This is a genomic window from Bradyrhizobium sp. CCGUVB23, assembly GCF_024199885.1.
In the GTDB taxonomy this organism is placed as follows: domain Bacteria; phylum Pseudomonadota; class Alphaproteobacteria; order Rhizobiales; family Xanthobacteraceae; genus Bradyrhizobium.
The window spans coordinates 5247031-5362373 of record NZ_JANADQ010000001.1; the positions used below are offsets into that span (position 1 = coordinate 5247031).

Below are 115343 nucleotides of genomic sequence, written 5' to 3' on the forward strand. Positions count from 1 at the left end.
TCTCATCGATCAGGCATAGCTGACTACTACTCGGACAAGGCCGCGGATGGCAAAAGTGCGTTTGATCTGTTCCTCGAGGACCCGATGCGGCATTGGACCGTCGATGAAACGATTGCGCGGGCCCGGAGCCTGAAGGCGCAATTTCCGCCGGGAACGGCCACAGCCTATTCGGACACAAACTTTCAGTTGCTCGGCAAGATCATTGAAAGCGTGACCGGCCACCCCCTTCACATCGTCTACGACAATCTGCTTTTTCGCCCCCTAGGGTTCGAGCAAACATGGTTGGTTGGCTATCGGCCGGAGAGATTGGGCTCGGGCAGTTCTCCCGCCGACGTCTACTTTGGCGACCGGAATATCACGCTTGTGCGTTCGAATGGTTCTTATTGGGCCGATGGGGCATCGTCTCAACGGTAGGCGAGATGATTGTATTTCTTAGGGCCCTCAAGGAGGGGAGGCTTGTCAGAGCGGAGACGTTGCTACGGATGCGTGAGTGGCACCGCTGGCAATTTCCGATGCAGTATGGATATGGAACAATGCATTTTTCGCTGCCGTCTCCGCTTGCCGGACTAACCGGTCTGCCGGCGACGTGGGAGCATTCGGGTACATCCGGTTCGTTTCTCTACTATGTGCCGGAAAGGGACTTGTACATCGCGGAGGGTGGAATTGTGTCGACGTTGCTTTAACGAAGCGGGTCGGTCATCCCTCGTTGAGCGCTCTCCGCAGCTTCCTGATGATGACGCCACGTGCCCGATCGTCCGCCGCCGCCTCGATTTGGTCATTGATATCGAGAAGCAGTTTGGACATATCGTTGTGCCAGTCGAGGTTGACGACTGCATCGGGAGTGAGCCTGCGGCGGCGAGCGACGTCGATCGGTGTCGGTGCGGCAGTCGATAATTCGTAGACGTCGTCGAGCATCGGCGTGAAAATGCGGGCCGTTGGAACGGTTCGTTCGGCCACCCGGTTCAGAAGGCCTCCGAGCGCGTGCTCTTCCCCGTGCATGATGAACAGGCCACGATGAATGGGGCGGCGCGCGGCTATCCAGCGCGCAAGTTCGGGGCCGTCGGCGTGCCCTGAGTATTCGTCGATGTATCGAATTCTCGCCGCAACCTTGATTTCCTCGCCCTGGATTCTCACCGCCTTCGCGCCATCGCGCAGGAAGCGGCCCAGAGTGCCTTGGGCTTGGAATCCCGTGAGCAGGACCGTGCCCTCCCTGCGCCATAACCATCGCTTCAGATGATGGCGGATGCGACCGGCGTCGCACATTCCGCTTGCGGCAATGACGATATGAAAGCCGGAGAGCCTGGCGATAGATTTGCTCTCGTCAACGGTTTCCGTGAAGTGCAACTGACTGGATGTCAGAAGCCGATCTAGATCGACCGCCGGATCGAGGCTGGCCGCGTTTTTCCGGAAGACCTCCGTCGCACGGATTGCCAAAGGCGAATCGAGGAAGATCGGTGCGATCGGAATCTCGCCGCGGGCCATCAAGTCGGCCAGGTCGACGATCAACTCCTGGGTCCGTTCAACCGCGAAGGCAGGAATCAGCAGCGCGCCGCGTCCGCTGGCGGCATCGCGCACCTCCTCGGCGAGATGCAAGCGACGCAGTTCGGGCGTTGTGGACGGGCGGTCGCTATCGCCGTAGGTTGACTCGCAAAACACGTAATCGAGGCTGGTTGGGCCCTCCGGATCCGGCTCCAGAAGTTTGGCATCTGGGCCGATGTCACCCGACATCAAGATACGCAACGGTCCTTCGTTTCTACCTTGCTCGGCGAATTCCAGCTCGATCGAAGCCGAACCGAGCAGATGGCCGGCATTCCAATAGCGGGCGCGGACGCCCGGTATCACCGTGTACCACGCCTGGTATTCGACCGGCCGAAAGGCATCAAGCGTCGCATTCGCATCGGCTTGCGTGTAGATGGGCGCGACGGCGGCCCGTCCCCGGGCGGCGTTTCGGCGATTCAGGGCGGCAACCTCCGTTTCCTGGATGTTGCCGGCGTCAGGAAGCATGTAGGAGCAGAGCTCGATGGTGCCGCGCGTCGCCAGGATCGAGCCTGAAAAGCCCTCACGCTTGAGCTTCGGCAGGAGCCCGCTGTGGTCGATGTGGGCGTGTGTCAGCAACACAGCGTCGACGTCCGCCGGGCGGAACGGGAACGCACCATAGTTCAGCGCTTTCAACGTTTTCGGCCCCTGGAACAGCCCGCAATCGACCAGGAATCGTCCCTTGGGCGCATCAAAGAGATAGCAGGAGCCGGTAACGGTGCGGGCGGCGCCGCAAAACTGGATGGTGACGCTCATGGAGTGGTCCCACTTACCGGCATGCCAGCGACCTCCCGCCGCAGTGCGCGAACGAGAAGATCGTCGAGGTTGATGGCGTTGGTTGGATGCGGCACGCTGTTGGTGGAGCGGACGGAACGGATGCCGGCGCGACCGAACGCGGTCATAAGCGCTCGCGGGAATAGCGCGTGGACGATGATGGCCTCGATAGAAGAGGCTCCTGATGCGACAATCGCTTCCGCACAGGCGACGAGGGTCCCGCCGGACGACACGATGTCGTCGATCAAGAGCACCGGTCGGCCGACGAAAAGCGTCGTGTTCGGGAACGCAATCTGGACCGATTGATCACTCCGACGCACTTTTTGCGCCACGCTGTACGCAAGTCCGAGACGGCCTGCAATGTCAGCCACCCAAGATCGGGACTCTTCATCGGGACCGACCACGACTGTCGTAGGTGAGACCGTCTCGGCACGAAGCAGAGCCTCGATCGCAGGCCCGGCCGACAGATTGTCCGCTTCAATTCCAGGGAAGACGCCGGTGAGGCTGGGCATGCGATGGAGATGTGCATCAAACGTGATAACGCGATCGAAGGTGTTCGCCAGAAGAGCGCCGATTGCGCGCTGACTAATTGCTTCTCCCGGATGGAACGCAGCGTCCTGGCGCATGTAGCCGAGATAAGGCGACACGAGCACCAGCCGCCTGACTCCGTTACGCCGCAAGGCCTCTGCAGCGAACAGTAGCGCAATCAGCTTTTCATTAGGTTGATTGAGCGAGCAACAAACTATGGCGGTCGCCGCCGCCGGACCGACGGTTGCCCGCAGCTCCCCATCGGGAAACCGATGTAAGTTGATCGCATATCCCGGGATACCGAGAGTCTCAGCAAGCCGAGGCCCGAAATAGCTGGAAGTGGGCAGCCATTGTACTGCAGTCGGGATCATGGTGTCGCCCCGGCCTGCGGTTCGATCCGGTAAGCAGAATCCAGCTTGGCCATGTCGACAGCGAGGTCAACGCCCGAGGGCTCGAATGCATGAATGCGATAGAGCGGTTCTCCCTGCTCAACGCGATTGCCAATCTTCTTGAATAATTTGATGCCTGCGCCCTTGTCGAGCGGGGCGCCTGCGGTGCGCGCCAGCCGGTTCAGGCGCAAGCAATCGATCGCTGAGACGACACCATCGCTCGCGGCGTGAATGTCGACGGTAAGGCTTCCGAGCTCACTCGTCGAAGGTGCTGGGCCCTGAGCCTCGATGATCTTCATCATCTGTCGAAGCGCCGCCCCGCTCTCCAGGAGTTCGCTGGCACGTGCGTAACCTGCCCCGCCGCGCAGGTCGGGGTCTTGATCCAGGAGGTGGGCAGCAAGACGTAAGGACTTCTCGCGAAGGTCACGTGGTGCCTCGGGCTCGTTAGCTAGGACCGCCATCACGTCCTGCGCCTCAAGAGCCGGGCCGATTCCGTTGCCGATAGGCTGCCGCCCATCGGTCGTCACGACCTCGACTTCGATGCCAAAACGATCGCCGACGAACTGAAACAGCTTGCGAAGGCGCATTGCTTCCGACACCGTCGTAAGCTTGGCGTTTGGACCCACTGGAAGGTCGATGAGAAGATGCGTCGAGCCTGCAGCCAGCTTTTTCGACATGATGGACGCGACCATCTGCTCGTGCGTATCCAGCGCCAGCGGTCGCTCAACGCTGATCAGGATGTCGTCTGCCGGCGACAGATTGACGTGTCCGCCCCATGCGAGGCAGCCATTGCATGAGGCGACGACTTCCTTCAGCGCTTCAACGTTGAGGTCGACTCGGGCCAGGACCTCCATGGTGTCGGCCGTTCCCGCGGGCGACGTGATCGCGCGCGACGACGTCTTCGGGATTGTCAGTCCGTGCGCGGCCACAATCGGAACTACGATCATCGACGTACGATTGCCGGGAATGCCGCCGATGCAGTGCTTGTCGACGACAGTCTTAGCATTCCACCTGAGCTGCGTCCCGGCTTTCGCCATGGCGTCTGTCAGCGCGACCAGCTCTCCGGATGTCATAAAGTTGGCGGAGCTGACGAGGAACGCAGCGATTTCCATGTCCGAATAGCGATAATGCACGAGATCATCGACGATTGTGCCGATCTCGGGAGCCTCAAGCGTCTTGCCCTGAATCTTGGCGCGAACCGAGTCCAAACTGGGTGGGGAGGGGGCAGGGGTCACCGCAATATAGCTGCCCGCGGGCTGCCCGAAGCGCCGAAACGCGGGTTCAGCCATGCCAAGCTCGTCGGGCCCGACCAGGCTATCGTCATCGGTGAGAAGTACTGTCGCCAGTTGCGTCTTCGAGCCGCTGCGCAGTTCGACCCTGGAAAAACCCCGAAACAGGTCCGGTCGTAGCGCCGTTGACCGCCGGGAGATCACAACGATGTTCTCGCGGCCAGTGTCGAGATTGACACGGCGGGATTTGAGCTGCGCGCGGCCGGGTGAGATGTCACTCATCAACAGTGAGGTCTTTGTTGCAGATGCAACAGGATACCGACGCGACCGAGCGGCATGTTGACCCAGATCATTGCTGCTCTTGGCTGACCGGATCAGTGAACCAGCCACGATCGCAAATCAAGCTACTTCAGCCTTATCGAGCGAGGTGCGAAGGTGGCTCGAGCCGAAATGCGAAGTGTTACGCATCGATCTTGCGTAGCCGATCGCGGTTACGCAGTTCGATCTGACGCGCACCGGAAAACCCGAGAACGCCTTGCGCATGGAGCTGAGAGAGCGCGCGCGAGACCGTTTCGAGAGTGAGTCCGAGATAGTCGCCGATGTCGCGCCGGCACATCGGCAGCGCCATCATGCCGGTGACGGAGAGACGCCGGTCCATATCGAGAAGGAAATTCGCAATCCGTTCCAGCGCGTTCTTGCGTCCGAGGAGGAGCATGTGATTTTCCGCCCGCTTCAACTCGCCGGCGGTCATGATCCAAAGCTTGCGGGCAACGCTGACGTCGGCCGCTGCTGCCCTTTCAAGAGAGGTGCGCCTGATAAGGCGCACCGTCGTATCCACGATAGCCTCAGTAGCGAGCCGGTGAACCGAGCCGGCTTCCAGCCCGAAGACATCGCCGGGTAGGTGGAATGCACCAATCTGACGACGTCCATCCGCCAAAAGCTTGTAGCTGCGGACCGCACCGGATGTGACCTGGTAAACGTATTCAGCCGGCTCTTTCTCGCCGAAGATCTCCTCGTCCTTCTTGTAAGCGAACTCGCTGGCGACTAAGCCGACATGGCCGGTAATGCCGGCGAATTGGTCGGAGACGTGGTTAGGGGTAGGTGCAATTTTGTTAGCACCAATGGGCGTGGTGGTGGGGGCGCTTGTGAGCATCGGCCATCTCCCTCGTGATGGACAGACCGTACGTGACTGCAGTTAGGAATGATATTTCGCAGGAATCCCTAAGGAGAACTACTTATCTTCCCGGAGTTCTGGGAGCGATGCGGTGTAGTTGCTTGAGCTCAGCCCCTCATCCAGAGGGACAAGCGTTCGGGATCGGACGATCGGAAATCCGCGTTGACGACTTTCGTGGGGCGCTCCGGAAGCCAAGCCTGTCTTGGGTAGTTCCCACCGCCCTCTAACCAGGCGCAAATCGCCTAGGAATGTCGAAACGCGGACTTGCAAGATCAGGCCTGTCCTGGCGTTGATCTCGATCAAGACGTCGGTTGACGCCGCAATTACCTCTTGAACCTTTCGGAGCGGAAGATATGCGCGCGCACCAGATCATGTCCCGACGGGTGATGACGATACGGCCTAACGCCTTGATTGCCGACGCTATCAAGGTGATGCTTGCTCATCACATCAGTGGCCTTCCGGTCGTGGACTCGAATGGGAAGCTCGTCGGCATTCTGTGCGAGGGCGATTTTCTCAGGCGGACCGAGCTCGGAACGGAACATGCGCACAATCGACTACTCACAATGCTACTTGGGGCCGACCGGCTCGCAGGCGAATTCGTCAAGGAGCACGGGCGCAAGGTCGAGCAGGTGATGACGCGTCAGCCAGCGACTACCAGCGAGGAGGCGCCTTTAAAGGAAATCGCCGACCTGATGGAGCGCCGGCACGTGAATCATGTTCCGGTGATGCGCGGCGATCGGATCGTCGGCATCATCACCCGGTCCGACTTCCTGTCAGCAGTCGCCGGTCCGCTGACCAGCGCTTCCGGTTATACGGAGGACGACAATCAGATCCGCCGGTCCGTTCTCGCGGCGCTGGCCAGGGTACCGTGGCAGCCAATTGGTTTAAACGTCAGCGTCAAGGATGGCGCGGTCACACTGCGTGGAGTCACCAAGAATGGAAACGCCCATCAGGCCGTAATCGTGGCTTGCGAGAACGTTCCAGGCGTTCGAGCAGTGGACGACCGCCTTTGTCTTCAGTCCGCCCATCCCGATTCGGAGGACGACTATGGCGGAGGCGATTTCGTGTCTCTTCAGATCGAGCCGTCAACACTGGATGACGAGCCGCTGTAATGGCATCGTCGCGGCGCTCCGGCTGACGGTGCCGCCTGCCTCCTCAATCCTCCGGTGGTGATTGAACGGCGAACTCACGGCTCGGCGTTTGACGCCTTTCGGAGCGGACCGGACGCTTGGCGAACCTCTCGAACGATGAGAAATAGAGCGCGATTTCGAGCGCGCCGTACAGCGCGAGTATCATCAGCGCCTTGATTGCTTCGCTAGTCATCTCGTGATCCTCCAACAGCCGATTTAAATCGGATGCCCTTCGCGTTGCGCGACCTCGGTAAGGACGTGGCTTGGGCGAGGCTCGTAGACAGTCTGAGCGGACGCTCTCACATCCATTGCCGGATGGTTCAGGCGGGCGGTCAGTGTGGTTGCCACGATGGCGATGCTGGCGAGAAGCACAGCTAGGACCACCTTCAGGTGCGTTGCCTTATCAGCTGTGTAAATCGAGTGATTCATTGCAGGCCCCTTCGTCGAGCCAAATGCGTGCTGGCGAAACCTTTTTAGAGTATCGGCGCGGCAGACGAAATTTGGGAGCTTCACCTAAGGAGGTATGCGTAGGCCGGGAAAAGAGATGGCGGCTCGCGGGATACTCGCCTGGCGAGTCACGATCGCCTGACGGTGTTCTATGTCACGCAGTATGTTTCGCCGATGTCTGAGATGGATGGGCGTCTCGGTGTGGAGTCTGACGCTGGTCCCCGGGTCGTACGGAGCCTGTTGGGGCGAGAATCTCTATACAGAGCAAGCAGAGACCCACTCGACGAAAAGGAATGGAGTTCCCTTCAGCGGCCGTCCCGGAACTCAGTACAAGCGGCTCTTCTTGCCTCGATCTGCGGGACGTTCAGCCTGCGGCCTTCATGTCTTCGGGTGACTCCACATAGAACCCCGAGTAGGTATCAACGAAGCAGAGATGGTCGTGAACTTCCTTGACGCCATTGGTGTTCTCGGCGGCGATGATTGTCGCCCGCCGCGCCTCATCGGTCGTGATGAGGCCATGCAGATGGACGGCGCCCCTGCGGACATTCACCTCAAAGCCGATCGGACGCCAGTCGGTGGCATTGACCGCACGCGTGATGCGCTCTCGAATGTGCTCGTCATCGGCAGTTGGATCGGGAATTTCATGCGCAAGGCTCGCCATGGCTTGCAGTAGATTCGTCCTCGTGACGATTCCGACCGGCGCCTTGCCACGCATCACGGGAACGCGTTTGATGTCGTGCTTTTCCATCAGGTCAACCAGATCGGACAGTGAAGTCTCTTCCTGCACGGAGACCACCCGCTGCGTCATGACATCTTCGACCTTGCGGCCGCGCTCGTGAACGAATTCGGCTGCCGCGTGTCCCGGCCCCATGAAGAACTTCAACCAAGCGGCGTGCTTGCGACCGGTGCCGATCTCGCTGCGCCGGAGGAAGTCGCTTTCCGAGACGACGCCAACGAGATTGCCGGCATCATCGATGACAGGCAGGCCGCTGATGTGCATCCGAAGCATGATCTTGGCCGCTTCTTCGATCGTGGTGTGCGGCGTCACGGCAACAACGTCTTTAGTCATGACATGATGTGCACGCATGATGTGCCCTCAATAGTCGATAACGCTTTGACTTGCATGGATGAGGCGAGGCTGCGGCTGTGGCAGCCTCGCTTCGGTGAGGCCGTCAGGCCGCCTTCACGTTAATCGTCTTGGCCGGCTTCTGCGCCTCTTCGGTCTTAGGAAGCGTGACCTTGAGTACGCCGTTCTTGAAGGTCGCCTCGATCTTGTCGGCGTTTACACCGTCCGGCAGGGTGAAATACCGTTCGAAGGTGCCATAGCGGCGCTCGGAGACGTAGTAGTCCTTCTTTTTTTCCTCGGTCTCTTCCCGCTTCTCGCCCTTGATGGTGAGAGCGCCGTTTGCGACCGTAATGTTGATGTTCTTTTCGTCGAGGCCGGGCAGCTCAGCCGTGATCTCGTACGCCTTGTCGCTTTCGGCGACATCGACAGCTGGCGCAGAGATCGACTTGGAAAAGTCGCGTTCGAGCCGCGCCAGCGATCGGAGCGGCCGATTCCAGAAGCCGCTGCCGAAATCGTCGAATATCTGGTCGATTTCGTTTCTCAGTGCCTGAAACGGCCGCCATGTCTCGCTGCCGACTGCGGGCGCGCTGGACGGTTTCATGACAGGTAATTTTGTCTCGGTTGCCATGATGATTTCTCCTTCGAGGTTTGACCATCCCGGTCGCCATGAAGAATAATCACGGCCATCGGGCGAAGGTTGATTTTGCTCAAATTCGCGAGCAGAGCAGCAAAGGTGTTTGGAGCTCAGTCGCGTTTAGATTCACTGGAAAAAGGCGGTGAGTGAGGCCTCGTTCAGCGCGGCGCGAGCTCGGCGATCAGCGCCCATCCGACGGAGCAAAATGCGGCAGCGAGACGGACATTTCTCGATCGACAGTCGAGATCATATGCGTCGGTTATGCATCCGGTCCCTCGGAACCCATTGGTCGCCAAGTTTCACGTAGGAGTGCTTCACGGCGGCCCAGGCCGTTCGGTGTGCGATCTCTTCCTGCCGGAGGTCCCCGACATGCGAGGCAAAGGATTGGTTGAACGCTTCCCGATAGATGTCCAGGCCATGAGGCGGTAAGTGGTGTCGTACTCCGGCGGGAAGATCTTCGTTTGAACGATAAGGCATCGTCACATCCTGTGACAAATCGTCCCGCCATCGCTCGGTAACTGGCCGACGCTGGAGTTTGCGGCAGGGACGTGCCGCAGCTACATCGCCATGTCGGGCTCGGGCAACCGCTCGCGCTTCGGCTCCGAAATTTCCGTCATCGTCGCCTCGGTCAGAAGAAGCACGCTTGCGACGGAAACCGCGTTTTCAAGCGCGGTCCGTACGACCTTCACCGGGTCGACGATACCGGCCTCGACGAGGTCGACATAGACCTTCCGGGCGGCATCGAAGCCGAAGTTGCCCTCGCTGGCGAGCATCCGTGCAACCACGACGCCGCCGTCAGTCGCGGAATTTTCGGCGATCTGGCGCGCGGGGGCTTCGAGTGCGCGCCGCAGGATCTGTAAGCCGGTTCGTTCGTCGCCCTCGCACGCGGCCTCCTCCTTGGCTACAGCCGCGACTGTACGAAGCAGTGCAAGGCCACCGCCCGGAACGATGCCTTCCGCGACCGCGGCTTTTGTCGAACTGATGGCGTCATCCAGCGCTTCCTTCTTCGCTTTCATCTCGGCTTCGGTCGGTGCTCCCACGCGGATCACGGCGACGCCGCCCGACAACTTGGCGAGGCGCTCCTCGAGCTTCTCGCGATCATAGTCGCTAGTGGTCTTTTCGATTTCGACGCGAATTTGAGCCAGCCGTGCGTCGATCCGGGCACGATCGCCACGACTGCCGATCAGCGTGGTATTCTCCTTATCGGCGACCACGCGTGCGGCACGCCCGAGCTGTTGCAGTGTGGCGTTTTCCAGTTTCAGGCCGATCTCCTCCGCGATCACCTGCGCGCCGGTCAGTATGGCAATGTCCTCCAGCATGGCCTTGCGTCGATCGCCGAAGCCGGGTGCCTTGACAGCGCAAGCCTTAAGCACGCCACGAAGTTGATTGACAATGAGGGTGGCGAGGGCTTCGCCCTCGATGTCCTCGGCGATGATCAGTAGCGATCGGCCGCTTTTGGCGACCTGTTCGAGCAAGGGGACCAGATCGCGCAGAGCGCCGATCTTGTGATCGCACAGCAGAACGTGGGGATCCTCCAGTACAGCTTCCATCCGGTCCGCATCCGTGACGAAATACGGCGAGAGAAATCCACGATCGAATTTCATGCCTTCGACGACGTCCAGGAGGGTTTCGGTCGTCTTGGACTCCTCGACCGAGATGACGCCGTCGCCGCCGACTTTCTCGATCGCATCTGCCACCAGCTCACCGATTGAGACATCGTTGTGCGCGGAAATCGTGGCGACCTGTACTTTCTCGGCCCTGGTCTTCACCGGCTTCGCCATGGCGTGCAAAGCCGCGATTGCAGCCTGTGTCCCACGATCGAGCCCACGCTTGAGGTCGATCGCGCTCGCGCCGGCGACGACATTCCGAACCCCGTCCGAAAGGATGGCGTGGGCAAGGATCGTCGAAGTGCTGGTGCCGTCGCCGACGACGTCGCCGGTTTTCTCGGCGGCTTGCCGCAGCACCTGAGCACCCAGGTTCTCTTCCGCATCTTTGAGGTCGAATTCCTTGGCAATGGTGACGCCATCATTGCAGACGATGGGCGCGCCCCACGCCTTCTGGATCAGAACGGACTTTGACTTCGGCCCAAGGGTTACCCGTATGGCATCCGCGAGCAGGGATGCGCCGCGCAACACCTTTTCACGGGCCGCCGAGTGAAACAGGACTTGTTTGTGCGCCATTTGAATGCCTCAGGTTTGCTGCCGTGGCCAATGTGATCTGAGCGCCAGTGTGTATGAGTATGCTTGGCTCAACTTGATCCTGGTCAACGTGAACGCCCCTTTGCAGTCAGCCAGCGGAAAGGTTCCGAGCGGAGTATTGACGTAGCGCAATCTGCCCAAGGCATTGGTGCGGCATTCTGGCCGAGGCGTGAAATGTAAGACGCCGATCGGTTTTGCGATGTGCACGGCGCGGTCATGGTCGAACAAGCACTCCCATTCCCAAAGCAGAGAAGTTCGAGCCGGTTCTCTGCCGCGTCGGCCTGGTCGGGCTTCATTGCTCACAGATGGTTTATCCTGACGGCCATCGTGTTGGTGGGCCTTGGGGCCTGGCAGGGCGTCCGGGGGGTGCTTGGTCCTGCCGTCGTGGTCGACCAAGTCACGCGCGGCCGCCTGATCGAATCCGTGGTGGCGAGCGGGCATGTCGAGACACCGTACCGGGTCGAGATCGGCAGCCAGATCACGGGCACGGTGGAAGAAGTGCTGGTGCAGGAGGGCGAGAAGGTCATCAAGGGCCAGCCGCTGATTGCGCTGGAAGCGCGCGAACTGAAAGCGACCGTGGTGCAGGCGCGGGGTGCGGTGGCCCAGGCGGAGGCGCGGATAAGGCAGCTTGAGGAGCTGACGCTTCCGTCGGCCAAGGAAGCGCTGACACAGGCCCAAGCAACGCTTCTGAATGCCCAACAAACCTATGACCGCACGGCGCAGCTCGAGCGCAACGGCTATGCGACACGGGCCGCCTTAGATGACGCGCAGAAAACGCTTGACGTCGCCCGCGCCGTGAAGCGCGCGGCGGAGTTCCAGGTCTATACCGCCAGCCCTGGCGGCAGCGACTATGTCATGGCTCAGACACAGCTCAATCAGGCGCGGGCCAACCTGGACACGGCGGAATCCCGACTTGGTTACGCCACGATTGCCGCGCCCCGCGATGGCGTTCTCATCACCCGGAGCGTCGAGCGCGGCACCGTGGTGCAGGCGGGAAAGGCCCTGCTCGTGCTCGCGCCACTAGGCGAACTTCAATTGGTGCTTCAGATCGATGAACGAAACCTCGGCAAGCTCGCCCTGGGACAGAAGGCGGTGGCCTCCGCAGATGCCTATCCCGACCGGCATTTTGCCGCCACAGTTACCTACATCAACCCTGGCGTCGACATTTCCCGCGCGACCGTCGAGGTGAAGCTGACTGTGGTGGAACCGCCCGACTACCTGCGTCAGGACATGACGGTCTCGGTCGATATCGAGGTGGCCGCGAAGGACAACGCGGAGGTCCTTCCCGTGCGCTCGGTGCACGACATCCTCTCCGGGCAACCCTGGGTTCTGACCATCAGGGGTGGCAGGGCCGCCAAGCGCCCGGTGAAGCTGGGCCTGCGCGGCAACAGCCAGATCGAGATCGTCGAAGGGCTTGAGCCGGGCGATATCGGAATCCCGCAGAGCTCCGGTGTATTGACCGGGCAGCGCGTACGGCCCGTCCTGCCATGAACCACTGGCTCCCATTCGAGTGGATTGCAGCCGTGCGCTTCCTACGCGAGGGAAGGTTACAGACCATCTTTATCATCGGCGGGATATCGATCGGCGTTGGCGTGATTGTCTTCATGTCGGCGATGCTCGCGGGCCTGGAGGCAAATTTCATCAAGCGCGTGCTGACGTCACAGCCGCAAATCCAGCTTCTCACGCCGGATCAGGTGGCGCGTCCCCAGCGCAACGCAGTCGGCGAGATCGAGGATGCGGTGGTGCAGCGGCCGAGCCAGCGGGTGATCTCGATCGACCAATGGCCGAAAATCAGGAGCCAGATGCTTGCGATGCCCGAGGTCACTGCGGTTTCTCCCACCATCACCGGCTCGGTTCTTGCGGTCCGTGGAGACGCCAGCCGTGCGGTGACGTTGACGGGAATCGAACCGGAGACGTACTTCAGCATTGTCAGGGTGCCGGACTACATCGCCGTCGGCGAGGCGCGGCTAACCAGTGAAGACGTTATCATCGGCACCGAGCTCGCGAAGAATCTCGGCGCGACCGTCGGAGACAAGCTGAACCTGCAGGCGGCTGCTGGCGCCAATCGGGTGCTGACGATCTCCGGGCTGGTTGATTTCGGCAACAAGAGCGTCAATCAGCGTGTGACTTTCGTCGCGCTGCGGACCGGGCAGTCTCTGCTGGGTATGATCGGCGGCGTCACCACTATCGACATGGCGATCAAGGACATCTATGCGGCTGAGATCATCGCGCGGCAGATCCAGGCGGCGACAGCCGTCGAGGCCGATAGTTGGATTGCCACCAATGCGCAGTTCTTTACCGCGGTCCAGGCGCAGATCTACACGAACACCTTGATCCGAATCTTCGTCGGTTTATCTGTGGCCTTCGGTATCGCCGCGGTTCTCATCGTCTCGGTCATTCAACGCTCCAAGGAGATCGGCATCTTGCGGGCAATGGGCACGTCGCGCGGACAGATCCTGCGGGTGTTCCTGCTCCAGGGCGCGATGCTCGGCTTTATAGGCTCTCTGTTTGGCGCGGCGATGGGGGCCTTCGCGCTGGTCTATTGGCATGCAGTGGCTCGCCAGGCCGATGGCACGGAATTCTTTCCGCTGATCCTCGAGCGAAGCCTTTTCATCTACACGGCGTTACTTGCCACCGTCACGGGCTTGCTGTCCGCGATGGCGCCGGCGGTGCGGGCCGCGAAACTCGATCCGGTGGTGGCGATCCGTGGCTGACGCGATCCTGAAGCTCGAGGGCGTCTGCAAGGCCTACAATGTCGGCTTGCTCACCGAGGTCGAGGTCCTGCATGACATCGACCTCGAGCTCGATCATGGCGAGTTTCTGGCTCTGATCGGGCCATCCGGCTCCGGCAAGAGTACGCTGCTCAATATCGTCGGCCTGCTCGATCGGCCGACGTCCGGCCGGCTCCTGATCAAGGGGCGGGATACGGCGTTGCTCGGTGACGACGAACTCACGCATCTGCGAGGTCACACCATCGGCTTCGTATTTCAGTCTCATCTGCTGATTTCGGCGTTCACCGCGCGCGAGAATATCATGATGCCGATGCTGGCAGATCGTGGTTTTCCAAGTACGGAGATCGAGGCCCGGGCTGAGCATCTCTTGATCCAGGTGGGCCTCGAGAAGTTTGGAAGAAACCTTGCCAACAACATGTCGGGCGGCCAGCAGCAGCGGGTGGCGGTAGCTAGGGCACTCGCCATGAATCCGGATCTCGTGCTGGCGGACGAACCGACCGGTAACCTGGATACGAAGTCTGCCGATGCCGTCTTTGAGCTGATGCGACGGGTCAACCGGGAGAGTGGCACGAGCTTTCTGCTCGTCACCCATAACCTGGACCTTGCGCGCCGATGCGATCGCATCATTCAGGTGGTCGACGGCCGGATCGCGGACCAATGAACGCTGCAAGGCGGCGCATAAGGACCGGTCGAAAGGACCGCTTAACCGTGCCGGCGAAATGCGCTTTCTGCCCTTTCGAGCAGCTTCCGTTTCTTGGCACGATAGCGAGGTGGTCGACCATCGCCGGCGCATTTGAAACGTCTCAGGTCGCGAAGATCGCCTAACGTTGCATGCGCTTGCTTGGCGGTCTCTCGAAACTCCAAGTCCTGGAGACTCAAGCCCACCCCGAGCTTCAGGAGGGAATCAACGACGTAGCGATAGCGCTTGCACTTCAGCCTTAGGCGATGCTGCCGCGTTCGCCCCAATTGTTGGAGATGCCGACCCGTCCGCTCAATCTCGTCCCGCCATTCAAGCAGACGCGCTTCGCTAAACATGCCCACGTCGCCAGATTGAGGTCCCTCGCTGCTCACCTGAGGCTGATGGGTCTGCCGGTCGATATCGTGCATCAGCCGGTGGTAACGCGCAGAATGAAGATCGACAGCCAATTTGCGATAACTCTTGGTTCGCTCTCGTTCGATCGGTCGAAAACTTGTTCGCGCCCACCTACGATAGCGTCGCCGCCTTGCGTACTGGAGCAGGACATCCTGATCGCGGGCCTGCCCAAGACGCGAGTTCAACCACCGAGCGTAGCGTCTGGTCCGGCGCCAACCCGCTTTCGTGAGGATGGGCGAAAAGAACAGTAGGACTGCGCGGAATCGCGTAAGCTCGATACGCATCTTATGGACTGCGTCGGCGTCACCATCGGCGGCCGCGGTTCGGCAGCGCTGCATGGTATGGATGCATCCCTTTACGATGCACCGGAACGCCGTCTCGCAATCGATTCTGTCTGGTTTGGCGAGCAGGCGAGCCGTCTGGTTTAGGAGCGAAGCATTCCGTTCCATCGAACGAAATCCTGCTGAGTACTTTTCATGAGAGGTTTTGTTATTATGCTTTCGCGGTCGTCGGTGTTGACCTGAATCAAGCAGAACCCGCTGTCTCCGAATACCATTTATTTGTATGGCCATGGGAGGAGCAGGTGGAATCCGATCAAGTTTCGCGGAAGCAGACCATAGCGATGGGCATCATTTTCGCGGGCGGCATGCTCCTCGCGGTCGTTCAGTTCGTACTGTCGACGTACAATTCAATCGAAACCATTCCCTACAGCCAGTTTGAACAATTGCTCGCGCAAGACAAGATCGCCGAGGTTTCAGTCGGGCAGGATACGATAAACGGAAAATTAAGAGAGCCTCTTGCGAGTGGAAGATCCGCATTCGTTACCGCGCGTGTGGATATGGCCTTGGCTGAAAGGCTCGCAGCAAAGGGCGTGAGTGTTACTGGCGTTCCTGGGAATGGTGTACTGCAAACGCTGCTGTCCTGGGTATTTCCAGTCATCGTCTTCTTCGTGATCTGGTTCTGGATCGGTCGCAGTATGGGCGGCCGCCAGGGTTTCGGGGGGCTTATGGCGATCAGTAAGTCACGTGCAAAAGTGTATGTCGAGAAGGACACAAAGGTTACCTTTGCGGACGTTGCCGGGGTGGACGAGGCGAAGTTCGAGCTCCAGGAAGTGGTCTCGTTTCTCAAGGACCCCACGAGCTATGGCCGGCTGGGAGCGCACGTGCCAAAGGGAATTTTGCTTGTGGGACCGCCGGGGACGGGGAAGACCCTGCTCGCCCGAGCCGTCGCGGGAGAGGCCGGCGTTCCCTTCTTCTCGATCTCGGGCTCGGAATTCGTCGAGATGTTCGTTGGCGTTGGCGCAGCGCGCGTTCGGGACCTATTCGAACAGGCCCGCAAGGCGGCACCATGCATCATCTTCGTCGACGAACTCGATGCGCTGGGCCGCAGCCGCGGGCCGGGGTCGTTCGGTGGCTACGACGAAAAGGAGCAGACCCTCAACCAGCTCCTGTCGGAGCTTGATGGCTTCGACCCGAGTGCCGGCGTCATCCTGCTGGCCGCCACCAACCGCCCCGAGATCCTGGATCCCGCACTGCTGCGGGCGGGCAGGTTCGATCGACAGGTCCTTGTCGACCGACCGGATAAGGGCGGGCGCATTGCCATTCTCAAGGTGCACGTCCGCAAGATCCGTATGGGCAAGGATGTCGACCTCGACAAGGTGGCTGGATTGACGACCGGTTTCACTGGGGCTGATCTCGCAAACCTGATCAACGAAGCTGCGATCGCCGCGACCAGACGGAGCGGCGAGCAGGTCACGTTCACCGATTTTGTCACGGCGATCGAGCGGATAGTGGCCGGGATTGAGAAGAAGAGCAGGGTGCTCAGCAAGGGCGAGCGCCGGAGGGTAGCCTATCACGAAATGGGGCACGCCCTCGTCGCGGCCAGCCTGCCCGGCGTCGACCCTGTGCAGAAGGTTTCGATCATTCCGCGCGGGATCGGCGCGCTGGGGTACACCATCCAGCGCCCGACCGAGGACCGGTTCTTGCTTACAGTCGACGAACTGAAGAACCGCATCACTGTGCTGATGGGAGGACGCGCGTCGGAACGCCTTATTTTCGACGGGGCCATTTCGACCGGCGCCGCCGATGATCTTCAACGCGCGACGGAAGTTGCCATCGAGATGGTGACGAAGTACGGCATGGACGAGACAGTAGGGCAGCGCACCTACGCGCCCAAGCCGCAAACGTTTCTCGCGGCGACCCAGGATGCGGTCGCTGCCGCTGCGGAGGCGACTGGCCGCGAGATTGATCTCGCCGTACGGAACCTGATCGAGGAGGGCGACCGTCGCGCCCGGGATATCCTGCAGCATCGGCGTGACGACCTCGACGCCGGTGTTGAACTCTTGATCGCAAATGAAACAGTCACGTCCGAGCAGTTTGCGCCACTGCTGGGCACGTACACCAAGGAACGCGAGCCGGTCGCCGCGTGATCGCGGCAGGATCCTCGGCTCGCATTTATGCCCGAAAGAGTGAGCTGGTAGCCGAATTTTTCGAATTCAGCCCGCGGAACGCAGCAGCGGCTCCCGACGCGCGTTGGCAGGTGGCTCCTGCCGAACAACGACATCGTGCCAAAGCTTTGCGACGCTCGCTTGTGTTTCGGGCGCCAGGAAGCAATGACCTTCGTTATCCAAGTCGCAGAAGCGGACGCCTGGATCACCACGCAGTTCAGCAAGAGTGGCGTTGATGGCGTCAAGCCCGGTCATTACCTGCTCGATACTCTGCAGTTTGCTGTTGTGCAAAATATCCATCAGTCGGAAACTCTTGACCGGCGGATTTCCGAAAGCGATGCCGGGCTGCCTGAACTCGAATAGCGCGCTGAGGGCAACAGGCATTCCCCGCAATCGGCCAAAGATCGCCGCCATTTCGTCTTCGCTGCAGATCGCTGGATGAGCGGAGCGTGGGGGCGACGAAGCCGGAGTCTGCGGCGCCAGGCGGAGGCCGGCGATGACCTCGCGTTCAATCCACCGTCGCACCTCAATTGGCGCATTTGAAATCTGATCTGCGGTCAATGTGATTCCGATCATGGTGAACTCCCATTTTAATAAGCATAGGACGCCGTGGTGCGAACGATGTTGATATCAATCAATTGTGGAGAGGCATGACGCGACGCGAAGATTGTCGCGCAGGTCGCTGATTGATTCACGCGCTTGCGTCTCGCTGAGGCTCTATTTTCGGCAAACTCGAGTTGCTCCAGATCGTGGCGGAGCCGGTCTTCTTCGGCGATCAGCATCTTGGTGATTGTGCTTCGGCCATCAGGCGTCAGATCACCGTCGCTCAACCGCGTGATGAAATGATCAGCGTTGGCCCGAGCGATATACCGATCCATGGCGTACTCCCCATGAATGTCCAACCTCAACGAGCGATCCGAGGCGAGCACCAATCAACTCGCTGTCGTGCAGTGCTTGGCCTGTGCAAGGATTCACCTCGTCAACGTGACGACGGGCCAGCCTTCGCGCGATCCAGGCGCGAAGGAAATTAGTTCGGCTAGGTCGCACTTGATCCGGATCAAGTCCGCACCGAGCGGTGCTGTTAGTTTTCGCCTTACGTAACCCGACCCCACGGTTACGCCCCCAAGTTGCCGCCGAGATCCAATCCCCCCCTGGGCTCGGCGGCTCATTACTTCCGGGTTGATGAGCTTGACCAACCCTAGCGAGCGGGCAGCGGGAATGAGTCAATGTGCACCTATTACTTCGACATGAAGGACGGCGTGCCAGCCCGGGACAAGTCAGGCCTGGAGTTGTGAGTGATGGCGCCGCCATCGCGCATAGCAAGAGCCTCGCGGACAAAGTGCGCAGAGAGAAACCGAAAGGCCATCCGGAACTCCGGATCGTCGTCACCGATGAGAGCGGCCGGGAAGTTCATCGCGAGCAAATCTATCCGCCGGGGACCTGACCGCGTTGAGCGCGAACGTCGAGCCGGCCACTAGTTCAACCGGCCGTCTCCCTCAAGACGAAAAGCCGAGCCCGCAGCTGTCCGATGCGATGAACGATCTCGGCATCGGCTGATGTCGCATCGAGCCCAACTCACTTCTTCTGAGCTTTTCCCATTGGTGCGAATATCTGGTTGGCAGTCGGCTGCTGATCGGTCGGTACGCCTATTGCGATGAAGCTGCGCTCCAGTGAGGTATGGCAGGCATTACAGCCGTCCGTCAGCCCGCGCATGGAAGCGGCGAACTTGCGGACGTCTCTCATTTCGATCGCGTCCGCTATTGCGAGTAGCGGTTTTTCCATCGTGGTCACGTTGCTCACGGGAATGCCCGGGTAGAATACGGCAGCTTGGGCAAGACTATCCGTCAACTGACGCAATTCGTACGCAGCCAGCTCCCAGTTCTTCGACTTGCCTGCGAACCACAATTTCAGATGCTGAAGCTGCGCCGCACTCATGATTTCGGCCAAACGAGGCGCATACTGTCTGACGCTCGGGGAGGGCTGGAAGTCCGATTGGCCAGTTGCGGCTGTGCCCGCCAACGCCGAGATGGCAAAAGCCACGCAGAGTTTCCGTAGAGTCATCCAGCCATCCTCCAGAAATCGGCCCTCATTGCTCCAGCGTCCTCAGGAAGGCCATGAAATCGCCGACTTGATCGGAATCGAAACGAAACTCCGGCATTGTCGGATGCCCAGTGACGATGCCCTCGGCCAGGGCCTCTTGCAGCATCTCGATCGGATATCGTTCGTGTAGCGTCCTGAACGGGGGAGCGATCTTGAGTGGACTGGGACTGACCTTGTCGGTCGCGTGGCACTTGGCACAATACAGTAGCGCGAGCCGCCGCCCTTGCTCGATGCTCGAAGCCCTAGTTGGGCCTGCGGAGAGAAGTAAAGCCGCGCCGAGAACGGCGCCTGCTATAGCGCGCTCAGTTCGGAGAAGTGTCCTCACGTCGCGCTCCATCAGTGCGACATCAGGACAGGAACAGTCATACTGCGGAACATCTCCCGCGTAACGCCGCCGAACACCGTTTCCTGAAGCCGAGAATGCCCGTAGCCACCCATAACCAAGAGGTCGAGGCCTTCGTCCGCAGCGATCGACAGGATGCTCGACTGCAGATTGCCACGGTCGGACTGAAGCGAAATGGCTTTCGTCGGCAGGCCCTTCCGCGCGAGGTGTCTCGCGAGCCGTTCGGGCGATGCATCGGCCGGTACCTCGGAAGCGTTGAGGCTGATGGTCGTCAGGGCATCTGCTTCGGTAATGAATGGCATCGCGTCCCGCAAAGCGCGAGCGGCTAGGCGGCTGCCGTCCCAGCAGATGCCGATGCGTGACGCCTTAAACGCGCCACGGAAGGTGTAGGGGATGAATAGCACCGGCCCACCCGCCTGCAAGAGAAGCTCCTGTGGGAGCTGGTTGTCGAACGTTTCGACGTCCGAATTCCCTTGGGACACGACCGTCAAATCATGGAGGCGCGCCGCCGCACCAACCCTCGAAATGGTCTCCGCGATAGATTCGCTCAGTGCGTATTTTCCATAGGTAATCTTCGCGTTCTTCGCTTCGACCTCGAAAATGCGCAATGCGGCGTCTGCCCGTTCCAGCGCGCGTTCGTACTCGAATTGCAGAGACGATGCGATGGCTGCTCCGCCTTCCGCAACAAATGGTACGTTCGTCGAAGCATATCCGGTTGCGATTGCGTCCAGGTGTGCGCCGGCGGTCATCGCCAGGGAAACGGATGCGTCGATGGCGGGCCGGGGCGACCGCTCCGTAGGAATGTGTACCAGTAGGTCTTTGAACATGCGTGCCTCCCGCTCCGATGTCTGGGTTCAAGAGCAGCACATGTCGCCGCCGAGCATCTTGACGCACGTCAAAGCGGGAGCGAACGCGCCGGACATCGTTTCGGCAACGAGGCGGGAGCTTTTGATCGGTCATCGATCGTCAACGCTCTCAAACCGCCGAGCCGTCCACTCGCGGGCCTTACGGGTTTGAGACGGCGAGGCGCTTGGCAATCTCCGCCGAGATGAGATAAGAAGCCGCGATAGCGAGTATCGTCGCAAGCATCGCCGCAGAAGGCGCGGTGAAGCCGAATAGTCCTCCCCATGGGCCGAGGGCAAGCCCCACACCGCCGATGAGTGCGCCAAGAGATGTGGCGATGAGGATGATGTGAGGGCGATTCGCGCGCCACGGTCTCCAGCGAGACCTGATCACGAAGATCACCAGGATTTGCGTGGATATTGATTCGACGAACCATCCGGTCTGAAACAGTGCCGCATCCGCTTCAAACAGCTTGAGAAGTACGGCGAAGGTAACCACGTCAAACAGGGAGGAGACCATGCCCATGACGATCGTGAAGCGAAGGATATTTGCCATGTTCCAGGCTTCCGGGCGGGCAACGTCCTCGCGGTCGACCTCATCGAAAGGGATGCCAATTTCGGAGCAATCGTAGATCAGGTTGTTCAACAGGATCTGCAATGGCAGCAACGGCAGAAATGGAAGCACGATCGAGGCCAGGGCCATCGAAAGCATGTTGCCAAAATTCGAGCTCGTTCCCATTCGAACATACTTCAGTATGTTGGCAAAGGTTCTGCGGCCTTCGCGCACACCAGCCGCAAGGACTGAAAGGTCGGGAGCCAGCAGGATCATGTCGGCGGCCGCGCGGGCGACTTCGGTAGCGCCCGTGACGGATATGCCCACGTGAGCTGCATGGATCGCTGGGGCATCGTTGACGCCGTCTCCCATAAAGCCGACCACGTGATCGCGATGGCGGAGTGCGGCAATGATCCGTCGCTTCTGATCAGGATCAATGCGGGCAAACAGATCGATGTCATCGACCTTGGCCACGAGCGCGGCGTCGGTGAATTCGGAGATCTCGGCGCCCGTCATGATACGATCCGTCTGAAGACCTACCGATCGCGCAACGTGCGAGACAACTGCTCCGTGGTCACCCGAGAGAATCTTTATCGTCACGCCGAGCGAGGTGAGGGCGTTGATGGCCGAAGCCGCATCCTGCTTCGGTGGATCGGCGAAAACACAGAACCCAATCATGGTCAAATCCGCCTCGTCGCCGACGGCAATTGTCTGCTGCCCGGGCGAAATGGATTTCACGGCGACGGCAAGAAGCCGGAAACCGTCGCGAGCATATCGATCCTGGATCTCTCCCATTTTCTGCTGCAAGGCGTCGTCGAGCGGATGGGCCAGACCGTCGATGTCTACGGCGTCGCAGCGGACCAGGATGGATTCCGGCGCCCCTTTTGCGATCAGCATCTGCGCGCCGTTCCGCGCTACCAGAACTGAGAGGCACCTTCGCTCGAAGTCGAACGGCACTTCCGAGAGCCGAACCCAGCCATCTATGCCGTCGCTCCTCGCTGATAGTATCGCCTCGTCGAGGGGACTTCTGACGCCGGCCTGGAAGGCGCTGTTGAGATAAGCGAGGCTCAGGACGCGATCGCTGGATCGCCCCTTGGGATCGACGTGCGCCTCGAGCGTGATTTTGGCCTCCGTCAGCGTACCGGTCTTGTCGACGCAAAGCGTGTCCATCGCACCCAGATCGTGAATCGCGGACAGTCGCTTGACGATGACCTTTCTGTCGGCCATGCGCAGCGCGCCGCGGGCGAGCGTCACCGTCATAACCATGGGCAATAGCTCGGGCGTCAAGCCCACAGCGAGTGCGACCGCGAACAGGAAGGACTCCATTGCGGGTCGTTGCGCGAAGAGACGAGCCATCAGGACAAAGAGAGTGAGAAACAGCGTTAGCCGAAGGATTAGCAGTCCAAGCTTCCGCACGCCCTGTTCAAGAGCTGTTGGTGGGGCATTGGCCGCCAGTGCCGCAGCGATCGCGCCAAAGCGCGTCTGACCTCCAGTCCTCACGACCAACATCTTCCCGCTTCCGCCCACGGTGCTCGTTCCGGCAAACAGCGCATTCGTAGCTTCCGCGGGCAATGCTGCTGGGCAGGGGGCATCCGTCTTGAGGGCCGGAAACGGCTCGCCCGTCATCAGAGCCTCGTTGACCTGCAATTCCTGGGCCTCAAGGACAATGCCGTCGGCTGGTATGAGATCGCCGATACGGAGCTTTACGACGTCTCCCGGGACGAGGGCGGTCACCGGTATCGCAACGTCCTTACCATCCCGGACGGCGTCGGCCTGAATTGCGACCGAATCCCGCAACGCCTCTGCCGTCAGCTCGGCGCGATGTTCCTGAATGATGTCCAGAGTGAGGGATAGAGACAGCACGGTTGCGATGATGGCGAAACTGCCAACGTCGCCGCTTACCCCGGATACGAGTGCGGCCGCCAGTAGCATTGCAATCAACGGATTCCAAAGGCGTTGGCCGAGCTTGCGCAGGACCGAACGGCTTTGAGAGGCGTCAGCACGGTTGGCTCCGAAGATCGCCAGGCGCCGGTCCGCTTCGGCCTGCGATAGGCCGTCCGGTCCGGAGCCGAGCGCATGGTAGAGGACGTCCTTTGGCGTTTGCCAGAACTCGGCAGGAGCCAAAGCCTTGGCCGCGTTGGGCTGCTCGATCATTGACGGGCTCGCCGGTCTATTAGGTCACTTGGGCCAGGCGAAGGTAGGAGCCAGCTCGATCTTCGGGTTGATGCAGCTCAATTCGGTCTTGGACAACATGGATAGCTTGTGGGCGCCAAAGGAGTTCAGTATGTCGCCTCCAGCATCCGTCGGCCGCATTCTCACAGCTTCCAATTCTGATCAGATCCCTGTGGAGCCCCCGATCAGTGAGGGACCGGCGCCAGCCCAGCCCGGCTCTGATCCCGCGGTCGAGGCCATCGATCGAGTCTTCCACGCGGCGCTCGCGCGCATTACCGGAGGCCTCTCGCCGGCAGCCCTGGCCCTGGCTCTTGCTGACTGGCGATTGCACCTTCTGGCCTCGCCCGGAAAGCAGGCCAGTCTGGTCGGTCGGGCGATCCAGAACGCATTTGATCTTGTCGACGCCATGGTGCCGAGGCATGCAAGGTTCCAGCCTTGGTCCGTGATCAGGCCGCCGGAGAACGACCGCCGTTTCATGGGTACGGATTGGGAGCTGCCTTCCTTCAATCTTCTTGCCCAGGCCTTCCTGCTGACCGAACAATGGTGGCATTCGACAACAATCGGTATTCATGGATTGGCGCATTCGAACGCAACAATCGTGGACTTCACGCTGCGTCAATGTCTGGACACGGTGGCTCCGACGAATTTCGCCATTAGCAATCCGGAAGTTCTGCGCAAGGTCATGGAGACCGGCGGTGGCAATTTCATCTGTGGCCTGCACAACTGGAACGAGGATTGCCAGGCTCTTCTTGCCGGCGCAGCGCTCAGGAGCGATCAGAAGTTCGTTGTTGGCAAGGACGTGGCCATCACGCCCGGTAAAGTCGTCTACCACAACGAATTGATCGAGCTCATCCAATATTCTCCGACGACGCCGACCGTGCGGCCAGAACCCGTTCTGATCGTGCCGGCCTGGATCATGAAGTACTACATTCTCGACCTGTCGCCGCGCAATTCTCTCGTCCGCTTCCTGGTCGAAAGCGGCTTCACCGTCTTCATGATTTCATGGAAGAATCCGACGCCTGAGTATCGCAATTTCAGTCTCGAAGATTACCGCGAGCTCGGAGTGAATGCGGCAATCACCGCCATCAACTCGCTTCGGCCTGGACAGGCCATCCACGCCGCGGGCTATTGCCTTGGCGGCACCCTGTTGTCGATCGCGGCGGCGAGGCTGGGCCGCGAGCGCCCCGACCGTCTGCGAACTGTGACGCTGCTCGCAGCGCAAACCGATTTCACGGAAGCTGGCGAGCTTACGCTATTCATCAACGAAAGCCAGGTCGCGTTCCTGGAGGACATGATGTGGCGGCAAGGTTTGCTAGGAACGGCGCAGATGGCCGGGGCCTTTCAAATGTTGCGGACCAACGACCTGCTCTGGTCACGCGTCGTGCGAGACTATCTGGTTGGAGAGCGAGCCGCGCCAAGTGAGCTGATGTCTTGGAATGCCGACGCCACACGCATGCCCTATCAGATGCATTCCGACTATCTGCGCCGGTTGTTCCTCAACAATGATCTCGCCGAGGGCCGCTATCAGGTCGATGGCAGGCCGATCTCCCTCTCAGATCTGCACATGCCGATGTTTGTTGTCGGTACGATGCGCGACCACGTTGCGCCCTGGAAGTCGACATACAAGATCAATTTCCTCGCCAATGCAGACATCACCTACGTCCTGACGAGTGGTGGGCACAATGCCGGCATCGTTGCGGCGCCAAGTGAAGAGGGGTACTGCTATCAGGTACTCTCGAAGAAGGCGAATGATCCCAGCATTGGGCCCGACGAGTGGATCAAGCGCGCGCCGTCCCACGAAGGGTCGTGGTGGATCGAGTGGACGCAATTCCTCGCTGCGCATTCCGGCCTGCCTGTCGCAGTTCCATCGCCGAGAGACTGGGAACGAAAAAGCGCGTCATTGGGCGACGCGCCCGGCACCTACGTGCTCGAGCAGTAGAGACAATAAACCATTGAATTAGTTGTTGCTGAAGAAGTGCCGCTTCCACAGATGGGCGACGAGTACGATCGTAAGGATCCCGGCAAATTCCGCCGATAGCCATGCTGTCGCCGTTGTCAAGAAGGCGAGTTGCCTGCGCCACGATAGAGCTTCATCTTCTCCAACGGCATAGGGAAGAACCTCCGGGAAAGCCAAATGGCAGGTCACTGCCAGGATGATGGAGAGCAACGCGCTCGCAAGGATGATGAGAACTAGGGTTCTGGTCATTGCCGGCTCCTGAAGACTAGGGAAACGTGCCGCGCGGGCCTTCAAGGCGCTATTCCGGCCGTGTCGTGCCGGCTATAGGGCCAGCGTGCGGCGTTGGCGAGGAAGGCGCAACTGGCGACTTGCGCAGGCTCTTCGCGACGATTGCCACCAGCGGCGTGACAATCGGTAGCAGGCCGCTCAGGGGGTGGTGGGCCGCGCCGGTCACTTGGGCGTGGAGCGCGCGGGCCTCGAGTTGGAGGGCTTCGATCGCCGCGCCATGGATCTCATTGGCGAGTTCAATCTCGCGTCCAGACGGCGGCCGCCCAGCGGCGATGAAGAGGACCGCCGCGATTGCGAAATTGATCGCGCCGAGAACGGCTGCTGCGACGATTGCGCTCCAGATCTGGACCAGGGCGAAATAGGCCGACAATTCGAGCATCAGCAGACCGAACGTGGCGATCAGCGCGGCGAAGGCGCGAAGGCTCAGCCCGATCAGGAGATGCCGCAGCCTGATATCGGCGATGATCCTGTCGGTGCGCCAGAGCACTCGCAGGTGCGAGACGATGTTTTCCGTACTCACCTAGTATCTCCTCAGCATGTGGCCTACGACCACGCCGAGCGCAAAGGCCGAGGCGAGGGAAGCCACCGGGCGCTCGGCGACAAGTCGATGGAGCTGCTCCTGCTCCTCACTCACGGTCTCGCCCAGCTCTGCCAGGGTAGCCTTGATCTGATCGGCCAAAGCCTCGGCGTGGTCCTTCGACGTCTCGAACGCCTGCTCGCCGGCCGCGCTCAGCAGTCGCGTGACATCGACCTTCATCGTGTTCAGTTCGTCCCTCATCCTGCCGGTATCGAACATTGGCGATCTCCATTGAATACAAAAAGTCTATGCGAGACGGCCGTATAGCCGTTGATTTGCGTCAAGGGAGCCTCCGGGGGAACGCGTGTTTGAGGCAGATCTAGAAATCGATGCTGATCGACATCGATCCGATGAGGATACAAGCGCGAACTCGGAACCAACGCTGCTGGCAGCGCCATCCGGCGACGGGCTCGAATTGCGGTCGGAGGGGCCGTGGATTGCCACCAATGTGTAGAAGCTCAAAGCGCTCTCTCTATCGATCAGGGAAGGTGCCGACCGATCGAAGGCAATGACGCTCGATAAGGCTGGTGTTAGCGAGCTCGATACGCTTGGCGCCTTGCTCCTGGAGAAGCTGTCACGCAGGGCGGCGACATCGGGTCGGTCGGTCGAGGTTGTCAGGATTTCTGACAATTTCAGGGGCCTGATCGACGAGGTGCGTCAGGTCAATCGGCACAATTCGCAGCCGGCAGCTGGGCCCAATCCGGTTCTGCACAGGCTGCACGATCTGGGCAAGTCCACGGTAGGCGCGCGGAGGATATCGCAGTCTTCCTTCAGATGCTCGGCGCGCTGTTTATATTCTTGGTCGGCGCATTGCGGTGTCCGCGGTGGCTTCGGCTGACGTCGCTGGTCTATCAGCTGTATCGGATCGGCTGGCAAGCGATACCGATCGTTATGCTGATCACCTTTCTGATCGGTGCGATCTACTCAATCCTGCCGGACCCCAGACGCCCGCTCGGGGCGACAGCAGTATTGCATGCGAGAACAACGATTGCCGTCCGATCTGTGACAACAGCCGACACGACCGCGAGTTAGGCGCAGTTCAGCTTCGGGCCAAACCCGACATCTCAGAACGCCAGCCCACTGCTCGGCTACTCAGCGCTTTGAAGCTTTTCGGAGGCGACACCTCGCACAGTGAAATAGAAGGTTGTCCCCTCAAGAGCGGCTGGATCGACGGCCATTTGTCCACCGTGAGACTCAACGATTGTTCGAGAAATTGATAGACCGATCCCCGTGCCGTTCCGTTTTGAAGTGATGAATGGCTGAAACAGCTTGGGGGCCACACTTGGGTCGATCCCTGGTCCGGAGTCAGCTACCTTGATGATAACCATTCCATCTTCAGCTGCCCGGGTTGAGACCGTTAGTTCTCGACGAACGGTGTTCTCCATGGCCTCGATCGCGTTGCGCACCAAATTGACAATGACTTGTTGAATTTGAATCTTATCTACGAGCACGTAAGTCACCGACCCATCAAATTGCATAGCGACACGAACGGTATGGTCATTCGCGACCCTCAGGGCGATCGCCACGGCTTCCTCAACCATGGTTCTCGCGTTCTCAACCTTGGGCGTGATTTCGCCTTGTGTTATAAAGTCACGAAGTCGCCGGATCACTTCACCGGCCCGCAACGACTGGCTGGCGGCCTTATCCAGTGCATCTCGCGCTTTGTCGATACGTTCGTCCGAGATCCCCTCAAGCAGTCTCTTCGAACCACGAAGATAATTCATCATGGCTGCGAGGGGCTGGTTCAATTCATGAGCAATTGCGGCGGCCATTTCTCCCACCGAGGTTAGCCTGGACAGTTGGAACAACTGCGCCTGCACCTCTTGGAGCTGGCGTTCCCGTTCAATCGTTCGCTGATGTTCGAAGATGAAAATGCCGAAGGTCGCGCTGATGAGCGCAAAAACAAACAAAGCCGCTGCCGATATGGTCGCGAAGATACCGCTACGATCAGCACTTGCCTGTCGAGCTTCCAGCAGGGACAGTTCAGTCTGTCTTAGCTGGGACAGCGATTGTATGATCCGAGGTGTTAATTGGGTAGTCCTTGCCGACTTGAGGATATCGAGAACATCCGCAAGCCGCTGGGGACCGAGCTGCACGGCGCGAGCCAATTCCTCTAACCGCGCCTTAATATCCAAGCTTAAGTCGTCGACGCGTTTCTGCTGAACAGTGTTATCTGTAACTAGGCCCCTCAGCGAAGACAGCAGAGCTGGTATAGCGTCCTTCCACTCGTTGTAAGTTGACAGGTAGGTCGCGTCCGCTGTCAGAAGATAGCCACGTTCTGATGACTCTGCTTCGAGCAACGCGCGTTCAGTTGCGGAAAGTTGGCGTAAGACCTCGTTGGTGTGATTGACCCAAGCGAGGTTTTCCCGAAAGCGCAACATATTTAGAGACAGCGGAAATCCTGCCAAAATGGTCAGTGCGGCGGCGAGCGCAATCAGGGTAAGAACCCGGCTCGGTCTCGACAGATACCAGAATGGCGCATTCATTCGCCTTCCCCAGCGCGGCATGTAAAGTGCTATATTACCACTTGGAACTCTGGAGTTGGAAGAAATTGCAACTACGTCAGTGCCCAGAACCGACCGCGCTTCGACATTGCACAATGAGCTGCATGCCGAGCTGAGATTACAGCCGTGGCAGTGGCTCGCGATCATTGACTCGGATGAGCGATGCGACTATCCGCCAGACACCGGTGGGGTGGCGGCCAGTGGCAACCGCTTGGCGCTGTGGCGTGAGCTGCAAGGGCCGTGTGGCGACCTTACCAGCGTGCCCGCGAGCCTGTCTAATCGAGAACTAAGATCGAAAGATTAGCGAATGTCGGTATCGGTGGTTGCGCCTCCCCGATTTGAACCTACCATTTGAAAAGCTTCCGAGTTTACCAGCGCCATCAGACGAATGAATTCGAGCAAGACCTCGGGGTGATCCCTTACGCGCGTTTTCCCATCGGCACGACGTTTCCATGACTCCGCGGCACCAGGGGCACGACTGCCGCCCTCGCGAGGTCTTCCAAGGCGGTCGCAATGTATTTCGCGTAGTGCCGCTCGATCATCTTGACTGAGGTGTTGTGCAGCTTGGCGACCTGTTGGATGGGCAAGCCCTTTCGGAGACCGCGCACGATGCTAGAGTGCCGCAAAGCATAGGGAATCACGTCCGGCATACCAGCGCGCTCGCGAATGGCCTTCCAGGGACGTGCAAGTTCGGCTCTTTTCCAGGGACCGCGTTCAGACTTCTTCCACGCGATGCCCCCCGGCTCCTGTTCATGAATCCATCGCTCGAAGAGAGGTGCATCGCTTGGCCGCCCGGCGATTGCAGGCAATAGCACCTCAATCACATCGTCGCCCACTGGGACCGGGTCTGAGCCGCTATTGCCGCCGCGCCCCTTGTAGGAGCCCGGCACCATCAGACGCCGCGCAGAAACCTGTACGTCGCCGACGCGCATTCGCCTGACCTGGGCATACCGCGCGCCGGTCGCGGCCAGACAAACGACGATCCGAAATAGATCGCCATCAAATCCTTGCTCCTGATCGACTTCACACGCAGCTTGAAGGATGGCGCCAACCTCCTCATCCGTGAGAATCTGGTTATCCCGAGCAACCGACACATCATCTTCATCATCGATCCGCTCGGCTTTGAAGCCGGCCTTCACGATGGCGAGGAACGTCGGGTTTAATTTCTTCCGATCTGCGGAAAGCCGCGGCCACGCGCCGTTTAGTGCAGCCTTGAGGTCATTCACGAACCGCTGCTTGGTCGTGACCTTTAGGTCCTCTGGCAAACCCTCACGCCACGTTATCAAGTCATCTTCTGTCAAGGCATGCAAATACACCGATGCGAGAGGAGCAGCTTCCGCAGCTTCCTGATTGCCACGCTTTTCTTGACCAAGAACGTAGCGCTGCAGCTTGGTAGCGGCGTCGGATCGGACGTCGCGACCTGTTCGGCGTCTTTCTCGAGCGTCGCGTTCCTTGACGTAGGATTCGACGGCCGACCGCACGGTAGGAACTGGGCCCGCCGCCTGCGACGCGGCTTCTGTTCTGGCTCGAGCTACGGCCTCCCGTGCCGTTCTCACGGCCTGTTCGAAGGTCAGAATCCCATCGGTGGGCTTGTCATTGACGTCGTTGGCGACGCCGACTGGCTCCTGCTTGTAGTTGCCGCCTTCGTGGTGATTACGCCAGCGGACAAACCAAACACCGCTCTGTTTTCCTTTGCGATAGCCGAGATGCGCCTCCGCATCGAGGCGACGCCAATGCACGCCAAGCTCAAGCCTGGAGCGCGCTTTAGCTGTCGTGACCTGAGCCTCGGTGAGAACCTTCGACATTCGGTAGTGCCTTCGACATACTGTTTATCGCACACGTCGAATATCCGTCGAATATTCGACTATGTACGTCGGCGAATAATACTGGATTATGGACAATCAACCTATTGAAATTATTGGACATCGGCGGACGGTGGCGGACGGAGACGAACCCATTATTTGGCCCTCTCAAGGCTGAAACAGGGGTTCGATTCCCCTAGGGAGCGCCACCCAGTACTCATCTGCGAACGCGGAACGGCCCATTTCGGCTGGCCAAATGTGTGCACGGTGCCATGAGCCCGAGAGACCTGGTCCGTAGGTGAACGGGTCTGCGCTTTTTCCTGCCGTTTCCACTTTCACTTCCTGTCATTTCCGATTTCGCGACAATTCGTTACTCGATCTGTCCTTTCTGCTCGCCTTCCGCCAAACAGACATGAGACAGGCCGCGGTCGTGCTTGTCGGAATTGAGTGACGGATTGCAGATGATCCCGACAGGACGAGCGCGAAATCCAGCCCATTCTGTCTCCCGCATCATCCTGGGATCGCCACGTCCGCGGTCGACGACGCGCACGCATGCGCCTTCGCTGCTGCTAGCCTGATCCGACGATGCCAGTGATCGGCAACGTGGAGGCGGGGCATGGCCCGGATTTCGGTCGAGAACATCGGCAAGGCGTTCCGTCAGACGGAGTCTTGAAGGAAGTGTCGCTCGACATCGCCGACGGTGAGTGCCTGACGTTGGTCGGCTCGAATCCTGTGAGACGGACCTTAAGCGAACCACGGGTGGCTTCGGACGAAGTCCTGATCGCGCGGATTGCGCAAGGCGACCGGCGCGCCATGCAGGTGCTGTACGGACGGCACCATGTCAGGGTATTCAGTTTCGGGCTTCGGCTCGTCCACGACGAACAGGTTGCGGAAGATCTCATCAGCGAGGTCTTTCTCGACGTCTGGCGTCAGGCTGGCAAGTTTGAAGGCCGATCTGCTGTCTCAACCTGGCTGCTGGCGATTACGCGTTTCAAGGCCCTCTCGGCGCTGCGGCGCAGGAAGGACCTTACGTTGGAAGACGAGGCTGCTCACGCGATCGAGGACACGTCCGACGATCCGGAAGTGGCCGCGACGAAGAAGGATACCAGCGAAGCGTTGCGCAAGTGCCTGGGCGGGCTTTCGCCGGAGCACCGGGAGATTGTCGATCTCGTCTACTACCACGAGAAAGCCGTGAAAGAGGTGGCCGAAACCGTCGGGATTCCGGCGAACACCGTGAAAACGCGCTTGTTCTACGCGCGGAAAAAACTGGCCGAGTTGCTGAAGGCCGCCGGCGTTGAACGAGGTTGGCGATGAGGGGATTGCTTGTTTATTCTTGAATGGCGCGCCATTTTTTTAGGCCACGCGCCTTTTTCCCTTTCTTTCGATCGATTGTTCCGCCCGCAGGGGTGAGGCTGTGGCACTGGCGATCAACATCCGGGCCGATAATGGTTCAGCTGACGAGATAGAACGCCTGTGGGACCAGGTCGGCGCGTTCGAGGTCAAGCCGTCAATGCGCGCACTCGCCTACCGGCCGCATTTTACGTTCGCGATTTACGACGAGCCTGCGGTCGATGAACACATCGCATGGGGGGCGATGCTCAAGGCCGTCGCCGGTCAAGCGCCGTTGCGTATCGAGTTCAGACGGATTCGCTGGTTCGAAGGCAGTCCACTCGTGCTCTGGGCAGAGCCAACGTCGAATGACGTCCTGATGCGGTTGCACGGTTCGATCAGCGCAGTCATTGATCCCGCACACTGCCATCCTCACTACCGACCGGGCGCGTGGACACCGCACTGCACGCTCGGCATGCGCGTCGCCGACAAATGTCGCGATGACGCCATTGAGTTTGCACGATCGTTCGACAGAGCAATCGAAGTGATGTTCGATGTGGCGGACTGCGTCGCCTTTCCACCGGTGCGGATCATCTCCGAGCAGAGATTGCGATCGTGATTAGCGAGAGGTCGGAAGTGAAGCGATGCCCGTTTTGCCGTTTCTGCGCTGCGATTCAATCCTGTTCGTATTGCAGCACGCACGCGCTCGATCACAGCGCTTCGAGCGCGCTGCGGGAGGGGGCGACCGGCAGCCATTCTGGAATGCGACGCTTGGCGAGCCAATAGGGCCGCCAAAGCGACAGCCAGGTGTCGCGATCTAGCGGCACCGTACCCCATTTGCGTCGCGCCATGTCGATCTTCGACAAGTCATGCGTGTGCAGCCACTGGCGCGCGGCCCACCACAGATCGCGTGATACATCTCTGTTACCGGCACCCTTGAGCTCGACGATGTTGGGGAGCGGATCGCGATAGCGGCAGGCGACCCGCAACGTCGCGACGCGCTCGCCGTTTCGCCTCACGCTCCAGAGCCGTGAGCCATTGTGAGCGAGGTTGTAGCCGTAGGTGCGAAGGCAATTCTTCATGGCGACCGCCTCTTCGGTGATCGAGGCGGTCGAGTTCAACGGAACGAAATCGTACCCGGCCACATGACTCGCCTCGAGCCACATGTCGCTGATCGGCTGAGGACCAAGGCTCGCATGCAGCGCGATTTTCGTCCGCCATTCGTCGGCGGCCGCAAGCGCTGAACCAATGTGCATGTTCGGCGTCCACGGCCGATCGATGAGCTCGTGTCCGAAGGTTGCGGGCTGGACGGAAAACCACGACCAGAGACTGATGAGTCGCAAGCGTGCGGGCTTGATGCGCCGCGGCTCGCGGATGCATTCGCGCGCGATCCACACGGCCGCCGCCTCGTGCGCGCATTCGGCAACGTCAGTAACGGCCTGCAGCCACGTCGGCGCGAACCTCGGTGAGCGCGGGATGTGGTTCGCGATCTGCCGGCGAAACAGTTCACCGTCAGGCAGCAGCCTCACGATCGGACGCACGAACGCCTCCGGAGGCAGCTTGCGCAACCACATCGGCACGCCAGCCGCCGCGGCTACGTCCGTCAGCGCGGCGCCATCGATCACGCGCGCGAGCGCCTGCGCGGGATCTAGCCCGGCGCGCGGGACGGCCAGCGCAAACAGCAGCGCAGGAAAGCTCGCGCCGAGGTCCGCAATGCGCGGGTGGCACATGGCCAGAGCGCGCACCGCTCCCTGAAAGCGGGAATGATATCTCCGGAGTTGACGTTCGAGCATGTTCGAACGCCCGGCCCCCCGGCGTGGGACCAGGACAAGAGACGAGGTCATGGAAATGGTTTCCGCGAGCGCGGACGCAAGGCGTCCGCAGGCAGATTCGACGAGTTCAGCGTTTTGAGATCTCACCCGGGACTAAAATCCCGGAGCGCGCGCTAAATATCGCGCATCGAACCCGGGAAGCGTGCAATCGTCAGCATGGTCGCCTCCTGCAATGAAGTTGCGGTGCGTCCCTGTACCTCGTTCTGTGTCGGCATGCAACTCCAGCGCGATCAGCGGAGCGCGCCAACGAGCTACTCCTCCACCTCCAGCCCCTCCCCATGCACGTACCACTCCGCCCGTGACGCCCACTGCACATGCCGGTCCGGCGTCACACCAAGCGGCTCGTCGAATGCGCCGGCGTGGATGATCGCTTCGCGTCCGCTGCGGGTGAGGTGCGGCATGGGGCTGCCGCAGATCTTGCAGAAGGCGGTCGCAAAGCTCCGCGCCGTCGGCAGGTCGTAGCGCGCGACGGATGCTTCTCCGCGCAGCCATCGCAGTGCGGAGGCCTTTACGATCACCTCGCAGGAATGCGCTGACCCGGTTGCCTTCCGGCAGCGCGAGCAGTGGCAGTTCAGGAAGCGATCGAATGGGCTGTCGACCTCGAAGGCGACTTCACCACAGAGGCAGCTTCCCTTGAACGTGGCCATTCTCGACTCCTCATTCCCATCCTAGCCCGCTTTGGCCGCGAGGCCCTGCAGCACATAGAGCCAGCCCAGCAGCGTCACAACCGACAGCAGCGTCGTGATCGAGACCGTGGATGCGACCAGCGAATGCTCGACCTTGTAGGCGCCGGCCAGGATGTACGCCGTCTTCGCCGTCGGCACGGCGGCGCAGATGACGGCGGCGATCGTGTAGAAGGGATTGAGGCCTGAGGCCACGCACAGTCCGTACACCAGCAGCGGCATGAGCACGAGCTTGACGGCCGCGAGCACGAGCGACGCATTGAGGTTCGCGCGCACGCCTTCGATCGAGAGGCCGAGACCGATGGCGAAGAGGGCGCATGGCGTGAGCGCGGCCGCAAAAATGTTCAGATAGGCCTTGAGCGGAGCAGGAATCGGCAGGCTTGTGATCGCCCAGGCAAGACCGATCAGGGTCGAGAGCACCATCGGATTAAGCAGGATCTGCTTCACCAGCGTGGAGGGGGATGCCGCGCCCGGCGCGCCGCGGCCGCTGCTCTCCAGGAGGATGACGGTCACCGGGAACATCACCGCCGCGACGAACACGGTTGCGATGGCGGCGGGCAGCACGGCTGGCTGTCCGTAGATCGAATGCAGGACCGGCAGCGCCACGAAGCCGGTATTGGTCATCGCTGCGGTCATGCCCTGCATCGTGCTGGAGGCGAGGTCGCGGCCGAACGCCATGCGAACAACCAGAAAGACCAGCGCGAAGCACAGCATCGATCCGCCGCCGAAGGCGAACAGGAAGCGCCATTCCAGGAGATTGCTCGCCGGCTCCTGCGCGATGGTGACGACCAGCAGCGCCGGCATCGCCACGTTATAGGCGAAATGCACGAGGCCGTCGGCCAGCGACCGCGAGATGTAGCCGAGCCAACCGGCGAGCCAGCCGGTGACGATGATGGCAAAGACGGGAAGGACGAGGCCGGCGACTTGCATCCTGGTTCCCCCTCGGCTGATGCCCTGATCAGCCCCGTGATGTCACCTCGGGGCATGCGACCCGGGGTTGTCTGGGCTATACTAGATCAGATTCCGGATCAGCTTCCAGGAAACCTCATGTGGGGTCCGCTCAGCCGGCGTGATGCGCTCCTGCAAACCGTGGGGCTTGCGGCCGCGAGCATGGCCGCTGCCGTTCCCGTGCCCGGCCGGGCGGCATCGTCGTTGGCGCCGCTACGCAGCCGCGAGATCGACGGCGCATTATCAGCCACCGTCAGCGCGCAAAAGATTCCCGGCGTGGTGGCGATGGCCGCGAACGAACAGTCGGTGCTCTATGTGGGCGCCTTCGGCCTGCGCAACGGCGATGCGGCCTCGCGCATGTCGACTGATACGATCTTCCGCATCGCCTCGATGGTCAAATTGCTGACGTCGGTCGCGGCGCTGCAGCTCGTGGAGCAGGGCAGGCTGCATCTGGACGAGCCGGCCGCCAACATCGATCCGGCGCTCGCCGCGATTCAGGTGCTCGCCGGTTTCGATGCGAAGGGTGCCCCGCAGCTGCATCCTCCCGAGAGGCCGCTGACGCTGCGCCATCTGTTGTCGCACACTTCCGGCTTCAGCTATCTGCTCTGGGATCCGAAGGTCGCCCGCTATCTCAAGGTCGCGCGCGGCAAGCGAAACCTGCCGCGCATGCCGCTGATGTTCGAACCCGGTGCAAGATGGGCCTATGGCGGCAGTCTCGACCGCGTCGGCCGGATGGTGGAGATCGCGAGCGGCGAGCCGCTCGAGCGCTATTTCCGCGACCACATCACGGGTCCGCTCGGCATGAACGATACCGTCGTCGCACTCGATGACAAGCAGCGCGCGCGAGAGGCCAGCCTGTTCGTGCGGGATGCTCGGGGCAAGCTTCTGGTGCAGCCGCTGGAAAAGCCGGGTGGCAGCAAGGCGTTTCTGGGTGGAGGCGGCATCTATTCCACCGCGTCCGATTACCTGGCCTTGCTCCAGGCGCTGCTCAACGGCGGAAGCCTGCGCGGGGCGCGCATCCTACAGCCTGCGACGGTTGCGTTGATGTCCGAAAACCAGATCGGCAATCTCGAGGCCGGCATCCTGAAGACAACCAATCCCGCGCTTTCGAACGACGTCAACTTCTTCCCGGGCACCCATCTGCGATGGGGGCTCGGCAATATGATCAACCTCGATCCCGTCCCGGATGGCCGCAGCGCCGGCAGCCTGACCTGGGCCGGCCTGTTCAACACCTATTACTGGATCGACCCATCGAAGCGCCTCGCGGGCGTCATCATGATGCAGATCCTGCCCTTCGCGGACGGCGAAGCGCTGAACGCCTATCGCCAGTTCGAACATGGGGTTTACCGCGCGCTGCGACAGTCCTGATCTTTTACGGCGCAGGAGCTTGAGGCATGATCTGCAAGTGCGATCGCGCTCTGCGCTCACCTTGAGGTTAATCATGTCTCCCAGAATCCCACCTGCGCCTGCCGACGCAGCCTCACGCCGGGCCGCCAAGCCGACCGTCGTCTATCCCGCCGGCGCGATGCAGAAGCCGGACATGGCCGTGCTGGAATCTGCACGGGAGACGATGGTCAAGACACAGGAGATCGTGGTGCCGCCGCGCGATGCCCGCGCGTTTCGCGTCTCGCGCGGCCAGTTTTTCCGCATCGTCAGCATCGAGGGCCCGCAGGTCGGCGACCTCAATCTCTGGAACGCTCACGATCTCTCCGAGCGCTTCTTCAGCGGCAAGACACGTGCGCTTCACGCAACGCATGTCGGCACCGGCGACCGGCTCTGGAGCACCATGCCGCAGCTGCGGCCGATGGCGACCATCAGCCATGACACGCTCGGCTGGTACGGCTTCGACGCGGATGGCGCCGGCATCCACGACGTCATAGGCACGCGCTGCGATCCCTATACCAACCTGCTGCTGGGCGGCACGTCCTATGATTTCTGCTGCCACTCCAACCTGTCGCGTGCGCTGGCCGCCGAATTGAAGACCGACGTGCGAGCGGTCGAGCATCACGTCCACGACGTGCTCAATGTCTTCATGTGCACCGGCTTCACCGGGGATACGCACCAGTATTTCATGAAGGCCAGCCCCGTCCGTCCCGGCGACTTCATCGAGCTCTTCGCGGAGATCGATCTGCTCGGCGCCCTCTCCGCGTGCCCGGGCGGCGATTGCAGCGCGACCCATTCCAGCGACGTCGCGGCCTGCTATCCGCTCAAGATCGAGGTCTTCGAGCCGGACCGGACCAGGCTCGACAGCTGGCGCTGGCCGTTGCCGAATACCTACCATCGCGGCCACGGGAGTGATCGCTAATCGCCGGGAACCAAATCCGCTGTCTGTGCGTCATTGACGGGTTGCCGTGGCTCCTGCCGGTGGCAGGAGCCGGAGACAATCGAAAAGGGGGAGATCATGAGAGCGCTCTTCGTCACCGCTTTGCTCGTCGCGACCGTTGCCGGAATTGGTCTTGCGACCGCCGCCGTCGGATGTGGCCCCGGTTGCCACCCCACCATCTCCGGGGCCTGCGTCGTCGATGGATGGGGGACCGGCGCACGCGTCTGGAACGAGTGCCCCGCAGGGGCGCAGCCCCGGCCGCCTTGTCCATCCGGCTACACCTGGAGTCCGCGCAAACGCGCCTGCTTCGCCAGCTATTAGCATTGCGCCTCGAACGACCGTCGGGCCAGCCTTTGGCTTGGTGTGATCGCGTTTGGCTAAGCCGCTTTGCTCGAAATGAGGACCGCGACCGATCGCGGGCCGACGCTGTACGCGTTGGAGATGTATGGCTGCGCGGCGGCCTCCTCGACGATATCGTTCGGACTCTCCAGCGACGTATCCACCACACGCTTCCAGATCGACGATGTCGGGAGTTCGAAGCTCAGCGCTTCCCAATAAGCATTGAACATCGCAAAAATGTCGGCGCCGCCTGTCGATGCGCCGCTTAAGTGCAGCGCAAGCGACCGCGAGCCGCCGCCGAGATCAGGATCGCCGTCGGCGCCGTGCCAGGAGCAGTCGGCGCCCCATCCGGTGCTCCTTGCGATCACCGAATGGGCCTTGCGGAAGCCGATCATCATGCGGAAGAAGCGCAGCACGTCGGCGTTGGTTTCAGCGAGGTCCCAGTCGAGCCAGGTAATCTCGTTGTCCTGGTCGTAGACGTTTGGATTGCCGTTCTGGCTGTGCATGAACTCGTCACCCGCAACGAACATCGGCACGCCGTTCGACAGCATCAGCAGGCAGCAGAAATTCTTGACCTGCCGCTTCCTCAGCGCGGCCACATCGGGAGGCACGTTATTTGTGCCCTCGTAGCCGCAGCCCCAGCTGCGCTGGTCGTCGTTGGTGTAGCTGACGAGATCGCAGAGATTGAGCCCGTCGTGGCAATCGACGAAGTTGATGCTCTGCGTACGCCGGTCGGCGTCAGTCAGCGTGTCCGGAAACAGGTCCGTACTGCCGTAGAGGCGGGTCATGAGATCGGCGACCAGGCCGCCATCGCCCTTGACGAAGCCGCGGACGGTGCTGCGGAAATGATCGTTCCACTGGCACCAGGAGCGGCCCGGAAAGGCGCGGCCCATCTGGTAGCCGCCGCCAGCGTCCCAGGGCTCTGCGATCAGTCTGATATCGGCGAGATCATGGTCGCTGGAGATTTCCACGACGATCGGCGGATCGTCGGAATTGAGCGAGCCGTCCTCATTGCGGGCGAAGATCGAGGCAAGATCGAAGCGGAAGCCGTCGACGCCGATCGACGTCGCCCAATATCTGAGGCTGTCGACGACCATCAGCCGCGGTGCCGGATGCGCGGTGCGCAGGTCGTTGCCGCATCCGCTGAAATTGACGTAGCTGGAGAAGTCGGTCGGTGACAGCGCGTAGTAAGTCGAGTTGTCGATGCCGCGGAACGAATAGGTGGGCCCGCCATTGCCCATCTCCGCGGTGTGATTGTAGACGACGTCGAGCAGCACCTCGATGCCGGCCCGGTGCAGCTCATCGACCATCAGGCGGAATTCACCGAGCGCACTTTCAGGCCTGCCGGCCACGCTGTAGGGCGCGTGCGGCGAGAAGAAGTTGAGCGTCATGTAGCCCCAGTAATTGGTCGTCCCCGGCTCGAACTGGTGCACGGGCATCAGCTCGACAGCGGTGACGCCGAGGTTCTTCAGATACGGGATCTTTGCGACGATACCGGCAAAAGTGCCGCGCTGATCTTCGGGCACTTTCGAATTGGCCCGCCGCGTGAAGCCGCGCACATGCATTTCGTAGATGATCAGCTCGTGGTCGTGGCGTGGCGCCGGCGGCCGGCCCGGGGGCGGGGCCGTCGCGCCATCAGCGAGCAGTCCGAGCGGCGCCTTGCCCGCGTTCGATCCGGCTTCCATCGCCGCATCGCGGCTGAAGGCGGGCGGGAAGAACACGCCCTTGGCATAGGGATCGAGCAGGATCTTGTCGCGATCGAAGCGTTGCCCGCTTACGGGATCGAAGGGACCATCGACCTGATATGCGTAGTATTTGGCGTCCGCGATCATTTCGGACGGCAGGCGCATATGCCAGACGCGGCCGCTCTTGTTGACCGGAAATGTAAAAGGCAAAACGCGAAGCGGTGTCGCGAACTCGCCATCACGATAGAGCAGGAGCGTGACCGCGGTCGCGTGCTTGGAATAAAGCGCGAAGTTGCAGCTCTGGTCCGCCTCGTTACGGGAACAGCCGAGCGGCCAGGGCAAGCCCTCGCTGCCTTCCAGATCCGCCATGACGATCTCCAATGCCCGCGGACGGCGGGCTCCATGCTCACATCAAGATGGCGTCGTGCGGAAATAAGAGCCCACCGGGATGACAATGTCGAGACTGAGGGATAACAGAGTGCTGCTCGCGTGGCACGGCGAGCCGTTTCGTGTCATATTCGAAGCAAGGCAGCCGCTGCGTATCGGCAGTTGCGGCGCCAATAAGCAACAAGCGCTGGAGGAGCGTTGGGGATGTCGAAGCGGACGACGGCCGCGGTCTGGGTGCGGAGCATCGCTGAGATGCTCGCTGCAGAAGGGCTGGACGTCTCGAGCCTGTTTGCGGCCGCCGGCATCGATCCGCAGGAGCTGGAAGGAGCGAGCGCGCGGCTCTCCACCGAGAAGATCAGCCACCTCTGGGAGCTTGCGGTCGAGCGGTCGAAAAATCCGGCACTCTCGCTTGCGCAGTATCAGATGGCGCGGCCGGCGGCGTTCGACGTGGTCGGCTACACCATGATGTCATGCGCCGATCTGCGCGGCGCCTTCGAGCGGCTCAACCGTTATCTGCTCATCCTCAGCGACGCGCTGACCATGAGCATGACTGAGGACGGTGATTGCTGTCGCATCGATTTCGTGCTGTTCGGCGGCAACCGGCCGATCCCGCGTCAGCGCATCGAGTTCATCTTCGTCACCGTGATCGGCTTCTGCCGCTGGGTCGCACGCAATGACGTTAATCCGCGCTCGATCGCGCTCACCTATCCTCCGCCCGCAGATATCTCGCCCTATCACGCTGCCTTTCGCTGCCCGGTTACGTTCAACGCCGAGCGCAACAGCGTGATGTTCGCACGCAGCGACATGGACCTGGCACTGCCGACTTTCAATCCGCAACTCGGCGAGCTGCACGAGCGTTATGCCGGCGAATATCTGCGCCACTTCGATCACGCACTGACGAGTTTTCGGGTGCGCGAGGCGATCGTGCGGCGGCTTCCCGACGGTGAACCGCGGCGGGACGAAGTCGCCGTCGAGCTCTGCATGAGCGAGCGCACCCTGCAGCGACGGCTGGAAGAGGAAGCGACCTCGTTCGTGCAGCTTCTGGACGATACGCGGCGGGAACTGGCGGACCAGTATCTCGGCCGGCTGCATCTGTCGCTCGGGCAGGCGGCTTATCTGCTCGGCTTCGCCGACCAGAGCAGCTTTTTCCGGGCCTGCCGGCGCTGGTTCAAGGCCTCGCCGGGTGAGTATCGCAACCGCCTGTTGCACGGGGTGCCGGCGACCTAGTGAGGGCAGGGCGATCGAATCCGAATGCTTAAATCTTTGCTAAGCGGTTCGGGATAAATTGGCATTTCAGCATTCTGCCAATTCACGCGAGCACCAAAATGTTTTCCCGCATCAGTTTCAAGCTTGTCCTGATTGTCGCCATCGGCCTCCTCGGCATGATCGTGCTGGCGCCGATCGCGCTCTACACCATGCGTGCGCAGATGGTTGCCGACCGCCAGGCCAAGACCCAGCAGATGGTTGACGTCGGCTATGGCATTCTGACGCACTACCAGAAGCTCGAGAGCGAGGAGAAGCTGACGCGCGAGCAGGCGCAAGGCGCGGCGATGGCCGAAATCAAGAGCCTGCGTTACGACAAGGTCGAGTATTTCTGGATCAACGACATGACCCCGAAGATGGTCATGCATCCGATCAAGCCGGAGCTCGACGGCAAGGATCTCTCCGGCATGAAGGATCCCGCGGGTAACGCGCTGTTCATGGGCTTCGTCAACGTCGTGAAGGGGCAGGGCGCGGGCTTCTACAGCTATCTCTGGCCCAAACCCGGCTTCGAGCAGCCGGTGGCGAAAATCTCCTATGTGAAGGGCTTTGCGCCGTGGGGCTGGATCGTCGGCACCGGAATCTATCTCGACGACGTCGATGCCGTGTTCCGCCAGACCGCGATGACGTTCGCATGGGTATGTCTTGCCGTCTTCGCACTGGTACTCGTCGCCTCCTTCCTGATCGGCCGCAGCGTCACCAAGCCGCTTGCGGCCATCACCGCGCTCACGGAGCGGCTTGCGTCCGGCGACAGCGCGTTCGACGTGCCCTATACGAGCCGCCATGGCGAAGTCGGCGGATTGGCCAAGGCGCTCGCCGTGTTCAAGGACAATGCGGCGGGCGTGCACCAGATGCATGCCGAGCAGCAGGAGTTGAAGCAGAAGTCGGACGCCGACAAGCGCAAGGTGATGGTCGATCTTGCCGGCAAGTTCGAGGACAGCGTCCAGGCCGTGGTCCGTGACGTCTTCAATGAAGCGCAACGGATGCAGCAGGCCGCGCAAGGCATGTCGGAAACCGCCGACAAGGCGAGCGGGCGCGCGAGCATCGTCGCCGACGCCTGCCAGCAGGCTTCGAGCAACGTGCAGACGGTGGCCTCCGCCGCCGCCGAGCTATCGTCGTCAATCACCGAGATCAGCCAGCGTGTCGCGCAAGCTGCCCAAGTCGCCGACAAGGCGGCGGCCGACGGCCAGCGCACCAACGACACCGTGCAGGGGTTGGCTCAGGCGGCCCACAAGATCGGCGAGGTCATCGACCTCATCAACCAGATCGCCTCGCAGACGAACCTGCTCGCGCTCAACGCCACCATCGAGGCGGCGCGCGCCGGCGAAGCTGGCAAGGGCTTTGCCGTCGTTGCGAGCGAGGTGAAGTCGCTGGCGAGCCAGACCGCGAAGGCAACCGACGAGATCGGTGCGCAGATATCGGCGATCCAGGCCGAGACCGATCAGGTGGTCGGCAACATCCAGAGCATCCGCAGCACCATCATGGAGGTCAACGAGATCTCCTCTTCGATCGCGGCCGCCGTGGAACAGCAGGGCGCTGCGACGCAAGCCATCGCGCGCAGCGTGCAGGACGCCGCCTCCGGCACCAACCAGGTCTCGCAAAACATCTCCGGGGTCACGGAGGCAACCTCCGAGACCGGTCATGCCGCAGGTCAGGTGCTGCAATCGAGCGGCCGGCTGACGCAGAAGCTGCAGGCGCTGCAGCACGAGGTGACGACCTTCGTCGCCGGCGTAAGGGCGGCGTAATCGCCACCACTTTCGTGGCCCCGCGGTCCGTCACCCTGAGGTGGCCGTGCGTAGCACGGCCCTCGAAGGGCGACGGCCCGGCTCACGACGCAAGGAAGTCGTAGTGCCTGAGACAAATGGGCCGTTCATCCTTCGAGGCTCCCGGCGCAGCGCGGACGCGCTCGCACCTCAGGATGACGGTGTGAGATGTGTGCGCAGAGGTTAGGATAGAGCGATTTATTCCGCGTCGCGGCACCATTGCGTGCCGCAAGCCGGGCGACCCTTGACTCGGCCCTCGCTTGTCGTTGACGTCCCCCGATGCTCGCTGCAAATACAGGGAGCATGGAGGCCCGCTCAATGTCGTTCCGAAAGCTCCTGATCGCCAATCGCGGCGAGATCGCCATCCGCATCGCGCGGGCCGCTGCCGATGCCGGCATTGCGACGGTAGCTATTTTTTCCGCAGACGATGCGCTGTCACTGCATGTCCGCGGCGCCGACGAGGCGATCGAAATTCCCGGCCGCGGTGCGCGAGCCTATCTCGACATCGAAAGCGTGGTGAAGACGGCGAAGGAAGCAGGCTGCGACGCTGTGCATCCCGGCTATGGCTTCCTCAGCGAGAATGCGGACTTCGCCAAGGCCTGTGCGGCCGAAGGCATTGCCTTCGTCGGGCCGAAGGTGACCGCGCTCGAGCTGTTCGGCGACAAGGTCGCGGCGCGTCAGCTGGCCAAGCTTTGCGGCGTGCCGATCATCGCCGGCACCAGCGGTCCGTCCTCGCTTGGCGAGATCCAGGCGTTTTTCGACTCGCTCGGCAAGTCCGCCGCGATCGTGATCAAGGCGATGGCCGGTGGCGGCGGCCGCGGCATGCGCATCGTGGAGAAGGCGACCGATCTTGCGGAAGCCTATGCGCGCTGCCAGTCCGAAGCGAAGGCCGCTTTCGGCTTTGACGGCGTCTATGCCGAGCGCCTGATCCGAAAGGCGCGCCACATCGAGGTGCAGATCATCGGCGACCATCATGGCGCGATCAGCCATCTCTGGGAGCGCGAATGCACCGTCCAGCGCCGGCACCAGAAGCTGGTCGAGGTGGCGCCCAGCCCCTCGCTCAGCGACGGCTTGCGCGGCCGCATCATCGAGGCGGCGAGGCAGCTCGCCACGCACGCGGCCTACGACAATCTCGGCACCTTTGAGTTCCTGGTCGATGACGCCACTGAAGACAGCTTTGCCTTCATCGAGGCCAATCCGCGGCTTCAGGTCGAGCACACCGTGACGGAGGAGGTGCTGGGCGTCGATCTCGTCCGCGCCCAGCTCGCGGTCGCCTCCGGCGCCTCGCTCGCTTCGCTCGGTCTCGACCAGGCTTCGATTCCGGAGCCGCGCGGCTATGCCATGCAGCTCCGCGTCAACATGGAGACGTTGGACGAGACTGGCGCCACGCACCCGACCGGCGGCGTGCTCGCCGTGTTCGAGCCGCCGTCGGGGCCCGGCGTGCGCGTCGATAGCTTCGGCTATGCCGGCTACAAGACCAGCGCCGCCTTCGACTCGCTGCTTGCCAAGGTCATCGTCCATACGCCGGGCGAGGCCTGGCACGACGTGGTCGCGAAGGCCTCGCGGAGCTTGCGTGAGTTCCGGATCGACGGGGTCGCTACCAATATCCCCTTTCTCCAGGCGGTGCTCGCCCATCCCGACTTCAAGACCAATCGCATCGCGACCGACTTCATCGATCGCAACGTCGCCAAGCTCGTGGAGGCCGCCGACGGCGCAGCGCGGCCGCTGTTCTTTGCCCCGACTGACAAGTCCGGCGATCACGCGGCGCAAGCCCATGCCGCGCAGGAGGTGCCGGAGGGAACGGTGATGGTCGCGGCGCCCTTGCAGGGCACCGTGGTCACGATCCAGGTCAAAGAGGGCGAGATCGTGCGTCCCGGCCAGCAGCTCGCGGTGATCGAATCCATGAAGATGGAGCACCTGGTGATGGCCGAGCAGGGCGGCCGGGTGACAAAACTCGCGGCCGGTGACGGCGTCACGCTGCTGCATGGCGAGCCCATCCTCTATCTCGAACCGCTCGACGTCGCAGCCGACAGCGCGGCCAAGGAGGCCGAGATCGATCTCGATCACATCCGTCCCGATCTCGCCGAGATGTTTTCGCGCCAGGCCAACACACGCGACGAAAATCGCCCGGCGTCCGTCGAACGCCGCCGCAACACCAATCAGCGCACTGCGCGCGAGAACGTTGCGCAGCTCGTCGACGACGGCTCGTTCATGGAGTATGGCAGCCTCGCCATCGCCGCGCAGCGCCGCCGCCGTAAGCTCGACGACCTCATCAAGAACACCCCGGCGGACGGTCTCATCACCGGCGTCGCCACGGTGAATGCGGACAAGTTCGGATCCGAGGGCGCGCGCTGCATGGTGGTCGCCTATGACTACACCGTGCTTGCGGGCACGCAGGGCCACATGAACCACAAGAAGATCGACCGCATGCTGACGCTGGCCGAGCAATGGCGCATGCCGCTGGTGTTTTACGCCGAAGGCGGCGGCGGGCGGCCCGGCGACACCGACCGCCTCGGCATGACCGGTCTCGATGGTCCTTCCTTCCTGCAATTCGCAAAGCTCTCCGGCCTCGTGCCGGTGGTCGGCGTCGTTTCCGGCTATTGCTTTGCAGGCAACGCGGCGATGCTCGGCTGCTGCGACGTCATCATCGCAACCAGGAACGCTTCGATCGGCATGGGCGGTCCGGCCATGATCGAAGGCGGCGGTCTTGGCGTCTATCATCCCGCCGAGGTCGGTCCGGTCTCGTTCCAGTCCCCGAACGGCGTCATCGACATTCTCGTCGAGGACGAGGTGGAGGCGACGCGGGTTGCGCAGAAATACCTGTCCTATTTCCAGGGCGCGGTGAGCGAGTGGCAAGCCGCCGATCAGCGCCTCCTGCGCCGGGCGATTCCCGAGAACCGCCTGCGCGTCTACGACATCCGCACCCTGATCGATCTGATCGCGGACACGGACTCCGTTCTCGAGCTCCGCCGTGACTACGGCGTCGGCATGATCACCGCCTTCATCCGGATCGAAGGCAAGCCGTTCGGCCTGATCGCCAACGATCCCCGCCATCTCGGCGGCGCGATCGATGCGGATGCTGGCGACAAGGCGGCACGCTTCCTCCAGCTCTGCGACGCCTTCGACTTACCCATCGTCTCGCTCTGCGACACACCCGGCTTCATGGTCGGGCCGGAAGCGGAGAAGACCGCGATCGTGCGCCACGTCTCCCGGATGTTCGTCACCGGCGCGAGCCTCACCGTGCCGCTGTTCGGCATCGTGCTGCGCAAGGGTTATGGCCTCGGCGCACAGTCGATGATCGGCGGCGGCTTTCATGCCTCGTTCTTCACCGCGGCCTGGCCGACCGGCGAATTCGGCGGCATGGGGCTCGAAGGCTATGTGCGGCTCGGCTTCCGCAAGGAAATGGAGGCGATCGCCGATCCGGTCGAGCGCGAGACCTACTATCGCAACAAGGTCGCCGAGCTCTACGCCAACGGCAAGGCGGTCTCGATCGCCTCGGTGTTCGAGATCGACAACGTCATCGATCCCGCCGAGACGCGGCGCTGGATCATGGCGGGCCTGCGCTCCGTGCCGAAGCCGCCCGAGCGCACGACCAAGAAGCGCCCCTGCATCGACGCGTGGTGAGCAGGCGCAGCAACGTCAGCGCGTCGGTTCCCGATTGACATCCCCGCCCGGACTGCCAGACTTTGCACAATAATACAGGGTGGAGACGTCTGCGATGGCCAGCCTGTCGGCCTCGAACCATGTCGCCCGTGTGCTGTCCGTCGCCACTCACGCGACCGACGTCGATGCGGAGTCGCGGATCGCAAACTCCTGGCGGCGCTGCCTGATCAACCACAAGCTCGATCCGGCACGCCAGGGCCCGCCGCAGACGCTCACCGAGACCGAGATCCGGCATGTCGCCGAACCCCTGGAGGAGACGATCCGGCTCGCGACGCCCGAGCTCGATGATCTCGCGCGGGTGCTGCGCGAGGCCGGCTATTGCGTCAATCTCGCCGACGCCAACGCCACCATGCTGTTCAGCCGCCTGCCGGGCGAAGCCGATGCCAAAATGTTCCTTGAATGGAAGATCTACACCGGCTCGAATTTCGCCGAGGCTTGCGAGGGCACCAATGGGCTCGGCACCGCGCTAGCCGAGAAAAAGCCGATCCTTGTGCATCGCGACGAGCATTTTCGCGAGCAGTGGAGCATGTTCTCTTGCGCGGTTGCGCCGCTGTTCGACCAGAGGGGGCGCATCGCCGGTGCGGTCAATATTACCTCCTGCCGCGAGGATCTTTCGCGCGCCGCGCATCAGCTTGCGCTAGCGGTTACCATGGAGGCGACGCGCCGGATCGAGGGCGCGATCTTCCGCAACCATTTCCACAATGCCTGGATTGCGACCGTGCCCGGCGACGGCGGCAGCGGCCTGATCGCCTATGACGACGACCGCCGCATTGTCGGCGCCTGCCGGGCGGCGCGCGCGATGCTTGGACTGACAGACGGCCTCATCGCATCGGGCATCGACCTGTCGCGCTACGTCAAGTTCGACGCGGCGGAAGAGACGGGCGCCGTGCGCCGTGCAGACGGCAGCCCGCTCGGACGCGCTCATGTGGCGCCGCCGCTGCGTGCACGACCACCCGGCCGTCAGCCGGTTACGCGTCGTGAGAATCGCGCAGGCCGGTTCGATGGTCTCGACAAGCTTGCCGGTAGCGATCCCGCACTGGTCAAAGGTGTGAAGCGGCTGAAAAGCATCGGCGACCACAATTTGCCGATCCTGCTGCATGGCGAGACCGGCGTCGGCAAGGATGCCTTCGCGCGCGCCATTCATGCCGCAAGCAGCCGCGCGCGCAGCAATTACGTCGCGCTCAACTGCGCGGCGATGCCGGAAAGCCTGATCGATGCCGAGCTGTTCGGCTATGAGGCCGGCGCCTTCACCGGTGCTCGGCGCGACGGCTCGAAGGGGTTGATCGTACAGGCCGACGGCGGCACGCTGTTCCTGGACGAGATCGGCGACATGCCGATCGCGCTCCAGACCCGGCTGTTGCGCGTCCTGGAGAACCGCGAGGTCTGGCCGCTCGGCGCGCTCAAGCCGACAGCCGTCGACATCCGCCTGATCAGCGCCACCCATCGCGATCTCGGCCGCATGGCGGAGGAGGGCAGCTTCCGCGCCGATCTCTACTTCCGCCTGCGCGGCATGGAGATGCGGCTGCCGCCCTTGCGCGAGCGCGCCGACAGGGCGGATGTGATCAGGGACATCGCGGCCGAGGAGGCACCGGGTTGCAGGCTCTCGGCCGCAGCCTGGTCGGCGCTCTCAGCCTATCCATTCCCCGGCAACATGCGTCAGCTCCGCCATGTGCTACGGCTCGCCGGCTGCACCGCCGAGCATGGCGTCATCAGCGATACCGATCTCGATCTGCCGCCGTTCGGCGGCCGCGCCAGCGAGCCGGACCTTGCAGCGGCCGAACGCGCGACCATCAGGGAGGCGCTACGCAAGCACGGCGGCCGCGTCACGGAGGCGGCAAAAGCGCTCCGCCTCAGCCGCGCCACGCTCTATCGCAAGATCAAGCAGTTGAAGATCGACACGGCGCAGTAGCGCAAATGACGGGGCGCGCGATGTGCCCTCATAGCCGAAGCTGCGCTTCGGCGTCTCTTAAGAAACGGCCGCTGGAGGCGGCTTACGCCACCTTCTCCCGCAAGGATGTCCCTAAAGTGTGAGTAATCCTCTATGAGGCTCGATAATGCCAAAGGAGGTAATCTTTAGCCACCTTCTGTAACTGCAATCACAAATTTTCTCTCGCCAGATTTCCTCAACAGCCGGGGTCGCGCGTACCTCGCGTTTTCCGCGCGCCCCCGAGGACCCGGAGCCCGTGTCTGGGTCCTCCGTCGCGAGCCTTGTCTTCCATGTGGTTCTCGTGCCGCTCGTGGTATGGTTCTCGGTACGGACACCTCCACGTGCGGGGGCAGCCATGGTCGAGTATCCTGACAGACGGATCGACTACCCTGAGCAAGGATCGGGGCCGACCATTCTTTTCGTGCCCGGCTCATGGAGTACGGGAGCGCTGTGGCGTGGTGTGATCGCTCTCTTAGGAGATAGCTTTCGGGCGGTGACAATGAGCCTGCTCGGTTATGGCGACACCGAAGAGCGCCGCACCCCGGACGACATTTCTATCGAACGGGAGATCGACATCGTCGAGGCCGTCATCCAGCGCACCAACAGCGCTGTCCACCTCGTTGGGCATTCGTGGGGTGCCACGGTGTGCTTGGCGACTGCGCTTCGTGACCGGACCAAAATCACGAGCCTGACCTTGATCGAGGCGACCCCCGTTCAATCTGCTTCGCCACTCCGGCGATCTCGCGCTGTACGAGCAAGTGCGCGCGATGGCCGACGCTTATGTCCGCGCCTGTGACGACGGAAAGCTGCTGGCTGCGCGGAGCATCATCGACTTCTACGGCGGTTACGGCAGCTTTGACGCCCTCCCAGCCCGGACCCGGGACTACATTGTTGCCACCACGCCGACGAACGTTCTCGACTGGTCGTCGGCATGGAGTTTTCGATGTGCCGCTTGCCGCCTATGCAGGCATCGCTGCGCCAAGCCTCTTCGTGCGAGGCGAGTGCGGTCATCCAGCCGTTCAGCGTGTCGCCGAGGTGCTGACTGACGCAGTCTCCAGATCGTCGCTAGTGACCGTACCCGGCGCCAGTCATTTCATGATCGCGACCCATACGCTGGATGTCGCGAGGCTCATCCGTGAGCACGTCGCGACGGTCGAGACGATGCGCTAGTTTAGCGACCGATCCGCACGGCAGCGCCGGAGGTTTCCACGGCGGTGCCGTGCGAGCAGGAGGCTACCGCGGGGGCGCGGTCGCGGCTCCCGGATACCGGGGCGGCGCTGTCGCCGTGCGCGGCGGGCCCTAGGCTATCGGGCTGCGTATGCAGGGGCGTGTCGCGGCTACCGCTACGGGGTCGGTGCGGCGGCAGTGGGTGCGGCTGCGGTCGGCGGGGCTGCGGGCCTACTACCGCGGCGGCTGCGGCTACGACGCGTACGGCAACTATGTTTGCCCCGGCGGGTACTATCCGTACTTAGCGGCGCGACGCAGTTTAATTGCTATGGGGGCATGGCGGACACGCCCCCATCTCGATTTATGAGAACGCGTCCTCGGCAGACATGTTGCCTAACCCGCAACTGCAACCACGAATTTTCTCGCGGCAGATATTCTCAATAGGAGCGGTCGCGCGTACCCCGCTCGCGGCGGCACCCCAAAGAACCCGCAGCCTGCCTTGGCAATGCCCCCTAAGATCTTGCAAGGGTTCCTTCACCTTGAGCCAGGGATACATCCGAATGGGCTATAGCCGGAGATCGCTTCGCGCTGAAGAGTGAGACCGCCGCTGCTGGGGGCCAAACGGAGATGTCCGATGGGTGTGGCAGGCTGGCGCTTTGCGCATATGACGAGAACTCTCCGCGTCCGGGCGGTCGTTATCGGCGTGCTGGAAGAGTTGCCGTTTATCTGCCCGGTGGTGGTCGCAATCGGCTCGCTGATCATGATCGGCATCACGCTCTGCAAGGATTGGCCGCAGTGAGGCGACCCGACGACCAAGGCGTGCTCAATCATCTATCGAATGATCTGCAACCTTCTTGCGCGCCTCGATATGAACCGTGCCAGCATCGAGCACACCGCCGTGCACGTCTGCTTGGCCCCAATTGGCGCGAGAGCAGACAATCCGGGACCGCCGCTTTGGGCCTAACGCGGACAAAGTCAACCGAAGCGCGCCTTGACCAAATCTGTGGCTAGGAGTGAGAGTACCGAAGACGTGGGTACCGGATTGGAGCGATGTCATGGTGCAGATAGCTCGATTGGCTGCGGGTAGCCTAATCATGCTGACAACGATGGTTGGGCCCGGCGGTGCAGCAGAGCAACAGTTCTCTTGCAAAGGGCAGGTCGTTCAAGAAATGACCAATCCGGCCGTTCAACCAAAACCAATCGATCTGAACGTGAAGTTGGGCGACACGAACAAGCTGTTCATAACGACGGGCGACGGAAAAATGCTTGCTCCCCGCATTACCAGCAATAACAAGATCCAACTTAAGTTTGCGACGAAGGAGTTTGTTGGAGAATATTTCCACTATACCGGCGATCTATTCCTCATCTACAACTCTGGGCCGCTCGCGCGGCTCAATTGCTCGCGCTCCTGACCCCAATCGATGGGGCATGCGAGCGAACATCCGCCTTTGCGCATTGGCGGCTTTCGCTTTGTGTCCAAAAGCGGTAAGGGCCAGAGCGAGCGAACGTTTTCCACTTTGCTCCTCAAATGACGCAAGGCGTTGGCGCGAGGCCGTCGCAAGGCAGTACAGCGCGGCGGGAGCGCAGGGCATACCGGACCGCAGCGGCGGCAGGGCCGTAGCGGGCCCCGCCCGAGCATTTATCCGGCGCCTGTGCGGCCTGACTTCGGCGCATCAGCGGCCTTCCTAGAGGAGCCGGCAGATATGGCACAACGGCGGACACATCGGGTCAGAGACGTTGTATTTATTGACTTATTTCGTCATACCCGGTTCACAAGGGGAGAAGGAAGGTGGCAGCGTGAACTAGGCGCCGCTACCCTAAGAAAAATCGCTCCAGCTCAGATGCCTTGCATCGAGATCGCCGAGCGTGACGGCATCGCGGATCTCCTGCGGCGTATGAAAGGCGCTGCGGAGATACACGAGTGGAACGGCCAGCGCAGAATGGGTGACGCTGCGAACCTCGCCGACGAAAATCGAATGCGTCCTCGTTACGAATTCCTGCGCCAGCACGCAGTCGAATGCGGCGACCGCATCCACCAGCAAGGGGACGCCAGTGACGCCTTGCGTCCATTGCCCGAACGCAAAACGGTCGTCGCCGTTGACGCCCTTCTGTCCGCTGAAGGTCAGTGCCAGCAGTGCGTGGTCCTCGCTGAGGAAGTTGACGGCGAAAGCGCCGTCCTCGCGGATGCGCGCGTGGGCGCTGGCATTGCGGTTGACGCAGGCGATCAGCGACGGTGGATTGTCCGACAGCGAGCATGCCGAGGTCACGGTCAGTCCGGTGCGCTTGCCGTTGTCGGTGCCGACCGTCACCAGCGCAACCGCGCCGGCGCATTGCCGCATCGCCTGCTTGAAGTCCTTTGCATCGATCGTCACGCATGATCTCCACGAATGAGAGCGGGTGCGGATGTGCGTCCCGCACCCGCACGTCGTCACGCCGCCTTGCGCGCGCTGCCGAGATGCTTCAGCCTCGGCATCACCTCTTTCTTCAGCAGCGCCAGCGAATGGTGCCAGGCTTCCGGCTTGTGCTTGTAGTCGAAGCCGAATACCAGGAGCACGCCGAAGCCGCCGACCTCCTCGTAGATCTTCTCGATCTTCTCGGCCACGGTCGACGGCGAGCCGACGATCCAGTTGCGCTTGGCGCAATATTCGACCGTGACGTCGCTGTCGGACACGTCTGGTGCATGCTTCAGATAGTCCTTGAAGCCGAAATGGCCGAGCAGCGGCAGGAAATACTCGCCCATCATCCGGCCCATCATGTCACCGGCCGAGAGCTTCCAGGCCTCCTCGTCGGTGTCGGCGACGAACACCTCGCGCACCAGCCGCCAATCGCTGCGGTTCGGCTTCCGGCCGGTCTTGGCGGCGCCGATCTCGACGGAGTCCCAATGGCTGCCGACATAGGCCGGATTGAGATTGAGGCTCATCGGGATGAAGCCGCGCTCGCCGGCGAGCTTCAGCGTGTCAGAGTTCTTCGAGAGGCCGGCGACGCCGATCGGCGGATGCGGCGCCTGCACCGGCTTGATGTGGGGTTTCAGGAAATCGAACATCGTGTCGGGCTTGGTCACCGTCCAGTATTTGCCCTTATGGGTGAAGGGCGCAGGCTCGGTCCAGAGTTTTAGAATGATCTCCAGCGCCTCGCGCGTCATCTCGCGGTTCTGCCCGCTCATGCCGTCGACGTTGAACATCGCCCAATCGCTCGGCAGCCCCGAGGCCGCGACGCCGAAATTCAGCCGTCCTTCCGAGAGGTGATCGAGCATCGCGACTCGATTGGCGAGCTCAGCCGGGTGGTGATAGGGCAACAGGAAGCCGCCCGGTCCGATCCGGATGTTCTTGGTCTGCAACAGCGCCTGCGCGATCAGAAGGTCGGGCGTGGGATTGGGCTCCCAGGGCGCGGTATGATGCTCGCCGATCCAGGCCTCCTGATAGCCAAGCTCATCGAGCCAGCGCATTGTCTGGAGGTCCCAGTCGTTTCCTTCCTTCAAGCCGCACTCCGGCGGATGCGAAGGCATCGTGAAATAGCCGATCTCCATGGTGTTTCCTCGTTCAGTTGTTGACGCGTCTTGGCTGCGCGGTTCCGGCAAAAGAGCAAGCGGTGTGCCAGCGATGTGGGCACACGGCGAGCCGAGAAAGGGCTGGTTTGCGCGTGCAATAGTCGATATCTGAGGGACGGATGCAGGAGCTATCGTCTCATTGTCGCGAGACGATGTCTTGGCGGTGAGACCAGGCGAGTCCTGATGTCAGGACCAGATGATCAAATCAGGGGACGTGGGGTATCATGACGGAAGCTGCCTATGTCGCGGTGGATTGGGGCACCACGAGCTTCCGGCTTTGGCTGATCGACCGTGACGGCCAGGTTCTGGCTGAGCGCCGCAGCAGCGAAGGCATGATGGCGGCGGCCAGGACCGGTTTTGCCGGAGTGCTGCAATCGCATCTGGATGCGGTTGGAGCGGGAAGCGATCTGCCCGTTCTGATCTGCGGCATGGCCGGCGCCCGCCAGGGCTGGGTTGAAGCCGGCTATGTCGATACCCCGGCGCCGCTCGCCGCGATCCTCGCGCGCGCGGTTCCCGTCGCCGGACAGGCGCGTGACATCCGCATTCTGCCCGGCATTGCGCAGCGTGACGCTGCCGCGCCGGATGTGATGCGGGGCGAGGAGACCCAGTTGCTCGGCGCGCTTGGTCTCGACCCAGCCGGCGAGGCGCTGGTCTGCATGCCCGGCACGCATTCGAAATGGGTCAGCGTCAGCGGCGGAACGGTCGCGCGTTTCGCCACCTTCATGACGGGCGAGCTCTTCAGCGTCGTCTCGCGCGAGACGATCCTCTCGCACGCGGTCACTGCTGCCGACGACGCGGAGGACCGTGAGGCGTTCAGGTCAGCGGTTGCGGCCGGGTTCAAGACCCCGGCATCCGCGGCCAACCTTCTGTTCCAGGTGCGATCGCGGCAGCTCTTGTTCGGCGGCACGCCGTCTGCGGCGCGCGAAACCATCTCGGGCACCCTGATTGGGATCGAACTTGCGGCAGGGCTCGCGCACGGCCGGCCGCAAAGCGGCATCAGGCTGGTTGCGTCGGGACGGCTTCAGATGCTGTATCGGCTGGCGTTTGAAACACTCGCGGTGGCGGTCGAGCCGATCGATGCCGACGAGGCGTCGCGCCGCGGCCTTGCGATGGCGGCGCGTGCCATCTGGACGAGATAGAAGGAATCTTGAAATGACCGTGCCATTTCCGACGATGAAGCGCCCGCTGGTCGCAATCCTGCGCGGCGTGAAGCCCGACGAGGCCGACGTTATCGTCAGCGGGCTGATCGAAGCCGGTATGACCGCGATCGAGATTCCCCTGAACTCGCCCGATCCATTCCGTTCGATCGAGATCGCGGTGAAGCGCGCACCCGCAGGCGTGCTGGTCGGCGCCGGCACGGTGCTCACGACCGCCGATGTCGACCGGCTGAATGAGGCCGGCGGCAAGCTACTGGTGGCTCCGAATGTCGACACGCAGGTGATCGCGCGCGCGCATGAGCACCGCATGGTGACGATGCCCGGCGTGTTCTCGCCGACCGAAGCGCTGCTTGCGGCGAGGGCCGGCGCCTCGAGCCTGAAGTTCTTTCCGGCGAGCGTGCTGGGCGCCGCGGGCATTGCCGCGATCCGCGCCGTGTTGCCGGCAAGCGCGATGATCGCCGCGGTTGGCGGTGTCTCCGACCAGAACTTTGCCGAATACGTCAAGAGCGGCGTTCGTGCCTTTGGCCTTGGCAGCAGCCTCTACAAACCGGGCATGACGGCGGCGGATGTCGCCGCGCGCGCCAGGGCGACGATCACGGCCTACGACCTCGCGATTGGGGGCGTGTGAGAGCGGAGCGTTAGCTTCGTCTTGCCGAGGGCCACACCAGCCGCTCATGCCGGCGCGCAAAGCGCTGCCAATGCAGCACCGCGCCGACCAGCAGCGCAGGCACGAAGCCGAGGATGATCAGGAAGTTCGGCAGCGGTAGCGGCGAAATGAATTCGATGGCGATGTCCGAGATCAGCCACAGCGCGGCGAACAGCACGGCAAAATCGGTGCGCGGAAAGCGCAGGTAATAGAAGATCGCGGTGATGATCACCGCAGGCCCGATTGCGACGCCGATCATGACCGCGGTCAGCTCTTTCGGCGTCAGCGCGTCCAGCACCATCGACGCCAACAGCCATATGGCGGCGAACATGGCGATGATGTCGATCGGGTGCCGCACTGCGGTTCCTCTGGTGGAATCCGCGTTATCGTTGTGGCGCTTACGCCGGCCGTCAAGCCCCAATGCGCCTATTCTTCCTCGCTCCCCGGCGTCGGCCGCAGCATGAAATGGCCGAAAGCCGACGCGATCGGCTTGTCCGGGGCGTCCTGCCAGGCCCTTGCCTCGAACGCGACGATGCGCCGGCCCTGCTTGACGATCGAGACGTTGGCAAAGCTGTCGAGGGCGCGGCCGGAGCGCAAATAGTTGATCGTCAGTCCGATCGGCTTGGGTGGCGCGGAGATTCCGAGCTCGCGCGTCACGCCGACGATGGCGGTGGTCTCTAGAAACGCGCCAGTCATGCCGCCATGGATCGCGGGCAGGATAGGGTTGCCGATGATCTTGGGCGAGAACGGCATCATCAGCGTGCCGTCGTCCTGGACGCGGATGCCGAGGCAGCGCGCGAACGGGCTGTTGGCGAAGGTACCAGCCGGATCTTCCGGTACGTCCAGCGTCGGGATGCTGCGCTGGTCGCTCGCGCGGTCGGCAAGCATGTTGGTGCGGTTCGCGCCGATCATGAAGCAGGCAGTCGCGGTTGCAACCGGGTCGTCCTCTGATTCCTGGTAGGCCGTCGAGCGCACGAAGGCGATCGAGCGCGTGGTGCGAAAGCAAATCGAATGCGCTCTGATGTCGAGGCCGGGCGTGGCCGGCTTCTGGTAGTCGATGCGCAAATCCAGCGTCGCGATCGCGCGCGTGCCGTCCAGCGCGAGCTGCACCGCCATGCCGCAGCTCTCATCCAGCATAGCGGTGACGACGCCGCCATGCAGCACGCCGGTCTCGGTGTCGCCGACGAAGGCGGGACGGTAGGGCAGGCTCGACCAGGCTTCGCCAGGCGCTGCGCGGTCGAGCCTGAGCCCGCTGATATGGCCATAATCGGAGCGGCGGCCCTTGATGGCCTCGGCGAGCGCGTCGAACGGGAGCGTTGTATCTTGCGATTTTGCCATGGCTACCTTTTAGACCGTTCTGGTGGCTTCCGCAAAATCGCGAGCATCATTCGGGGCTCGACAGGCGAGTGCGAAGCAACGATGCTGTGGGACCATCTGTTTTGAGAACGACGAGGAACCCCATGGCAGACCCCAACGCGCCGGCGACCAATCAAGGGGGCGTGACCATCTCCACGGGAAGCGCCGAGCGGGCGCCGCTCATCTATTTCGATGGCGTCTCCTGCTTCGGTCACCACAATGGCGCGATCCAGATCGAGCTCGCCGCGAACCTTTTGATGCCGGTCGGTCCGGGCGTGCGGGTCGATGTGATTCAGACCGGACACATCCGCTGCAGCCCGGCCGCCGCCATCGCCTTGCGCGAAGCGCTCGACAAGGCCCTCGCCATGATGCAGCAGGGCCAGCAGCAGCCGACGGAAACGATCCCGGTGATGAAGAATTGAAATCCAATGTCGTCCTGGCTTTGGCCAGAACGACGATTCGAGGGACGCGCGAAGCCGCTCATCCCTTCGTCACGTGCACCTTCGGCTTCTTTCCGGCATTCCACTTGCCGTCGATGGCGCGCTCGATTTGTGCTGCGAGTTGCAACAAAAGGCCGTCATTGGCCTGCTTGGCGATGCCCTGGATGCCGAGCGGCAGGCCAAGCTCGTTCTCGGCGAGCGGCAGTGAGATCGCCGGCATGCCGCAGAGGTTCGCCAGCGGCGTGAAAGCGAAATTGCGCCAGAGATTGCCGAACCAGTCCAAAACGTCCGGATTGTCGGAGATCGTGAGATACTCCCTGGTGCCGACCTTCGGCGTGGGCAGCGCGGTGACCGGCGTCAGGATGACGTCCCACTGCTCGAAAAACGCGCCGAAGCCGCGCGATGTCGTGTTGAACACCGCCTGCATCTTCGCCCGTTCGGCAAAGCTCGTGTGGCGGCCCGCCTCCCAGATCCGGATGTTCATAGGCTCGATCAGATCTTCCGGCGGCCGCTCCAGCCCGCGCGCGGCGAGCATGTTCGAGATCACGACGGCGAAGTTGGAGATGTAGCAGGTGGTCTGCGCCTCGAAGGCGGCGCGGAAATCAAGCTCGGGCAGGGCAAAGTCGACGTGATGGCCGAGGCCTTCGAGCAAGCGGCCGACCTTTTCCAGCTCGGCTGCGATGTGCGGCGTCGCGCGATAATCGCCCCATTGGTGCGACAGCGCGATGCGCAGCTTGGCCGGATCGCGCTTGATCATCTCGCAGTACGGCTGCGCCGTGGTCCAGAACGGCATGAACTCGCCGGGCGCCGGGCCGCGGGCATGATCGACGAAGGCCGCAGTATCGCGCACGCTGCGCGACTGGCAGCCCTGGATCGAGACGAGCCCGGTGAGATCGGACATGTGCGGCGCGAGCGAGAACACGCCGCGCGACACTTTCAGCCCGATATTGCCGTTGACCCCTGCCGGAATGCGGATCGAGCCGCCGCCGTCGGTCGCATGCGCAATCGGCACGATGCCGGCCGCCACCGATGCGGCGCTGCCCGCCGACGAGCCGCAGGTGGTGTAGTCGGTATTCCAGGGATTGCGGGTGACGTAGACGGCCGGGTTGTCGGCCGAGCTGCACACGCCGAACTCGGGCGTCGTGGTGCGTCCGATCAGGTTCAATCCGGCCTGGCGGAATTTCGATGTGAGGAAGGTGTCGGCGCCTGTGCGATTGCCGCGCATCAGCAGCGAACCCATCTCCTGGAGGCGACCTTTCATGGTGGGCCCGAGATCCTTCATCAGGAAGGGCAGGCCGGCGAACGGGCCGGTGAGATTGGCGCCATCCTTGGCGGGATCCGCGATCACGTCGTCGAACAGCTCGACCACGCCGGACAGTGCGGTATCGACCTTCGCCACCGCTGCCGCGGCCTGGCGCGCCAATTCGGCAGGCGTGAGCTCGCCCTTTTTGACGCACGCAGCCAGCGCCACGCCATCATGCTGCGCCCACTCATTCCAGCTCATCGGCAAAGTCATAGCGATTCAATCCTCTCGTTCGGCGGCGACCATAGTTTCGCGAGAGGGCGTGTCAATCGACGGCACCCGCATGGCAGCGCCGCCGAATCCGGCGATTTCGCCGGTTGTTCTGCCGGCGCGCTCGCCCGGGCTAAATCCTGAGATTGAAGTCCTTCGACGAGTCGCGCCGCAAGCGTTGTTCGAATGCGAGTTGGAGAATGACGATAGCTCAACGTACTGCGTCATTGGGAGCGCAGCGTAGCAATCCAGAAATCTTTCCGCGGGTACATTCTGGATTGCTTCGCTGCGCTTGCAATGATGAGATCGCGGAAAGAGCATGGTACACTCTTGCGCCCCGGCTCTGCAGTGCACCACGCAGTGGTGCGCTGCAGAGCCGGGGCCTATACCGCCGAGGCTGCGTATGGCCTCTGGGTCCCGGCTCTGCGCAGCAGCGCTCACGCGCTGTAGCGCGTCCGGGACACGAGAGTTGTCCTTTCCGGCCATAACCAGCCGAATGTGGCGAGATCGCATCAAGGCAACAAAAAATCCCCTGTCGACGGTTCCCTGTCGTACCTTGATGAATCAAGTCGGGATGGTCCATAAGCGGCGTCCCGCGGGCCGTCGGTTCGGTTCGCGTCGCGTGCTTGGATTAGAGGAAACTGGCGTGGCAAACATCAACCAGAAGATTGCGCAGGAGCTCGGGGCCCGGGAGGAGCAGGTTCAGGCGGCGGTGGAGCTGCTCGACGGCGGCGCCACGGTTCCGTTCATCGCCCGCTACCGCAAGGAAGCCACCGGTGCGCTCGACGACGCGCAGCTCCGCACGCTGGAAGAGCGCCTCGTTTACCTGCGCGAGCTCGAAGACCGCCGCAAGGCCATCCTCGAATCGATCCGCGAGCAGGGCAAGCTCGACGCCGCGCTGGAGGCCACGATCATGGCCGCCGACAGCAAGGCGCGCCTCGAGGATATCTACCTGCCGTTCAAGCCCAAACGCCGCACCAAGGCGGAGATCGCCAAGGAGGCCGGCCTCGAGCCGCTCGCCAACCAGTTGATGGCGGAGCCCGCGAACGATCCGAAGGTGGTGGCCGAAGCGTTCATCAATGCCGAGAAAGGCGTGGCCGATGCTGCCGCCGCGCTCGATGGCGCCCGCGCCATTCTCGTCGAGCGCTTCGACGAGGACGCCGACCTGATCGGGAGCCTGCGCGAGGAGATGTGGACCAATGCTCGCATGGCCTCCAAGGTGCGCGAGGGCAAGAAGACCGAGGGCGAGAAATTCGCCGACTATTTCGACTTCTCCGAGCCGCTGACAAAACTCCCGTCGCACCGCATCCTTGCGATGTTCCGCGGCGAGAAGGAGGAGATCCTCGATCTCCAGATCCAGGCCGAGGCCGAAGCGCCGCCGGCGGGCGTGCCCAGCGCCTATGAATTGAGAATCATGAAGCGGTTCGGCATCGCCGACCTCAAGCGTGCGGGTGACCGCTGGCTGATCGACACCGTGCGCTGGGCCTGGCGCACCAAGATCCAGGTGCATCTCAACATCGATCTGCGGATGCGGCTGTGGAACGCGGCCGAGACCGAGGCCGTGCGCGTGTTCGCCTCCAACCTGCGCGACCTGTTGCTGGCCGCTCCTGCCGGCACCCGCGTCACCATGGGGCTCGATCCCGGCTACCGCACCGGCGTCAAGGTCGCGGTTATCGATGCGACCGGCAAGGTGGTCGACACCACCGCGATCTATCCGCACGAGCCGCAGCGGCAGTGGAACGAATCGCTCGCGATCCTCGGCAGGCTTGCGCTGAAGCATCGCGTCGAGCTGATCGCCATCGGCAACGGCACCGCTTCGCGCGAGACCGACAAGCTGGCGACCGAGCTGGTGAAGGGCCTCGCTGAGCTGAAGATGACCAAGATCGTAGTGTCGGAAGCGGGCGCGTCGGTCTATTCGGCCTCCGCCTTCGCGTCGCAGGAATTGCCGGGCCTGGACGTGACCCTGCGCGGCGCGGTCTCGATCGCCCGGCGCCTCCAGGATCCGCTCGCCGAGCTGGTCAAGATCGAGCCCAAGGCGATCGGCGTCGGCCAGTATCAGCACGACCTCGGCCAGGCCAAGCTCGCCAAGTCGCTCGATGCTGTGGTCGAGGACTGCGTGAACGCCGTCGGCGTCGACGTCAACACCGCATCTGCGCCGCTGCTCGCGCGCGTGTCGGGCGTAGGTGCGGGCCTTGCCGCAAGCATCGTGCAGCATCGTGACGCCAACGGCCCGTTCAAGTCGCGCAAGGCGCTGAAGGACGTGCCGCGACTCGGACCCAAGGCGTTCGAGCAATGCGCGGGCTTCCTGCGCATCGTCGGCGGCGAGGATCCGCTCGATGCCTCCGGCGTCCATCCGGAAGCCTATCCGGTGGTGCGCCGGATCCTTGCGGCCACCAAGAGCGACATCAAGGCGCTGATCGGCAGCAGCGAGATCGTGCGTACGCTGAAGCCGAAGGATTTCGTCGACGAGACCTTCGGTTTGCCGACTGTCACGGACATCCTGCGCGAACTCGAAAAGCCGGGCCGCGACCCGCGCCCGGCGTTCAAGGCCGCGGTGTTCAAGGAGGGCGTCGAGGAGATCAAGGACCTCAAGAAGGGCATGATCCTCGAGGGCACGGTGACCAACGTCGCAGCCTTTGGCGCCTTCGTCGATATCGGCGTGCACCAGGACGGCCTCGTGCACATCTCGGCCATGTCCAAGAATTTCATCAAGGATCCGCGCGAGGTGGTGAAGCCCGGCGATATCGTCAAGGTGAAGGTGCTGGACTTCGAGGTTGCCCGCAAGCGCATCTCGCTGACGCTGCGCCTCGACGACGAGGTCGGAGCCACGAAGGACGCGCCTGGCATGCAGCGCGATAATTCGCGCAACGCCGGCCGCATGACTTCGTCGGCGCCGCGCAAGCAGGAATCCTCCGGCGGCGGCGCGCTCGCCGAAGCCCTGCGCCGTGCCGCCGAAAAGAGCGGTCGCGGCAAGCCGGCCTGAGGCGCGGAGCCAAACTAACTTCCGCGTCAGAATCTGGCGCATTTGTAAGTTGAAGGAGCCCGTCTATTCTCATCTCCTGAGCCTCCTCAGGCGGCGAGGCATGTCGCCGCACTGCAAGGAGGTTTTCCGATGAACAACAGGCTTCTCACAGGCCTCGTCGCAGCGGCAGTTGCCGCGACGCTGGCGGTTGCGTCGCCCGTCCTCGCGCAGCGCGGTGGCGGCGGGGGCCATGGCGGCTTTGGCGGCGGTGGCGGCGGGCATTTTGGTGGCGGCGGCATGGGCGGCGGCATGGGTGGCGGCATGCGTGCTGGTGGCATGGGCGGCGGTATGGGTGGCGCTCATTTTGGCGGCATGGGCGGTGCTCGTTTTAGCGGAGCGAGTTTTGGCGGTGCGCGCTTCGCCGGCGCGAGTTTTGGTGGCGCGCGCTTCGCCGGTGCACCGATTGCAGGCCGTGCCGCCTTCGGACCGCGCTTTGCAGGCAGCCCAATGGCCGCCCGCGCGGCTTTCGTCGGGCCGCGCTTCGCCGGCGCCGGCTTCCGCGGCAGGCCCTTCATCGGCCGCCACGCCTTCTTCTTCCGGCACCATCGCTTCAATCGCTTTGCCTTCTTCGGCGCGCCCTTCATCTATGCCGGCTATTACGACGGCTGTTGGCGCCGGAGCTGGACGCCCTGGGGCTGGCAGTGGGTCAATGTGTGCGGGGACGACTGGTACTAACATCGCGTGACCGCACCGTTGTCGCGATCGCCGCCGGGCAGTTCCGCCCTGCCCCGGAACGGGATAGTCTGGTGGCGATCGTCGCGCGGAGTTGAACCATGACCGGAGGTCACCGCCGCATTCTCGTCGTCGAGGACGACCTGGAGACCGCAGGCCAGCTCGCAGAAGAGCTGACGACGAGTGGCTACGAGGTCGATCTCGCTGCGACCGGGCGCGAGGCGCTCAGCCGCGGCAGCGCGCGCGACTATGCCGTGATCACCATCGACCGCATGTTGCCTGACATCGATGGCATCACGGTGATGCGCCAGCTGCGCGACGACGGCATCGCCTCGCCCTTCCTGATCATCTCCGCGCTCGGCGAGGTCGACGACCGCGTGCGGGGCTTGCGCGCCGGCGGCGACGACTATCTGGTCAAGCCGTTCTCCTTCGTCGAGCTGCTCGCGCGCCTCGAGGCGCTCGGCCGCCGCAGCGAGACGATCGCAAAGGAGACGATCCTGCGCGTCGGCGATCTCGCCATCGATTTGATCTCCCGCAGCGCCAGCCGCCGCGGCAAGAAGATTCCGCTGCTGCCGCGCGAATTCCAGCTGCTCGAATATCTGGTCCGCAACGAGGGCCGCGTCGTCTCCCGCGCGATGCTGCTCCAGCACGTCTGGGACCTGCATTTCGATCCCTCCACCAACATCATCGACGTCTATGTCGGCCGCGTCCGCCGCAAGGTTGACGACAGCCAGGCCTATCCGCTGATCCACACCATCCGCGGCATCGGATATTGCCTCCGTGCTCCTGGCTAAGACGCTCAAGTCATCGACGTTCCGCCTGGCGCTGATCGCGATTGCGGTCTTCGGCCTGATCGTCGCGGCAATCATCGCCTATGTCTATTTCGGAACGCTCGCCTATGTGCAGAGCCAGGTCGGCCATGTCGGCGATCACGACGGCTTCACCGGGATGATCGAGCTCGCCATGATCGCGGTCGCCCTGCTGCTGCTGGTGCTCGCCGCGGTGGCCGCCGTGCTGGTGACGCGGCGCACGGTCGGCCGCATCGAGCAGATCAATGCCACCAGCCGCGCCATCATGCTCTCCGGCCTCGATCAGCGCATCCCCTTGCGCGGCAGTCACGACGAATGGGACAGCGTCGCTGAAAACCTCAACCACATGCTCGACCGCATCGAAACCCTGATGGGCGAGGTCAAGCAGGTCAGCGACAACGTCGCGCACGATCTGCGCACGCCACTGACGCGCATGCGCGGCCGTCTGGAGAAGGCCTATCACGCCCCGCGCAACAGCGAGAATGATGCGGCGCTGATCGGCGACACCATCGCCGATCTCGACGCCGTGCTCGGCATGTTCGCCTCCATCACGCGAATTTCCGAGATCGAAACCCGCGCGCGCAAGGGCGCGTTTCGCGAGCTGAACCTCGTTGAGATCGCCGGCGAGGTCGTCGAGCTCTACGATGCCGCGGCCGAGCAGGTCGCAACCCGTCTCAATTTGACGGGCGATCGCGAGGTCAGGGTCACCGGCGACCGCGACCTGCTGTTCGACGCTATCGCCAACCTCGTCGACAACGCCATCAAGCATGGCCGCGCGAGCGGGCAGGTGAGCGTGACCTGCACCTCCAAGGACAGCGCCGCGGTGATCGCGATTGCCGACGACGGCCCGGGCATCCCGGCAGGCCAGCGCGACCAGGTGTTCAAGCGTTTCTACCGGCTCGAGCAGAGCCGCTACACGCCCGGCAATGGTCTCGGCCTGAGTCTCGTCGCAGCCGTCGCGCGCCTGCACGGCGCGGAGGTCTCGCTGCGCGACAATGCGCCGGGACTGACCGTCGCACTCAGATTCCCGCCGCCCTCCGCGCTGTGATCCTACAGGTTGATCACGCCGCGCCGCGCGGCATGGGCGACCGCGTCGGTGCGGCCGGTGGCATCCAGCTTGTCGAGCAGCGAGCCGACCTGGAACTTGACGGTGTGCACGGAGATGCCGAGCTGGCGCGCGATCATCTTGTTCGAGGCGCCCTCTGCCATCAGCGCGAGCACGTCGAGTTCGCGCGGCGTCAGCTCGATATCGGCCGGCGAGGGCTGCTGGTCGCGTACGACCACCGCGGCCGGGGCTCCCGGCGCGACCAGCCGCAGGCCCGCGATGCTGCCGAGCAGCAGTGCAAGTCGATCGGCGAGAGCGGGGTCGCCGACTTCGAGCGCGACCGCGATGTCCTGCGTCGTGTCCTCGCTCACGCCTCCGGCCTCTCGCCGATCGTGACCTTGAAGCTCACCGGCTCGCCGCCACGCCGCACCGCGACGTCGACGACCGAACCCACGCTCTCGGGTCCGAGGGAGCGCGACAGCGCGCGGACGCCAGCGAGCTTCTCGTCATTGACGGCGACGATGACGTCGCCCTGCCTGATGCCGGCCGCGGCAGATGGCCCGGACTTGTCGACATTCATCACCATCGCGCCGACGCCGTCATCGAGCCGCACCGGTTGCAGGCCGAGCCCGAGATAGCCGCGTGCGATCCGGCCGCGCGTTTCGAGCTGCGCTGCGACGCGCTCGATGGTGGCGGACGGGATCACCAGCACGCGCCGCGGTCCCTGCACCGCCATGCCGAACGGCTCGCCCAGGGCATTCAGCGCGAGCCCGCCCTCATGGCTGCGGCGCAGTCGCACGTCGAGCTCGATCCGGGCCTCGATGTCGCCGCCGCGCAGGCTGCGCCAGCGTGGGCCCGCGAGCGACACCATGCCGAGAGATGCCGTGGGTGCGCCACGGTCGGCCGCGACGACGACGGCGAGCGAACCGAGCGCGGGGGCGGCGGAGGCGGAGGTCAGCTTGACCGGCGGGATATCGGCATCGACGCGCAGCAGTGCGATGTCGGTGGTGTGGTCGCGGCCGGCAATCGTGGCCGTCCGCGTGCTGCCGTCGGCAAGCCTGATCTCGACTTCGCCCTCGTCAGCCAATGCCTCATCGGCGGTGATGATGAGGCCCGCCTTCCAGGCAAAGCCGGAGGCGCGCAACCGATGCGAGTGAACGGAGACGAGCGAAGGCGCGGCGCGCGTAACGACATCCGAAAGCGCTGACGAGAGCGCGGCAAGGGGGGTGGGGTCGGTCATGGAAGGCTCCTGTCGGTTGCCCCAAATCTGGGATGCCGCGGGCGCTCTGAAAACTGGCCGGATGGCCAGGAAGCTCCGTAATGGTCCGGCCGACGAACATGTGATTGGGAGGAGGTCACGGGAACGTGTAGCAATCGGCCGGCCATTGCGCCTCGCGGCCTCAACGCGTTTTCGAGAAGACCCCGGATGACCATCGACCTTACCCGCCGCACGCTGCTTCATCTCGCTGGCGCCACCACGCTCGCGGCGGCCGCTGCGGCCGCGGCAAGCGCCGAAGGCAATCCGGTCAACGTCGGGCCGACCTATGCGAGCCGCACACCGATGCGCGTCGGCATGGTGACGCTGCGGGTCAAGAATCTCGATACCGTCGCCGACTACTATCGCGACGTGCTTGGCCTCACGGTGATGGAACGCTCGGCGGGGGCAGCGCGGCTCGGCGCCGGCGGTGTGACACTGCTCGTGCTGGAGGCGCGGCCGGATGCCGCGATCGAGCCGCGCAGCGCGGCCGGCCTCTATCACACCGCCTTTCTGATGCCGACGCGCAAGGATCTCGCGCGCTGGCTGGTGCATGCCGCCTCGCATCGCGTGCCGTTGTCGGGCTTTGCCGATCATCTCGTCAGCGAGTCCGTCTATCTCGACGATCCCGAAGGCAACGGCATCGAGGTCTATGCCGACCGCGATCCTTCGCAATGGCAGTGGAGCCAGGGCTCGGTGAAGATGGCAACCGACGAGCTGAACATTCCGGACCTGCTGTCGCTCACGAATACCCGCGTCAGCGACTACGCGAAGGCGCCGGAGGGCCTGCGCGTCGGGCACATGCATTTGCGGGTCGGCGATCTCGCGCAGGCCGAAGGCTTTTATCACGGCACCGTCGGCCTCGATCCGACCCGCCGCCGCAACGGTGCCGCGTTCCTCTCCTCCGGCCGCTATCATCATCACCTCGGCATGAACGTCTGGCAGAGCCAGGGCGCCGGCCGCCGCGACGCCACCACGACGGGGCTTGCCTGGTTCTCGCTGGTGACGGAGAAGCAGGACATTCTCGCCGCCCAGGACGAGCGCCTGCGCAAGGCAGGCGCGCAGGTCACGGCGCTAGCCAACGGCGTTGAAGCCGTCGACCCCTGGGGCACGCGGGTGCGGCTGCTCAAGGTGTGAGGCGACAGCTAGGTAGTGTCTCAGTTTGAATTTATCTTTCCCAAATTCTCGCAATAATCCCAAAGACTAGGGTTGCGGCTCCCACCACCGTCAAGATTCCTACAATGAGAAATTCAGCCTGGATCCACTGTTCGCTGAAAGTACCTTCAAAAAACCGAAACCAGACCAGAATGGTGACAAGGAGGACGGCCGCAGTTAGAGCTGCTTTGAAACAAAACTTTGAAAACTTCACGAGTGGGTCCCTATAACTATGATCGACGGCTAATCCGGTCCCCGCTATTCGCGGTCCTTACAAGAAGCGAATTGCCGATGAAATTTCAAACTGAGACACTACCGACAGCTAGAGCTCGATATATTCCCGCTCGCCGGTCTCGGGCCGCGTGAACACAGCCACGCGGCGCTTGGTCTCGGGATCGATGAAGCGCTCGCCGGTGTCGACCCAGCCGGGACCTGCAGGCCGCCTGGACGCCGGCTTGTAGCGCGTGTCGTAGATGAGGCTCAGGATCAGGCCGATGCCCACGAAGGTGAGGGGCACGCCGAACGGAAAATAGTGGCCGGCGATCAGGAGCACGGCGGCAATCACGAGCGCGGCGATCCCGATTGGCAAAGCCATACTCTGCTCCCTGTGGCCTAGCGCGAGGCCTCGATCACGACCGCGGTGCCGTAGGCCACGATCTCGCTCATGGTCTGGCCGATCTCCGCGGAATCGAACCGCATCATCACGATCGCGTTGGCCCCCATTGCGGTGGCGTTCTCGACCAGGCGGTCGATGGCGTGGCGGCGGGCATCTTCGAGCAGCCGCGTATATTCGGGGATCTCGCCGCCGACGATCGAGCGCAAGCCGGCGACGATATTGCCGCCAAGTCCGCGGCTGCGGACGACGATGCCAAAGCACTGGCCGAGCGTCCGGACGACGCGGTGGTTGGCTACGTTCTCCGTGGTGACGATCAGCATGTGGCTTTCCCGACAGGTTGGCTGCAACGTCCCATTAGTCCGTCCATGCAGCAGGCGGGTTCATTCGCCGGCTTGCTTGTCGGCCTCACGGGGGCATGTTAGCACCCGCGAAACCATACGGGCGGACCTGCAACGCCCGATCTGCCGCAGGGTTACCTGACATGCCCGATTTCCACGGCGTCTTCCCCTATCTCGTCTCGCCCGTCGATGCGAACGGCATCGTGCGCACCGGCGTGCTCGGCCGGCTCTGCGACGACCTGATCGGCGCCGGCGTGCATGGGCTGACGCCACTCGGCTCGACCGGCGAGTTCGCCTATCTCAACGCCGCACAGCGTATGGCGGTCGTGCAGACCACGATCGAGACCGCGAAGGGCCGCGTGCCTGTGGTGGCCGGTGTTGCCTCGACCTCGACCGCCGATGCGGTCGCGCAGGCCATGGCGTACCAGAAACTCGGTGCCGACGGCATCCTGGCGATCCTCGAGGCCTACTTCCCGCTCGCGGATGCGCAGGTCGAATCCTATTTCCGCGCCATTGCGGACGCGGTCGACATTCCCGTTGTCATCTACACCAATCCGCAATTCCAGCGCTCCGATCTCACGCTCGACGTGATCGCGCGCCTCGCCGAGCACCCGCGCATCGGTTACATCAAGGATGCTTCGACCAACACCGGCCGGCTGCTGTCGATCATGAACCGCTGTGGCGACAAGATCCGCGTGTTCTCGGCTTCCGCACATATTCCGGCCGCGGTGATGCTGATCGGTGGCCTCGGCTGGATGGCGGGACCAGCCTGCATCATCCCGCGCCAGAGCGTCGCACTCTACAATCTCTGCAAGGACGGACGCTGGGATGCGGCCATGGCGCTCCAGCGCAAGCTGTGGCGCATCAACGAAGCTTTCGCCCGCTTCAACCTCGCCGCCTGCATCAAGGCAGGGCTGACGATCCAGGGCTATGACGTCGGCGACCCCATTCCGCCGCAGGCGGCGCTGACCGCCGAGCAGCGCAAGGCCGTCGAGGCGGCGCTGCGGGATCTTGCATAATTGTCATTCCGGGTTCGATGCTACGCATCGCCCCGGAATGGCGAACATGTCGCGGCATGACGAATTTGCAGGTCCTGCCCGCACAAAACGTCGGCTGGCCTCGTTTGCCTCGATCCGCTAAAAGGCGGCCGCACTTTGAGGCTTAGAGGACAAGCGGAATGAACATTCTTCCCGGCAATTTGCGTTTCGGAGCGGGCAAGCCAGTCAAGCGTTTGGAAGACCAGCGACTGCTCACCGGGAAGGGGCAGTTCATCGACGACAAGCCGGAGGACGGCGCGCTGTGGCTGCACGTGCTGCGCTCGCCGCATGCCCACGCAAAAATCGTGTCGATCGACACCAGCGCAGCGGCGACGATGCCTGGTGTGACCGCGATCTACACCGGCGCCGATCTGATCAAGGACAACATCGGCGAGATTCCCACGCTGAACATCTTCAGGCGTCCCGACGGCAAGCCGATGACGGTGCCGCCGCGCCGCCTGCTCGCCCATGAGGTCGTGCGCTATGCCGGTGAGGCCGTTGCGGCCGTGGTCGCCACCTCGGGCGTTCTGGCGCAGAGCGCGGCCGAAGCGATCGTGGTCGACTATGACGTGCAGCCTGCGGTCGTCGATCCCGTCGAGGCGGTGAAGCCAGGTGCGCCCGTGGTGTGGCCGGAGGCGCCCGATAACATTGTCGGGGCGATGGCCTACGGCGACGCTGCCAAGGTCGAGGAAGCCTTCGCGAAGGCTGCGCATGTGGTCGATCTCGATCTCGTCAGCCAGCGGCTCGTGCCGTCTGCGATGGAGCCGCGCTCGACCATTGCCGAGATCGAGAAGAAGTCCGGCCGGCTTCTCCTGCACGTGCAGTCGCAGACGCCGGCCTCGACCCGCGACGTGCTCGCGGGAGCGGTGCTGAAGCGGCCGATCGAGAGCGTGCGCGTGCTGGTCGGCGACATCGGCGGCGGCTTTGGCCAGAAGACCAACCTCTATCCGGAGGACGGCATCGTCGCCTATGCCGCGACCAAGCTGAACAAAAAGATCCGCTGGCGCGGCGACCGTACCGACGAGTTCGTCGGCGGCACCCATGGCCGCGATCTCACCTCGACCGCCTCTTTCGCACTCGACGAGAAGGGCAAGGTGCTGGCCTATCGCGTCAAGTCGATCGGCTGCACCGGTGCCTACTCCTCGGGCGCCGCCAACATCATCCCGCTGGTGCTCGGTCCCTTCGTGCAGACCGGCGTCTACGACCTGCCGTTGGTGCATTTCGAGATCAAGACGGTGATGACCCACACCGCACCGGTCGGTGCCTATCGCGGCGCGGGCCGCCCCGAGGCTGTGTTCATCGTCGAGCGCCTGTTCGACGCCGCCGCGCGAAAAATCGGCATGGATCCGCGCGCGATCCGCAAAGCCAATTACATCAAGCCGGCTCAGCTCCCCTACACCAACGCTGCCGGGCAGGTCTACGATTCCGGCGCCTTCGCGCACATGCTCGACCGCGCCGCGAAGCTTGCCGATTGGGAGGGCTTTGCCGCGCGCAAGCGTGCTGCGAAGAAGAAGGGCCTGCTCTATGGCCGCGGGCTCACCTCCTACATCGAGTGGACCGGCGGCCGCGCGCACACCGAGAAGGTCAGCCTGCACGCGACCTCACAGGGCCGCGTCATCCTGCATTCCGGCACCATGGCGATGGGGCAGGGACTACAGACTACCTACACCCAGATGATCTCCGACACGCTCGGCATTCCCCTCGACAAGATCGACGTGGTGCAGGGCGACACCGATCTTGCGACCGGCTTCGGCAGCGTCGGTTCGCGCTCGCTGTTCGTCGGCGGCACGGCGGTCGCGGTCTCTTCGAACGACCTGATCCAGAAGGCGCGCGAGAAGGCGTCGAACGTGCTGGAGACCTCGGTCGAGGACATCGAGTATCAGGGCGGCATGCTCACCGTGGTCGGCACCGACCGCCGCATCAGTCTGTTTGAACTCGCCGAGAAGGAGGAGGGCGCCAAGCTCAGCGTCGATTCCGAAGGTGAGGTCGATGGACCTAGCTGGCCGAACGGCACGCATGTCTGCGAGGTCGAGATCGATCCGGAGACCGGCGTATCCCGCGTCGTGCGCTACACCACGGTTGACGACGTCGGTGTTGCCGTCAATCCGATGCTGGTCACCGGCCAGATCCATGGCGGCGTCGCGCAGGGCATTGGGCAGGCACTCTATGAGGGCGTCGCCTATGACACCGAGGGCCAGCTCCTCACCGCGAGCTACCAGGACTATTGCATCCCGCGTGCCGACGACGTGCCGCCGATCGAGGTGACGCTCGACGATTCCGCACCCTGCCGAACCAACCCGCTCGGCGCCAAGGGCTGCGGCGAATCCGGTGCCATCGGCGGCCCGCCCTGCGTGACCAACGGCGTGATGGACGCGCTCAGTGAGCTCGGCATCGCCCAGCTCAACACGCCGCTGACCCCGCAAAAGATCTGGCGGGCGATCCGGGACGCGAAGGCGGGAGCGTAGGCGCTACGTCGCGTTTTTACGTCGGCTGTCGCCACAGCCCCAACTCGTCGTCCCGGGGCGCGCGAAGCGCGAGCCCGGGACCCATAACCACAGGGAGTAGTTTGGCGAAGACGTCAGCATGTCCTCCGCGAGCGCAATCTGATATCTAGGCTCCGGATTCCACCGGGAGAAGTTTCATGCGCAAGATCCTGACCGTGCTGGCGGCGCTCGCCTGCCTCAGCCTGACCAATTGCGGCTACAACGCGATCCAGAGCCAGGATGAGCAGATCAAGTCCAACTGGTCCGAGGTGGTGAACCAGTATCAGCGCCGTGCCGACCTCGTGCCCAATCTCGTCAATTCGGTGAAGGGCTTTGCCCAGCAGGAGAAGGATGTTCTGCTTGGGGTCACCAATGCGCGCGCCAAGGTTGGCAGCATCCAGGCAACGCCCGAGGTGCTCAACGATCCCGCCGCGTTCCAGAAATTCCAGGCCGCGCAAGGCGAGCTCTCCAGCGCGCTGTCACGCCTTCTCGTCGTCACCGAAAACTATCCTCAGCTCAAATCGGATGCGTTGTTCAAGGATCTGATGTCGCAGCTCGAGGGCACCGAGAACCGCATCACGGTGGCCCGCAACCGCTACATCAAGGCGGTGCAGGATTATAACGTCACCATCCGCTCTTTCCCCACCAACCTCACTGCGATGATGTTCAGCTACAAGGAGAAGCCGAATTTCAGCGTGGAGAACGAGAAGGAAATCTCGACCGCGCCGAAGGTCGATTTCAACCCGGCGCCTGCGCCGTCGAAATAAGCGCGTTCGACCCCGATGCGCACCACGTCCTTCGCTGTCATTCCCCGCGAAAGCGGGGAATCCAGTACGCCGCAGCTTCTCCGTATCCCTCCGGCGTCTCTGGAATACTGGATTGCCCGGTCAAGCCGGGCGATGACAGTGAGGATGTTGCGCGCCTGTTCCGCCTTCGCACAGCGTGGCTTCCTCCTGCTTGCACTTCTCCTCGCCTTTGCCTTCACGGCCGCGGCCGACGTCGCCGTGCCGCAGCTCACCGGGCGCGTCGTCGACCTGACCGGGACGCTCTCGAGCGGCGACGTCGCGTCGCTGACCTCGCGGCTGCGGGACTACGAGAACCGCAAGGGCAGTCAGATCGCCGTCCTGATCGTGCCGTCGACACAGCCGGAGACGATCGAGCAGTATTCGATCCGCGTCGCGGATGCCTGGAAGGTCGGCCGCAAGAAGATCGATGACGGCGCGATCCTGCTCGTCGCCAAGAACGACCGGCACCTGCGCATCGAAGTCGGCTATGGCCTCGAAGGCGCGCTCACCGACGTGACCTCGCGGCGGATCATCGACGAGGTCATCACGCCAAAATTCCGGACCGGCGACTTTGCCGGTGGCATCTCCGATGGCGTTGATCGCATAATGCGTGTGATCGACGGCGAGCCGCTGCCGACGCCTCAGCGCAGCACGAGCTTTGCCCGCGACCTGAACGATCTCGGGTCCGTCGCTCCCTTCGCTTTGTTTGCCTCGCTGTTCGTCGGCGGCATCCTGCGCACGATGTTCGGCCGATTGCTTGGCTCGGTTGCGACCGGCGGGGTGCTTGCGGCAGTGGCCTGGTTCATGATCGGCTCACTGGCCCTCGCGATCGGCGTCGGTGCCATCGCCTTTATCCTGGCGTTCATCGCTGATCTTGCTCCGACATCAGGTTCGGGGAGGCGCTACTCGCGCGGCGGCTCCTGGTCGAGCGGTTCCTCGGGAGGCGGCTGGAGCAGCGGCTCGTCGTCCAGCGATAGCGGCAGTTTCAGCGGCGGCGGTGGTAGCTTTGGTGGCGGCGGAGCCTCGGGGAGCTGGTAGGTCATGAGCATCAAGCGCATTACCAGGCATCTCCTGCAGCACCAGTGGCGTGCCAAGCAGGTCTTCACCCCACGAGTGCTCGACCGGATCGAGCAGGCGATCAAGCAGAGCGAGACTACGCATTCCGGTCAGGTCCGCTTCGTCGTCGAAGGCGCTCTTGATGGCAGGCCGCTGTTCCGCAACCAGCCGGCGCGCGAGCGCGCGCTCGACGTCTTCTCGCATTTGCGCATCTGGGACACCTCCAACAACAACGGCGTGCTGATCTATCTCCTGCTCGCCGACCGCGACGTCGAGATCGTCGCCGACCGCGGCATCGACGCCAAGGTCGGCGCTGCGGGCTGGGAAAAGATCTGCCGCGAGATGGAGACCGAGTTCCGCGCCGGCCGGTTCGAGCACGGCGTGATCAAGGGTATCGAAGCCGTCTCTCGCGAGCTCGCGCGCCACTTTCCGCCGCGCGGCCCGCATCCGAACGAGCTGCCGGACAAGCCGGTGGTGATGTGAATTACCAGTCGTCCTGGCCTTCGCCAGGACGACTATTGGGGAAGCGTCGCGCTTCGCCTCGCAAACGGCGTCCTTGGCGCTGACGGGACGGTTAAGGCCATGTTAACCGGCCAATTCTGTCAGGCAAACAACGCCTTCGTCCGGCATCGAGGCCTGGTCCGTCAGTCCCGAACGCAATTTTGCGCTCGGGCCGCCACGCCGGTTCCATGATCCCGGCCCAATTCGGCCCCGGATGAGTTCCTAAAATTTCGGTAAGCGGGTCCAAGGGTAAGGATTTCGCAAGCAATGAAAGTTACCAAAAGGTCAACCTTGACTGGAGTATTTGAGCCGTGAGCGAAGCAATGCCTGAACAGGCCGCGGAATCGCAGCCCGCCGAGGTTTCGTCGGAGGCTGGCCTGGAGACGCGCGCCGACGTCCCGTCGATCGCGCCGGACCATGAGGCGCCCAAGCCGGATGGGCTGATGCCTGATGCCTCCGAGGTCGAAGCGCCGAAGGTCGAGCCGCCAAGGCTGGTGGTGCCCAAGCTCGACATGCCCAAGCCGGAAGAGCCCAAGCCGGAAGAGCCCAAGCCCGAAGAGTCCAAGGCTGACGCAGAGCCCAAGCTGCACGAACCCAAGCCCGAGTTGAAGCCCGGCAAGCTGGTCGTCATGGCACCCTCAGAGCGCAACTGGGATCGCGAGGAGCCGGAGGTCAAGCCGGAAGCGAGGGACACGGGCGGCAAGCGCCGGCTCTCGGCGATGGCTGCCGTCGTCGCGCTTGCAGCCGTTGTCGGGGCGATCAGCGGCGCGCTCGCGACCGCTGGCGTCATGCACTTTGCGGCGAACCAGGCTGCTGCGCCGGCACCGGTTGCCGACACCAGCGCGCTGGAAGCCTCCGTCGCGCGGATCGATGCCGATGTCGTTGCGCTGAAGGCCGGCCTTGATCACACCTCGAAGTCCGCGACCGGGCAGTTCAACAAGACCAGCGACCGCCTCGATAAGCTCGAGAAGGCGCAGGCCGAGCCTGCCGCCAAGCTCGCAAAGCTGTCCGAGGCCGTCGACAAGCTGCGCTCGGCGCAGGCCCCCGCGCCAGCGCAGACCGCTGCCGCGAAGGAGACCACTGGCTCGATCGCCCCGGCCCAGGTCGCCGCCGCGACGCCACAAACCCTTTCAGCACAGGCGGCCGCGCTGGCCGCAGCGCCGGCTACGGCTCCTGCACAGGCCGCGGTACCGCTCCCGGCGCCGAAGCCGGAAATCGGCCGGCTGCCGACGATCGAAGGCTGGCGCCTGCGCGACGTTGCCAATGGCGGCGCGCTGATCGAGGGACGCGACGGACTGTACGAGGTCTATGCCGGCGATCCCGTGCCGGGTCTCGGCCGGGTCGATGCGATCCGCCGCCAAGATGGCCGCTGGGTCGTCGTCACCAGCAAGGGTCTGATCGTCGCGCGCTAAGCCGTGCGGCTCCGAGCTTGAGGAAAGGCGCTTCACTGCGATGTGAAGCGCCTTTTTGCTTGAATAGGCCGATAGCGGCGGTGTTAGTGGAGGCATGAGCCATCGCCGTCTGCGAATTCTCGCCGCCCTCGTCGCGCTATGCAGTGGCGCGCTGTCGCTGTCGGCCGCCGAGAATGCAGGCCTGGATCGCGGCACGGCGATCACCGATCCGGAGCAACTGCGCAAGCTCGATCAGCACGATGTGCTGACGATCTCGCGCCTCTTGTGGCCGGAACGGAACGCCAATTTCCCGCTCACATCAGACATGCTGTTCGCATGGTTGCCGCAGCTTGCTCAGATCCGCCCCGCGATCGACGCCGAGTTCGAGCGCTACGTCGCGCGGCGCAAGGCGGAGGCGCCGAACGAAACCATCGGCGTCGGTGAAGGTTTTGATGTTCAACTGTTCGATCGCGCCAATCTCGATTCCCGTGATGCGCGCTTCGTGCTGGCGGGCATCGTCAACCGCATGGATCGCGCCTACGTGTCGGAGGCCTCCTGCGGCGAGGTCCGCCTGATCTACCGTCTTGTCCGTTTCGAGACGAACCCGGATGGCGGCAAGACCGCCTCGCGCCTGCCGATGACGTTCAACCTGGTGCTGAAGGCGCGTGACGAGCGGCAGACCGTGCCGAGCGGAAAGCCGGCGACCTGTGCGGAGATCGCGCGCCGCTGGCTCGCCAACGACGATCCGCTCGATCTCGTCAAGCAACTTCCGTTTCCCTACGATGCGATGCTCGACCGCATCGAGACCAACATCCAGATCGCGGTCATGCCGAAATCGGCGAGCCACGATTTCCGCACCGACTATCTTCTGAAGGTGTTCAAATACAATCCCGACACCAAGCTGTTCGAGGAGTCGACGCTGGAGAACCAGATCGATCGCGATCGCATCCTCAGCGACGATACGCTCAAGCGCGACTTCAGGGACTGGCTGCTCGCGCCCGAGCATTTTGGCGAGTTCGATCGCGGTACGGTGCTGATCCCGGAAAAATTCCTCGCGAAAGCTGCGATCGCGCCGACGCCGGCGGGGCTCGATGCATCACAGCTCCAGCCTGAATTCGGCCTGATGCAAGGCGAGGGCAAAGGCGATGGCGTTTTCACCGACGGCGATGTGGTCGGCGCGCTGAAGGCTGTCGCCGAGCGCGGCATCAGCTTGCAGAACATCCGTTCGGTGGCGGGCTTCCAGCGCCGGCTGAACGACATCACCTGCGCCGGCTGCCACCAGACCCGCGGCATCGGCGGCTTCCATTTCCCGGGCGTCGACTGGCTCGCTGACAAGCCCTCCACCATCGTGCCGGCCTCGCCGCATTTCTTCGGCGACCAGGTCCGCCGCCGCGACATCCTGACCGCATTTGCGGAAGGCAGGCGTCCCGACTTCTCGCGCGGCTTCGCCAGCCGGCCGCAGCTTCGCGGCAGCACCGAGCTTGCGGGAACCGAGTATCAGGACGGCTGGGGCGCCCATTGTTATTTGCAACCGTCGGGATCGGCCGGCACCGACAAGAGTTTTACGTCATGGACCTGCGCCAAGGGTCTCGCCTGCCAGGCGGCAGGCGCCTCACGTCACATAGGCATGTGCTTTGTGAAGACGCGTTAGCCAAAGCGACATTTGGATGACCGATGACGGACAGCAGCGAAGCCAACAAGGAGCGCAATCGCCAGATTGCGCGTAACGAGGAAGCCAAGCAGATCATGGGCAGCATCCGGGTCAGCACCTGGGCTGTTGCGGTGGCGGTCGTCATCGGTGCCATCGTGTTCGCGCTGATCTGGATCGCAGCGCGGTCATAGTTTCTCCCAGTTAAGACGCGTAATGCGCCAGCCGTTTACCCGGCAGCAGATCATACGCCGACCGCCAGCCGGGCAGTGCCGCCATGCGGCCGAGCCAGGCGTGGATGGCGGGATGGCTCTCTCCGAAATCGTAGCCGTGCTCGTCGCTCGGATAATGCAGATAGGCCATCATTGAAATATCGGCGACCGTCGGCTCCTCGCCAATCGCAAATACGTTCCCCGCGAGATGCTGATCGAGAATGCCGAGGAAGTCGTCGAGCCGCCTGCGGAAATGCTTTAGCACCTGCGGGTCGCCATTCGGCGTGAACGTCCGCATGAAGCGATAGGTCGCCATGTAGCCGGTGAGCTTGTGGTTGTCCCAGAACAGCCAGCGCAGCAACTCGAACTTCTCCTCTGCCGTCCCGCCGCCGAAGCGGCCATATTGCTCGGATAGTTTCAGCAGGATCGGTGCGGTCTGCGTCATCTTCACGCCGTCGATCTCGAGCACGGGGATCTCGCCCATTTCGTTGACCGTCTGCCGCCACTCCTGAGTGCGCGTGATGCCGCCGGCAAAGTCGGTCCACACCGGCTCGAAGGTCTCACCGCACAGCGTGAGCATCAGCGCCAGCTTGTAGCTGTTGCCGGATTCGGGGAAGTAGTGCAGGCGGTAGCTGGGCATGGGGGCCTCACAGGACGATGGCGGTGAATGCAGCGTTGGCGTAGCGCCCCTTACGCCACCGCCCCCGATGCGCGCAGCGTCTTGATCATGGCCTCGTCGTATCCCGCCTCGCGCAAGATATCGTCGCTGTGCTCGCCGACCGCCGGCGGCTTGCGCGGCTGGACCTTCCTCGTGCCGTCGATCCAGATCGGGCTATTGATGGTCAGCATGGTGTCGTTCTCGAACGGCACCAGCACCTCGTTGTCGAGCATCTGCTGGTCGTTCGGGATGTCGTCGAGAATCCCGACCACGCCGAACACCAGCCCGTTGCCGTCGAGGATCTTGCGCCATTCGGCGAGGTCCTTGGTGGCGAACACCTCGTCGAAAATCTTGATCAGTTCGACCGAGCGCGCATGACGGTCCGGCTTGGTGGCAAAGCGCGGGTCGGTGATCAGATCCTCCCGCTCCATGCAGCGCGCGAGCGTCGGCCATTGCCGGTCTTCGTTCAACAGCGAGAGGATGATCCAGCGGCCGTCCTTGCACTGGTAGTGGTTGGTCACCGCGTTCAGCGCGCGCTCGCGCGGGCGCCGCTCGCCGAACTTGGCGCCGCAGAGTTTTGCCTGCGCCAGCACGCTGGCCGCCCACACGCCGTTCGCCATCAGGTTGGAGGCGACATGCGCGCCCTTGCCGGTCTTCTCGCGCTGATAGAGCGCGGTGACGATCGCGCTGTAGAGCGCCATGGCGCAGGGATGATCGCCCATGCCGGCGACCGAGCGAGCCGGCGTCGTGTTGGTGTCGGCGCGCACGAGGTCCATCAGGCCGGAGCGCGCCCAATAGGCGTTGCTGTCGAAGCCGGGCTTGTTGGCCTCCTCGCCCTTTTCGCCGTAACCGGTGAAGGAGGCGTAGATCAGCCGCTCGTTCAGGTGCGCGAGATGGTCATAGGTGATGCCGAGTTTCAAGCGCACCTGCGGTGGCATGTTGGTGATGAAGACGTCACTCTCGGCGACCAGCCTGTAGAGCACGGCCTGCGCGTTCGGCTTGGTGAGGTCGAGCGCGAGGCTCTTCTTGTTGCGCGCTTCCAAGAGCCAGGCGAAATTGTGCTCGCTGGCGGGATAGCCCGGCAGATTCGGCAGATTACGGTAAGGATCGCCCATGCCGGGCGGCTCGATCTTGACCACATCGGCGCCGAAATCCGACAGCACGGTCGCGGCAGCGGGCGCCGCGATGAAGCTTGCGCAATCCAAAACCTTCAGGCCGTCGAAAATGCCCTTCTGCATCGTGCCGCCGCTCCCGCTCTTGTTGTTTCCCGCACGCTGGAATTAGCGCGTGCTGATCTGTCGGTCATTTGACTGATGTTTTGGCGGGATGCAACGGCGCAGGCAGTGGCTACTCCTCCCCCGCGAGCAGGGCAGCGTTGCCGCCGGCTGCGGCGGTGTTGATGGTGACAGTCTGCTCGGTGGTGAAGCGCGTGAGATAATGCGGGCCGCCGGCCTTGGGGCCGGTTCCGGACAGACCGTTGCCGCCGAACGGCTGCACGCCGACCACGGCGCCGATCATGTTGCGGTTGACGTAGACATTGCCGACCGACAGCCGTTCGACGATGGCATCGACCGTGTCGTCGATGCGCGAGTGGACGCCGAGCGTGAGCCCATAGCCGGTACGATCGATTGCACCCAGCACTCGCTCGAGATTTTCGGCGCGGTAGCGTACGACATGCAGGACGGGACCGAACACCTCCTCGGTGAGCTGCCCGCTATCGGCGAGCTCGAAGATGTGCGGCGCCACGAAGCAGCCCTCGGGCGCACTGCCAGCAAAATGCAGTCGCGCCTCCGTCTTCATTCGGGCAATGTGCGCGTCGAGCCGCTGCTTGGTTTCGCGGTCGATCACCGGTCCGATATGGGTCGCAACGTCGCTGGGGTTACCGATCTTCAACTCGCGTGCGGCGCCAGCGATCATCTCGATCATGCGGTCGGCGACGTCCTCCTGCACGAACAGAAGCCGCAGTGCCGAGCAGCGCTGGCCGGCGGAGCGGAAGGCGGAGGTGACGACGTCGTCGGCGACCTGTTCGGGCAGCGCGGTGGCGTCGGCGATCATGGCATTGATGCCGCCGGTCTCCGCGATCAGCGGCACGATGGGGCCGTCCTTGGCGGCGAGCGTGCGATTGATCGATCGGGCGACCTCGGTCGAACCGGTGAACACGACGCCAGCGATATCGGGATGCGCGGTCAGCGCGGCACCGATCCGGCCGTCGCCGGTGACGAGCTGCAGCGCGTTTGCGGGAACGCCGGCCTCGTGCAGCAGGGCTACGGCCTCGCGCGCGATCCGTGGGGTCTGCTCGGCGGGTTTTGCCACCACGCCGTTGCCGGCCATCAGCGCCGCCGTCACCTGTCCGAGAAAGATCGCGAGTGGAAAATTCCACGGCGAGATCGCGACAAACACGCCGCGACCGCGCAACGCCAGCACATTACTCTCGCCGGTCGGACCCGGCATCGCCTCGCCACTGCCGAACAGCTTTCGGCCCTGAGCGGCGTAGTAGCGGCAGAAATCGGCGGCTTCGCGCAGCTCGGAGAGTGCGTCGTCGAGCGTCTTGCCGCCCTCGCGCTGGAGCAGGGTGATGAAATAGGGAGCCCGCTGCTCCAGGAGGTGCGCGGCCTGCTCCAGCGCCGCCGCGCGGGTGCCCGCAGACGTCCGGCTCCAGGCCGCAAAGCCCGCGCGCACCCCTGAGACCGCCGCGTTCGCCTGCTCGGGCGTGGCGTCGGCAACGGGCTTGAGATCGGTTGGCTCGGCCGCGGTGTCGGCCAGCAGGCGATCAAGCGCCGCCCGCTCGCCGAACTCGACGCCGCGTGAATTGCGCCGCTCCGGCGCGAACAGCTCGCGCGGCAGCGGGATCTTCGGGTGATGCGCAGCTTGCGGCTTGCCAATGATGTCAGCGGGGCGTTGCAGCAGGGCGGTCATCGCCACGCGATAGTCGGCGGCCAGCGCCACGAAGGACGAGTTGGCGCCGTTCTCCAGCAACCGGCGCACGAGATAAGCGAGCAGGTCGCGATGGCTGCCGACCGGCGCATAGGTGCGGCAGGCGAGCTTTGGCTGATCCTGCGTGAGCTGCTCGTAGAGCGCCTCGCCCATCCCGTGCAGGCGCTGGAACTCGAAGCTGCCGCTATCGCCGGCAAGCTCCAGCACGGTCGCAACGGTCAGCGCGTTGTGGGTCGCAAATTGCGGGAAGATACGCGGCCGCAACGCCAGCAGCCTCGAGGCGCAGGCGACGTAGTTGAGGTCCGTCATCGCCTTGCGGGTGAAGACCGGATAGCCGTCGAGCCCGCGCTCCTGCGCGCGCTTGATCTCGGTGTCCCAATAGGCGCCCTTGACCAGCCGCACCATCAGTTTGCGGTCGTGCGCGCGGGCAAGGTCGTCGACATAGTCGATCACGGCGACCGCGCGCTTCTGATAGGCCTGGATGGCGAGGCCAAAGCCGTCCCAGCCGGCGAGCGAGGGATCGGCGAGCGTCGCGGCGATCACGTCGAGCGACAGCTCCAGCCGGTCGGCTTCCTCGGCGTCGACGGTGAAGTTGAGGTCATAGGCCTTGGCGCGCCGGGCGAGCTCCAGGAGCTGCGGCACCAGCTCCTTCATCACGCGACCCCGGCTGATTGCCTCGTAGCGCGGATGCAGGGCCGAGAGTTTGACGGAAATGCCGGGACGGTCGGGCAGGGGACGTTCGCCCGCCGCCTTACCGATGGTTGCAATCGCACTGGCATAGGCATCGAAATAGCGCTTGGCGTCGGAGGCTGTGCGCGCGCCTTCCCCGAGCATGTCGAAGGAGTAGCGCGGCTGCTCGCCGGAGCGGGGCCGGGCACGCTCCAGCGCCTGCTCGATGGTCTCGCCGAGCACGAAGTGGTTGCCCATCAGCCGCATCGCCTGCCGCGTCGCGGCGCGCACCGCGGGCGCGCCCAGCCGCTTTACCAGCCGGCCGATGGTGCCGTCCGGCATCTCGCCGGGCTGGATCACCCGCGCCGACAGGCCGAGCGCCCACGCCGAGGCGTTGACCAGGAATGCGGTGGATTTGGTCTCGTGGTGGACGAAATCGCCCTCGCCGAGCTTGTCCTCTATGAACTGATCGGCGGTGCGGGCGTCGGGCACGCGGAGCAGGGCTTCGGCCAGGACCATCAACGCGAGGCCCTCCTTGGTCGAGAGTGCGAACTCGCGCAGCATGTCCTCGACCCCGCCGAGCCGATCATCACGCTTGCGGACCGCCTCGATCAGCCGCGTGGCGGTGCGGTCGATCCGCGCCTCCTGGGGCGGGGTGAGGTGCGCGGTCCGCAACAGCGGGGCGGCGATCTCGGCGTCATCGGGCGCGAAGGGCGCACTGAAGGGGAAGGAAGTGTTCGGCATGGCGTGTCCTGTGTCGGCTCAAACCTAATCCGCGCATCGCCGTAGTTCGATAGACAAGATAGCGATTTTGCCTTAGAAAATAAAGCAAGTAGGCCAATTTTTAGCGGATATTATGGATCTTGATAAAATCGACCGGAGAATCCTTGGGATCCTCCAGGAGGATGGGCGAATCGCCAATGTCGAGCTCGCCGAGCGCATCGGCCTGTCGCCGACCTCGATCGGCGAGCGGCTGAAGCGGCTCCAGCGCGAGGGTTTTGTCGAAGGCTATGGCGCGCGGCTCAATCCGCACCGCCTGGGGCTCGGCCTACTGGTGTTCGTCGAGGTGCTGCTCGACAAAACCACGCCGGACAATTTCGAGCGGTTCGCGCGCGCAGTGAAGCTCGCGCCCGAAGTGCTCGAGTGTCACATGGTTGCCGGCGGCTTCGACTATCTTGTGAAGGCGCGCCTTCCCGACATGGCCGCGTACCGGCGCTTTCTCGGCGAAACCTTGCTGTCGATGCCGGGCGTGCGCGAAACGCGCACCTATGCGGTGATGGAGGAGATCAAGCGCGACGCACCTTTGCCGGTCGGCTGAAACGTGCCGTCGCGATTGTCGGGGAGGTCGTGTCGATCAGGGGTCTTTACGCGCAAAAAAGCCCACCCCTCGCGCAATCGCAACGCTTGTCGTCGAATGCACTTGATCGTCTTCTAAATTTTTTTGGCCCGTGCTCCCGGATCCGATCCGGGAGGCGGCGAAATGCCGGAGGGCTTATACCTTGAGGTTTTCTGCGGACGTCTTGCCCCGGTTTGCGATCTCTTCATATTCCACCGTCTGACCTTCGTTCAGGGTGGACAGACCGGCTTTCTGGACTGCCGAGATATGCACGAACACATCCTTGCCTCCCGACGCAGGCTGGATGAACCCATAACCCTTCGTCGGGTTAAACCACTTGACCGTACCTTTGGGCATCACGTCTTCTCCGCGGGACTTTCCTCCACAAGCACGAGCCGCCAGTCCCCGCAAACCGGCCGGCTCGGTCGAAGCAGGATACACCGGAATGTTACGGGCTTGGTAGCTCAAACCATGCCGGTTTCTTGCGGAAATTCGCTCAACTTCGCGGCGGTTTTGCCGGTTTTGCCCGTTTCGCGGTCATTTGACCGGCCGGCGGCGGGCAGCCTGTCAATAGGTCGCGGCGAGATAGTCGACGATTTTGCCGACGTCGGCATCGTCGATCGGCGCGCCATAGACCTTGATCATCTTGGTCACCTCGGCCTGCCAGAAGGCTTTTCTGTCCTTCATCGGTGGCTGGGTGCTGACGTAGTCGGCCGAGTGGCAGGCCGTGCAGTTGTTCTTGACCACGTCGAGATTGGGCCCGGGCTTGAAGGCGGCGACCTCGTCCGGATTCTGGTAGCCGATGGGGGCGGCGGTGGCGGAGCCATGTAGGCCTGCCGCGAGAGCGAGCGTGAGGAGAGCGGTGCGCTTCATCGTCATTCTCCTTCAGGCGACCGTGACACGGACGGTTTCGACGACGTTGCGCAAATAGCCGGCCGGGTTCCAGCGCGGCGTGTCCGGCTGGGTTTCGCCGCCATTGCTGGTCGCACGCACCTTCAGCTCGACCGGGCCGGCCGCGAGCTTCACCGGCAGCTTCCATTCGCGGAAGGAGTATCTGCCGAGATCCTTGCCGAGCTTGGCCTGCGTCCAGTTCTTCCCGCCGTCGGTCGAGACCGAGACCTCCTTGATGCCCGTGCCGCCGTCGAAGGCGATGCCGCGCAGCGTCGTGCGGCCGGCCTTCAGCCTGGCGCCGTCGGCAACGCTGGTGATGAAGGAGCGGATGGTGAAGCGGTTGATCGGGATCGTCGCCTTCGGCGCAGTTCCCGGCTCGACGCAATTGCAGGGCGTGTCGGGGATGCGATAGGCCGACTTCATCCAGAAGCCGTCGTAGACATTGTCGATGACGGTGATCTCGTTGAGGTGCTTGACCCAGTAGGTGCCGTAATAGCCGGGCACGATGAGGCGCAGCGGGAAGCCGTTGAGGAACGGCAGGTCCTCGCCGTTCATGCCATAGGCCAGCATCACCTCGCCGTCGGTCGCATGATCGATGTCGAGCGCCTTGACGAAATCAGGCGTCTCGTCGCTGACCGGGCCGTCCATGCCGTTGAAGGTGACCTGCTTGGCGCCGGCCTGCACGCCGGCCATCTCGAGCACGGCCTTCAGCGGCACGCCGCGCCAGCGCGCATTGCCCATCGCGCCGTTGCCGAGCTGACCGCCGGCGACGCGCGGATCGGAGAAGCCGCGGCTGTTGCCCGAGCACTGATTGACGGCGACGATCTCAGCCGCCTTCATCTTGCGGATGTCCTTCAGTGACAGCTTGAGCGGCTTGTCGACCTTGCCCTTGACCTCGAGCGTGAACTTGTCGGGATCGAGATTGTAGGGCAGGTCGGAGAGATGATAGCGGACGAAGAACGCGTTGTTCGGCGTGAGCGGGCCGTCGTTGAAGATCGCGAATGGCGTCTCGAGCTGCGGAGGCCGGCTGGTCAGGCCGATCATCGGCCGCTTCTGCGGATATTTCACCAGCGGCCGCTCGCCATTGGCGAAGGGCAGCGTGACGGTGTCCAGCGCCAGCGCCTTGGTCGAGCTCAGTGTGGCCGCCACTGCGGCAAGTCCCGCTCCCTTGAGCAGGTCGCGTCTGTCGATCATCGTCTCCCTCCGGAGCATTTCGGTCGAGTCGCGGTCATCACCGCTGGCCTCGCGATCATCTGTCGCATCGGCGGGTGCGAAGTCAATTCGTGCTTTCGCAGCGTGACCACGACGCTGCATCGCAGCATGAATGCGCGGCGTCAGGCCGCCGCGCGCTCGTCGCGGTCGACCAGGCCGCCGAGCTGCCTGGCATCGGCGATAACGCGCACGGTCATCGGCTCGTCGCGGCCGCGGATCGCGACCTCCTGCTGCGGCAGCGCGTCCTCTGCAAGACCGGCGGTGCGGCGAACTTCGTCGGAGGCGATGGCTTCGCAAGCGAGCGCCTTGGTCATGTCCTGCAAACGCGCCGCGACGTTGACGGCGTCGCCGAGCGCGGTGAACACGATGTGATCGCGATAGCCGATGTCGCCGATGATCACTTCGCCGCCGTGAATGCCGATGCCGAAGCGGATCGGATCGCGCAGGTCATGGCTCAAGAGCTCATTGAGCTCGTCGACATGCTTGGCAATGCTGCCTGCCGCGCGCAGTGCCTGGCGGCAGGCGGTTTGCGGATTGGCCGCGAGGCCAAACAGCGCCAGCATGCCGTCGCCGACGAACTGGTTCGGCTGGCCGCCATTCTCGATTACCGCCTGCGAGACCGCTCCTAAGAAACGGTTGACGATGAAGACGGTATCGAAGGGCAGACGCTTCTCGGCGAGCTGGGTCGAGCCGCGCATGTCCACGAACAGGCTGACGAGATAGCGCTCCTGGCCAATCCGCGCCGGCCCTGAACCTTCCATGCTCGCCGCGGTGTGCGGCGTGAACAATTGGAAGAAGGAGAGATCGCAGGTCGGCCGCAGCTGGCAGGCGAGGCGAATCGAGGGATCGGTGGTGCCGACGCGCGCAAGCACGAAGGCTTCGCGCTGCGACGGCTCGGGGAGGATGCCGTGATCGCCGATCACGCGGATGCGGCAGGTCGAGCAGCGCGCGCGGCCGCCGCAGACGCTGGCATGCGGCACGTTGTGGCGCAGGCTTGCCTCGAGCACGGACAGGCCCTTCGGCACGCGCACCGTCTTGCCGTTGCCGTAGGACAGCGCGATCATGCCGCCGCGCCGCTCGCGCAAGCCCCGCACGCCGCGCGCGAGCAGCACGATGCCGAGCAGGCCGAGATAGCCGAACGTCAGCCCGCCGGTGATGCGGTTGAGCGTGCGGTCTTGCGCGACGGTGCCGACCTGGCGCTGGGTGAGATTGGCCGCGCGCCAGTCCGCATCGTCGCTGTCGGCGGCGACGCTGCGTCCGCCCTGATAGATGCCGAGCATCGCCAGCGTCGGGATCAGCACGGCCGCGGAGAGCAGCCAGGGCGCGGCGCGCTGGAAGAACGGCTTCATACGCAGCCAGAAATAGAGCCCGATGCAGCCATGGACCCAGGCGACGATGAGCAGGATCGTCATCTGCCACAGCCGGGTGGAGGACGCGACGAAGAACAGGTAGAGCTCCTGCGGATAGAGCTTTTCATGTCCATACAGCGTGTGGGCGAGCCGCACGCCGATCAGATGCGCCATCACCAGCGCTGGGATGCTGAGGCCCAGCACGAGCTGGAGCGGCTCGACCGTCTTCCAGCGGAACTGGCGGCGCTGATAGAGCGCGAAGACGCCGAGCCCGGCATGCACCAGTGCCGCGGTGTAGAACAGGATCGCGACCGGCAGGAACTGCCAGAACAGGACATGGTAGTAGACGCCGGCCTGCATAGCCTCGACGGAGATATTGCCGAGCGCATGGTTGAGGAAATGGCTGACCACATAGCTAAACAGGATGACGCCGCAGACCAGTCGCACCTGGCGAACGCCGGTGCCGCGGAACAGTTCGGAAAATCGTGCAAGAACGGTCGCCATGATTCGGTTTGTATCAGCTCGTCATGTAGATCAGCCATCGTAGAGTTTAATTCCAGCCGAGAACAGCTCGCCCGATCACTTGCGCGGCATGGGGCTGCATTGTCTCGGTCGTCGTCCCGGATCTGCGCTTCGCGAGCCCCGGGACGACAGGGGAGAATGAGGCGCCGTGTCCCCCGCATTGACTCCCCCTCCCAAGTCGGGGAAAAGCGCGCCCGTGACGACAGCCCCCGACATGACAGCAAAGCCCGACGGCGCCGCGCGCCGGCACCTCATCATCGCCGCGCTGGTGATCGCGGCAATGACGGCTTTGCGCATCGTCTATGCCTCGATGCTCGAGCTGCGCACCGACGAGGCCTATTACTGGACCTGGTCGAGGGAAGCTGCGCTCAGCTTCCTCGACCATCCCCCCGGCATCGCCTGGCTGATTCGCTTCGGCACCGCGATCTTCGGCGACACCCAGCTCGGCGTCCGCTTCGGCGGCATCGTGGCGATGTTAGTCACGCAGTGCCTGCTCGCCGACATCGTGCGACGCATGACGCATGACGTTCGCGCGATCGTGTTCGCGCTCTTGATGCCGGAGGCGGCGCTCTATTACGGGCTGCTGATGTCCAAGGTCGCACCTGACGTCGCGATGATCCCCGTCGCGGTCGCGATGTTCTGGTCGCTGGTGCGGCTGACAGAGAGCGGCGACGGCCGCTGGTGGCTCGCGGCCGGATTGTTCGCGGGGCTCTCGCTGCTGTCCAAGTTCACCGCCATCATGTTCCTGCCCGCCGTGATCGCGTTCGTGCTGGTGCCGGATTGGCGCTGGCGCTGGCTGCGCAGCCCCTATCCCTATCTCGCCATGCTGGTTGCGATTGGCGTGTTCTCGCCGGTCCTGATCTGGAACGCGCAGCACGACTGGGCCTCGTTCCGCTTCCAGGGCGTGCGCGCGACCGCCAATTACGGCGTCTCCTTGCGCACCATCGGCGATTATATCGGCCTGCAATTCGGCCTCGTCGGCTTCGTCATGCTGCCGGTGGTGCTATCCGGCCTGACGCTGACGGCGTGGCGCGGCTACCGCACGCGCGAGCCGGTCGCTATCCTGCTTTCGACCGCGGTGCTGGTGCCGTTCCTCTACTTCCTCTGGAAATCGCTCACCTTGCGGGTCGGTGACACCTGGCCGATGTTCATGTGGCCGGTCGGGTTCGCCGCTGCGGCCATCAATCTCGCGAGCTTGCAGCGCGAGGGCTGGTCCGAGCGGATGATCCGATCGGCAAACTTCTGGGCCGATACGGCCGTCACGACCGGCATCGCCTTCGTCGTCGTGGTGTTTCTCTACTACGTCGTGGCGCCCTGGAATCTCCTCGGCAGGATTGATCCGATCGGCGCCGAGGCCGGCTATGAGCAGGTCGCTGCGCGCGCGCAAGCGCAACTCGACAAGACCGGGGCGACCTGGATCGCGACGACCGACTATCGCACCTACGCCATGCTGCGCTGGCTGTTCCGTGGCCGCGTGCCGGTCATCGAGATCAACGAACGCGGCCGCTTCCAGGATTTTCGTGATCCCGGCATGGACCGCATCAGTGGGCATGCCGGCCTCTATGTCGGACGCGAGCCCGACAATCATCTGCCGCTGTGGAATGCATTGCCGGTCACTCGCGAGCCGCTCGAACAGGTCGACCGCCGCTGGCGCGGCCTCGTCATGGACACCTACGCGCTGGAGAAGCTCACCGGCTGGACGCCTGAGCTCTCTCCGCCAAAGGACTCGCCGCTGTTCCAGTGGCGTGTGCTGGCGGGCGAAATGCGAAAGACGCGCACTCGCATAGTTAGGGACGCGACGGCCTCTTCCCTTCTCCCCTTGCGGGAGAAGGTGGCGCGAAGCGCCGGATGAGGGGTCTCTTTCCGCGAATTCAAGTCGTGAGAGATGCACTCGCGGAGAAAGACCCCTCACCCGTCTCGCCGCTGCGCGGCGAGCCACCCTCTCCCACAAGGGGAGAGGGTGCAGCGTGCGCGTGGCGCGAAGCGCTACTCCTCGTCTTCCTTTTTCCGCAGCAGATCCGTCGCAAGATCCGACAGCTTCGGCTGCGGCAGTGCTGCGAACGGCAACGGGCGCGTGACGTCGATGGCGGCGAGGCCAAGCCGCGCCGTCAATAGTCCGTTGAGCACGCCTTCGCCGAGGCGTTGCGACAGTTTTGCTGCTATCCCGTGGCCGAGCATCTGCTGCACCAGGCTGTCGCTCGCGGCCATGCCGCCGGTGATGGCGAGGTGGGCGATGACGTGGCGCAAGAGCCGGATCATGCCAAGCGCACCGGGGCGGCCGCCATAGAGCCGCGCGAGCTGGCGGATCAGGCGCAGCGAGGCCACGAACACGAACAGCACATCGATCAGCGCGCGAGGGCTCACCGCGGTGACGATCGAAACCCGCTGCGCGGCCGATGACACCAGCCGCCGCGCTTCCGCATCCAGCGGCGTCATCAGCTCGCGCTCGGCGAGGCGGATCATGTCGGCGCCGTCGATGATCTCACCGGCGTGGTTTTGCAGCGTCGCGCGGGCGCGTGCGAGCTGTGGGTTTTGATGCGCGATGCGCAGCAGATCCTGCACGATGACGCGGCTCTCGGCGCGGTTGTCGCTGGCGAGCACGCTTGTCGCGCGCTGGTGCAGCTTCTCGATGGTCGCGAGCCGGGCAAGACCGAACGCCTCGCGTCCGACCACGACAGCGAGTGCGAGCGTGGTGACGAAGGCGAGAGCGAGACCGACGATGCCGAGGCTCTCGCTCCGCGCAAAGAGATCCTCGATCAGATGGACGACGCCAAGCCCGACCCCGAGCAGCGTCAGCCCGGCAAGGCCCGACCAGAACAGCGTGCCCCAGGGGAAGCCGCGCCGCACCACGACCGGCGTCTCGACCGGCACGGGCAGCGCCAAGGGATCGGGCTCCGGCGTGATCTGGATCGCGGCGCGGCTGAGTCGTCCGGGCTCATCGGCTTCGGTCACGACGACGCCCGGGTCATCCAGGCGGAACGTCGCGGGCCGCCGCTGCTCGTGTCGCTCGTTCATTCCAACCTGTCTCCGATCAGGAACTGCAAGGCACGGTCAAGGCGGATGTGAGGCAGCGTCGGCTCCTCAGCCCCCTCGCGCTCGAGCTTTGGCGGGCGGAAGCGCAGGAAACGGAAGTCGCTCGTCTCAGCAGCGGCAGTCGAAAGCCCGCGGAATGATTCGGCGCCGTTGAACAGCGCTTCCGGGTCGGCAGGCAGATCGCCAGGGAAAGTCGCCACTTCAGTACTGCCGTCGAAAAGTTCGCCATTGGCGCTTTCGCCCGCGGTGGGCGTGCCGAGAATGGATGGCAGTCTGTCGCGTCCGCGCGCAACCTGCGCCTCGCGCGTCGCGCGGACGGCCGCGAGCGCCACCACGTCGACCTCGGCGCCGGTGCTTTCAGCGCGCGCCACAGCCCGCGACACCGCGCGCCGCAACACGGCCTCGAGGCGGTCGTGACTGGAGTGATGCAAATGATCGGCCTTGGTCGCTGCGAACAGGATGCGATCTATGCGCGGGCGGAACAGGCTGGAGATAAAGGTGCTGCGTCCGATCCGGAAGCAATCCAGAATGCCGGCGAGCGCGGCTTCGAGGTCATGCAGCGCTTCGGGGCCGGAGTTGAACGCGGCGAGCGCATCGGCCAGCACGATCTGGCGGTCGAGCCGGGCAAAGTGGTCGCGAAAGAAGGGGCGCACCACGACGTCCTTGTAGGCCTCGTAGCGGCGTACCATCATCGCCCACAGCGATCCCTCCGGCGCCTGTCCGCCCGTGGGCACATCAAGCGGTGCAAAGGTCAGCGCCGGCGAGCCGGCGAGACTGCCGGGCATCAGGAAGCGGCCGGGCGGCAACAGGCTCATGGCAAAGCGCTCGTCGCGGCAGGCGCGCAAATATTCGGTGAACAGCCTTGCGGAGGTCAGCGTTGCCTGCTCGTCCTCGGCTGCCTCGGGCTCGAGCGTTGCCAGATGCGCGTGCCAGTCGGCCGCCGGATGCGCCCGCGGCGCCGCGCGCGACAGCGCCAGACTCTCCGCCGACCATTGCTCGTAGCTCTTTTGCAGCAGCGGCAGATCGAGCAGCCACTCGCCGGGATAGTCGACGATATCAAGCGTCAGGTTACGGTCCGCGCCGTTCTGGCGCTGGTAGTCGATGACGAGGCGGAGCTCGCTGATGTCGACGGTGGAGTTCGGCCAGTGCCGGTCCTCGGTCAGCGCGCGCAGATGGTTTTCGTAGTCGAAGCGCGGCACGGCATCGTCGGGCTGCGGCGCGAGTTTTGCACGTGCGATGCGGCCGGAGGCAAAGGCCTCGAACACCGGAAACCGGCCGCCGCGCGTCAGCGCATGGATCAGCGCGGTGATGAACACGGTTTTACCGGCCCGCGACAGGCCGGTGACGCCGAGCCGGACAGTCGGATTGAAGAAGTGCTCGCCATAATCGAGCAGCGCCCGGGCCGACAGGCGCGCCTCTTCGACCATATCCTGGAAGCTGAATGCCATGGGGGAGGAGGGATCTCGTGCCGGCGGAATAGGCAGATTGGACTAGTCACAAAAGTGGCAACTGCTTGAGGAAAATCAAGCTTCATACTTCCACCGCGTTTTCGGGTGAACCAGCCTTTGAACGCCTCGCCGACCACGAAAGACCCACATAAGAGTGCCACAGCGTCGCCTTCGGACTGCCATGACCGTTTTTAGACTGAAAGAACTCGCGTCGACCTCCGTCCATGCCGCAGCCGACGTCATCGGCTGGGACTATGACCGTGCCGAGCTGATCGCCGACGGCGTCATCCATGCCATCGGCGTGCTGACGGGCATCGTCGCGGCGTCCGTTCTGGTGGTGCTGGCAGCGGTCAATGCCAGCGCGGTCGACATCGTCGGCGTCTCGATCTACGTCGCCGGCCTGCTCTCGATGCTGGTGCTGTCGGCGACCTATAATCTGTGGCCGGTGTCGCCGGCCAAATGGATATTGCGGCGTTTCGACCACTCGGCGATCTATCTCCTCATCGCTGCGACCTACACCCCGTTCATCCTGGAACTAAAGGACAGCACCTTCGCGCTGGCGCTGCTCGTCGGTGTCTGGTGCGTGGCGATCCTCGGCATCGTGCTCAAGCTCGGCTGGCCCGGCCGGTTCGACCGCGTCGCCGTCGGTATTTACCTCGCCATGGGCTGGAGCGGCCTGATGCTCTACGACGCCGTGGTCAAGGCGCTGCCGACCATGGCGCTGTGGTTCGTGGTCGCGGGCGGCGCGCTCTATTCCTTCGGGGTGATCTTCCACGCCTGGCGGCGCCTGCGTTTCCAGAACGCCATCTGGCACGGCTTTGTCTTGGCCGGCGCGGCGTGCCATTATACCGCGGTGCTCGATCTCGTCCTGAGCTGAGCGCGAACAGAAGCGGTATAAGCGGCATAAGAGGAGACGTCGGATGCAGGTGACCGGCAAAGTCGTGGTCGTCACCGGCGGCGCCAATGGCATCGGCAAGGCGCTGTGCGAGGTGTTTCATCAGGCAGGCGCGGCCAAGGTCGTGGTCGCGGATATGGAGGCCGCCGGCGCGCGCGCAGTGGCGGCCACCGTGAACGGCGCCGCCTTCAAATGCGACGTCGCCCAGGAAAAGGACATCGCCCACGTCATCGACGAAACGGAGCGGCAGTTCGGCCCGATCGAGCTGTTCTGCTCCAACGCCGGCATCGGCGGCGGCTTCGATCCCTTATCAGTGAACGCCGGCGGCTCGTCGGATGAGCCCTGGCAGCGGAGCTGGGCGATCCACGTCATGGCCCACGTGTACGCGGCGCGGCACCTCGTCCCGCGCATGAAAGCCCGCGGCGGCGGCTATTTCCTCAACACGATCTCGGCCGCGGGCCTGCTCTCGCAGGTCGGCAGCCCCGCTTATTCGACAACGAAGCATGCAGCGGTGGGCTTTGCCGAAAACCTCGCGATCTCGCACAAGGCGCACAACATCAGGGTGTCCATCCTCTGCCCGCAGGGCGTCGATACCAACATGCTGCGCGCGATCCCGAAGGGGCCGCAAAGTGGCGACGGCGACCTCTCGCCCGAGCAGGTCGCGAAAGACGCGCTCGCCGGCATCGCGCAGGAGACGTTCCTGATCCTGCCGCACGCGCAGGTGCTCGGCTACATGCGCAAGAAGACCGAGGACTACGACCGCTGGATCGGCGGCATGGCCAAGATCCAGGCCAAGATGCGGGAGGAATTCGGGAAGTAGGGGGATGCGCAGCCACAACTGACGCCGTCATGCCCCGCGAAAGCGGGGCATCCAGTACGCCGCGGCTTTTCCGTATTCGTCACGGCCTCTGGAATACTGGATCGCCCGCTCCAGTGCGCAATTGCGCACAAGGCGGGTGATGACACCGAGAATCTGGCGAGCCGTTTCAACAATCTCGTCATTGCGAGCGCAGCGAAGCAATCCAGACTGCTTCCGCGGTGGCACTCTGGATTGCTTCGTCGCTTCGCTCCTCGCAATGATGATGGGTTAAAGCGCAGCCTAATTCTTCGCGTACAGCAGCGGCACCGCCGAGTCCACGACGACCTCGACGAGGCTCGTGCCGTTGGACGTGAGAGCGCGCTTGAGCGCATCCCCAAGCTCCGCCGCCTTCGTCACCCGCATCGCGTCGCAGCCCATGCCTTCGGCGAGCTTGACGAAATCGATGCCGGGCAATTCCAGCCCCGGCACGTTGCGCACCTGCATGACCTGGCTGAACGAGCGCATGGCGCCGTAGCCGGAATTATTGATGACGACGACGGTGAGCGGCAGCTTGCGCTGCGCAGCAGTCCATAGCGCCTGGATCGAATACATCGCCGAGCCGTCACCGATCAGGCACACCGTGCGGCTCGTCGGTTTGCCGAGCGCCATGCCGACGGAGGCGGGCAGTGAGTAGCCGAGCCCGCCGCTCGACATCGTGTAAAAGCTGTCCTGGCCGCGCATCGGCATGAACTTTTGCATCGCGGGCCGGTGCGAGGGTACTTCCTCGACCAACGAGCTGCCCTCCGGCATCGCTTCGGACAGCGAGTGCAGAAGGAACTCGACCGGCAGCGGATCGGCCGCTTTTGGCGCTGGTGGAAGTGTGCGGCCCTTTGGCGTCGCGCGCTTGCTCTCCGGCAGCAGGTCGAGCAGCGCGCTCAGCGCCGGCTTCATGGTCGCGACGATGCTGGCGCCGACCGGCGTCACGGCGGCGGCATCCGGATCGTCGGTGATCTGGAATATCTGCGTGCCCCCGTCGAAGATCGACGCGTGGCCTTCGACATGGAAGGTGAAGACCGGCGCGCCGATCACGACGACGAGATCGTGCGCGCGCAGCGCATCCGAGAGCTGGCCGGGCGAGGCATGCAGAAAGCCCGCAAACTGCGGATGGCGCTCCGGAAACGAGCAGCGCGCCGAGAACGGGCTCACCCAGACGCTCGCCTTCGCCTTCTCCGCGACGCGTACCATCCGATCGACGGCGCCGGCGCGGTCGACGCCGGGGCCGACGACGAGGGCAGGGTGCTTGCTCGAATTGAGCGCGGCGACCAGCGCCGTCATCGCCTCCGGCTCGGGCCCGAGTTCGCGGCTGACCTTGCGCGCTTCGACCGGCGTCGTCGCATGGGTCCAGTCGTCGATCGGGATCGAGACGAAGGTGGGCCCGCAGGGAGGCTGCATCGCGGTGTGATAGGCGCGCGCGATCGCGGCCGGCACGTCTTCCGCGCGCGCCGGCTCGACGCTGTATTTGACGTAGGGCCGCGGGAATTCGGACGCGCGCTCGGCATAGAGGAACGCCTGCAACGGCAGGATCGAGCGCGCCTGCTGGCCCGCGGTGATCACGAGCGGCGTCTGGTTGCGATGCGCGGTGTAGATGTTGCCGAGCGCGTTGCCGACGCCGGCCGCCGAATGCAGATTGACGAAGCCGGCGTTGCGCGTTGCCTGCGCGTAGCCGTCGGCCATGCCGACGGCGGAGGCTTCCTGGAGCGCCAGCACATAGTCGATATCGTCGGGCCAGTCGCTGAGGAACGGCAACTCGGTCGAGCCGGGATTGCCGAACACGCGCCTGATGCCGAAGCCACGCAACAGGTCGAGCGTTGCCTCCTTGACGGAGACGGATTTGCTGCCGGATTTTCCGTTCTTCGCCACTGTTTCCGTCCCTTGTTGTTTATTGAAGCTCCCTGCCCCGCTCGTCATTGCGAGCGAAGCGAAGCAATCCAGACTGCTACCGCTGTGATAGTCTGGATTGCTTCGTCGGTGCGCTCCTCGCAATGACGAGGAGAGTGTATCACCACACCGCCGTTCCCTTCATCGTCGGCTGTCCTTCCGCATTCGCCGTCCACAGCTCGAGGCCGGCGTCGGTGTCATTCGCGTTGACGGAGAACTCCGTCCCCTCGAACAGCGGCTGTACGCCGCGATAGCTGAATTTCTTCGGCGCCTTGCCGCCCCGCATCTTCGCCGCCATCTCGATGATCAGCGCTGCCTGCAATGGCCCATGGAAGATCAGGCCCGGATAGCCCTCGACCTTGGTGACGTAGTCGCGGTCGTAGTGGATGCGGTGGCCGTTGAAGGTCAGTGCGGAGTAGCGGAACAGCAGCACGGGATCGGAGACATGCGTCTCGCGGTGCTGCGCCTTGGGCGGCGGAGGCGGGGCCTTCGCGCCGCCGGGCTGGCTGCTTGTCATCGCGCGATAGACGATGTCCTGCCGCTCGCGGATCGCGACCCCGCGCGGGGAGGTAATGGTGTGCTCGACCGCGACGAAGCACAGCGTGCCGGTCGAGCCGGTCTTCACCGTAACGTCGGCGATGCGCGAGGTCCGGGTCGAGTCATCGCCGACGCGCAATGGCTCGAGAAATTCGATCTCGCCGCCAGCCCACATCCGGCGCGGCAGCGGCACCGGCGGCAGGAAGCCGCCGCGGGTGGGGTGGCCGTCGGGGCCGAGCATCGACATCGGAAACACCGGCTGCGCCAGGCACCAATGCACCGTGAACGGCGCGGCATCGCCGGATCTGGGCTCGCCGACCTCCTGGAACAGCGTTGCGCGCAGGCCCTTGACGAGCTGTGCGGTGACGGTGTCGGTGGCCTCCTGGGTGCGGCCGATCCATTGCCGCAAATGATCGATGTCGAGCTTCTCGGTCATGACGCCTCGCTCTTGTTACTTCTTCTGTCCGGGCCGCTCGCCGATGGCGGGCACAGCGCCGTAGCTGCGCGTCTCGCCGACGATGATCGGCGCCGGTGCGGGATAGCTGACGCGGCCGTTCGGCGTATCGACCTCGATGCGGCGCAGATGCGGATGGGTCGCCAGGTCAGCCATGGTGTTGACCTCGGCGAAAGCGATGTCGGCATCCGACAGCCGCTTCAACAGCTCGTCACGGGTCATCTTCGCGAAGCTGTGTGCGACCGTCTTGTCGGTAAAATCGCGATTGCGCACGCGCTCGACCATGTTGGCGACGCGCGGATCGGCGGGTAGGCTCGGCTGGTCCAGCACCTCCGCGCACAGCGTCTTCCACTCACGCTCGCTCTGGATCGAGATCAAAATGTCCTTGCCGTCTTTTGAGGTGAACACGCCGTAGGGTGCGATCGAGGGATGGCGCAGGCCCATGCGCTTGGGCGGATTGCCGGCTTCCGCATTGAGCAGCGGGACGGTGCACCAGTCCGCCATCACGTCGAACATGGAGATGCGGATGTCGGCGCCCTTGCCGGTGCGCCCGCGCGCGATCAGCGCCTCCAGGATCGCCGCATGGGCGGTGGCGCCGGTCGCGACGTCGACGATCGACATGCCGACGCGCGAGGCGCCGTCGGGATTTCCGGTGATCGAGGCAAGGCCACTCTCGGCCTGGATCAGCAGGTCGTAGGCCTTGCGATGCGCGTAGGGGCCCTCGTCGCCGTAGCCGGTGATGGTGCAGGAGATCAGCTTCGGATAGTCGCGCAGCAATCGCTCGCGCGAAAAGCCGAGCTTGTTCATCGAGCCGGGCTTGAGGTTCTGGATCAGCACGTCGGCGCTCGCGATCAGCTTTTCGAGCTCGGTGCGGCCTTCCTTGGTTGCAAGATCGACCACCGCCGATTGCTTGCCGCGGTTGAGCCAGACGAAGTAGCTGCTCTGCCCTTTGGCCGCCGCGTCATAGCCGCGGGCGAAATCGCCCTCGGGACGCTCGATCTTGATCACCTCGGCGCCGGCGTCTGCAAGCCGCGACGAGCAGAACGGCGCTGCGACGGCCTGCTCGACCGCAATCACCCTGATCCCGTCAAGTGCTCCCATGGCAAGACCTCAGTAAGAGCGGGGCATGCCGAGCACATGCTCGGCGATGAAGGACAGCACGAGGTTGGTCGAGATCGGCGCGACCTGATAGAGCCGCGTCTCGCGGAATTTTCGCTCGACGTCGTACTCCTCGGCGAAGCCGAAGCCGCCATGGGTCTGGATGCAGGCGTTCGCCGCTTCCCAGGACGCATCCGCCGCCAGCATTTTCGCCATGTTGGCCTCCGCGCCGCAGTCGAGCCCGGCCTCGTATTTGCGCGTCGCCTCCTTCACCATCAATTCAGCCGCGCGCATCGAGGCGTAGGCTTTTGCGATCGGGAACTGGATGCCCTGGTTCTGGCCGATCGGCCGGCCGAACACCGCGCGCTCCTTGGCGTAGTTCGACGCCTTCGCAATGAACCACTTGGCGTCACCGACGCATTCGGCGGCAATCAGGATGCGCTCGGCATTCATGCCGGAGAGGATATAGCGAAAGCCTTTGCCTTCCTCGCCGATCAGGTTTTCCGCCGGCACCTTCATGTCCGTAAAGAACACTTCGGTGGTGGCGTGGTTCATCATGGTGCGGATCGGGCGGATCTCGAGGCCCTTGCCCCTGGCCTCGCGCATGTCGACGATGAAGACCGAGAGGCCGTCAGTGCGCTTCTTGGCCTTCTCCTTCGGCGTGGTGCGCGCGAGCAGGATCATCAGGTCGGAATGCTCGGCGCGGCTGGTCCAGATCTTCTGGCCGTTGACGACGTAGTGGTCGCCCTCGCGACGCGCGAAGGTCTTGAGCGAGGAGGTATCGGTGCCGCTGGTCGGTTCGGTGACGCCGAAGGCCTGCAGGCGCAATTCGCCAGTCGCGACCTTGGGCAGATACTTCGCTTTCTGCCCGTCACTGCCGTGCCGAAGCACCGTGCCCATGGTGTACATCTGGGCGTGGCAGCCGCCGCCGTTGCAGCCGGCGCGCTGGATCTCCTCGAGGATCGCGGCCGCCGCCGACAGCTTCAGCCCTGCGCCGCCATATTCCTCGGGGATCAGCACCGAGAGGTAGCCTGCCTCGGTGAGCGCATCGACGAAGGTTTTTGGATAGGCCATCTCGCGATCGAGCTTGCGCCAGTATTCGCCGGGAAACTGCGCGCAGAGTTTTGCGACGGCTTCGCGGATATCGGCGTGATCGTCGTTATGTTGTTCTTGTTGGGTCATGGCGTTTCCCGTTGGGTTCGTTCGAGAGGATAACGCAGGACGATCCTCCGGCGTTGTCTGGACAACGCCAACCCCCTATGCTCATTTGCTATAGCGTATGGAGTAGCATTCAAAGATTGGCAAGCATGGATTTCCGTCAGCTCAGGACCTTCAGTTGCGTCGCCGAGCTCGGTAGCCTCTCCAAGGCGAGCGATACGCTGCGGGTCGCGCAGCCGGCGCTGAGCCGGCAGATCAAGCTTCTGGAACACGAGCTGCGCACTGAACTGTTCACGCGCAACGGCCGCGGCATGGTGCTGACCGAGGCCGGCCGCCTGCTGCTCGCGCGCACCTCCGGCATCGTCCGCCAGATCGACCAGATCCGCGACGACATCCAGTCGGCGCAGGGCCCGCTCTCGGGCCACGTCGTGCTCGGCCTGGTTCCTACCGTGAGCTGCGTGCTGTCGGCGCGCTTCGCCCGCCGCTGCGTCGAGACCTATCCGGGCATCACGCTGCGCATCGTCGAAAGCTACAGCGGCCATCTCGTCGAATGGCTGCATCGCGGCGAGATGGATCTTGCGATCCTCTACGGCCGCTCGGCCGATCTGCACCTCACCGTGCAGAGCCTGGGTCGCGACAACATCGTCGCGGTCGGCCCGCGCGGCTGCGGACTCGCCCGCAAGAAGAGCGTCGAGATCGGCTGGCTGCTCAGGCAGCGGTTGGTGCTGCCCAGTCATTCGCACGGGCTCCGGGCGCTGATCGAGCACGCGGCCGCCCAGCGCAAGATCAAGCTCAACGTCCAGCTCGAGGCGGATTCGTTTCGCGTGCTCACGAGCCTCGTGGAGGAGGGCCTCGGCTTCGCCCTGCTACCGCCTTCGTCGGTGCACGGCGAGGTCGCAGACGGGCGGCTGGAAACCGCCGTCGTCTCGAAGCCGATGACGCGCGAGCTCATTGTTGCCTCTCCGATCGACCGCCCCGTCTCGACGGCGACCGTTGCCGTCACCGCACTCCTGCGCGAGGAAGTGGCCGCCTGCCGTAAGGACTGCGTCTGGGACATCAAATTGAGCTGACCGTCCTCGCTCTCCGCAGGCGCGGAGCGCACCGATCGCTCCGTCCGAAACCTCATGGGGATTTAGAACGGAAGCGCCCGGTCCTCACTTCGCATCTTGTGCGACCTGTCATGCCGGAATTTTATAGCCGGGCTGCCGCCACTGATCTCGCAATGCAAGTTGGACGAGGCGCCGGGGCATCTTCTCCGTCATTGCGAGGAGCGAAGCGACGAAGCAATCCAGACTGTTTCCGCGGATGCATTCTGGATTGCTTCGCTTTGCTCGCAATGACGCTGTGGTTACAGCGGGAACCCTCTCTCACCCCGGAATCCTTACCGGCAGCGTCTCATACCCCTTGATGAAGCTCGAATAGATCCGCCGGGGCTCGCCGACCACCTCGATGCGGTCGAAGCGTTTGAGCATCTCCTCCCAGACGATCCTGAGCTGAAGCTCCGCAAGCCGCATGCCGACGCAGCGGTGGATGCCGAAGCCGAAGGACAGATGTGTGCGCGGCCGCGGCCGGTCGATGATGAAGTCGTTCGGCTTCTCGAACGTCTCCTCGTCGCGATTGCCGGAGACGTACCACATCACGACGCGGTCACCCTTCCTGATTTCCTTGCCGCCGATCTCGGTGTCCTGCAGCGCCGTGCGCCGCATATGCGCAAGCGGAGTCTGCCAGCGGATCACCTCCGGCACCATGGAATCGATCAGCGCCGGATTGGCGCGGAGCTTGTCGTACTGCTCGGGGTTCTCGTTCAGCGCCAGCACCGAGCCGGTCATGGTGTTGCGCGTGGTGTCGTTGCCGCCGACGATGAGCAGGATGATGTTGCCCATGAGGTTGTCGGGGTCCATGTAGCGCGTGGCGTCGTTATGGGCCATCAGCGACAACAGGTCGTTGCGCGGCGCGGAATTGACGCGCTCGTTCCACAGCTTGGACATGTAGGCGTAGCACTCGTCCATCTCCTTCCGCCGCTCTTCGGCGGATGCGACGATGCCGCTCTTGGGCAGTGCCGTGGAGACGTCCGACCAGCGTGTCAGCTTGCGCCGCTCCTCCCAGGGGAAGTCGAACAGGGTGGCCAGCATCTGCGTCGTCAGCTCGATCGAGACGCGCTCGACGAAATTGAAGGTCTCGTTGCGCGGCAAATTGTCCAGCACGGTCTGCGAGCGCTGGCGGATCAACTTCGCCAGCTCGTCCAGATGCGTCGGCGTGAACATCGGCGACACCGTCTTGCGCTGCGCCGAGTGCTGCGGCTGGTCCATCGCGATGAAGCTCGGCCAGTCGTAACCGGCCGGCACGTCGCGGATCGAGATGCCGCCGAGCGTCGAGTCGGAGGAGAAGATGCCGTGATTGGTGTCGACATGCATGATGTCGTTGTATTTGACGACCGACCAGTACGGCTCGATCGGCGCGTTAGTGCAGTAGTGCACCGGCTCTTCCTTGCGCAGCCGCTCGAACCACGGCCACAGCGTGTCGTCCTGGAACAGCCGCGGCGCGCCCGGATGGTAATCCTTCAATGGGGTCGCATAGGCCTCCTCGCGCGCCCTGCGCATGCGTTCGGCCTTATCGGTCCTGACCGGAGTTTGGATGTTCATGGTTGGTGGCTCCAGTTTTCGCGAATCACGCCGCAATCCTGACCGGGAGCGTCTCGTAACCCTTCACGAAACTCGAATACACCCGCTTGGGTTCACCGACCACGTCGATATGATCGAAGCGCTTCAAAATCTCTTCCCAGATGATCTTCAACTGCAGCTCGGCAAGCCTGAGGCCCACGCAGCGGTGGATGCCGAAGCCGAAGGAGAGATGCGTGCGCGGCCGGGCGCGGTCAATGATGAATTCGTAGGGCCGTTCGATCGCCTCCTCGTCGCGGTTACCAGAGACGTACCACATCACGACCTTGTCACCCTTCTTGATTTGCTTGCCGCGAAACTCGAAATCGGCGAGCGCCGTGCGGCGCATATGGGCGAGCGGCGTCTGCCAGCGGATCACCTCAGGCACGAAGCTGTCGAGCAGCGCGGGGTTTTCGCGCAGCTTCCGGTACTGCTCAGGATGCTGGCTGAGCGCGTAGATCGAGCCGGACATGGTGTTGCGGGTGGTGTCGTTGCCGCCGACGATCAGCAGGATCAGGTTGCCCAAGAAGTTCTTGGCGTCCATGTCACGCGTTGCCGCGCCATGCGCCAGCATCGAGAGCAGATCGCTCCTCGGCGGCTGCGCGATGCGCTCCTTCCACAGCCGCGAAAAGTAGGTCGCGCATTCCATCAGCTCGGCCTGCCGCTGGTCCTCGGTGGTGACGAGGCCGCCGGAGCCGGGAATGGTGGTCGCGACATCCGACCAGCGCGTCAGCTTGCGGCGGTCTTCCCAGGGGAAATCGAACAGCACCGCGAGCATCTGCGTGGTGAGCTCGATCGAGACGCGGTCGACCCAGTCGAATTCCTCACCTTTAGGCAGGTTGTCCAGGCACTCGGCCGAGCGATTGCGGATGTTGAGCGCGAGCTCGTCCAGATGCGTCGGCGTGAACATCGGCGCCACCGTCTTGCGCTGGGCAGCATGACGCGGCGGGTCCATGGCAATGAAGCTCTCGCGGCGCAAATCGGGATCGATGTCGCGGATGGTGATGCCGCCGAGGGACGAAGCCGAGGAGAACACCGAATGGTTGGTCTCGATCTCCATGATGTCGTTGTACCTCGTCACCGACCAGTACGGGCCGAACATCGAGTCCTTGCAATAATGCACCGGGTCTTCGCGGCGCAGGCGATCGAAATAGGGCCAGAACGCATCGGTCCTGAACAGTTCGGGATGGCCGGGGTCGAACTGCTCGAGCGGCAGCGATGCGGCGCGCTCATGCAAGTCCTCGCGCGTGCCCTCGATGGTCCCATGCATGACCTACTCTCCCTTGCAGCCGCGCGCGTTTTTGTTGAATTCTGCGCTGCGGCATTTGTCCCGCAATTACAACCCGTTGCGTGCGTCGGGGCAAGGGCGAGTTTTGCCACATCCGGATTTGTGAGCGCGCAGACTGCCTGCGCGTGAGCGTGATCTGGAGCACGTTAACGGATCGGGAAGTATCGGAGAAACCAACCGAAACCGCGCGAAAATCGAACCGCCCCTTCTTGGGGACCGACTAATCTCTGCCCTATATCGTGTCGGGTCCGCACACCCAGGATTGATCGCCGTGAATCAGATGACCGCCTTTCCGCCGCCCGTGCCGCCGCCGTTGCCGCCGGCGCAGATCGACTTCACCGGTCACCGCGGCGAGTTTCGTCGGATGGTCACCAGGGGTGCGGGGCTCGAGCTCGTCACCTTCGGCTTCTACCGCTTCTGGCTCGTCACCGACATCCGCCGGCATCTCTGGTCGAACACCTCGGTCGACGGCGATGCCGCCGAATATACCGGGCGGGCTAAGGAGCTCCTGATCGGCTTCCTGTTTGCGCTCGCGATCCTGGTGCCGATCTATCTCGCCTATTTTCTCGTCGGCATCGAGTTCGAGCGCTGGCAGGGTTTTGCCTCGACGCCGCTGTTCATCACCTTTTACGCCTTCAGCCAGTTGGCGATTTTCCGCGCGCGGCGTTATCGCCTGACCCGCACGGTGTGGCGCGGCGTGCGTTTCTGGATGGACGGCTCGGGCTGGGCCTATTCGCTCCGCGCCATGCTCTGGGGCCTGCTCGTGTACTTGACGCTCGGGCTTGCCTTGCCGTGGCGCGAAGCCTCGCTCGAGCGCTACAAGATGCGGCATTCCCACTATGGTGACCTCTCCGGCGATTTCGAAGGGACCGGCTGGGAGTTTTTCAAGCGCGGCTGGTGGCTGTGGCTGTTGACCCCGTTCGCGATTGCCATCCCGCTGCTTGCGCCTTTCGTCTATGCAGAGTTCAAGGCGCGTGAATGGCGCTGGTGGCTGGCGGGCATCCGCATCGGTGGCGTGAGCCTCTCCTCGAAACTGCCGCACGACGCGTTCTACGGCCTGTATTGGAAGGTGGTCGGCTGGTCTCTGCTGTTGATCGCGCTGTTCGGATCCTGGGCCGCCGGATGCACCGCGCTGCTCATGAGGGTCACCGGCCTGGAGATCGATCAGCTGCTCGGACCGACCGCAGGCACGAGCGTTCCACTGCTGGCGCCGATGGCGGTCGGCTATCTTGCCGCGGCCCTTGCATTCAACGTCGTGATCCGCGTCTATCTCCAGCGGGACCTCTGGGTGAAAGTGCTTGAGACGACGCATGTGCACGGCATCGAGGCGGCTGCGAACGTCAAGGCCAGTGGCGAACTCGCCAGCGCGCTGGGCGAGGGCTTTGCCGACGGGCTCGACGTTGCGGGCTTCTAGGTCGTGAGCGAATTGTCCGAACAGGTCGAAATTGCGCAGGACGCCGGCACGCCGGCCGTTTATTTCGACGGCGTCTCGAGCCGGCGCCGCAAGGTCACGCTCGGCTTCGAAGACCAGCTCGAGATCCGCGAAGACGGCGAAACGCCGACGCGCTGGGCCTATGCCGAGATCCGCCGCGCCGACAGTCCGCCCGGCGTCTTGCGCCTGTCCTGCATCTCCGCGCCGCCTCTGGCACGGCTCGAGCTGCGCGAGACGCCGCTTGCGCGCGAGATCGCCGCGCGCTGCCCGCGGCTCGACGAGCACCAGGCGGGCCGCAGCGGCGTCGCAAAGATCGTCGGCTGGTCGGTGGCCGCGGCGGTCTCGATTCTCGCGGTCATCCACTTCGGCGTGCCGCTCGCGGCCGACCGGCTTGCGCCGCTCGTGCCGGAGCCGCTGGAGCGGCGGATCGGCGATGCCGCCGAGGTGCAGGTCAAGGCCGCTTTCGGTGGCCGCGTGTGCGACAACCCGGCGGGGCAGGCGGCGTTCACAAAGCTCATGAAGCGGCTGCGTGACGCAGCCGGCCTCGATGACACCGTGAAGTCGGCGGTGCTGCCGACCACGTTGCCCAACGCGTTCGCGCTGCCCGGCGGCAAGGTCTATCTGCTGAACGGGCTGCTCAACAAGGCCGAGAATGTCGACGAGATCGCCGGCGTGCTCGCGCACGAGCTCGGCCATCTCAGGCACCACGACAACATGCGCGGTATTATCTACAACGGCGGCACCTCGTTCCTGATCGGGCTCTTGTTCGGTGACGTCACCGGCTCAAGCGCCGTGATTTTCGCCTCGCGCAGCGTGGTCGAAGCCTCCTATTCGCGCGAGGCCGAGACAGCCGCCGACACGTTTGCAATCGACCTGATGCACGCGCTCGGCCGCTCGCCAAAACCCGCGGCCGAATTGATGTTCCGCATCACCGGCAAGGAAGGCGGAAGCGGCTTTACGATTCTCGCCAGCCACCCCCTGACCGAAGACCGCCTCGCTCGCATGACGAAGGAGGACCGCCCCGCCAGCGGCCAGCCGCTGCTGACGACGGAAGAGTGGGTGGCGCTGAAGGGGATTTGTGGCGGGGCCGGGAAGGTCTGAGCGCCGACGTCGCTACCGCCCTGCGTGCAAGAAACTCCCGACACAATTCCGTCGTCGTTCGCTGATCAGCTCCGCCGCGCAAATGAAGGGGGCTGCCGTGGGACTCAAGACGTCTATCGCTTGTGCCTTGATCCTCAGTGGTCTGGCCTCTCCCGCGGGCGCCGCGGGCATCCAGCTTCTCGATTCAGATCCGGCCCTCCAGGGCGCCATCTGGTACCCTTGCGCGCGCGAGCCGAAGGTCGTGGCGCTCGGCAATCTCACGGTGCCGGGTGAATTCGGCCTGATGGGCGCGAAGGATTGCCCTGTCGCGGGGACCAGGCTGCCGCTGGTCATCTTCTCCCACGGGCGCGGCGCGTGGTTCGGCGCACATCATGACACGGCGGAGGCGCTGGCCGATGCGGGCTTCATCGTCGCCGCCATCAATCATCCCGGCGACAATGCCAACGACTCCTCGCGGCGCGACAAGATGTCCGTCTGGGCGTCGCGTCCGGTCGATATGATCCACCTCGTCGATTTCATGCTGCACGACTGGAAAGACAGGGCGGTCATCGATCCCGCGCGGGTCGGCCTTTTCGGCTTTTCGCTCGGCGCCTACACCGGCCTCGTGCTGGTCGGCGGCAACGCGGACCTCCGCAGGATGACCATCGTCTGCAAGGAGGATGACAGGACCGAGAATTGCGAGCGCGCGCGCAGCGGCGATGTGCCGCCGAGCCCGCCCCACGATCCGCGCATCAAGGTTGCCGTGCTCGCCGATATCGCATCGACATGGGCTTTCGACCGTGCAGCTCTGAGCGGCATCCAGATTCCGCTACAGATTTGGCGCTCGGAACTCGGCGGCTACGGCGTCGTGGCGAAGTTCACCGCGCTCATCACCAGCCAGCTTCCCGGCTCGCCCGAAGTCCACGTCGTGCCGGCCGGCCACTACGCCTTCCTCACTCCCTGCTCGGCGGAGCTCGCAGCCGCCGTCCCGCGCATCTGCACCGACAATCCGGTGGATTTCGACAGGACTGGCTTTCACCGCGAGTTCAACTCCAGCGTCGCGCGGTTTTTCCGCGAGCATCTCGTCGGCGAGAGCGAAGCGCGGTAGCGCTACTCTTCCATGTAGGCCGATCATCGCGGCCTAATAGCCGCGGTCTTGCCGTCGCGAACCACGTATCGGCAGTCCCTGCCAATACGGATTCTCCAGGCACATGGCCGCAAGTCCCGAGGCCGTCGCCCGGCATTGATCCATCGAGATATAGCTGCAGTCGATGATGGTCATGCCACGCTGATGCCATGACTGCAGGCAGACCGGGTAGCGCGGGTCGTAGCGTTGCGCCGCAGCTGGTGCGACCGTCAGCATCGTCGCGCCCGCCAGGATCAGCAATTGAAGCATGCGCATGGCGTGGTTTCTTTCAGACGTAGGACGGGTAGAGCGAAGCGAAACCCATCATCAAGTCCGACATCGGGCATTGTAGCAGATGTCGTACATCGCTGCACTCAAGCGAAGACGTCTCGTCGCGGATCTGCGGGCTGGCGGAAATGAAGGTTGCGCGGGTTTATTCGAAAGGAAGCACCGAGTATCGGGATTGGCTGAAGCGCATGTGACGCTTGGGCGACACCGCGGTGAGATCGCGTGAAACGACGCAGCCGTGCGTTCGCGGGCGATCCGTCGCAAGACCAGCGTTGAACCTCTGGCCTCGATCGCCAGCCTCATTGAGATGGATGCCACGAAGGGAGAGTTCCATGGCCGCTCAAGACCCGTTTGCAGGTTTCAAGGCGATCCAGAAGGAAGCCTGGTCGCTGTTCACGCCAATGGAGACGTTCACCACACCGACCGCCGCGAAGCTCGTTGGCTTTGCCGGCGTCGAGGCCGGCCAGAGGCTGCTCGATGTCGGCTGCGGAACCGGTGTGGTCGCAATTACCGCGGCGCGCAGAGGCGCGAAGGTGCGGGGGCTTGACCTCTCTCCCGTCCTGCTCGAGCGAGCCCGCGAGCATGCCGGGCTCATTCAGCTCGACATCGATTTCACCGAGGGCGATGCCGAAAACCTGCCCTATGGCGACGGCGAGTTCGACGTGGTGCTGAGCCAGTTCGGCCACATGTTCGCGCCGCGTCCCGAAATTGCGATCGGCGAGATGCTGCGAGTCCTGAAGCCCGGCGGAACGATCGCCTTCTCGACCTGGCCGCCGCATCTCTACGTCGGGCGGATGTTCGCGCTGGTCGCGCGCCACGTGCCGCCGCCCGAGGGCGCTGCCTCGCCGGTATTGTGGGGCGATCCCAAGGTCGTCGCGGAGCGCCTCGCCGGCAAGGTCAAGGGTCTCGCCTTCGAGATGGACATGATGATGCCGGCCGCGCTCAGCCCGCAGCATTTCCGTCGCACGATGGAGGCAACGATCGGGCCTCTGATCAAGCTGCTCCAGCAATACAAGGACGCGCCCGACAAGCTGCGCGGCTTCCGCAGCGAGTTCGAAGGATTGATCGGGGAGTATTTTGATCCAGCGAACAACGTCATGCGGCAGCAGTTCTTGATGACGAAGGCGCAGAAGGCTTGAAATCTCGGCTATCAGCTAATTGCAGCCACAATCGCAGGTGCGATCCCTTCTCCCCTTGCGGGAGAAGGGGGCGCGCTTTGGAGCGCAATCGCGCTCAGTCCGCCAGATTATTCACCTGCTTCACCCAGGCCCGCACGTCGGCGAGCACCTCGGGTAGAACGCTGCGGACCTCCAGCACCGTCATGCCTGCCTTGATGCGGGGGTCATAGAGCAGATTGAGGATATACTGATCATAGACGTCGAAATAGCCCATCGACACATTGTCGTTGAACATGGTCCAGGGCACGCTCGCGGTGTCGTTGATCGGCCCGAGCGATTGCAGCACCTCCTCATAGGCGCAGTCGAGGAAGACGAAGTCGCCATTGTCGACCGTCAGGATGACGTCGGAATGCTCGATCTCGAACTTCTCGTTCTTGCGGAAGCCGGAGAGACATTGCGGATCGAGCGAGGAACGGATCTCGCGCGCCTTCTCCGCACCATAGAACGTCGAGATGGTGCGATAGAGGTCGCGGTCGCGCACCAGCTTGACGCGGACATTGGCGGCTTCAGCATCGTCGGTCATGGCGATGTCGAGATGCTGCACACGCCTCGCGATATCGGCGATGACCTTGGCGAGCTGCGCCTTGCGGTCGGCGCGGCCGTCGCTCTCGGCGAACACGCGCACCGGCGCGTCGAATTTGCGGATGCGGTCGACGCGGCCGGCGAGGTGATATTCGGCGCCGAACGCCGTCTTCAAGAAGCCGTCGAGGATCTCCCCGTCGGTGAAGCTCTTCTTCTCGCTGCGCTGGCGCGATGCGACCGCCGGCAACTCGCCCCCCGCGCCTGCGTTCGCGCCGACGTCGGCGCAGCCGAGCATGGCGAGAGCCAGCAGGCAGGCGCGCGAGAGATGTGAAAGCGGGCGCGATGCGATCATTGTCAGCCGACGCTGCCGGAATACGGCCGCGCGCACAAGACCACCTTCGAGGGAGCCCATCGGGTTCCCTCGGCCGTGCGTGACCCTAGTTGTTCAGGACGACGACGGTGGTGCCGACCGAGACGCGGCTATAGAGGTCGGTCACGTCGTCGTTGGTCATGCGGAAGCAGCCGGAGGAGACCGCCTGTCCGATCGTCTCCGGCTCGTTGGAGCCGTGGATGCGGTAGAGCGTCGATCCCAGATACATCGCGCGGGCGCCGAGCGGGTTCTCGATACCGCCACGCATATGGCGCGGCAGGTCCGGCCGGCGGGCGATCATCTGCGCCGGCGGCGTCCACTCTGGCCACTCCTTCTTGGCGGAGATGCGATGCACGCCGCCCCAGCGGAAGCCGTCGCGGCCGACGCCGATACCGTAGCGCAGCGCCTGGCCGTTCGACAACACGAGGTAGAGCCGCCGCTCGCCGGTGTTTATCACGATGGTGCCGGGGGCGTAGTTGGTGGGATACATGACGGTGCTGCGGGGGATCGGGCTCGCCCCGCCACCGAGATAGCCGGTGGAGCTGGTGCCGGTGAAGTCGAACATCCCCGCCGCAGACGCGCTGCTAGCGCCGATGGTCAGGACCGCGATGGCGGCGATCGGTGCGGCAAAAAACCGGTTCATTCGTTCCCCCAGCAAAAAATCGATTCAATGGACGACCACAGGCCATATTTGCCGGCGTTTCGCAAGCCACGCTGGCGTGAGCAAGCGCAATCCTTAACGATTGCCAAACGCGGAAACCTCGCAGGACGGCAAAGACGCATTAGCCAAGATGCCTCGTCGTCGCGCGGCAGGGCAGCAATGTCTGCTATTGCTTTGACGAAGACGGCGAACAATGGTTGATCGATAACGGATCCGAAAAGAGGCCGCGGGAGCGAAAACGATGAACGGTGCGGAAAGCCTGGTACGGACGCTGGTCAAGGGCGGGGTCGACATCTGCTTCACCAATCCCGGGACGTCGGAGATGCATTTCGTCGCGGCGCTCGACCGCGTTCCCGGCATGCGCTGCGTGCTCGGCCTGTTCGAGGGCGTGGTGACGGGCGCGGCCGACGGCTACTACCGCATGAAGGGCCTGCCTGCCTCGACGCTGCTGCACCTCGGCCCCGGCCTCGCCAACGGCCTTGCCAACTTGCACAACGCCAAGAAGGCGCATTCCGGCATCGTCAATATCGTCGGCCAGCATGCCGGCTACCACATCGGCTACAACGCGCCGCTCACCTCCGACATCGAGGGCCTGGCGCGGCCGATGTCGTCCTGGGTGCGGACCTCGCCGGATGCCAAGTCGGTCGCCGCCGACGGCGCCGCGGCGATCGCTGCCGCCAAGAGCGCGCCAGGGCAGATCGCAACCCTGATCTTGCCCGCCGACACCGCCTGGAACGAGGCCGATGGCATCGCCGAGGTGCCGGCCGAGAAGCAGCGCCCGTCCTATTCGCCGCAGGCGGTCGACACCGCCGCCAAGATCCTCCGCAATGACGGCAGCCGCACGCTGATGCTGATGGTCGGCAGCGCGCTGTCCGAGCAGGGGCTGGCGCTGGCGCAGCGCATCGCCGGGAAGACCGGATGCCAGGTGATGGGCCCGACCTTCCGCCCGCGCATGGCGCGCGGCCGCGGCCGCTTCTCGATCGACCGCATTCCCTATGTGATCGACCAGGCGCTGCCCCTGCTGAAGGATTTCCGCCACATCATCCTGGTCGAGGCCAACGATCCCGTCGCCTTCTTCGCCTATCCGAACAAGCCGAGCCTCTTGAAGCCCGAGGGCTGCGAGGTTCATCGCATGACCGAGTGGGGCGAGAACTCAGTCGCTGCGCTCGAGGCACTCGCCGGCGCGTTGCATGCCACCTCTCACGACGTCAAGCCGCAGCAGCTCCAGGAGCTGGTCAAGCCGACCGGCGCGCTCAATTTCACCACCATCGCGCAGGCAATTGCGTACGCGATCCCGGAGAATGCGATCCTGGTCGACGAATCCCTGACCACCGGGCGCGGCTTCTTCCCGCCGACGGCGGCGGCGGCACCACACGACTGGATCCAGAACATGGGCGGCTCGATCGGCTTCTCGACGCCGCTCTCGATCGGTGCTGCGATCGCCTGTCCTGATCGCAAGGTCATGTGCATGGTCGGCGACGGCAGCGCGATGTACACGATCCAGTCGCTGTGGACGCAGGCGCGCGAAGGACTGAACATCGTCACCATCGTGTTCGCCAATCGCATCTACCAGATCCTGCGTGGTGAGTTCGACGGCGTCGGCGCCGGCGAGCCTGGCCAGCGCGCGAACGACATGCTCAGGCTCGATCGCCCGACCCTCGATTTCGTGGCGCTGGCGAAGGGCATGGGCGTGCCGGGCCGCGCCGTCACCAACGCCGACGAGTTCAACAAGGCGCTTGCGGAAGCCGTCGCCGAGCCGGGGCCGCGGCTGATCGAAGTCGTGATGTGAGGTAAGCTCCGATTGCTTCGACTGTGCCATACATACTCTCCCCTCATTTTGAGGAGCCCGCGATGAGCGGGCGTCTCGAAGGATGGCCGCGGGCGAGATCCGGGCCTTCATGGTTCTCCCGGCGATGCGCAGCATCGACCGGAGACGCGCGTTCCGCGCCCCTCACCATGAGGGTCTTGTAACGCGGCAGGACTAGAGCGCCTGGGGGCGGGGAGCACGATGCAGACCGAGCTGAACAAGATGATCGCGGCGCTGCGGGATCTCTACACGCACGAAGACTTCCTGTTCGCGAAGGATGTCGGCGAGCGCGCGATCACCCACCGCTTCGCCGTCTATCTGGAGAAGCAGTTCTCCGGCTGGTCGGTCGATTGCAACTACGATCGCCTCGGCGAGCGCACGCTGCACCTGCCGCGCGGCTCGATCATCTCGACCGACGATCATTTGGGAAAATCGATCTATCCTGATGTCGTCGTGCATCAGCGCGAGATCCCGAACAATTTGATCGCCGTTGAAATCCGCAACGCGAGCAATCACACCGCGATCGAGCACGACCAGCAGAAGCTGAAGGCGCTCACCGATCCCGATATCTGGTTCGCCTACCAGATCGGCGTGCTGCTCGTGCTTGCGAGGACGAACGTAACGACCGTGGAAATCTATGTCGGTGGCGTGCTCGACAAGATGCAGACCGCCTGGTTCACGGAACGGCTGAAGGAGACCGGGCCCGGTATGCCGCAATAGAGCATGATCCGGAAAAGTGTGGAGCGGTTTTCCCTCGCGACATCAGCGGAACGCGTTTGCGCGGAGATCATGCTCGAGAACAACAACCTAAAGCGCGATGACGCTTCATCCTAATCTCATCGCGCTTTAGGCGGTACGGCAATGCCTGCTGTGTGAGGCTGGCCACAGTGCGCGGCCCTTTCGGCCTATGCTCGGCGACTTGCGCACGCCCATCGCGCGGGATTAGCCTTCATCATTCGGATCAGGAACTTTGGAGGTTCGATGCAAAAGTCATATTTGCTCGCCGCGAGTGCCGCATTCGCGCTCATGTTGCAGATGCCGATCGCGCTGGCTCAGAGTACCGACGGCACCACCATGCCGCCTGCGGCAACCGCACCGCCGCCTCAAGCCACGACCGCTGCGCCTGCCGGAACCACGACAGCGCCGGCCGCGACGACCGAGACCACCGCGCCGGCGACAACGACGCCCCCGGCTGCCGCGACCGCCACGACGCCGTCAACGGATTCGAAGAAGACCACCGAGAAGAAGCCGGCCAAGAAGAAGCAGATGACGCGGCAGCAGGAGATAGATCATTCGATCAACACCGGCACGGTTCCCTCGCGCTACCGCAGCTCGGTGCCGAAGGAGTATCAGCAATACATTCCGTTTGATAAGAAGTAGCGCATGTTCGCGGGCGGCGCGACGCGACGGCGTTGCGTTGCCTCTCAACATCGACGAGGTCCTGGATTGAGCGTTGCCTTTACCAAAGAAGAGAGTGCCGAAACCGCGTCCGAGACATTGTTGCCGGATCGCCCGATTTCGCCGCATCCCAACCTGGTGACTCGATCGGGATTGCAGGCTTTGGAGTTGCAGCTTCGGCAGGCGCGCGAGGCCTATGAGGCCGCGCAGCGCATCGAAGACGTCAACGAAAAGCGCCGGCAGTCGGCGGTCCCCTTGCGCGACGTCCGCTACCTCGCCGAAAGGCTCCGCACGGCCCAACTGGTCCCCAATCCGGCGTCGAGCGAGACCGTCGCCTTTGGCAGCACGGTGACGTTCAGCCGAGCCGACGGCCGCGTGCAGACCTATCGCATCGTCGGGGAGGATGAAGCGGATCCGAAGGCCGGGTCGATCTCGTTCGTGGCTCCGGTCGCGAAATCGCTGATCGGGAAGGCGGTGGGAGACGTCGTCGGGGCGGGCAATCAGGAGATCGAGATTCTGTCGATCGCGTAGGTGCGCGTGGAAGCGTTCCACAGGCTCAGGCTCGGCGCGCATGTTTGCGAAAGCGCGAGCATGCGCAAGGGCGTTCAGTTGTGTTCGGGCCTCAACCTCCAGCCGTATTCCTGATGTGGAATCGTTGCAGTTATGTCGGCATCCCTGCTGGCCGAAAGGCGCCAAGCTGCCACCCCGAAGCACAAAGTCAGGGTGAGTGCGATGGCAAGCAGAAGCATCGAGACGAAATGGCCCACGCGTACGCACCCCGCTATTTGAAACTGCGAGGAGAGAGCGAGCACGGGTCACCGATTCGGAAAATGCAGACAGGCTGACCCAGTACAGATTTTCCCCAGCAGTCACGAGGGCGAGCGCAACCGGGCGCCGGTAAGGCTAGTTATCGGTATTGACTGACCGCTCCGAAGACGGCTCCCTTCGACGCGGAAAGAGCATACCGAGAGTCCCGATGATCACCAGAAACATGCCGGCGATCATCAGCCAATGAGGAAGCTGAAGCTGCAGCGCTTTGTCGAGCATCCTGAGGCCTCACTGAAATTGTTAGCTGGGGCCGACGGCGCTTATGAGACCGATTAAGATATGGTCTAGCGCGACGACAGTCCACAGGGTGGGCGAGGTGGAGGACAGGCCCGCGACAAAGATCCAGATACCGCCTCCCAAGAGGAGGGCCGAGATGGCGTAAGCGGCCGCTCTGTCCATTGGTCGACCCCCAAGGCACACAGGATCGATTGCGCCTGTAGTGACGCGCGGCGGACCAGAACGTTCCTACGGTCAGTGTGATTGGTTGGCCGCTCCCGGCCGACGGTCGGTGCCGTTCCAGCGTCGGGAATCGAACAGTCAGGCGTCCGTGGTTAGGCTAGCCTTAGGAGATACTTTCGTGATTCGGAGAATACGACCTTGGCAATGGGCAAAGTAAAGTGGTTCAACGCGACCAAAGGCTATGGTTTCATTCAGCCTGATGACGGCGGCTCAGACGTCTTCGTCCACATCAGTGCCGTCGAGCAAGCCGGCTATACGGGCCTGGCCGAGGGCGCGCGGATCAGCTACGAGCTGAGGGCTGGGCGCTCGGGCAAAATGTCTGCGGAAAGTCTGCGGATTGGGTGACGGCGCGCCGGGGGGCAGAGGTGCGAGCGATCAGGCGGCGACGTCGAACGACGCAATGAGGGCGCGCATATCATTTGCGAGGCCGCGATAGTGCTCGCGCATCCGCAGGTATAACTCGCGGTTGCCTCCATGCGCACGTTTGGCAATCAACTCGCATTCGTCAGCAAGGCTTTCAAAGCGTTCCAGCTTGGCTTGGAAACCAGTCATTGGCAGGCCCCGAACTCATTACTAAAAAAGGGATGAGGACCGTAATCGCTTGATTAGGTCAGAGCAAACATTGTTATCTCATATAAGCAATATTCGGTTTCTCGCATCACCTTCTATGCGCCGCTGGCCGCCCCCCTCTCCGGGCAAGGAGAGAAAGAGACCGGCCGGGCCGGGTTCTGAACCGCCGCGGTCCAGTGGCTGCTATTTGGTGCGCCTGACGCGGGTAGGCGCGCGTTCGGTTGCTGGTCTCTTTGCGCTCGAGACCTTCCTCTTTGCCGCAGCCCGACGCGCAGCCGCCAACGCTGACCGCGCCCATTGGACAAGTTCGTCAGGGTCGTCGAACAGCCGATCCGGCGCACGCCAGAATGCGAGGTCTATGAGAGTCCCCTTCTTGCTGTAGTTCAACGGCGGATAGGATTTGGCTTCGGCGAACGTCGCACGGTTCTCGTAATCTATCCGGAGATACAGCGTATTCTCCGTGACCATACCGAGCATCGCGTCATCACAGAATACGCCGGTCTTGCCGAACATGCGTCGCGTTGTGATCCGGCCCAGCGGGGCCAGTTGCTCACGCAAAAAGTCGGCATACTCTTGGCTCGCGACCATGCCGATATCTTAGAAGTCTCCGTTTGCACCTTCAAGCGCATGCCGCTTCGCCGCTGTCGTCGATAGCAGTGTCTTGCCGTCGCCGCTAGCGGGCTGCGGCGTAGGCGTAGTTCTCATCATCGCCGGCCACAGCGCGCCGTCTCGTTGTGTTGCCAGGGTTGGGGTCGTGGGTTCGAATCCATCGCTCGCCCGAAAACGTTCTCGCTGGCAGCCTTGCTGCTGTTCGAACCCGAGAAGGGCGACTTGCGACCAAGCTTGGGTGATATGGCTCTTGCCGACAGGCAATCGGTGTATCGCAAGGCCAATTGCACGAATACAAGGGAGAAATTCAATGCGTAGACTAAGGATCCGTGGCCTGAAGTGGTCGGCGCTTGCACTCACGCTCGCGCTTAGCTGCCTTGGGGTACGTATCGCGGCGGCGGAATCGTTGGAAGATCGGCGGATGCACGCTTCACGCGAAGCTGAGCTGGGGCATGCCGCTGAACTCACGGACCGCGCCTGTGGCACACATTTGAAGACCGGCTTCGACTGGAGCGGCTTCGACTCCGCGCAGGTCGCCAGCCAGAACGTCGTCTCGTGGTGTACCGCGGCCCTGGCTGCGATGGAGGATATCTGTTCGGATTCTCTCGGCAAGGAAGCATTGAGCGCAAAGGTCAAGACGCTGACCTGCGGTGGCGCGGCCACCCCATCGGTGACCCTGGACGGCGAAGGAACAGTGAAGTTCAACTTCAGTCTCACGCCGAATCAAAACAAGCTGCTGGTTCGCGACTACCTCAACAAGAATCTTTGATGGCGGCATCGAGAGCATGATCCGGCCCCGAAGGGCCGCGTTACGCAAACCGTGCAGCGGTTTTCCCTCGCGACATCAGCGGATCGCTGTTTGCGCGGAGATCATGCTCGAACAACAATCCAAGGCGCGATGACGATTCATCCCGATCTCATCGCGCTTTGGAAGATTTGGTCACAAGTTCGAGAAAGCTCACTCTACCGGTTCAGCCATCCGCCTGAGGCGTCCGTTCCCAGTCCGAACGCGGCAAGGCTGCTCAGGATCAAGTGATGTGCGAGTTATCCAGATCAAACGTCGGTGTATGATTTTGTTGCCTCAGTTTGCTCGAGGTCCGGCGCCCTGACGGAATGGGACATCCTTCAAGTCATCCTCTTTCTTCGGTCCAACATCTTCGCGAGCAGCGATGACGAGGTGGTCGAGACCGAGGCTGATCGCTTTCTCGGCATCAGCGCGTTCACTGTCCCGCTTTGCCTTATTCAACATCCCGAATGCACCTTGGATTTCGTCCATCGCGGCAATAGTGGCTGGACTGCCATAAACCCGCAGCCGATTGGCAGCCCGTACAAGTGGGATCGTAAACTCACGCACGATCGCATCACGATATTTGGGGTCGTCGCTTCGCCAGCCGTAATCCGTCAGCAGGTCAATGGTCGTTTGATAATTCTCCAGCCGTTCGCCGCGCCGTTTCAGCTGAAGTTCCTCTTTCTTTTGGGCTATCTCACTGTTCGTCACGTGAATAGTCGTAAAACTTGTGAGCCCGGAAACAATGAGGGCGACCACACTTGAAATCGCGACGGTTGAAAGCGCATTGGAATCCGACATGACATAAACCTCCGTTTACCGCATGACGTGGATCACCCCGCCGGAAA

General features: G+C 63.3%; 106 protein-coding genes and 1 pseudogene (1 of these 107 running past the window's edge). 51 read left to right on the forward strand and 56 right to left on the reverse strand.

What is annotated here, in order from left to right; translation table 11 throughout:
- Positions 1-683: pseudogene (locus NLN62_RS24340) on the forward strand (serine hydrolase domain-containing protein) (it extends 327 nt beyond the left edge of the window).
- A 13-nt stretch (positions 684-696) separates the two neighbouring features.
- Here the strand turns inward: NLN62_RS24340 and NLN62_RS24345 are convergent.
- The 4 genes from NLN62_RS24345 to NLN62_RS24360 form a co-directional block, all read right to left on the reverse strand.
- Positions 697-2292 carry an MBL fold metallo-hydrolase gene (locus tag NLN62_RS24345; protein WP_254110496.1) on the reverse strand — a complete coding sequence of 532 codons (1596 nt, stop codon included), beginning with the start codon at positions 2290-2292 and terminating at the stop codon, positions 697-699.
- Positions 2289-3209 carry a ribose-phosphate pyrophosphokinase gene (locus tag NLN62_RS24350; RefSeq protein ID WP_254110497.1) on the reverse strand — a complete coding sequence of 307 codons (921 nt, stop codon included), beginning with the start codon at positions 3207-3209 and terminating at the stop codon, positions 2289-2291. Before NLN62_RS24350 ends, NLN62_RS24345 begins: the two co-directional genes overlap by 4 nt.
- Positions 3206-4738, reverse strand: coding sequence for a thymidine phosphorylase family protein (locus tag NLN62_RS24355; protein ID WP_254110498.1), 1533 nt, complete (start codon positions 4736-4738; stop codon positions 3206-3208). The genes NLN62_RS24350 and NLN62_RS24355 overlap by 4 nt, the downstream gene beginning before the upstream one ends.
- A gap of 178 nt (positions 4739-4916) precedes the next feature.
- On the reverse strand, positions 4917-5609 hold the full coding sequence (locus NLN62_RS24360) for a helix-turn-helix domain-containing protein (RefSeq protein ID WP_254110499.1): 693 nt from the start codon (positions 5607-5609) through the stop codon (positions 4917-4919).
- A gap of 374 nt (positions 5610-5983) precedes the next feature.
- On the opposite strand from NLN62_RS24360, the gene NLN62_RS24365 reads away from it, so the two are divergent.
- Positions 5984-6742 carry a CBS domain-containing protein gene (locus NLN62_RS24365; RefSeq protein ID WP_254110500.1) on the forward strand — a complete coding sequence of 253 codons (759 nt, stop codon included), beginning with the start codon at positions 5984-5986 and terminating at the stop codon, positions 6740-6742.
- Positions 6743-6785: 43 nt separating this feature from the next.
- On the opposite strand, the gene NLN62_RS24370 is transcribed toward NLN62_RS24365, so the two are convergent.
- The 5 genes from NLN62_RS24370 to groL all read right to left on the reverse strand — a co-directional run bounded on the left by NLN62_RS24370 (position 6786) and on the right by groL (position 11087).
- Positions 6786-6953 (reverse strand): hypothetical protein, encoded by a 168-nt coding sequence (locus NLN62_RS24370; protein ID WP_254110501.1) that lies wholly within the window; start codon positions 6951-6953, stop codon positions 6786-6788.
- A gap of 618 nt (positions 6954-7571) precedes the next feature.
- Complete coding sequence (locus NLN62_RS24375; RefSeq protein WP_254110502.1) at positions 7572-8294, reverse strand: CBS domain-containing protein; 723 nt, start codon at positions 8292-8294, stop codon at positions 7572-7574.
- 85 nt (positions 8295-8379) lie between these two features.
- Positions 8380-8901: an Hsp20/alpha crystallin family protein gene (locus NLN62_RS24380; RefSeq protein ID WP_254110503.1), complete on the reverse strand. Its 522-nt coding sequence runs from the start codon at positions 8899-8901 to the stop codon at positions 8380-8382.
- A gap of 252 nt (positions 8902-9153) precedes the next feature.
- On the reverse strand, positions 9154-9384 hold the full coding sequence (locus NLN62_RS24385) for a ChaB family protein (protein ID WP_254110504.1): 231 nt from the start codon (positions 9382-9384) through the stop codon (positions 9154-9156).
- 80 nt (positions 9385-9464) lie between these two features.
- Positions 9465-11087, reverse strand: coding sequence for a chaperonin GroEL (groL, locus tag NLN62_RS24390; protein ID WP_254110505.1), 1623 nt, complete (start codon positions 11085-11087; stop codon positions 9465-9467).
- A gap of 234 nt (positions 11088-11321) precedes the next feature.
- Between groL and NLN62_RS24395 the strand changes: the two genes are divergently transcribed.
- Genes NLN62_RS24395 through NLN62_RS24405 form a run of 3 tightly spaced genes read left to right on the forward strand, consistent with a single transcriptional unit; the run spans position 11322 to position 14498 of the window.
- Positions 11322-12596 (forward strand): efflux RND transporter periplasmic adaptor subunit, encoded by a 1275-nt coding sequence (locus NLN62_RS24395; protein WP_254110506.1) that lies wholly within the window; start codon positions 11322-11324, stop codon positions 12594-12596.
- On the forward strand, positions 12593-13819 hold the full coding sequence (locus tag NLN62_RS24400; RefSeq protein ID WP_254110507.1) for an ABC transporter permease: 1227 nt from the start codon (positions 12593-12595) through the stop codon (positions 13817-13819). The genes NLN62_RS24395 and NLN62_RS24400 overlap by 4 nt, the downstream gene beginning before the upstream one ends.
- On the forward strand, positions 13812-14498 hold the full coding sequence (locus NLN62_RS24405; RefSeq protein ID WP_254110508.1) for an ABC transporter ATP-binding protein: 687 nt from the start codon (positions 13812-13814) through the stop codon (positions 14496-14498). The genes NLN62_RS24400 and NLN62_RS24405 overlap by 8 nt, the downstream gene beginning before the upstream one ends.
- Before the next feature lie 41 nt (positions 14499-14539).
- On the opposite strand, the gene NLN62_RS24410 is transcribed toward NLN62_RS24405, so the two are convergent.
- A complete protein-coding gene (locus NLN62_RS24410) occupies positions 14540-15502 on the reverse strand; it encodes a CHAD domain-containing protein (protein ID WP_371933019.1) in 963 nt (320 codons plus the stop codon).
- Between the two features lie 11 nt (positions 15503-15513).
- Between NLN62_RS24410 and ftsH the strand changes: the two genes are divergently transcribed.
- Entirely contained in the window at positions 15514-17358 is a 1845-nt protein-coding gene (ftsH, locus tag NLN62_RS24415; RefSeq protein ID WP_254110509.1) for an ATP-dependent zinc metalloprotease FtsH, read from the forward strand.
- Between the two features lie 66 nt (positions 17359-17424).
- Here ftsH and NLN62_RS24420 read toward each other — a convergent pair whose 3' ends face one another.
- The 6 genes from NLN62_RS24420 to mgtA all read right to left on the reverse strand — a co-directional run bounded on the left by NLN62_RS24420 (position 17425) and on the right by mgtA (position 23368).
- On the reverse strand, positions 17425-17952 hold the full coding sequence (locus NLN62_RS24420) for a hypothetical protein (protein ID WP_254110510.1): 528 nt from the start codon (positions 17950-17952) through the stop codon (positions 17425-17427).
- A 14-nt stretch (positions 17953-17966) separates the two neighbouring features.
- A complete protein-coding gene (locus NLN62_RS24425; protein WP_254110511.1) occupies positions 17967-18254 on the reverse strand; it encodes a hypothetical protein in 288 nt (95 codons plus the stop codon).
- Positions 18255-18951: 697 nt separating this feature from the next.
- Positions 18952-19416 carry a hypothetical protein gene (locus NLN62_RS24435; RefSeq protein ID WP_254110512.1) on the reverse strand — a complete coding sequence of 155 codons (465 nt, stop codon included), beginning with the start codon at positions 19414-19416 and terminating at the stop codon, positions 18952-18954.
- 46 nt (positions 19417-19462) lie between these two features.
- Positions 19463-19708 carry a cytochrome c gene (locus tag NLN62_RS24440; protein ID WP_371933135.1) on the reverse strand — a complete coding sequence of 82 codons (246 nt, stop codon included), beginning with the start codon at positions 19706-19708 and terminating at the stop codon, positions 19463-19465.
- Between the two features lie 104 nt (positions 19709-19812).
- Complete coding sequence (locus NLN62_RS24445) at positions 19813-20646, reverse strand: universal stress protein (RefSeq protein ID WP_254110514.1); 834 nt, start codon at positions 20644-20646, stop codon at positions 19813-19815.
- A gap of 178 nt (positions 20647-20824) precedes the next feature.
- On the reverse strand, positions 20825-23368 hold the full coding sequence (mgtA, locus tag NLN62_RS24450) for a magnesium-translocating P-type ATPase (protein ID WP_254110515.1): 2544 nt from the start codon (positions 23366-23368) through the stop codon (positions 20825-20827).
- A gap of 130 nt (positions 23369-23498) precedes the next feature.
- Between mgtA and NLN62_RS24455 the strand changes: the two genes are divergently transcribed.
- The gene (locus NLN62_RS24455) at positions 23499-25325 is read left to right on the forward strand and encodes an alpha/beta hydrolase (RefSeq protein ID WP_254110516.1); all 1827 of its coding nucleotides are present in this window, start codon (positions 23499-23501) and stop codon (positions 25323-25325) included.
- Between the two features lie 18 nt (positions 25326-25343).
- On the opposite strand, the gene NLN62_RS24460 is transcribed toward NLN62_RS24455, so the two are convergent.
- The 5 genes from NLN62_RS24460 to NLN62_RS24480 form a co-directional block, all read right to left on the reverse strand.
- Complete coding sequence (locus NLN62_RS24460) at positions 25344-25592, reverse strand: hypothetical protein (protein WP_254110517.1); 249 nt, start codon at positions 25590-25592, stop codon at positions 25344-25346.
- Positions 25593-25641: 49 nt separating this feature from the next.
- Positions 25642-26151, reverse strand: a complete 510-nt coding sequence (locus NLN62_RS24465) for a phage holin family protein (RefSeq protein ID WP_254110518.1) — start codon at positions 26149-26151, stop codon at positions 25642-25644.
- A complete protein-coding gene (locus NLN62_RS24470; RefSeq protein ID WP_254110519.1) occupies positions 26152-26427 on the reverse strand; it encodes a hypothetical protein in 276 nt (91 codons plus the stop codon).
- A gap of 869 nt (positions 26428-27296) precedes the next feature.
- Entirely contained in the window at positions 27297-28694 is a 1398-nt protein-coding gene (locus tag NLN62_RS24475; RefSeq protein ID WP_254110520.1) for a CHASE3 domain-containing protein, read from the reverse strand.
- Positions 28695-29131: 437 nt separating this feature from the next.
- Complete coding sequence (locus NLN62_RS24480; protein ID WP_254110521.1) at positions 29132-30517, reverse strand: tyrosine-type recombinase/integrase; 1386 nt, start codon at positions 30515-30517, stop codon at positions 29132-29134.
- Positions 30518-31246: 729 nt separating this feature from the next.
- Between NLN62_RS24480 and NLN62_RS24485 the strand changes: the two genes are divergently transcribed.
- Positions 31247-31828, forward strand: a complete 582-nt coding sequence (locus NLN62_RS24485; protein WP_256576094.1) for a sigma-70 family RNA polymerase sigma factor — start codon at positions 31247-31249, stop codon at positions 31826-31828.
- A 100-nt stretch (positions 31829-31928) separates the two neighbouring features.
- Positions 31929-32462, forward strand: a complete 534-nt coding sequence (locus NLN62_RS24490; RefSeq protein ID WP_254110522.1) for a 2'-5' RNA ligase family protein — start codon at positions 31929-31931, stop codon at positions 32460-32462.
- A 91-nt stretch (positions 32463-32553) separates the two neighbouring features.
- Here NLN62_RS24490 and NLN62_RS24495 read toward each other — a convergent pair whose 3' ends face one another.
- From NLN62_RS24495 to NLN62_RS24505, 3 genes are all read right to left on the reverse strand, one after another.
- Positions 32554-33588 carry a hypothetical protein gene (locus tag NLN62_RS24495; protein ID WP_254110523.1) on the reverse strand — a complete coding sequence of 345 codons (1035 nt, stop codon included), beginning with the start codon at positions 33586-33588 and terminating at the stop codon, positions 32554-32556.
- Between the two features lie 338 nt (positions 33589-33926).
- Positions 33927-34322 carry a GFA family protein gene (locus NLN62_RS24500; protein WP_254110524.1) on the reverse strand — a complete coding sequence of 132 codons (396 nt, stop codon included), beginning with the start codon at positions 34320-34322 and terminating at the stop codon, positions 33927-33929.
- A 21-nt stretch (positions 34323-34343) separates the two neighbouring features.
- A complete protein-coding gene (locus tag NLN62_RS24505; protein WP_254110525.1) occupies positions 34344-35288 on the reverse strand; it encodes an AEC family transporter in 945 nt (314 codons plus the stop codon).
- Positions 35289-35405: 117 nt separating this feature from the next.
- Between NLN62_RS24505 and NLN62_RS24510 the strand changes: the two genes are divergently transcribed.
- The 3 genes from NLN62_RS24510 to NLN62_RS24520 all read left to right on the forward strand — a co-directional run bounded on the left by NLN62_RS24510 (position 35406) and on the right by NLN62_RS24520 (position 37950).
- The gene (locus tag NLN62_RS24510; RefSeq protein ID WP_254110526.1) at positions 35406-36674 is read left to right on the forward strand and encodes a serine hydrolase; all 1269 of its coding nucleotides are present in this window, start codon (positions 35406-35408) and stop codon (positions 36672-36674) included.
- A 73-nt stretch (positions 36675-36747) separates the two neighbouring features.
- Positions 36748-37611: a DUF1989 domain-containing protein gene (locus NLN62_RS24515; RefSeq protein ID WP_254110527.1), complete on the forward strand. Its 864-nt coding sequence runs from the start codon at positions 36748-36750 to the stop codon at positions 37609-37611.
- A gap of 96 nt (positions 37612-37707) precedes the next feature.
- Positions 37708-37950, forward strand: a complete 243-nt coding sequence (locus tag NLN62_RS24520; protein ID WP_084801574.1) for a GCG_CRPN prefix-to-repeats domain-containing protein — start codon at positions 37708-37710, stop codon at positions 37948-37950.
- 56 nt (positions 37951-38006) lie between these two features.
- Here the strand turns inward: NLN62_RS24520 and NLN62_RS24525 are convergent, their stop codons facing one another.
- Complete coding sequence (locus NLN62_RS24525; RefSeq protein ID WP_254110528.1) at positions 38007-40022, reverse strand: glycogen-debranching protein; 2016 nt, start codon at positions 40020-40022, stop codon at positions 38007-38009.
- 222 nt (positions 40023-40244) lie between these two features.
- Between NLN62_RS24525 and NLN62_RS24530 the strand changes: the two genes are divergently transcribed.
- The 8 genes from NLN62_RS24530 (at position 40245) to NLN62_RS24565 (ending at position 51232) form a co-directional block, all read left to right on the forward strand.
- Positions 40245-41267: an AraC family transcriptional regulator gene (locus tag NLN62_RS24530; protein ID WP_254110529.1), complete on the forward strand. Its 1023-nt coding sequence runs from the start codon at positions 40245-40247 to the stop codon at positions 41265-41267.
- Between the two features lie 98 nt (positions 41268-41365).
- Entirely contained in the window at positions 41366-43045 is a 1680-nt protein-coding gene (locus NLN62_RS24535) for a methyl-accepting chemotaxis protein (RefSeq protein WP_254110530.1), read from the forward strand.
- A gap of 336 nt (positions 43046-43381) precedes the next feature.
- The gene (locus NLN62_RS24540) at positions 43382-46687 is read left to right on the forward strand and encodes a carboxyl transferase domain-containing protein (RefSeq protein WP_254110531.1); all 3306 of its coding nucleotides are present in this window, start codon (positions 43382-43384) and stop codon (positions 46685-46687) included.
- 94 nt (positions 46688-46781) lie between these two features.
- On the forward strand, positions 46782-48635 hold the full coding sequence (locus tag NLN62_RS24545) for a sigma-54-dependent Fis family transcriptional regulator (protein WP_254110532.1): 1854 nt from the start codon (positions 46782-46784) through the stop codon (positions 48633-48635).
- Between the two features lie 373 nt (positions 48636-49008).
- Positions 49009-49449 (forward strand): alpha/beta fold hydrolase, encoded by a 441-nt coding sequence (locus NLN62_RS24550; protein WP_254110533.1) that lies wholly within the window; start codon positions 49009-49011, stop codon positions 49447-49449.
- A 149-nt stretch (positions 49450-49598) separates the two neighbouring features.
- Positions 49599-49823: an alpha/beta fold hydrolase gene (locus NLN62_RS24555; RefSeq protein WP_027528114.1), complete on the forward strand. Its 225-nt coding sequence runs from the start codon at positions 49599-49601 to the stop codon at positions 49821-49823.
- Positions 49824-50454: 631 nt separating this feature from the next.
- On the forward strand, positions 50455-50619 hold the full coding sequence (locus tag NLN62_RS24560; protein ID WP_254110534.1) for a hypothetical protein: 165 nt from the start codon (positions 50455-50457) through the stop codon (positions 50617-50619).
- A gap of 256 nt (positions 50620-50875) precedes the next feature.
- A complete protein-coding gene (locus NLN62_RS24565) occupies positions 50876-51232 on the forward strand; it encodes a hypothetical protein (protein ID WP_027527757.1) in 357 nt (118 codons plus the stop codon).
- 405 nt (positions 51233-51637) lie between these two features.
- Here the strand turns inward: NLN62_RS24565 and NLN62_RS24570 are convergent, their stop codons facing one another.
- A complete protein-coding gene (locus NLN62_RS24570) occupies positions 51638-52192 on the reverse strand; it encodes a flavin reductase family protein (RefSeq protein WP_027527756.1) in 555 nt (184 codons plus the stop codon).
- Between the two features lie 56 nt (positions 52193-52248).
- Entirely contained in the window at positions 52249-53346 is a 1098-nt protein-coding gene (locus tag NLN62_RS24575; protein ID WP_027527755.1) for an LLM class flavin-dependent oxidoreductase, read from the reverse strand.
- Positions 53347-53591: 245 nt separating this feature from the next.
- Here NLN62_RS24575 and NLN62_RS24580 point away from each other — a divergent pair, with 245 nt between their 5' ends.
- Positions 53592-54506 carry a 2-dehydro-3-deoxygalactonokinase gene (locus NLN62_RS24580; RefSeq protein WP_027527754.1) on the forward strand — a complete coding sequence of 305 codons (915 nt, stop codon included), beginning with the start codon at positions 53592-53594 and terminating at the stop codon, positions 54504-54506.
- 13 nt (positions 54507-54519) lie between these two features.
- Complete coding sequence (locus NLN62_RS24585) at positions 54520-55152, forward strand: 2-dehydro-3-deoxy-6-phosphogalactonate aldolase (RefSeq protein ID WP_027527753.1); 633 nt, start codon at positions 54520-54522, stop codon at positions 55150-55152.
- A 10-nt stretch (positions 55153-55162) separates the two neighbouring features.
- On the opposite strand, the gene NLN62_RS24590 is transcribed toward NLN62_RS24585, so the two are convergent.
- Both NLN62_RS24590 and NLN62_RS24595 read right to left on the reverse strand, forming a co-directional pair.
- Positions 55163-55528, reverse strand: a complete 366-nt coding sequence (locus tag NLN62_RS24590) for a hypothetical protein (RefSeq protein ID WP_027527752.1) — start codon at positions 55526-55528, stop codon at positions 55163-55165.
- A 68-nt stretch (positions 55529-55596) separates the two neighbouring features.
- Entirely contained in the window at positions 55597-56508 is a 912-nt protein-coding gene (locus tag NLN62_RS24595) for a PaaI family thioesterase (RefSeq protein WP_027527751.1), read from the reverse strand.
- A gap of 122 nt (positions 56509-56630) precedes the next feature.
- Here NLN62_RS24595 and NLN62_RS24600 point away from each other — a divergent pair, with 122 nt between their 5' ends.
- Positions 56631-56948: a hypothetical protein gene (locus NLN62_RS24600; RefSeq protein WP_027527750.1), complete on the forward strand. Its 318-nt coding sequence runs from the start codon at positions 56631-56633 to the stop codon at positions 56946-56948.
- Between the two features lie 58 nt (positions 56949-57006).
- Here NLN62_RS24600 and NLN62_RS24605 read toward each other — a convergent pair whose 3' ends face one another.
- Entirely contained in the window at positions 57007-58482 is a 1476-nt protein-coding gene (locus tag NLN62_RS24605; RefSeq protein WP_254110535.1) for an amidase, read from the reverse strand.
- Between the two features lie 643 nt (positions 58483-59125).
- Between NLN62_RS24605 and NLN62_RS24610 the strand changes: the two genes are divergently transcribed.
- The 4 genes from NLN62_RS24610 (at position 59126) to NLN62_RS24625 (ending at position 64030) form a co-directional block, all read left to right on the forward strand.
- Positions 59126-61462 (forward strand): Tex family protein, encoded by a 2337-nt coding sequence (locus NLN62_RS24610; protein ID WP_027527748.1) that lies wholly within the window; start codon positions 59126-59128, stop codon positions 61460-61462.
- A gap of 129 nt (positions 61463-61591) precedes the next feature.
- Positions 61592-62176: a pentapeptide repeat-containing protein gene (locus NLN62_RS24615; protein ID WP_027527747.1), complete on the forward strand. Its 585-nt coding sequence runs from the start codon at positions 61592-61594 to the stop codon at positions 62174-62176.
- Between the two features lie 98 nt (positions 62177-62274).
- Positions 62275-62967, forward strand: a complete 693-nt coding sequence (locus NLN62_RS24620) for a response regulator transcription factor (protein ID WP_027527746.1) — start codon at positions 62275-62277, stop codon at positions 62965-62967.
- Positions 62954-64030: a HAMP domain-containing sensor histidine kinase gene (locus NLN62_RS24625; RefSeq protein WP_027527745.1), complete on the forward strand. Its 1077-nt coding sequence runs from the start codon at positions 62954-62956 to the stop codon at positions 64028-64030. The genes NLN62_RS24620 and NLN62_RS24625 overlap by 14 nt, the downstream gene beginning before the upstream one ends.
- 2 nt (positions 64031-64032) lie before the next feature.
- Here the strand turns inward: NLN62_RS24625 and NLN62_RS24630 are convergent, their stop codons facing one another.
- Together NLN62_RS24630 and NLN62_RS24635 are read right to left on the reverse strand one after the other, a co-directional pair.
- Complete coding sequence (locus NLN62_RS24630) at positions 64033-64398, reverse strand: response regulator transcription factor (protein WP_254110536.1); 366 nt, start codon at positions 64396-64398, stop codon at positions 64033-64035.
- Entirely contained in the window at positions 64395-65267 is an 873-nt protein-coding gene (locus NLN62_RS24635; RefSeq protein WP_027527743.1) for a S1C family serine protease, read from the reverse strand. Before NLN62_RS24635 ends, NLN62_RS24630 begins: the two co-directional genes overlap by 4 nt.
- 186 nt (positions 65268-65453) lie before the next feature.
- On the opposite strand from NLN62_RS24635, the gene NLN62_RS24640 reads away from it, so the two are divergent.
- Positions 65454-66419 carry a VOC family protein gene (locus NLN62_RS24640; RefSeq protein WP_027527742.1) on the forward strand — a complete coding sequence of 322 codons (966 nt, stop codon included), beginning with the start codon at positions 65454-65456 and terminating at the stop codon, positions 66417-66419.
- Between the two features lie 340 nt (positions 66420-66759).
- Here the strand turns inward: NLN62_RS24640 and NLN62_RS24645 are convergent, their stop codons facing one another.
- Positions 66760-67032, reverse strand: coding sequence for a hypothetical protein (locus NLN62_RS24645; protein ID WP_027527740.1), 273 nt, complete (start codon positions 67030-67032; stop codon positions 66760-66762).
- 17 nt (positions 67033-67049) lie between these two features.
- A complete protein-coding gene (locus NLN62_RS24650; protein ID WP_027527739.1) occupies positions 67050-67373 on the reverse strand; it encodes a YbjQ family protein in 324 nt (107 codons plus the stop codon).
- Between the two features lie 161 nt (positions 67374-67534).
- Here NLN62_RS24650 and NLN62_RS24655 point away from each other — a divergent pair, with 161 nt between their 5' ends.
- The 8 genes from NLN62_RS24655 to NLN62_RS24690 all read left to right on the forward strand — a co-directional run bounded on the left by NLN62_RS24655 (position 67535) and on the right by NLN62_RS24690 (position 76486).
- Positions 67535-68410: a dihydrodipicolinate synthase family protein gene (locus tag NLN62_RS24655; RefSeq protein WP_027527738.1), complete on the forward strand. Its 876-nt coding sequence runs from the start codon at positions 67535-67537 to the stop codon at positions 68408-68410.
- A 158-nt stretch (positions 68411-68568) separates the two neighbouring features.
- The gene (locus tag NLN62_RS24660; protein ID WP_254110537.1) at positions 68569-70893 is read left to right on the forward strand and encodes a xanthine dehydrogenase family protein molybdopterin-binding subunit; all 2325 of its coding nucleotides are present in this window, start codon (positions 68569-68571) and stop codon (positions 70891-70893) included.
- Between the two features lie 176 nt (positions 70894-71069).
- Positions 71070-71678 carry a LemA family protein gene (locus tag NLN62_RS24665; RefSeq protein WP_254110538.1) on the forward strand — a complete coding sequence of 203 codons (609 nt, stop codon included), beginning with the start codon at positions 71070-71072 and terminating at the stop codon, positions 71676-71678.
- A gap of 132 nt (positions 71679-71810) precedes the next feature.
- Positions 71811-72734: a YgcG family protein gene (locus NLN62_RS24670; RefSeq protein WP_035665082.1), complete on the forward strand. Its 924-nt coding sequence runs from the start codon at positions 71811-71813 to the stop codon at positions 72732-72734.
- Positions 72735-72737: 3 nt separating this feature from the next.
- The gene (locus NLN62_RS24675; protein WP_027527939.1) at positions 72738-73235 is read left to right on the forward strand and encodes a TPM domain-containing protein; all 498 of its coding nucleotides are present in this window, start codon (positions 72738-72740) and stop codon (positions 73233-73235) included.
- A gap of 341 nt (positions 73236-73576) precedes the next feature.
- On the forward strand, positions 73577-74665 hold the full coding sequence (locus tag NLN62_RS24680) for a hypothetical protein (protein WP_254113656.1): 1089 nt from the start codon (positions 73577-73579) through the stop codon (positions 74663-74665).
- A 94-nt stretch (positions 74666-74759) separates the two neighbouring features.
- Complete coding sequence (locus NLN62_RS24685; protein ID WP_027527937.1) at positions 74760-76295, forward strand: hypothetical protein; 1536 nt, start codon at positions 74760-74762, stop codon at positions 76293-76295.
- Positions 76296-76318: 23 nt separating this feature from the next.
- Positions 76319-76486 (forward strand): hypothetical protein, encoded by a 168-nt coding sequence (locus NLN62_RS24690; RefSeq protein ID WP_254110539.1) that lies wholly within the window; start codon positions 76319-76321, stop codon positions 76484-76486.
- Between the two features lie 10 nt (positions 76487-76496).
- Here NLN62_RS24690 and NLN62_RS24695 read toward each other — a convergent pair whose 3' ends face one another.
- From NLN62_RS24695 to putA, 3 genes are all read right to left on the reverse strand, one after another.
- Positions 76497-77144, reverse strand: coding sequence for a glutathione S-transferase family protein (locus tag NLN62_RS24695; protein WP_254110540.1), 648 nt, complete (start codon positions 77142-77144; stop codon positions 76497-76499).
- Between the two features lie 50 nt (positions 77145-77194).
- Positions 77195-78400: a CaiB/BaiF CoA-transferase family protein gene (locus tag NLN62_RS24700; protein WP_254110541.1), complete on the reverse strand. Its 1206-nt coding sequence runs from the start codon at positions 78398-78400 to the stop codon at positions 77195-77197.
- Positions 78401-78509: 109 nt separating this feature from the next.
- Positions 78510-81509: a bifunctional proline dehydrogenase/L-glutamate gamma-semialdehyde dehydrogenase PutA gene (gene putA / locus NLN62_RS24705; RefSeq protein ID WP_254110542.1), complete on the reverse strand. Its 3000-nt coding sequence runs from the start codon at positions 81507-81509 to the stop codon at positions 78510-78512.
- Between the two features lie 112 nt (positions 81510-81621).
- On the opposite strand from putA, the gene NLN62_RS24710 reads away from it, so the two are divergent.
- A complete protein-coding gene (locus NLN62_RS24710) occupies positions 81622-82083 on the forward strand; it encodes an Lrp/AsnC ligand binding domain-containing protein (RefSeq protein ID WP_027527933.1) in 462 nt (153 codons plus the stop codon).
- Between the two features lie 174 nt (positions 82084-82257).
- Here the strand turns inward: NLN62_RS24710 and NLN62_RS24715 are convergent, their stop codons facing one another.
- From NLN62_RS24715 to NLN62_RS24730, 4 genes are all read right to left on the reverse strand, one after another.
- A complete protein-coding gene (locus NLN62_RS24715) occupies positions 82258-82458 on the reverse strand; it encodes a cold-shock protein (protein WP_027527932.1) in 201 nt (66 codons plus the stop codon).
- Positions 82459-82668: 210 nt separating this feature from the next.
- Positions 82669-82974: a sulfite:cytochrome C oxidoreductase subunit B gene (locus tag NLN62_RS24720; protein ID WP_027527931.1), complete on the reverse strand. Its 306-nt coding sequence runs from the start codon at positions 82972-82974 to the stop codon at positions 82669-82671.
- A 12-nt stretch (positions 82975-82986) separates the two neighbouring features.
- Entirely contained in the window at positions 82987-84186 is a 1200-nt protein-coding gene (locus NLN62_RS24725; protein WP_254110543.1) for a molybdopterin-dependent oxidoreductase, read from the reverse strand.
- Positions 84187-84326: 140 nt separating this feature from the next.
- The gene (locus NLN62_RS24730) at positions 84327-86057 is read right to left on the reverse strand and encodes an adenylate/guanylate cyclase domain-containing protein (RefSeq protein WP_254110544.1); all 1731 of its coding nucleotides are present in this window, start codon (positions 86055-86057) and stop codon (positions 84327-84329) included.
- Positions 86058-86289: 232 nt separating this feature from the next.
- Here NLN62_RS24730 and NLN62_RS24735 point away from each other — a divergent pair, with 232 nt between their 5' ends.
- Positions 86290-87927, forward strand: coding sequence for a glycosyltransferase family 39 protein (locus NLN62_RS24735; RefSeq protein WP_254113659.1), 1638 nt, complete (start codon positions 86290-86292; stop codon positions 87925-87927).
- 134 nt (positions 87928-88061) lie between these two features.
- On the opposite strand, the gene NLN62_RS24740 is transcribed toward NLN62_RS24735, so the two are convergent.
- Entirely contained in the window at positions 88062-89090 is a 1029-nt protein-coding gene (locus tag NLN62_RS24740; RefSeq protein ID WP_254110545.1) for a YcjF family protein, read from the reverse strand.
- Complete coding sequence (locus NLN62_RS24745; RefSeq protein WP_254110546.1) at positions 89087-90556, reverse strand: YcjX family protein; 1470 nt, start codon at positions 90554-90556, stop codon at positions 89087-89089. Before NLN62_RS24745 ends, NLN62_RS24740 begins: the two co-directional genes overlap by 4 nt.
- Before the next feature lie 181 nt (positions 90557-90737).
- Between NLN62_RS24745 and NLN62_RS24750 the strand changes: the two genes are divergently transcribed.
- Positions 90738-91433 (forward strand): hemolysin III family protein, encoded by a 696-nt coding sequence (locus tag NLN62_RS24750; RefSeq protein ID WP_254110547.1) that lies wholly within the window; start codon positions 90738-90740, stop codon positions 91431-91433.
- A 43-nt stretch (positions 91434-91476) separates the two neighbouring features.
- A complete protein-coding gene (locus NLN62_RS24755) occupies positions 91477-92271 on the forward strand; it encodes an SDR family oxidoreductase (RefSeq protein WP_254110548.1) in 795 nt (264 codons plus the stop codon).
- A 279-nt stretch (positions 92272-92550) separates the two neighbouring features.
- Here NLN62_RS24755 and mdlC read toward each other — a convergent pair whose 3' ends face one another.
- From mdlC to NLN62_RS24775, 4 genes are all read right to left on the reverse strand, one after another.
- On the reverse strand, positions 92551-94170 hold the full coding sequence (gene mdlC / locus NLN62_RS24760; protein WP_254110549.1) for a benzoylformate decarboxylase: 1620 nt from the start codon (positions 94168-94170) through the stop codon (positions 92551-92553).
- A gap of 139 nt (positions 94171-94309) precedes the next feature.
- A complete protein-coding gene (locus tag NLN62_RS24765; protein ID WP_027528736.1) occupies positions 94310-95161 on the reverse strand; it encodes a MaoC family dehydratase N-terminal domain-containing protein in 852 nt (283 codons plus the stop codon).
- 15 nt (positions 95162-95176) lie between these two features.
- On the reverse strand, positions 95177-96280 hold the full coding sequence (locus NLN62_RS24770) for a CaiB/BaiF CoA-transferase family protein (RefSeq protein WP_254110550.1): 1104 nt from the start codon (positions 96278-96280) through the stop codon (positions 95177-95179).
- A 9-nt stretch (positions 96281-96289) separates the two neighbouring features.
- Positions 96290-97459, reverse strand: a complete 1170-nt coding sequence (locus tag NLN62_RS24775) for an acyl-CoA dehydrogenase family protein (RefSeq protein ID WP_254110551.1) — start codon at positions 97457-97459, stop codon at positions 96290-96292.
- Between the two features lie 125 nt (positions 97460-97584).
- Here NLN62_RS24775 and NLN62_RS24780 point away from each other — a divergent pair, with 125 nt between their 5' ends.
- Positions 97585-98505: a LysR substrate-binding domain-containing protein gene (locus tag NLN62_RS24780; RefSeq protein ID WP_254110552.1), complete on the forward strand. Its 921-nt coding sequence runs from the start codon at positions 97585-97587 to the stop codon at positions 98503-98505.
- 297 nt (positions 98506-98802) lie between these two features.
- Here NLN62_RS24780 and NLN62_RS24785 read toward each other — a convergent pair whose 3' ends face one another.
- Positions 98803-100077 (reverse strand): cytochrome P450, encoded by a 1275-nt coding sequence (locus NLN62_RS24785; RefSeq protein ID WP_254110553.1) that lies wholly within the window; start codon positions 100075-100077, stop codon positions 98803-98805.
- Between the two features lie 25 nt (positions 100078-100102).
- A complete protein-coding gene (locus tag NLN62_RS24790) occupies positions 100103-101362 on the reverse strand; it encodes a cytochrome P450 (protein WP_254110554.1) in 1260 nt (419 codons plus the stop codon).
- 298 nt (positions 101363-101660) lie between these two features.
- On the opposite strand from NLN62_RS24790, the gene NLN62_RS24795 reads away from it, so the two are divergent.
- The 3 genes from NLN62_RS24795 to NLN62_RS24805 all read left to right on the forward strand — a co-directional run bounded on the left by NLN62_RS24795 (position 101661) and on the right by NLN62_RS24805 (position 105000).
- Positions 101661-102794 (forward strand): DUF898 family protein, encoded by a 1134-nt coding sequence (locus tag NLN62_RS24795; protein ID WP_254113662.1) that lies wholly within the window; start codon positions 101661-101663, stop codon positions 102792-102794.
- A gap of 3 nt (positions 102795-102797) precedes the next feature.
- A complete protein-coding gene (locus NLN62_RS24800; RefSeq protein WP_254110555.1) occupies positions 102798-103913 on the forward strand; it encodes a M48 family metallopeptidase in 1116 nt (371 codons plus the stop codon).
- Positions 103914-104010: 97 nt separating this feature from the next.
- A complete protein-coding gene (locus NLN62_RS24805) occupies positions 104011-105000 on the forward strand; it encodes a hydrolase (protein ID WP_254110556.1) in 990 nt (329 codons plus the stop codon).
- Positions 105001-105033: 33 nt separating this feature from the next.
- On the opposite strand, the gene NLN62_RS24810 is transcribed toward NLN62_RS24805, so the two are convergent.
- Positions 105034-105294 carry a DUF3551 domain-containing protein gene (locus tag NLN62_RS24810; RefSeq protein ID WP_027528727.1) on the reverse strand — a complete coding sequence of 87 codons (261 nt, stop codon included), beginning with the start codon at positions 105292-105294 and terminating at the stop codon, positions 105034-105036.
- Positions 105295-105638: 344 nt separating this feature from the next.
- Between NLN62_RS24810 and NLN62_RS24815 the strand changes: the two genes are divergently transcribed.
- Positions 105639-106445 carry a class I SAM-dependent methyltransferase gene (locus tag NLN62_RS24815; RefSeq protein ID WP_254110557.1) on the forward strand — a complete coding sequence of 269 codons (807 nt, stop codon included), beginning with the start codon at positions 105639-105641 and terminating at the stop codon, positions 106443-106445.
- Positions 106446-106539: 94 nt separating this feature from the next.
- Here the strand turns inward: NLN62_RS24815 and NLN62_RS24820 are convergent, their stop codons facing one another.
- A complete protein-coding gene (locus NLN62_RS24820; protein WP_371933136.1) occupies positions 106540-107358 on the reverse strand; it encodes a DUF2927 domain-containing protein in 819 nt (272 codons plus the stop codon).
- 85 nt (positions 107359-107443) lie between these two features.
- Entirely contained in the window at positions 107444-107941 is a 498-nt protein-coding gene (locus NLN62_RS24825; RefSeq protein ID WP_371260622.1) for a L,D-transpeptidase, read from the reverse strand.
- Positions 107942-108278: 337 nt separating this feature from the next.
- Between NLN62_RS24825 and NLN62_RS24830 the strand changes: the two genes are divergently transcribed.
- The 4 genes from NLN62_RS24830 to greA all read left to right on the forward strand — a co-directional run bounded on the left by NLN62_RS24830 (position 108279) and on the right by greA (position 111773).
- Entirely contained in the window at positions 108279-109826 is a 1548-nt protein-coding gene (locus NLN62_RS24830) for an acetolactate synthase large subunit (protein ID WP_254110558.1), read from the forward strand.
- A 219-nt stretch (positions 109827-110045) separates the two neighbouring features.
- Positions 110046-110564, forward strand: coding sequence for a hypothetical protein (locus NLN62_RS24835; RefSeq protein WP_027528721.1), 519 nt, complete (start codon positions 110046-110048; stop codon positions 110562-110564).
- A 261-nt stretch (positions 110565-110825) separates the two neighbouring features.
- A complete protein-coding gene (locus NLN62_RS24840) occupies positions 110826-111224 on the forward strand; it encodes a hypothetical protein (RefSeq protein ID WP_027528720.1) in 399 nt (132 codons plus the stop codon).
- A gap of 66 nt (positions 111225-111290) precedes the next feature.
- Entirely contained in the window at positions 111291-111773 is a 483-nt protein-coding gene (greA, locus tag NLN62_RS24845; protein WP_027528719.1) for a transcription elongation factor GreA, read from the forward strand.
- 372 nt (positions 111774-112145) lie between these two features.
- Here greA and NLN62_RS24850 read toward each other — a convergent pair whose 3' ends face one another.
- Entirely contained in the window at positions 112146-112289 is a 144-nt protein-coding gene (locus NLN62_RS24850) for a hypothetical protein (RefSeq protein ID WP_156945008.1), read from the reverse strand.
- A gap of 378 nt (positions 112290-112667) precedes the next feature.
- On the opposite strand from NLN62_RS24850, the gene NLN62_RS24855 reads away from it, so the two are divergent.
- A complete protein-coding gene (locus tag NLN62_RS24855; protein WP_254110559.1) occupies positions 112668-112874 on the forward strand; it encodes a cold-shock protein in 207 nt (68 codons plus the stop codon).
- Between the two features lie 30 nt (positions 112875-112904).
- On the opposite strand, the gene NLN62_RS24860 is transcribed toward NLN62_RS24855, so the two are convergent.
- Both NLN62_RS24860 and NLN62_RS24865 read right to left on the reverse strand, forming a co-directional pair.
- A complete protein-coding gene (locus tag NLN62_RS24860) occupies positions 112905-113081 on the reverse strand; it encodes a hypothetical protein (protein ID WP_198032000.1) in 177 nt (58 codons plus the stop codon).
- 201 nt (positions 113082-113282) lie between these two features.
- Positions 113283-113687, reverse strand: coding sequence for a TfoX/Sxy family protein (locus tag NLN62_RS24865; RefSeq protein ID WP_254110560.1), 405 nt, complete (start codon positions 113685-113687; stop codon positions 113283-113285).
- A gap of 442 nt (positions 113688-114129) precedes the next feature.
- Between NLN62_RS24865 and NLN62_RS24870 the strand changes: the two genes are divergently transcribed.
- On the forward strand, positions 114130-114477 hold the full coding sequence (locus tag NLN62_RS24870; RefSeq protein ID WP_254110561.1) for a hypothetical protein: 348 nt from the start codon (positions 114130-114132) through the stop codon (positions 114475-114477).
- A 312-nt stretch (positions 114478-114789) separates the two neighbouring features.
- On the opposite strand, the gene NLN62_RS24875 is transcribed toward NLN62_RS24870, so the two are convergent.
- Complete coding sequence (locus NLN62_RS24875; protein ID WP_254110562.1) at positions 114790-115296, reverse strand: hypothetical protein; 507 nt, start codon at positions 115294-115296, stop codon at positions 114790-114792.
- Positions 115297-115343 lie beyond the last annotated feature (47 nt).

Coding starts and splice junctions, on each gene's coding strand:
- NLN62_RS24345 (WP_254110496.1), bottom strand. CDS start 2,292: ATGAGCGTCACCATCCAGTTTTGCGGCGCCGCCCGCACCGTTACCGGC.
- NLN62_RS24350 (WP_254110497.1), bottom strand. CDS start 3,209: ATGATCCCGACTGCAGTACAATGGCTGCCCACTTCCAGCTATTTCGGG.
- NLN62_RS24355 (WP_254110498.1), bottom strand. CDS start 4,738: ATGAGTGACATCTCACCCGGCCGCGCGCAGCTCAAATCCCGCCGTGTC.
- NLN62_RS24360 (WP_254110499.1), bottom strand. CDS start 5,609: ATGCTCACAAGCGCCCCCACCACCACGCCCATTGGTGCTAACAAAATT.
- NLN62_RS24365 (WP_254110500.1), top strand. CDS start 5,984: ATGCGCGCGCACCAGATCATGTCCCGACGGGTGATGACGATACGGCCT.
- NLN62_RS24370 (WP_254110501.1), bottom strand. CDS start 6,953: ATGACTAGCGAAGCAATCAAGGCGCTGATGATACTCGCGCTGTACGGC.
- NLN62_RS24375 (WP_254110502.1), bottom strand. CDS start 8,294: ATGCGTGCACATCATGTCATGACTAAAGACGTTGTTGCCGTGACGCCG.
- NLN62_RS24380 (WP_254110503.1), bottom strand. CDS start 8,901: ATGGCAACCGAGACAAAATTACCTGTCATGAAACCGTCCAGCGCGCCC.
- NLN62_RS24385 (WP_254110504.1), bottom strand. CDS start 9,384: ATGCCTTATCGTTCAAACGAAGATCTTCCCGCCGGAGTACGACACCAC.
- groL (WP_254110505.1), bottom strand. CDS start 11,087: ATGGCGCACAAACAAGTCCTGTTTCACTCGGCGGCCCGTGAAAAGGTG.
- NLN62_RS24395 (WP_254110506.1), top strand. CDS start 11,322: ATGGTCGAACAAGCACTCCCATTCCCAAAGCAGAGAAGTTCGAGCCGG.
- NLN62_RS24400 (WP_254110507.1), top strand. CDS start 12,593: ATGAACCACTGGCTCCCATTCGAGTGGATTGCAGCCGTGCGCTTCCTA.
- NLN62_RS24410 (WP_371933019.1), bottom strand. CDS start 15,502: ATGGCCATACAAATAAATGGTATTCGGAGACAGCGGGTTCTGCTTGAT.
- NLN62_RS24420 (WP_254110510.1), bottom strand. CDS start 17,952: ATGATCGGAATCACATTGACCGCAGATCAGATTTCAAATGCGCCAATT.
- NLN62_RS24425 (WP_254110511.1), bottom strand. CDS start 18,254: ATGGATCGGTATATCGCTCGGGCCAACGCTGATCATTTCATCACGCGG.
- NLN62_RS24445 (WP_254110514.1), bottom strand. CDS start 20,646: ATGTTCAAAGACCTACTGGTACACATTCCTACGGAGCGGTCGCCCCGG.
- mgtA (WP_254110515.1), bottom strand. CDS start 23,368: ATGATCGAGCAGCCCAACGCGGCCAAGGCTTTGGCTCCTGCCGAGTTC.
- NLN62_RS24455 (WP_254110516.1), top strand. CDS start 23,499: ATGTCGCCTCCAGCATCCGTCGGCCGCATTCTCACAGCTTCCAATTCT.
- NLN62_RS24460 (WP_254110517.1), bottom strand. CDS start 25,592: ATGACCAGAACCCTAGTTCTCATCATCCTTGCGAGCGCGTTGCTCTCC.
- NLN62_RS24470 (WP_254110519.1), bottom strand. CDS start 26,427: ATGTTCGATACCGGCAGGATGAGGGACGAACTGAACACGATGAAGGTC.
- NLN62_RS24475 (WP_254110520.1), bottom strand. CDS start 28,694: ATGAATGCGCCATTCTGGTATCTGTCGAGACCGAGCCGGGTTCTTACC.
- NLN62_RS24480 (WP_254110521.1), bottom strand. CDS start 30,517: ATGTCGAAGGTTCTCACCGAGGCTCAGGTCACGACAGCTAAAGCGCGC.
- NLN62_RS24500 (WP_254110524.1), bottom strand. CDS start 34,322: ATGGCCACGTTCAAGGGAAGCTGCCTCTGTGGTGAAGTCGCCTTCGAG.
- NLN62_RS24505 (WP_254110525.1), bottom strand. CDS start 35,288: ATGCAAGTCGCCGGCCTCGTCCTTCCCGTCTTTGCCATCATCGTCACC.
- NLN62_RS24510 (WP_254110526.1), top strand. CDS start 35,406: ATGTGGGGTCCGCTCAGCCGGCGTGATGCGCTCCTGCAAACCGTGGGG.
- NLN62_RS24515 (WP_254110527.1), top strand. CDS start 36,748: ATGTCTCCCAGAATCCCACCTGCGCCTGCCGACGCAGCCTCACGCCGG.
- NLN62_RS24520 (WP_084801574.1), top strand. CDS start 37,708: ATGAGAGCGCTCTTCGTCACCGCTTTGCTCGTCGCGACCGTTGCCGGA.
- NLN62_RS24525 (WP_254110528.1), bottom strand. CDS start 40,022: ATGGCGGATCTGGAAGGCAGCGAGGGCTTGCCCTGGCCGCTCGGCTGT.
- NLN62_RS24530 (WP_254110529.1), top strand. CDS start 40,245: ATGTCGAAGCGGACGACGGCCGCGGTCTGGGTGCGGAGCATCGCTGAG.
- NLN62_RS24535 (WP_254110530.1), top strand. CDS start 41,366: ATGTTTTCCCGCATCAGTTTCAAGCTTGTCCTGATTGTCGCCATCGGC.
- NLN62_RS24540 (WP_254110531.1), top strand. CDS start 43,382: ATGTCGTTCCGAAAGCTCCTGATCGCCAATCGCGGCGAGATCGCCATC.
- NLN62_RS24545 (WP_254110532.1), top strand. CDS start 46,782: ATGGCCAGCCTGTCGGCCTCGAACCATGTCGCCCGTGTGCTGTCCGTC.
- NLN62_RS24550 (WP_254110533.1), top strand. CDS start 49,009: ATGGTCGAGTATCCTGACAGACGGATCGACTACCCTGAGCAAGGATCG.
- NLN62_RS24560 (WP_254110534.1), top strand. CDS start 50,455: ATGGGTGTGGCAGGCTGGCGCTTTGCGCATATGACGAGAACTCTCCGC.
- NLN62_RS24565 (WP_027527757.1), top strand. CDS start 50,876: ATGGTGCAGATAGCTCGATTGGCTGCGGGTAGCCTAATCATGCTGACA.
- NLN62_RS24575 (WP_027527755.1), bottom strand. CDS start 53,346: ATGGAGATCGGCTATTTCACGATGCCTTCGCATCCGCCGGAGTGCGGC.
- NLN62_RS24580 (WP_027527754.1), top strand. CDS start 53,592: ATGACGGAAGCTGCCTATGTCGCGGTGGATTGGGGCACCACGAGCTTC.
- NLN62_RS24585 (WP_027527753.1), top strand. CDS start 54,520: ATGACCGTGCCATTTCCGACGATGAAGCGCCCGCTGGTCGCAATCCTG.
- NLN62_RS24595 (WP_027527751.1), bottom strand. CDS start 56,508: ATGGCAAAATCGCAAGATACAACGCTCCCGTTCGACGCGCTCGCCGAG.
- NLN62_RS24600 (WP_027527750.1), top strand. CDS start 56,631: ATGGCAGACCCCAACGCGCCGGCGACCAATCAAGGGGGCGTGACCATC.
- NLN62_RS24605 (WP_254110535.1), bottom strand. CDS start 58,482: ATGACTTTGCCGATGAGCTGGAATGAGTGGGCGCAGCATGATGGCGTG.
- NLN62_RS24615 (WP_027527747.1), top strand. CDS start 61,592: ATGAACAACAGGCTTCTCACAGGCCTCGTCGCAGCGGCAGTTGCCGCG.
- NLN62_RS24620 (WP_027527746.1), top strand. CDS start 62,275: ATGACCGGAGGTCACCGCCGCATTCTCGTCGTCGAGGACGACCTGGAG.
- NLN62_RS24635 (WP_027527743.1), bottom strand. CDS start 65,267: ATGACCGACCCCACCCCCCTTGCCGCGCTCTCGTCAGCGCTTTCGGAT.
- NLN62_RS24640 (WP_027527742.1), top strand. CDS start 65,454: ATGACCATCGACCTTACCCGCCGCACGCTGCTTCATCTCGCTGGCGCC.
- NLN62_RS24645 (WP_027527740.1), bottom strand. CDS start 67,032: ATGGCTTTGCCAATCGGGATCGCCGCGCTCGTGATTGCCGCCGTGCTC.
- NLN62_RS24650 (WP_027527739.1), bottom strand. CDS start 67,373: ATGCTGATCGTCACCACGGAGAACGTAGCCAACCACCGCGTCGTCCGG.
- NLN62_RS24655 (WP_027527738.1), top strand. CDS start 67,535: ATGCCCGATTTCCACGGCGTCTTCCCCTATCTCGTCTCGCCCGTCGAT.
- NLN62_RS24660 (WP_254110537.1), top strand. CDS start 68,569: ATGAACATTCTTCCCGGCAATTTGCGTTTCGGAGCGGGCAAGCCAGTC.
- NLN62_RS24665 (WP_254110538.1), top strand. CDS start 71,070: ATGCGCAAGATCCTGACCGTGCTGGCGGCGCTCGCCTGCCTCAGCCTG.
- NLN62_RS24670 (WP_035665082.1), top strand. CDS start 71,811: ATGACAGTGAGGATGTTGCGCGCCTGTTCCGCCTTCGCACAGCGTGGC.
- NLN62_RS24675 (WP_027527939.1), top strand. CDS start 72,738: ATGAGCATCAAGCGCATTACCAGGCATCTCCTGCAGCACCAGTGGCGT.
- NLN62_RS24680 (WP_254113656.1), top strand. CDS start 73,577: ATGCCTGAACAGGCCGCGGAATCGCAGCCCGCCGAGGTTTCGTCGGAG.
- NLN62_RS24685 (WP_027527937.1), top strand. CDS start 74,760: ATGAGCCATCGCCGTCTGCGAATTCTCGCCGCCCTCGTCGCGCTATGC.
- NLN62_RS24690 (WP_254110539.1), top strand. CDS start 76,319: ATGACGGACAGCAGCGAAGCCAACAAGGAGCGCAATCGCCAGATTGCG.
- NLN62_RS24695 (WP_254110540.1), bottom strand. CDS start 77,144: ATGCCCAGCTACCGCCTGCACTACTTCCCCGAATCCGGCAACAGCTAC.
- NLN62_RS24700 (WP_254110541.1), bottom strand. CDS start 78,400: ATGCAGAAGGGCATTTTCGACGGCCTGAAGGTTTTGGATTGCGCAAGC.
- putA (WP_254110542.1), bottom strand. CDS start 81,509: ATGCCGAACACTTCCTTCCCCTTCAGTGCGCCCTTCGCGCCCGATGAC.
- NLN62_RS24710 (WP_027527933.1), top strand. CDS start 81,622: ATGGATCTTGATAAAATCGACCGGAGAATCCTTGGGATCCTCCAGGAG.
- NLN62_RS24715 (WP_027527932.1), bottom strand. CDS start 82,458: ATGCCCAAAGGTACGGTCAAGTGGTTTAACCCGACGAAGGGTTATGGG.
- NLN62_RS24720 (WP_027527931.1), bottom strand. CDS start 82,974: ATGAAGCGCACCGCTCTCCTCACGCTCGCTCTCGCGGCAGGCCTACAT.
- NLN62_RS24725 (WP_254110543.1), bottom strand. CDS start 84,186: ATGATCGACAGACGCGACCTGCTCAAGGGAGCGGGACTTGCCGCAGTG.
- NLN62_RS24730 (WP_254110544.1), bottom strand. CDS start 86,057: ATGGCGACCGTTCTTGCACGATTTTCCGAACTGTTCCGCGGCACCGGC.
- NLN62_RS24735 (WP_254113659.1), top strand. CDS start 86,290: ATGACAGCAAAGCCCGACGGCGCCGCGCGCCGGCACCTCATCATCGCC.
- NLN62_RS24740 (WP_254110545.1), bottom strand. CDS start 89,090: ATGAACGAGCGACACGAGCAGCGGCGGCCCGCGACGTTCCGCCTGGAT.
- NLN62_RS24745 (WP_254110546.1), bottom strand. CDS start 90,556: ATGGCATTCAGCTTCCAGGATATGGTCGAAGAGGCGCGCCTGTCGGCC.
- NLN62_RS24750 (WP_254110547.1), top strand. CDS start 90,738: ATGACCGTTTTTAGACTGAAAGAACTCGCGTCGACCTCCGTCCATGCC.
- NLN62_RS24755 (WP_254110548.1), top strand. CDS start 91,477: ATGCAGGTGACCGGCAAAGTCGTGGTCGTCACCGGCGGCGCCAATGGC.
- NLN62_RS24765 (WP_027528736.1), bottom strand. CDS start 95,161: ATGACCGAGAAGCTCGACATCGATCATTTGCGGCAATGGATCGGCCGC.
- NLN62_RS24770 (WP_254110550.1), bottom strand. CDS start 96,280: ATGGGAGCACTTGACGGGATCAGGGTGATTGCGGTCGAGCAGGCCGTC.
- NLN62_RS24775 (WP_254110551.1), bottom strand. CDS start 97,459: ATGACCCAACAAGAACAACATAACGACGATCACGCCGATATCCGCGAA.
- NLN62_RS24780 (WP_254110552.1), top strand. CDS start 97,585: ATGGATTTCCGTCAGCTCAGGACCTTCAGTTGCGTCGCCGAGCTCGGT.
- NLN62_RS24785 (WP_254110553.1), bottom strand. CDS start 100,077: ATGAACATCCAAACTCCGGTCAGGACCGATAAGGCCGAACGCATGCGC.
- NLN62_RS24790 (WP_254110554.1), bottom strand. CDS start 101,362: ATGCATGGGACCATCGAGGGCACGCGCGAGGACTTGCATGAGCGCGCC.
- NLN62_RS24795 (WP_254113662.1), top strand. CDS start 101,661: ATGACCGCCTTTCCGCCGCCCGTGCCGCCGCCGTTGCCGCCGGCGCAG.
- NLN62_RS24810 (WP_027528727.1), bottom strand. CDS start 105,294: ATGCGCATGCTTCAATTGCTGATCCTGGCGGGCGCGACGATGCTGACG.
- NLN62_RS24815 (WP_254110557.1), top strand. CDS start 105,639: ATGGCCGCTCAAGACCCGTTTGCAGGTTTCAAGGCGATCCAGAAGGAA.
- NLN62_RS24820 (WP_371933136.1), bottom strand. CDS start 107,358: ATGATCGCATCGCGCCCGCTTTCACATCTCTCGCGCGCCTGCCTGCTG.
- NLN62_RS24825 (WP_371260622.1), bottom strand. CDS start 107,941: ATGTTCGACTTCACCGGCACCAGCTCCACCGGCTATCTCGGTGGCGGG.
- NLN62_RS24830 (WP_254110558.1), top strand. CDS start 108,279: ATGAACGGTGCGGAAAGCCTGGTACGGACGCTGGTCAAGGGCGGGGTC.
- NLN62_RS24835 (WP_027528721.1), top strand. CDS start 110,046: ATGCAGACCGAGCTGAACAAGATGATCGCGGCGCTGCGGGATCTCTAC.
- NLN62_RS24840 (WP_027528720.1), top strand. CDS start 110,826: ATGCAAAAGTCATATTTGCTCGCCGCGAGTGCCGCATTCGCGCTCATG.
- NLN62_RS24850 (WP_156945008.1), bottom strand. CDS start 112,289: ATGCTCGACAAAGCGCTGCAGCTTCAGCTTCCTCATTGGCTGATGATC.
- NLN62_RS24860 (WP_198032000.1), bottom strand. CDS start 113,081: ATGACTGGTTTCCAAGCCAAGCTGGAACGCTTTGAAAGCCTTGCTGAC.
- NLN62_RS24865 (WP_254110560.1), bottom strand. CDS start 113,687: ATGGTCGCGAGCCAAGAGTATGCCGACTTTTTGCGTGAGCAACTGGCC.
- NLN62_RS24870 (WP_254110561.1), top strand. CDS start 114,130: ATGCACGCTTCACGCGAAGCTGAGCTGGGGCATGCCGCTGAACTCACG.
- NLN62_RS24875 (WP_254110562.1), bottom strand. CDS start 115,296: ATGTCGGATTCCAATGCGCTTTCAACCGTCGCGATTTCAAGTGTGGTC.